The following is a 115,343-nucleotide window of genomic DNA, read 5'->3' as shown; positions in this document are numbered from 1 at the left end:
TGAGAGTGACTGCACCATTGAAGGTGATTGAATCTCCACCGGAAGCGCCATCAGACAATATATTATTTTCCAGAGTGACTGCACCGTCGAGGGTGATACTTCCACCCTTACCTGTTTCGGAAAAAGATAATATCTCTCCATTCGATATGATAGATCCTGAGTTACTTTGCAGACTAACGGTTCCGCCATCGCCACCATTTACACTCGTTGCAAATACGTCAGCTATTCTAATATCACCCTCAGCTTCTAATGTGATATTGCCAGCCGTACCATCATTAGTAAATGTGGAGACTTCACCTGAACTAACATCAATAGAACCACCGCTGTTAATTGTAATATCTCCCGCATCCCCCGTTCGACCTGGACTTACAAATGAGCCAAGGCTAACTCTTATTGGGGGATCGTCAATGGTTAAGAAGTGACCTGTGGTTTTAATATCACCCCCAGCGTCTAATATTATTGGTCCCGCAATTTCGGGAATATTAGGAGGGGTAGCAGCAAACGTGGCTATACTTTCAACCGTGATGTCTCCCTTTTCTGCAATTAATATTAGTGCTGGGAAATTTCCAATAATAAATTCATCTGTACCAGGAGCCGCATTCGCAAAATTGGCATCTGGACTATTAATGACGATATCCCCATTAAACGTGATACTACCTCCAGCTTCTACTTTATAAGCTGGTCCCGTATAGCCAGCCGCAGAAAAGTCTCCATCTAACGAATCAATGGGATCATAGAGACTGATAAAATCCGTTGGTTCTCCAGATAAGTTAAGAATCGAGATATTACCACCACTGGTAAAGTGAGCATCTCTGGAAATCTTGCCATCACTCACTAAACTCAGATTTCCCCCACTCACAAATGGGGTGTCTGGATGATTCAGCGCCAGAATATCAATTCCATTATTCCCCTGAATATAAAGATTTCCTCCCGCTTGAGCTAAAAAAGGACTGGTTTGGTTATCCCTTACCAATACTGTATCCTGCGCCAACAGATTTAAATCCCCGGTTGTTACCAAAGAAGGTGCAACGCCTTCCCCAACCGGAACTAAGGTTATATCGCCTTCAGCCGATAACGTTGCTGTGTATCCTGTTACCTGATTAACAACAATATCTCCAGCTTCAGCTTCCACATCCGCCGCCGCGATTCCCGTCGCTTCAACCACACCGCCATTCGTCAACAATTCCGGTAACATTAACGGTTCAATTGCCAACAAATTCCCCTGATTATCTGTCGGTAATTCAACCTCCAAACTCAGAAGCTGTCCCTCTTGAGTCAACCGTACCCGACTCGTTCCCGGTACTGTCATCACTGAAATATTACCGTCTGGTGCTGTCAAATTCCCCGTACTCAGCACCCCGCCACCAATCAGCGAAAGATTCTGTCCTTCGGATACCTCTAAATCACCCGCATTAATAATCGCTCCGGGCTGCACCGTCTCAAACTTAAATCCATTCGGATTCCCAACTAAATTGCTGTAACTATTGCTACCAAATGCCTCAAACCATCTCCCCTGAAAACCAATCCCCGTCGCCGTGGTTGCGGTAAAATCACCCGTAACATTCAGCCGAGCATTTTCACCAAAAATAATCCCCGCCGGATTCATTAAAAATAGATTCGATTGTTCCCCTGTTACCTGAATCAACCCATTAATCAGCGACGGTTCACCATTCATCACCCGCCCTAAAATATTCTGAATCTCTGGATTCGACAAAAAGTTAGCAATTTGGTTGGTATCGAGTCCAAACTGCTCAAAACTATGAAACAGATTCACCCCATCTCCGGAAACTGTACCCCCTTGGATATCGTAGCGGTTTCCCTCAGAATTAACCGTGGTTCCTGTACCATCGGCGGCGGGGGTAATGGGTTGGGAGTAAGCAGGGGATTGAGCAATAGTAAAGGTTAATGCCAATCCTGCCAACAGCCGCCCCTGTCCTTGAGTGAAAATATTCATGGGGCATAGCAGATGTATATCTAAAATTATTTAAGCATAAATAATTAGCGGCTGTAAATAGGGTGCGCCTTTTCACCGTAGGTTGGGTTGAGCGTAAGCGAAACCCAACAGTCTAACCCGTTAGTGGTCTTACTTTTAAAACCTCTCTCCCACGCCAGCCCTCACCCCCAGCCCCTCTCCCAAGCTTGACACGGATGAAGCCTTGCGCCCCAAAGCTTGAACATCTGTTGTGTTCATTTGTCTATTGGACAAACCTCAAAAGCTAACTCATGGCGATAAAAACACACATTAAATTCCGCCAAAAAGTTTGTATGTCCCAGGATTACAGGCGCATCTCTTGATTGAGTCCAAGCAAATGCCAATAAGACAGGCGAAAACGGAACAATGATACCCGATACCACCAAGCCTCGTGCTTCGTGATCAGCTAAATTTCCACTTAACTGAATCGGAACAGTTTGCTCTTCCCAGACTGCCCCTAACTGTATACCAATCTCGTAAGGTAGAACATTGACACTTGCACCCGTATCTACAAGTGCCATTACCTCGACAGTGCAGCTTCTATTGACAAGAGTGATCGGCAAATATGGCATGACACTCGAAAGTCCAAGGCTATTTATGCGTTCAATGAACGGGAATCGTTGACCATTAAGCATTAGTTTCTCTCCGCGCCGCCACCAAAAGATCCGACAAGGCTTGAACACTTGCTTGATCTGCTTGAGGAGACCAGACAACGGCTTCTGTTGATGCCAATTGATTCAACAGTGCATTAGCTGAATCACTATTGTCCGCAGGTTCTAGACTGCATCCTTCCTCTTTAGCAACGGCAAGAAGCAGAAAATGGATAAGTCGAAGTTTATCTTGATGAGAGAGTTGACTAACAGTGGGTAAAAGTTCGCTGAGAGACATATTGCTTGTTTGAGAGGTTCAATACAGTTCTAGTCTAGTTGAAAGTAACCAAAGAGCGATATTGACATATCTTAGATTCAATGGTGGTGAAATAAGCATTTTGGGATCACCGAAATCTTTGATATACCGTAGGGTGGGCATTGCCCACCAATCTTATTGAGCGTGCCATTCTGATGAGGTTGAATTTCCCAATCCGTTGCTCAACCCAACCTAAAAAGGTAACTTTTAACGGCGTAAATCCTGCTCTTGTTAAGCCACTGAAAGTTCATAGTGCAGTATTAAAACTTCGTCTCGTTTCAATGTAGCCATTGCATATTCCCGCCCCTGTAAATCAGCAAACTCAACTAAATAGTGAGGTTCTTCCTGCTCATCATAAATATTGACAACTGTACCCACTTGTCCGACTGGCAAGTTTTCAAGCATTACATAGTCAGATTCAATTAAGTGCAACCGCTTCAAGGGAATCGGTTTTAGCGTTGCAATTGTATCCAGCAAATTCAGATTTTCCATGTCACTTGATAAATGCAGATATTAAACGCGGCTGTTGGTTTTTAGCCGTGATTTCCAAAATGGTTCGGAGGTATCTGTTCCTCAACCCCACTAACAAAAGTGACTCCAAAATCATGTCGCAACCACCCGTGTTTGCGCTTTTGAGCGAGATTGAGGTTTCGTTTTCACGAAAATCTCTACATCTTGCCCTAAAGCATTCAAGCAGCGAAACAAACTGACAATGGAAAAGTTGGATAACTTGCCATGGATTAGAGCAGATACTTGGGATGGTTCAATCCCTAAAACTTCTGCGGCTTCAGTTGGGTTCAACTGTTGCTGAGTAATCATACGGCTAATCTTATATGCCAGTTCAGCTTTCACCAACAATTCATCAGAATTCTCTAAACCCAAATCGGCAAAAACATTCCCACTACTGGCTTGCACACTAATCTCCTGAGTCATCTTTTTCTCCCTTTTGCTGCTGACGATAGTTTTCGGCGTAATGCTCTTTGGCTCGTTTTAATCTTGCTTCAATCAACTCAATCTCTTGCTTTGGCGTAGCAATTCCTTGTTTGGATTTCTTTTGAAAAGCGTGTAAGACATAAACGACGCCAGCGAGTTTCACGGTATAAACGGCTCGGTAAGTGTCTTTATCAAAATTTTCCACAACTTCAAGCACCCCAGCTCCCTTAAATCCTTTGAGGGGTTTAGCTGAAGGATGCTTTTCACCACATTGAGCCAAGTACAAAGCATAGCCAACGACTTGCTGAACCTCCTCTGGAAAAGTTTTCAAATCTTCAAGAGAGCTTCCTACCCATTCAACGGGTTTCAACGATAAACTCATACCTCAACAGAGATTCCATACTGATCATAATCCATAACTTTTTCCTGTCCTTGTCAAGGGGAAGGTTAGGCAGGGGTCAAACTATCCTCAACTATGGCAAATCGTGAATCGCATCGGCTGGCGATACTCCCCCCTTCGTGACAGCGATGATACCAGGGAGGTATTCATCCATCATGTTTACATTGGTGTAAACCAACTGTTTGATAGTGTCTGAATCAAGCGAGTGATTTTTGACATTGGTGCTAGTTTTGTAACGAATCTCCCCATCATCGAAATTTAACTCAAAATTGCCGATAATCATGCCATAATTGGCTCTCGATAGAAACTCTCCTACAGCTCGACGCTTAGATTTGGGAATTTTAATCGGGCATAAGCAGTAGAAGATAAACTGCTGCTGTGATTCTATCGCTTGGGCATAACAGTCGTATTGGTCATTTTTTCCCTTAAACGCTAGGCGTAAGGCTGACTGTTTTTCTAGGTGGGCATAGTGCCAATTGTCTTCTGTGAAAAAATTGACGATGGCGGCAAAAATCGGTTGTGTTGAGGGAATGTCTTCAGGTGTCACATTGGGAGTTTTCCTGTAATTGCATCGCCAAAAGACTAATATAAGGGTTGATGGATTGCCAATTTAGTTGATTTTACAAGTAACCCTTAAGGATTGTCCTTGTTTTCTTTAAAGTTGACAATTTCTTCAGGGGCGGAGTGAATTATTTTTATCACCTCCAAAGCCAAATCAGCCATTTCTTTAGCGCGGGGGTCTGGCATTAATTTTAATTCAATTAACTCATTGAGTAGTTTGGCGGATTGAATACCCGATTTTAACAAAGATTCTTGATATTCTTGTTGTAATGTTTTAGAGGAATTTGGGGTCTGATTTTGGTTGGTTTGATTTTCCATAATTATCCCTATTAATCAACTTATATGAGCATAATATGTTTATATAGCACTACGCAGACACGTTAGGACATCAGTCAATCCCAGTAATGACCTGATAACAGGCAAGAGAGAACTTTAGGAATGTCCTAACCTGCCTTGGTAAGGCTATATAGCATTTTTATGTGAAATGTAAACAAGCAAACCTTGCCCAGTAAGGCTTTCAGTGCTTTGGCTGTACACGAATCATTTAAAAACACTATAGATTTTAAAATATTATACCATGTGTCTATAAAACATATCTTCGATTGTAATAATTTAGCCTACAGATCATCACTTAAACTTGCTGACACCACAACACAATCGCTAATCCAGACTTGCAAGCCAAGGGGATCGAAATCTAGTGGGGTTTGGACATCGCCATCTTCGTACAAAACACCAGTCCCGACTTCATCAGGTTCTACTTCTAGAATCTCGATTAACTTGGTTTGAGAAATTCCTATAAGATTAATACCCTTAAAATAAAGCTTTTCGTAAGTAGCAACTGCAACAACAATTCCATCTTCAACATAAATGCTGATATTCTCGTCTGGAACTTTATATGTTTTCCATCCAATTGTAGCATTATCATCACTTAAGAAAACTCCAATGTTATTAGTGTATATTTCAATTGGAGTATTAAACTTAATTAAGCCAAAACTTTTGTTTGGAATCCATGTCCAATTTTCTAAACTCATCGCTTTATTCCTTTACTGTGTTCTTCGCCTTTTTTCTTTTTTTGCGCGGCTTCTCTAATATTTTGAATTTTTTTCTTAATTTTTTTAGCTTCTTTTTTAGTAGCAGTTTTTAACTGTTCTTCTAACTCTTTAATTTGATCCTCTGCTTTAGATAGAGCCCTGCCGCCATCGCCATGCTTCTCATTTTTACTACTGTCTCTAGAACGCTTTTCCGTTGAATCAGTATATTTATCTGTGATCTTGTGCTCACTGGCTATCATGTGGATAGAATAATGACCGGGAACTCCTTTAGAACGTGCTTCAAAGCGTTTAATCCAACTGAACTTAGCCTTGACCGTTGCATTTAACAATCCAATCAATGCAGGAGCCGGGGTATCGATAGCATCATTGCTTTCTGTAATAGTTTTAGATGCTGCTAGTGCAGCGGGCAACTCAGCAGCTTTATCACCTGCCTTAGCAGCATCGCCAGCTTTATCACTTGCCTTAGCAGCATCACTAGCTTTATCACCTGCCTTAGCAGCATCGCCTACTTTGTCAGCAGTTTTTACGGCATCACTAGCTTTATCACTGGCTTTAGCAGCGTCACTTACTTTATCGGCAGCTTTGACGGCATCACCTACTTTGTCAGCAGTTTTTACAGCATCACTAGCTTTATCACCTGCCTTAGCAGCATCACCTACTTTGTCGGCAGCTTTAACAGCATCGCCAATCTTATCAGTGGCTTTGGCAGCATCACCTACTTTGTCGGCAGCTTTAACGGCATCGCCAATCTTGTCGGCAGCTTTAATATATTTACCAGCTTTACCCAAAGCCGCAACATCACCAATACCCGGAACAGCCGCAACTAGGGAAAAAGCAGCATTTCCCCAATCTCCTTCTAAGGCGTACCAAATACCATTAATACCATCGGCAATAGCACCAAATCCTGGAATAAATCCAGCAACATCTAAAATTCCATGTCCCCAAGCACTAATAGCTGAATAATTTTCACTGCACCATTGACTTACATCACCCCAGCGATCCTGAACCCAATTCCACCCTTGACTGACTTGTTCTCCAGCCCAAGCTAAACCTTGTGATATATTCTCACTTGCCCAACTACCAACTTCACCCGCCTTATTCTTCGTCCAATCCCAACCCGCTTTAATCCCATCACCTGCCCATTGGAGAGCATTACCACCTAATTCTCCTAGCTGTTGGACGCCATTCCACGCTTGAGAACCTTTTTCCTTAACAAAATTACCAACAGCCGAACCTGTTTCTTGTAGCCAATTTAACCCTTGAGAACCTTTTTCCTTAACAAAATTACCAACAGCCGAACCTGTTTCCTGTAGCCAATTTAAGCCTTGAGAGCCTTTCTCCTTGACAAAGTTACCAACAGCCGAGCCTGTTTCCTGTAGCCAATTTAAACCTTGAGACCCTTTCTCTTGTGTCCAACTCGTTGCACCCGAAGCCTTGTCAGATAACCAGTTTAAACCTGCGGAACTTTTCTCTTGTATCCAACCGGTTGCACCCGAAGCTTTGTCAGATAACCAACTGAATGCACCTGAACTCTTTTGTTGTACCCAACTCTTCGCACCAGAAACCTTATCTCCCAACCAGGAAACAACGTTATTAGCTTTGCTTTGAACACCGGAAACTACCGAACTGACTTGACCACCGAGCCATTCTAAAATTGAGCTTCCTTTAGACTGGATAGTTGAAACAGCACTTTATCCTTTTGCCTCTAACCCACTGACAAAAGAACCTGCCTTTTCCCCAACGGCGTTAACTGCACTGCTTCCCTTTTCGGTGAGCCAATTTTTAGCCGTCTCACCTTTTTCTTGCATCCAGTTAAACGCACTGGTTCCCTTTTCAGTCAGCCAAGATGTCGCATTATTCGCCTTATCAGCCACAAAGGTTTCGGCGCTACTGACTTTTTCACCCATCCAAGAGGTGGCGCTGTTGGCTTTTTCACCTATCCAAGAATTAGCACCATTAACCTTCTCTCCCAGCCAACTAAAGGCTCCTCCAGTTTTCTCATCAATCCATGTCCCCGCACTATTGGCTTTTTCCGATAACCAATTCGTTGCGGCTCCAGCTTTTTCAGTAGCAAAACTGGTGGCATTATTAACCTTTTCTCCCACCCAGGATTGAGCTTCCCCAACTTTACCCTGGAAGCTTGTCCAGCCTTCTGAGGCTTTACCTGTTAAGGTTGTCCATTTCTCATTTAAATAATCCCCTGCACTGGTGACAGACTGGTCAACCGATGTTTTAACTTGTTCTCCCTGTTGTTGCAGTTGTGTACCAACATCCTGGGCTTTTTGGCTAATTCCTTGCCATCCCTGTTCAACTCTTTGCGTGACAGGAGCTACCTTGCCTTCAATATTAGTACAGGCTGATTCAACTTCTGTTTGGAGGGTTTCCAATTCAGCTTGTAAAGCTTGCCCATTACCTAACCCTTCTGCTGGTTTGACTCCGGCTGATGTGTCATCAAGTTTAGCTTGTAGAACTTGACCATTTCCTTGTCCTTCTGCTTGTTTTGCCCCGGCGGAAGCTCCATTAAGTTTAGCGATAAAGTTTTGAGCTTTCGCCATGTATGTCTGGGAAAACTGCTGGGCTTCTGTTTCTACAGCAGTCATTTCCGTTGTGGCACTATTTTCTAAATCAGTCCAATTACTTTCAATCTCACCTTTGCCTTCAACGGCTTTACTTTCCAGATTGGTAACTTTATCAGCAACTTCTGTTTCAACTTGTTGCTCTTTAGCCGTCGTTTCTTGTTTTAAGCCAGTTTCTTCCCCTTGTAACTCAGAAGCTTGGGTTTGGGCATCGGTTTGGAGTTCTGTACCTTTGGCTTGACTCTCGGCTTCAACTTCAGTTCCTTTGGCTTTGACTTCTGACTGAAGTTCAGTTCCTTTCGTTTGTTTATCAGCTTCGAGTTCAGCCGCTTTAGCTTGTTTATCGGCTTCTAATTCATTCCCTTTAGCTTGTTTATCAGCTTCGAGTTCAGCGGCTTTAGCTTGTTTATCAGCTTCTAATTCATTCCCTTTAGCGTCTTTAGCGCTATCTAATTCATTGCCTTTGGTTTCTTTATCAGCTTCTAACTCACTGCCTTTGGTTTCTTTATCAGCTTCTAACTCATTACCTTTGGTATCTTTGTCTGCATCCAGCTCACTACCCTTGGTTTGCTTGTCATTATCTAACTGATTCCCTTGCTCTTGTTTTGTCCCATCAACTTGAGATTTTTTACTATCGTAATCACTTTGTACCTCATTCTTCTTCCCAGCAGCATCACCTTGAAGGGAATCAAAAATACCTTTTGCCCAATCAAAGGGATTTTCCAGTAAATCGCCTTGAACAACTTGTCCTGATTTAACCTGTTGTTCATCAACTGGCTTAACGGCTACATTACTTTCAGCACCTTTGGCTGCAACCGCTGGTTCTGCGGATTGAACCGCTTCCTCAACATTCTGTTCTGTCTCGTCTTTTTCAACTTCAGGGGTTTCAGGTTCTTGAGGTTCGGGTTCTTTGGCTGTCGGTTCAGGTGCTTCCTGAACTTCTGCTTCCGGTTGAGGTTCAGTTTCCGGAAGGGCTTTGTCTTCGGGTTGTACTTGGGGTTGTTCGGGTTCGGCTGGTTCTGGAGGTTCAGTAGTCGCCGACTCAAGAGTATCTTCTTGGCTAGGTTCAGCCGGAGTAACCTCTGCTGCTTTGTCTTCTACGGCGGGAGTTTCAGCCGCGCCATCTTTAACTGTAGGAGTTTCTGTCGTAGGAGGAGTTTCTATCGCAGGTTTCTCAATTTGCTCAACTTGCGGCTGAGGTAAGGGTTCAGATTTAGGTGCATTTGTCCCAGGTGGGGGAATCGCCGCAATTTTTTGTTGGGCTTGTTGTAATACTTGTTCTAAAGCGGCTTGGGGTTCTTGACTCGGATCAACAGTTTGAGCAACATTTTGATCAGTATTATCCATCTGATCCTGTTGCTGTTGCCACATAGCCGTTAAAGATGTCCCCTGATTAGCTTGAGTTAAATCAGGGGTTTGGATACTTCCAGCACCCGTATTGGCTGTTTCCGTATTAGCCGGAGTTTCAGTGGCTTTTTCCTGGGGTTGAGTTTTCCCTTCAGTATCAGTCGGTGCGGATTCAGCTTCGGGTTGAGGCGCAGTACCTTCTGTGTCTGGTTTAGCTTCTTTTGTGGGTGCTGGGGTAGCTGGGGATTCCGTTGAACTATCTTGTGCTTTGGATTTGGCTTCAGGTTTCGGTGCTGGCGTGACTTCGGGTTTACTCGTATTCCCTTGTGCTTCCGGTTGGGTTTCTTTTGTGGGTGCTGGAGTAGCTGGGGATTCAGTTGGACTATCTTGTACTTGGGATTTAGCTTCAGGTTTTGGCGCTGGCGCAACTTCCGGTTGAGTTTCACTACCTTGTGCTTCTGGTTTCGCGTCTGTGGTGGGTGCTGGTTGAGCAGGTGGCTCGATTTTTGCTTGGGGTTGATTGACAGATTGGGGTTCAGCCGGAGCAGGTTTTTGTAATTCTTGAGTCTCTGTCTCTGTAACTAACGGCTTCTTGGCTTCTGCAATATCTGGTGAAATTTCCGTTGGCTGAGATTCTTCACCTGTGGCTGTTTGAGCATTAGGCGGTGGAACTTCTTTAGCTGGAAGTGGCGGTGCTTTCTTGTCTACGGATATTGGAGACGGATTTTTGTTGGATGTAGTTAGAGACTCTTGCTCCTCAATTGTCTTAGCTTGTAGCGTCGGAGTGAGGTTATCTCCCTGTAACGATAATGGGTTTTTATTTAAACCCCTAGCACCTGCTATGTCAGCTTTCGCCTGGATGGTTCCGGTGTGCGTTTCCTCTTCTTCTTTCTTCTTCTGTTCCTGCTCACAGGCGGAACATGAGCGCTGAACGGTTTCTGACTGACTTGATGGTTGAACATTAAACCGATTTAATCCATTGAAGACAGAATGAGTTCTCTGTTCTATTTTGGGGTGATACTGTTCTAACCCATCCTGAAGTACATTCCTCTGCACCGGAGGAGACTCTTTCCCTTGAGTGTTAACGGGAATATTCAGCAAATTAGAACTCAAACGAGATGCTCTTTCCCGTTGAGCTTGTAAATTCGGTTTTTGGGATGGCTGTTTTCCACTGTCTGCTGCTGATGGTTCAGAAGAGGTGACAGCTTCTCCTTCTACTTCTTTCTCTGGGGATTCGGGATTCTGTGATACATTTTCTTCTGAACCTTCCTCTCGCTGAATCGTCTCCTCTCCCTGCTCTGAAGTTGTCTCAGCCTCTGGCATTGACGGTGGTTCTTTTCCTGGAGCATTGATAGGAATATTCAGCAAATTGGAACTCAAACGCGATACTTTTTCGAGTTGAGCTTGTAAATTGGGCTTTGGGGATGGGTTGTTTTCACTCTCTGCTGCTGAGGGTTGAGCCGGGGTGACAGCCTCTCCCTCTACTTCTGTATCCGGGGATTCTGGATTCTGTGATAATTCGGCTTCTGAACCTTCCTGGCGTTGAACCGTCTCTTCTTCCTGAGTCTCTGTCGCTTCCGCCTCGGAAACCTCTGGCTGTTGAGCGTTATCTTCTAACCCTGCATTAGCGGATTGTTCCTGTACAGGTTGCGGGGGTGGGGTTTGAGGGACATTAACCGGGACATTAAGACCGTTGTAACCGACAAAAGCCGACTGATCCAATTTCTGTTGCAAAAACGCCCTCTGTTCCTCCGGTGAGCGTCGCACCACAGGTTTTTTGGGTTTCGGAACTTTGAAACGGCGTCGCTGCAACGGATTGGTGTCGGACTTCCGACTCAAAGGTGAGAAATTTGGTTTGCGGATAGGTTCTCGGAAAGACATGACCAGAGGTTCCCCTGATTGATGCTGTTCTTTTCTGTCCTTCCCAGAAGGCGCGATCGCGTCTATGAGATGGGTAGCAGAAAATATCCTCAATCATACCCCCAAACAGGCGATCGCATTCTACCCCTATACAGAAAACTTAACCAACGGGCGATCGTTTTTTGAGAACAGGGAACAGAAAACAATAAGGGTTCAACGCTGATGCAATCTAGGTCTTTGCTCCTTTAAATAGCTAGGCGCTGGCACATCACTACGCGCATATACATGACGCTGCCATTTTTTTGTGTCTGGCTCATTTTCCCAGAAAAAAGTTCCTATATCACCAGAATATACCCAAACACGGTCATCCGCTCCCCACAAGAAATAGGTTGTATGACGTATATCAAATTGTTCATCTGATGTATACAAAATATTTTGCTCCTGATCTAATATTTTAAATTTTCGATAAGGAAGATCAGGGTTTTCATTACTTTCTATAACAAGAGTATATTTTCCTGATGGTGAAATAGCAGGTTCTTCTACTGTTGCAACTTCTGCTGGTAAAACCATAGCTTTTTCCTGGCAACTTGTTAAAACGATTAGTAAAACCAATAAATTATAAAATAGCTGTTTTAAATAAACTATTGTTTTGTTCATGGCCAACGCCTCTTTATTCTTATCGAGTAAGCTTTATAAGCACTCTATTTCAGGTGAATCATGAGTTATAATTTTAATTAAAGGGCCATCCTTCACTAGAAATTACATTTCCTGATGCATCAATTTCCACAATAGACTGGGAACTCCAAGTGATATGAATAGTATAGGGTTCTGCTCTTCCTAGAGTAATTCTCTCGGCAAATAAACTCTTGATATTGTCCGTTGTATACTGAGGATTAGGATCTATAACATCATTCCAAGTATAGGAAAGAGCTAAAGTTATAGTTCTTGTGCCACCTGCGTCAAAAACACTTGATGAAGTTCCTGTAATTTGAAAGTCTCCTACGTTGGCATTTGTCCCATGTAAATACTGATAGCCAACGATACTCTCTCCATTCTCAATACTTACATGAAACGTTTCAGAAATTTTTCCGGAACCTGTTCCCATGGTCTTAGCAAGCTCAAGCACCTTTGCCTGTAGTATCTGCTGCAAAGATTCATTTGCCTTCATATAACTAGACCAGTTGGGATCATTATTAATATGCCAGTCTCCACCTCCTGTAAGATAACGATACAATATAGATCGACCTGCCCAATCCGATTCTAAGTGTCCTCCCCCACCTGTGCCACCTTCTGGACGGCGGCGTCGCCTATCTGATTCAACTTCTCTTTCAGTTCGGCGCTCAGTTCTACGCTCACTTATTGATTTATCATGACCTAGTTGATTTCCTTGGTCTTTTCCTAGCCCATTCTGAAGCCCATTCCTCTGCACCACAGAAGACTCTTTCCTCTGGGTATTGACGGGAACAGTCAGCAAGTTGGAACTCAAACGCGATATTCTTTCCTTTTGAGCTTGTAAATTCGGTTTTGGGGATGGGTTGTTTCCACTCTCTGCTGCTGAGGGTTGAGCCGGGGTGACAGCAACTCCGTCTACTTCTTTCTCAGGGGATTCTGGATTCTGTGATAATTCGGCTTCTGAACCTTCCTGGCGCTGAACTGTTTCTTCTTCCTGAGTCTCTGTCGCTTCCGCCTCGGAAACCTCTGGCTGTTGAGCGTTATCTTCTAACCCTGCATTAGCGGATTGTTCCTGTACAGGTTGTGGGGGTGGGGTTTGAGGGACATTAACCGGGACATTAAGACCGTTGTAACCGACAAAAGCCGACTGATCCAGTTTCTGTTGCAAAAACGCCCTCTGTTCCTCCGGTGAGCGTCTTACCACAGGTTTTTTGGGTTTCGGAACTTTGAAACGGCGTCGCTGCAACGGATTGGTGTCGGACTTCCGACTCAAAGGTGAGAAATTTGGTTTGCGGATGGGTTCCCGATAAGACATGACCAGAGGTTCCCCTGATTGACGCTGGTCTTTTCTGTCCTTCCCAGGAGGCGCGATCGCGTCTATGAGATGGGTAGCAGAAAATATCTTTAAGCATACCCCTAAACAGGCGATCGCATTCTACCCCTATACAGAAAACTTAACCAACGGGCGATCGCCCTTTTCGACCAATACTCAAACTTACAATTTTTTGAGGAAGAGTCGCCATAACTTAACCCAACCCGCCCTTCTGGGGGAACTCTTGCATCTTTAGAATTCTCTATCTGGGTAAACGGGATACAATCGAAAAGTAACTTACTCTATAAATCTAGAGGGTCTAGCACTCGCGCTTTTGACGTGGAATCGCCTGAAACTGTTTTGTTTGAATTCAACTCGATAGATGAAGCCCTAGCCGATCTCAAAGCCGGTCGCGCTTTGGTTGTGGTTGACGATGAAAACCGGGAGAACGAAGGGGACGTAATTTGCGCTGCCCAATTTGCCACACCGGATATGATTAATTTCATGGCGGTGGAAGCCAGGGGCTTGATTTGTCTGGCGCTGATGGGAGAACGCCTCGATGCCCTCGATTTGCCATTGATGGTTACCAAAAATACCGATAGCAATCAAACGGCGTTCACGATTAGTATTGATGCAGCATCCCATTTGGGGGTGACAACGGGTATCTCGGCAGAAGATCGGGCGCGAACGATCCAAATTGCGATTAACCCCCACACTAAACCCTGTGATTTACGTCGTCCGGGTCATATTTTCCCGATCCGCGCTAGAGAAGGAGGGGTTCTCAAGCGGGCGGGTCATACGGAGGCGGCGGTGGATTTGCCGCGATTGGCAGGTTTATACCCAGCTGGGGTGATCTGTGAGATCCAAAATCCCGATGGGTCGATGGCGCGTTTGCCGCAGTTGATTCAGTATGCCAAACAGCATAATCTTAAACTGATTAGCATTGCCGATTTAATTAGTTATCGCCTGCAACACGATCGCTTCGTCTACCGGGAAACGGTGGCTAAATTGCCGACAGAGTTTGGCACGTTTAAAATTTATGGCTATCGCAATACCTTGGACAAAACAGAACATGTGGCAATTGTCAAGGGAGATCCGGAAACATTTCAAGACCAACCCGTGATGGTACGAATGCACTCGGAATGCCTCACAGGAGATGCCTTGGGTTCCCTGCGCTGTGATTGTCGTCAGCAACTGGAAGCCGCGTTAAAAATGATTGAGACGGCGGGTCAAGGGGTGCTGGTGTATTTGCGCCAGGAGGGACGAGGGATTGGTTTGGTGAATAAGTTGAAAGCCTATTCCCTCCAGGATATGGGATTGGATACGGTGGAAGCGAATGAACGCTTAGGATTTCCGGCGGATCTGCGGAACTATGGCATGGGGGCGCAGATGCTGAATGATCTTGGCGTCAAACAAATTCGCCTGATTACGAATAATCCACGTAAGATTGCTGGATTAAGGGGATATGGGATTGAGGTAGTCGATCGCGTCCCCCTGCTGATTGAATCCAATGACTATAACTCGATCTATTTGGCAACCAAGGCACAAAAATTAGGACATCTGTTGCTACAAACCTATTTAGTCACCGTGGGAATTCAGTGGTTAGATGCGCCGCAACCCGTGACGGAACGGTATGAACGGCTGGAAAAACTGCGACATTTAGCGGAAAGCCATAACCTATTGTTACAGGAAGAAGCGCGTCCGGTGGCGATCGCCTTATTTGGGAAACCGTCTTTAATCGTTCACCTGGGCTTTGATCAAGCGAACCTGGCAGAACCCGACTGGTACAAGGATAGCCATCATCCTTACTGCGTTGCGATCGCGAAAATCTTAGATACACTCAGCACTTGGTCGCAACTGGGACGCCTAGAATTTCTGGTTTCTACCGGGGTCGATCCTCTGATTAGTTTACAAGTTCAGCTTGATCGGCAAATGTACTCACTGAGTCAATGTCCCTCCCGTGTATTTGAACATTTAACCACGCAAAAAATCTACAGTTTTGAGCGGTAAGGGTTATTTGTCCTTTGTCATTTGTCCTTTGTCATTTGTTAAAGAGTTATTTAAGTATTCTTATGTAGCATTACTATAACCCGTTGTCAACCCGTATTTTTGACGATTTATGGAAACTAGAGCCAGGAAATTACTGAATTTTACGGATTTTTGATCGGTGTCCTTGAACCTAAAATAGAAATCAAACAGAAAATGCTGAGTCTCTCCCGGTAAGCTATTGATAGCTACCGGGGGATTTTGTTTGACACTCCCCCGGTTAAAACGCGGGGGATTCTTCCGTCACAGGGAGGCAGAGTTTAACGTCTTCCAGGACGGAACCTTTACCCTCAGAAAGCTTACCTACCGTGTGTCCCACGGCTACGACTCCTCTGATTTCTACTACCTGAGCAGATGCTACATCTCTATCGCAGGTGTACCCACAGAATTGGCATTTATGTACCCGTTGAGAAAGCTTCTTTTTGCCTGTATCCTCTAAGCAATTAGGGCAAGTTTGACTTGTTCCCTTTGCGGGTACTTTCTGGAAGTACACACCCCGTTTAAAACAGCACGCTCGAAGGACATCTAAGAACTGACCCCAACCCGCATCCAGGCAATGTTTAGCTAAGAAGCCTTTACCTAGTGCTTTTAGGTTGAGTTGTTCAGCGAATATCATATCAGCCCAATCACATAAGTTATGGGCTAGTTCCCAGTGATAGTTTTTACGGGTATTAGCAATCCGCTCATGTAGCTTTGCTACCTTGGCTTGTGCTTTGGCTCGATTGTTTGACCCAAACTGTTTACTAGCTACCTTTTTTTGCAGCGATTTAAGCTTGCTCTCTAGTCGCTTAAACGGTCGTGGATTGGGAAACGTTCGCCCATTGGACACGGCAGCAAAATGCATTAAACCAACATCTATTCCTAGTGATGTGCCAGTCGGACTGATTTCCGGCACAGACACTTTCCATTGCAGGGTTAACTGTACATACCAGCCTGATGCACGTCTCACAATTCGTGCTTGTTTAATGATCGCATCGTCAGGTATAGGACGGGATTGATTGAATTTAACCAGCCCAATTTTAGGTAGTTTGATTCGATTCCCTTGGATGGGTTGTTTCCCTAAAGCAGGGAACACAAATGACCGCATCCGACCAGGTTTCTTGAACCGAGGGAACCCACGCCTATTTTTCCACATCCCCTCAAACGCTAACTGTAGCCGCTTAAGAGTCTGTTGTAATACCTGTGAGTGAACCTGCTCAAGTCCAGGGATATTCTTTTTGGCTTGGGTAAGGGCTACCGCTTGACTATTGTAAGTAGGAGCTGGTGTATCTGCTGGTATGATGTACTCGCTTTTGACTGAGCAAGCGTAACCCTTACATTTACGGCTATTAACCCAATCTTTTCGCTCACGAAGGGCATAGTTATAGACCTTACGGCATTGCTCTAGCCATTGTTGGAAAACGGCTACTTGAGCATTAGTTGGCTTGAGTTTAAACTCGTAAATTAAGGTAAACATTTGCTCGACCTCCTGCAATGTTTGATGATATTATACTACATTATTGGCTAAGTGCTATCAAAAAATAAACACTCGTAGCTAAAGCTACTTGGCTGGACGCTTCGCTCGGTTTCATCCCCCGGTTAAAACACGGGGGTTTTCACCTCCGCTAGTCGATAGACGCCAGGTGGGTATATATCTACGTTGTCGGTTGGGGATTTAAAACTGATGGTTGGCTAAACTAGCAGGATAGGATTGCGCCGAACGTTGGACAATACGACTATCAAGCTTTTGAGCAACATCGCCAACTTGAATTAATGGCATTTGTCCATTTACATACATCACCCCAGTGAACGCAATCATCCCACCTCGACGAAAGGTTGCCATGTCTAATTGTAGGGGTGTTCCTTCCATATCGATGCCTAAGGTAAAGCCTGTTGAGGTATCCGCCACGTTATTCAATTCGGGGAGGGGTTTGTATTCCAAAACATTGATTTCTCCCATCCCTTGCAATCGTTGCTTCAGTTGGCTAACCAGTAACTGTTGAATTTCGGGTTGTTGTAACTGCTGTACATTGGTATCAAAGTTTACCCAATCTTGTTCGCTAGATAGGGGACTGGTAAATCCTAGAACAATTTGAAAGCTTTCGGGATTGACAAAGGCGAATAAATTTTCTGGGTTCAGGTTGGCGTCCTGGAATTGCTGGGTTAACAGTCTAAATTGAGAGGCAAGTGAGGCGGTTAATTCGGGGGGAAGTTCCTGGAACCCCTCAGGTAAGTCTTCGAGTAACAGCTTGATATTGGTAGAGGTGGAGGCTTGGGAAAGGGTTTGGGGAACCGTTGAGGATGCAGGGGAGACTGGAGTTAGGGGTATATCAGCATGAACTGGATTGCCCGTGAATAGGATGCCACTCAACAAGCCTAAGCCTAAGGAAATTCTTTTGATCATCTTACAATCAGCAAGGGGACTGCCGCTATGGTAGCAAAATTAAGTAGTCCTTTGTCCTTTGTCCTTCGTTAGGATAATGTTCTCTGGGAAATAACTACGGGTATGATAGACGAATTATACAGCCGGACATACTATGATGCGATTTAAATTTTCTCAGGTATCTCTATCAAGGTTAGCGATTACGGCGGCACTCGCTTTTTTTTGTATGGCTTTAATTTTAGGCTTACATCGACACTATACGTTTTATTCCTCCTACGACCAAGGTATTTTTAATCAAGTCTTCTGGAATAACCTGCATGGACGTTTTTTTGAGAGTTCTTTATCCTCGCAACTTTCAACGAATGTGGTTCATCAGGGGGAGGTTCCTAGGGTTGATTATCATCGGTTGGGACAACATTTTACGCCAGCGTTGTTACTTTGGTTACCCCTGTATGCGTTATTTCCTACACCCGCCACGTTAACTGTATTGCAGGTAACATTCGTCACGGTGGCGGGTTTAGTTCTGTATGTTCTCGCACGAGAGTATCTGGAACCACCGTTAGCCGGGATGATTACGGTTAGCTTTTACTGTGCGAATGCGGTTATTAGTCCAACCTTATCGAACTTTCACGATATTTCCCAGATTCCTCTATTGGTTTTCGGATTGTTGCTAGCGATGGAAAAACGCTGCTGGTGGCTGTTTTGGCTATTAGCTGTGTTACTTTTAGCCGTGCGCGAAGATGCGGGAATCGGCTTGTTTGGTGTGGGGGTGTACTTAATCCTGAGTCGGCGCTATCCCCGGATTGGGTTAGCGATTTGTAGCTTAAGTTTTGGTTATATAATTCTGCTGACGAATCTAGTGATGCCGTTATTTTCTCAGGATATTTCCCAGCGGTTTATGATGGAACGATTCGGTCAATATGCTTCAGGGGATGAGGCGTCTACGTTAGAGATTATCTGGGGAATGGTGAGTAATCCGGGGCGGGTGTTGGTGGAATTGGTGACACCGTTTGGTCGCACGTTGAATTATTTATTGGGGCAATGGTTACCGTTGGCGTTTGTACCCGCGATTTCACCCGCCTCTTGGATGATAGCGGGATTTCCTTTACTCAAGTTATTTTTAGGTAAGGGGGAATCGGTACTGGCAATTAATATTCGCTATGCGCTTACGGTGGTGCCAGGGTTGTTTTATGGGGCGATTCTCTGGTGGTCAAAGCATCAAGATTTCTATAAGCGATCGCGCTTTCGATATTTTTGGATTTTTTGTCTGAGTTTGACGCTATTTTTCTCCTATACATCTAGCGCTTCGGCGTTAAATCGTGCCTTTTATTTTATGTTACCGGATTCCTTTGACCCCTGGGTACATATCTCATTACCCCAACAGTGGAACCATGTGCAACAAATGCGTCCTTTAGTTTCCCAAATTCCACCGGATGCCAGTGTTTCGGCGACAACTTATATTATTCCTCATCTCTCTAGTCGCCGTGAAATTATCCGCTTACCGGATTTAAGCTTACGCAATGATCAGCAAGAGGTCATTACTGTAGATTATATTATTGCTGACCTTTGGCGATTGCAGCAATATCAGGTGGCGTTTGATCAGGAACGAGGACTTTTGAAGTCGCTGGTATCGCTAATTGATCAGGTAACGGCAAAGCAAGAGTATGGCATTATTGGCTTTGAAGATGGGGTGATTTTATTGCACAAAGGGGTAAACTCTAATTCCGATGCCATGGGAAAATGGTTGGTGTTTCAAAAACGGTTGGTTCACCGTTGATCGAGATAAAAAGTCTGATGCAGGATATCGTTGACATTCTCACCGACCTAAAAGGATCGGTGATTCCCTACAAGTCAAACAGGGATAACTGAATGTACTTTTGTCAAATTCCTTCCTGTAGGGGCGACCCGCTTGGTTTAATTAACAACACCACTCTATTCAATGCGATCGGGTCGCCCTGTCCTCAATTTAAAGCGAAGACCGCGCAACTGTATAAAGAGAATTATTTGGGTTGAGTCGCTGTGCGATCGCACCCTATTTCTTCCCTACCATCCAGTCGCTGGTTCCTCAATTTGTTGACTCAAGCAGAGATTCGATGATCTGTGTCTTATGCGATCGCACTTCCTCTAATTCCTGGCGAGTTGCATTCCCATTCCCCCCAGTTGTCCCTTTTTGATTAAGCCTCAGATGCATGAAAATGGTTATTTGTCAATTTTGCCTCGATCTGAGTTGAGAAAATTGGGTAATGTAAGATACTTGTCGTGTTTCAATTTTGCCGCAGCGACACGGGAAAAATTAACGTATTTATAAGGCTTTGAAGCGTTTAAAGTTAAAAATTTACCATAAAAATAACACAATACAGGATTAAGTTAACATTGTACTACAACCTCAAACCCTGATCAAATCAGGATTGACCCGTGACGTTTTCTGCCCTGTTAAGTTTGATGAACTTTAAATGATTAAAACGCAAGCCTAAAGCCTAAAAGTTTTCCTTATCTCAATCAGGTGGTGGAAATAAACAGGTGCAGACTGGGGAGTGATGCTTCCCCGTCTTCCTGGGAGTGGGAAGAAGTGAGGGAATAAGGGGGAAACGTGCGATCGCGTTGCTTGGATCGGGATAGATACGATTGGGCGATCGGGTCTTACTATATAGATAAGATCAAGCAACCATAGACCCTTTATTCATCCCGGATACCACAACCCAAACCCCGATAATTTTCCTGTAGGGGCGACCCGCTTGGTTTAATCAACAACACCATTCCATTCAATGCGATCGGGTCGCCCTGTCCTGGCTTTGTTTTGGATTTATCTACGTTCTGAGGTATGAACGGATTTGATTAGATAGGATAATCATGCCATACAGTCAATTCACCACGCTTGCTAAAGCCAAAGAAGCCTTCAATCTCACGACAGCAGAAGGGATTCGATTTTTGCCGGAAATTGACCCAGTTCAACCTAGTTCTACCTTAGCCGCCATTCTGGACGAAAATCTCCCTCTCGCTGTAGCGACAGGAAGTGAGAAAGCCAGATCTGAATTAATTATTAGCCCAGTTTTAGTGGAAGTACGGCGCATTTTGAACCGTCAAATTAGTTTATTTTCTGGCGAAGACTTTAACGTCGATGAATCACTGGGACTTAATGGACGTTGTGACTTCCTGATCAGTCGTTCCCCCGAACTTTTAGACATTGAAGCCCCGGCGGTTGTGATTGTGGAGGCGAAACAAGCTAATCTTAAATCGGGAATTGGTCAATGTGTGGCGGAAATGGTGGCTGCCCAGAAATTTAATATCGCTAAGGAACAACCGCTTCAATGTATCTATGGTACAGTTAGTAATGGTAACCAATGGCAATTTCTTAAATTAGAAGCCACTACTGTCACGATTGATTTAATCGTTTATCCTCTACCACCCGTTGAGCAAATTTTAGCCTTTTTGGTGTGGATGATACAGCAGGAATAAAGGCAGAAAGCAGAAGACAGCAGCTAGAGGGCAGGGTGAAAAGCGTTTAATGTAGTAAGCTTTCAGCCGGAAATTTATTTCCTGGCATCTATCATAAATTGTAGGGGGTGATGCAAACGTTGATGGCGCTAAAGCGCAACTACAAGCGCAACTACAAGCGCAACTACAAGCGCAACTACGAACTTAGGAGATAAATGATACCTCTTGAAAGGATTCTACTTCGGGTACGTCAGACCAAGATTCGGTTCCCTCTCGCTTGACATGAATCACTTGCAACCCTTTTTGTCGCGCTGCAACTAATTCCGCTGGAACGTCGGAAAAGAAGACGATTTGATTGGGGGCTAGTTCTAAACTATCGATAATCTTCTCGTAACTCATCGCTTCTTTTTTACTCCCCGTGGTTAAATCGAAATAGTTAGCAATGAGTGGGGTGAGATCTCCCTCTACGGTGTGGCTGAAAAACATTTTTTGAGTGGCAATTGACCCAGAGGAATAAATGCCTAATTTTAACCCCGATCGCGCCCAGTCTTCTAACTGAGGCTTGACATCGGGATAGAGATGTGATTCAAATGCCCCTGTCTCGAATCCGTTTTTCCAGATGAGTCCTTGAATCGATTTCAGGGCGGGATGTTTGCGATCGCTATCAATCCAGTGGAGTAAAGTGGCGATCGCGCCCTCTAAATCAATGTCTTGTCCTTGTTCGGCTTTAACCGTTTGCTTGGTCAACTCAATCGCCTCAACTACCTCATCTAAATTCTGATGGTTTAATACAAACTGGTCTAACCGTTCTCTGGAGTAAGGAAACATCACCTTATGGACAAATTGAATATCCGAGGTTGTGCCTTCAATATCCAACAAAATATAGTTGATATCAGTGAGTTTAACAGTCATCCAATCCTTAACTCCAATAAACGGCACTCGAACAGAAATTCCCAGGCTTCAACATGACGTTTCGCCGCCTGAATCGTGTTTCCCCAGGTATATAATCCATGACCCGCGATCGCGAAGCCAAATAACTCATCACTCCTGGCTAAATAGTGAGCCAAATTGTTCGCAAATTCTACCATGTTTTGGGAATTGGGGAAAATCGGCAGCGTTACGGTTGTATCATGGGTGTCAATTCCATCAAAGGCTTTTTTAATTTCATAGCCAGTAAAGGTTATTTGACTGGGATGGGTAAAATCTGTTCCTAATCCAGCATATTTCATTGACAACACTGTAGACGCCGGGGAATGGGTATGCAGGACACATTCAATCGGTTGCCAGTTATAAAGACTCAGGTGAATTAAGGTTTCGGCTGAGGGTTTTGCCTGTTTTGGTTCAATGGCTTGACCTCGTTCGTCGATGAGCATGAAATGATTGGGTTTAAACTGGCTTTTATCCTGTCCAGACCGGGAAATGACAAAGGCTTTTTGTTCCTGATCCTTAACGAACGAGAAATTAGAACTGGTGGCGGGTGTCCAACCGCGATTGGCAAAAAAACGAATAACATTGGTCAATTCGATCGCCTTCGCCCTTGTCTGTTTATCTGCTAACCATCCGATTTGCACCCGACTTGACCCTCCCTATTTTTATCCTGAACACTCATCCTAAGTAGGTTGATGAAAATAAACTTAACTCTATTAAGGTTGTAAATAGTCCTCAAACCCTTACGAATGACAAAGGACATAAGACATAAGACATAAGACCAACTACTCATTACTCATATCCAATAAAACCTTTAACACGCCCTTAGTTTTTGCCTGTTCAACTGCTTTAAGTCCCTCTCGTAACGGATAATGACCCTGAATCAGCGGTTTCACATCCACCTGTCCTGACGCCAGTAACTCAAGGGCGGGGGCAAACGGACCACAACGGGACCCAATTAGGGTAATTTCGTCTACAACCAGAGAGGAAGCATCAAAGGTTAACTGACCCGCATACGTACTTTTCAGGACTAAAATACCTCGTGGACGTAAAGCGCGGCGGGCGAGTTCAAATCCAGCCGGATTCCCCGTACACTCTACAGCAATATCAAACGATCGTTTGGCGATCGCATCGGCGAATCCCACATTAATCCCGCGTGCCGATAAATTTGCCAACTTATGCCGATGACGCCCCACCACTAACAAGTCACATCCGGTTAGGGCAAGGGTTTGGGCGACTAATTGTCCCAGTTTCCCATCGCCCACCACCAACACTCGTTCCGTCGAACTCACCCTGACTTGCTGCTGAATTTCCAAGGCGGCGGCGACAGGTTCGGTAAACGTCGCTAAATCTGTGGGTAAATTATCGGGGACTCGATGCAAGTTCTCGATGGGTAAACTAAGATACTCAGCAAACGCCCCATGACGGTTGGCAATTCCGAGTACGGTGCGGTTTTCGCAGTGGGTTGATTGTCCACTTTGACAATAGTGACATTGCCCACAGACGGCGTTAATCTCGCCAACAACTCGTTGTCCCTGTAACTCAGTCGATCCTTGTTCAACAACACCAACGAACTCATGCCCTAAAATACCTTTATAGGGGTAATAGCCTCGAATTAATTCCAAGTCCGTGTTACAGATACCCGCCTGCACAACTCGCACCAAGGCTTCTCCCGGTGGGGGCTGCGGAATGGGAACGTCTTGGCGGAGTTGCAGTTGGTTGTTTTCCAGCCAAAGTGCTTGCATTAGGATTAATTTTGGATCAAGATAACTTGACTAGCATTTTATTACGAGATGGAATCAGGTGGATATTCCAGACAATGTGACCTTTGAAGAGGCGATCGCACTCACTCAATCCCTGATGACGCAACTGTCATCCGGTGAACTCTCCCAAGTAGACGCGGCGAGTGCGATCGCCCAGTTGGTGAAAACCACAAATGGTGCTAGAGGGTTCTTTGTCACGTACCTCACCGCTGACGACAGTGTAGCGGATACTCCCTCGCCAGAGGTAATTCAAGCCCTGCAATCCTCACCGGATACCGTCGCTGAACTGTTGGTGAAAAACTTAGCCATGTCCGCTGCCATGGCGATTACCCACCGTCGGAATCAGAATGAAGCCATGGCGCAAGGATCGGATCGAGTGCGAAGACGAACGATCCATTTAATTGAACAAATTAATCTCCCTCAAGTGCAGGAAAAAGTAGTGGCGTTACGGGAAAGTGCCATAACCGGAGAGGGAAGTTATAAGACGTTTCTGGAACGTTGGCAATATGATGCCCAACAACGGGAGATTATTTTTGACATCCTCGCCGCCCTACAAGGACAGTGATTCCTACCAGTTGAACGCCGAACGGTTGACGGCTCACCACGCATTGCCGAGCTTGAGGTCTTACACGCGCTATTCTCCCTGCGATCGCGTAGGGCGAAGACTGCACAACGACAAACTCAAGATATTACTCCCCTGTCTCTCTGGCAAACCAGCGCCGGATTAACTCCACTTGGAAGCAGTAGCCGCCACCACTATCTTCAATTAACTCCCGTTGCAACAGTAAATTGAGGCTAGGATTCAGAGGAGCAGGAAACTCGCGGGATAAAACCACCTTACCAATACTCGCCCCTTCCCCTTGTGCGGCTAAAAAGCGCAGTATCGCCAATCCCAACTCATCCACTTGATTGCGTTCGATATCGGCAAAGAAGAAGCTACCACTGCTTAAGGCTTCGGGTATAGCGGCTTCCACATCAGCCACAGTTGCTAGTCGGCGAATCGATACCTCTTGCTCATTTTTCAGGGCGACAATCTCAGAGCAGAGTAATTGTACCAAGCAGGGATGACATCGGGTTAGGGAGAGGACTCGCTCAACCGCATCGGGTTCATAGCGTAGGGTAAACTCTGGGATGGGGCGTTCAATCAGTTGGCGGGCTTCGGGTTCGTTCAGGTAACTGATATGGACAACCTGAACGTTAATCAAGTAACTCGCCCAGCGCTGAAATTCTTTGATAGTATGAGAGCCAGCCAGTAAGACTTTAAAGCGGGGGCGGTGTTGGATAAGATGGCGTAGCATCCCTAGGACATCGGTTTCGCTGAAACGTCCTTCGGTTAAGGCTTTATCCAGTACCTCGAATTCGTCTAATGCTAGGAGTGCGGTGTTTTTTTCTAGTGTTTGTTCAACTTTATCCAGCCATTCATCAAAGGTCGTAAAGGGGTCAGAGGTTAAGGCTTCGCGGGTGAGGGGAGGTAGGGTTAAACCAGCTTGCCGTTTAGCCGAATAGGTCATCCCTTTGGCAAGATTATAGAGAAAACCCGCATGGTCACTCGCTGATGTGGGTGCGCCTTGTAAATCGACGAACATGGGGATGATGGAATTCGGGAGGAGGCGTCCTAAGTTATTCAGCAGAGAGGTTTTGCCCATACGTCGCTGACCATAGAGGAGTAAGGGAGGGCGGCGACGGTCTAGGATTAATTTTTCGATGCGAAGCCCAATGCTAGTGCGTCCCATGAAGAGTTTAACCTGTTCATTTAGGGGTACACCAAAGATGTAAGGATCATCAATTTCTTGGCGTAGTTCAGTGGCTGCGATTAATGTTTGTACGTACTCAACAACTATTTGCTGCCAATGAATGGCAATGCGACGAAAGCGAGGAGCGTATTGATTACTACTTCTAGTTAATTCTTCGATAAAAAGCTCTAGAGTTTTGGCGACATTTTCCAGAGCGATGCGTTGGTTATAGAGACTATTCTGGTTGAAAGCGGCATCTACATCGGCACTGATATAGTTAAATTTATACAAAATTGGGTTAGGAGAGCCTTCCAAGTTTCCTGAAGCAAATGTGCTATAAACGTTACGGATAGAATCGATATCAGTACAGTATTCTAATTTTCTAGCATCCAGTTCAATCTGTGCTGCTTGAGCAGCCCAACGTTGCGGGCTACTATTGAGATAGTCAATGGCAGCTTTTCCCTCGGTAGGGTTGCGTTCCCAGACTAGGACAAGGTGCTGGTCTAGTTCAGGGAGGCGTAAACTTTGCCGCTCGTCCCAAAAGGCTGAATGCCAGCGCAGAAAGCAAGATTTTGTATCTAGGCGTTTCAGGTCAAGACGATAAAGCAGTGCATTCCATAGAGTGACCAAGGGATAGGTTACGATAGGTCGCCACAATTGCATTGTGACTCCCACACAGTACATCACGCCATACCTCACGTAATGCATTACGCCATATATCACGACAGCCATCACGACAGCCATCACCGCTTCCACTATGCTTACTCTAACGCCATTAACGGCATATATAACGCCTACTCTAACGCCAAAAGCCACGCCTACACCCACGCCTCCTACTATGCCTACTCTAACGCCAAAAGCCACGCCTACACCCACGCCTCGTGCCATGCCAAACACCACACCAAAAGCCACGCCTACCCCCACACCTTGCGCCACGCCTACCCCCACACCTCCCCCCACACCTTCAACCACACCAAATATCACGAACAGTACATCCCATACTATGAGAGAGACAATAGCATTAGCATTCAATTCCCCTCGATATAAAGTGTCTGCTGCAAACAACAAACTCATTATCATCGGTACAATGATGTATCCCTGAAACAGAAGCTTCCATAATGCTAAGTTTCGCCAGCACAGCGAATTTATTCGGTTATTGTGGAAGTCCAAGGTAGGATCAATGCGTTTGAGATGGTTACGAAACGCTGAGGGATGAAAGAACAGCCAGAACAGCAATTGCAAACTCCCCAAAATAAAGTTCGGGTGCTGCTCAGGTGCATCAGTGTAGGCGTTGCGGGGAACCGAGGGGTAAGACATCTCAGTTTTTGTTAAAATGTGACTCTGTGAATTGTAATATAAATTCGCGATAACGAGTTACAATTGCTGATCCAACTGTAACTCACATTGTTGAAAAACATAATTTACGGCAGCAAATAACCGCTCCAAGTCCTGAATTGTATAAAACCGCTTATTTTGGGTAAACTCATCAGATATCAGTTGACCAAACTGCCATATCGCCCCATTGGAAACAACACCAAATATCCGTTGTTCTGGATCATTGTTAATTTTCTGCACCGCCACCATCTCTGCCAAACATTGCCCCCATCCTTCAGTAAAATCACTCTCCTTCTTTGCCTCAACCACTACAAAATAGGGCTTATCGAACACCACTGTCCCCAAGGGAGAGCGCTTTGCCACGATATAATCAGGAGTCCCCGATAAGTTTTCATCGTAGGTCAAGGCTTGGTGACTCCAAAGCAGGAAATTGCGGCGATAAGCTTTCCAAACTTCTTTTAATATGGGATAAATAATCGTTTCACAAATCGCCATCTCGGAATTGTCAAACACCCCCTCATTTAAAATTAACTCTAATTCATTCCGGAAACTATCACTCACGTCAAATTCAATCTCGGTAATAAAATTGTCTCGAATATATTTGATCTGAAACGTTTTAGCGACGACGCCAATACTTTTATAACTGCTAAATGACATGGTTTACCTCTCTAGCGTAAGTTACCGTAGGGTGGGCAAGAGCAACCAACGATAATGTAAGCGTTTGAAGGTTTATAAATCTTGCCCACCCTACATAAAAACTGGGTTCTCTACAAATTCGTGAAGGGTTCTATCTGTTTTAACGCCTCCTCCCGCCAATTATCTCCCGTTTCCCCCTCTTCCAAACTAAACAAACGTTCGCGACACAGAATTTGCAGCAGTAGGGGTAAACATTGACTTTTCTCCAAAATCCAGGCTACATCCTCAACTGGAAACGGAATCGGTGAACTATCAATCAATTCCCGCGCTTCCGCCTCCGTCAATGCGCCCAGATAGGCGGTATAGCCAAAGATATTGAAAAAGGGAGAACTATGTCCCGTATGAGACGCCAAATCCAGGGGAGATTCCGGTGTGGCTAAAATAAAAGCCAGATTTCCCCCTGTCTGATTCGTGGCTAAAGACCGTAAACTTTCCCAAAACCCATCATCTAATTCTGGACAACGTTGCAATCCCACACCAATTTCATCCAATAAAATAACGGTGGGTGAATGCAAATGGCTACTCACCACATCCATAAAATAATCCAGGTGACAAGGCTTCGGCACTTTCATATTCATGCCTTCCAGAATATAACCCAGCAATTTTTCTTGGCTTGCCATCCGTGTATCCTGAAAATCCACAAATATCCAACAGTAGCGTTCGGGATAGGGTAACCAGTCCGACTTTTGACCGGGACGTAATTCCTCCGGTGGCGTCGTGGTAATAGTTTTCAAGTAGTGCAACAGGGAGGTTTTGCCGATGCGCCGCTTCCCGATAATCGCTGCATTTTGTAGGGGATGGCGTTTGAGTAAATTGAACAGGCGTTTGAGTTCTCGTTTGCGTCCAAAAAAATAGCGGGGATGGGTGATGGGTGTCCCGGTGATGAAGGGTGAAGACTCCTCCAGGGTTGGGTTTGAGTCATGAGGAGAGGGCGGATTGTCTGACTCATCTAAAAAAATATCTCGCCAGTTTAACCCCAATGCGTCACACAGTTCGACAAAATACTCAAAATCAACGGGTTCGCCATTGAGGAATTTTTTAACCGTGGATAACGATGGGGTAACGTGTTCAGCAAACTTCTTTTGGCTGGGGTAGCCATTGCGCCGAAGTGCTGATTTGACGTGGTTTATGTACTCTGGGGCAACTTTAAGCGATCGCGCCATTATTCATAATCAGCGAAAAGTCAATTCAGGTCAACTCAAAGTTAGCCAGAAGTCAGCCACTTCAGCCAAATTTCTCAACCCGGTACTCACCTAGCCTTCTCCTTGAATGGGATTAAGAGTTCAATCTGATTCAATGAAACGATTTGAAGACCTTAAAACCATCCTGGAGATTATTGTAATCTTAGCGGCGCTGCCTGAATACCCCCTGCTGCTGGTGACGGCGGTTGTCGTTGTCTGGATGTATGTGCTAATCAACGATAAGGATATTGAAGGGTAGAATTGCTATAGCCGTTGGTTTGACATAAGGGAAATTCTCCTGATTGGGAAGTCTCTCAAGTGTAAACAATTAACATTTAACTCCATCAGGTGCGAGACAATCTCAAATCCTCCTTTTAAAATCGAGAAAGCCACTTTTACTCTTATTCAAAACAATAAGTGGGTGGACACAATTAAAGTTAACGGTGGATAGTGTCATTCGTCATTCATTTATGTAAGGGAACTTTAACGGTGAAACTGCACTGGCTACTTCCCAGTTTTCTCGGCTTTTTTTTGCTCTCCTTTCCAGCGCAAGCGGCGAGATTGCTCTCCTGGCGCTTTGATGTGAATCAAAATCAACTCGTCTTTACCACTGACGAAGGCGTACAACCCAGAGGACAATTTCTTGCCAATCCCAACCGCCTGGTAATTGATTTACCCGGTATCCCCCTAGAGAATGCCAAATTAGAACAATTCGTTGGTGGTGCAGTGCGGGTAGTGCGTGTCAGTCAATTGAACCCCCAAACCACGCGCTTGGTGATTGAGTTTAATCCGGGTTATACGATTAATCCCCAACAAGTTCTATTGAAAGGATTCTCCCCTCGGATGTGGACAGTGCAGTTACCACCACCGCAACGAGTTGTCCAATTAACCACACCAACCCCCCTACCGTCGCAAAATCCTGTCATATCCCCGACAACCAGCAATTCTCCCTTCAATCTCTCCCAAGTTCCCAACCGCCGTATTGTGGTTATGATTGATCCCGGACATGGGGGAAAAGATCCCGGTGCAGTTGGGTTAAATGGATTGCGGGAAAAGGATGTAATTTTGCCCATTTCTCAACAAGTTGCCGCCATTTTACAGCAACAAGGAATTCAAGTAATTCTCACTCGAACCAGCGATTATTTTGTAGACTTAGCACCCCGCGTGGAGATGGCAAAACAAGCCCAGGCGGACTTATTTGTGAGTATCCATGCGAATGCGGTTGGTCGCCGTCCTGATGTGAATGGATTGGAAACCTATTATTACTCGAACGGGCAAAGCCTTGCTCAAACCATACATAACAGTATTTTACAGGCAATTCCGATTCGCGATCGCGGCGTGAAACAAGCCCGATTTTATGTGCTGCGGAATAACCCCATACCCGCCGTCCTCGTGGAAGTTGGATTTGTTACCGGACAAGACGATAACCCACGCCTAGCGACACCCGAACACCAGAGCCAAATGGCAAGCGCGATCGCACAGGGTATCTTACAATATATTCGGCAGAATCCAACGAATAAATTGTAGGGGCGGGTTTAGCCGCTTAATTGTGTTATTGACCAATAACCTTTCAACAAAACCCGCCCTCCCTAACCTAGTGCCATCTGCCTTTTGCCTTTCTTCTAAGGTAACCAAAAATCAGGTAATACTGTTTTCCCCCAATCCCGCACCGTTTTATTAATCATCCGCCCCACTTGAATATGAGGTTCATCAGGTTCAACCGGAATAATCGTTGCCTTATTTCCATATCCAAAACGGTCAATTACTAAATTTGCCGCCTCTAAACCCGTTATGTATGCCTTCTCCTGTGACCAAGAACCGTGATTAGTAACAACCCAATCCCCACTCATAAACACATTATCAATCGGACTGGTTGCTGGCAGCAAATACTGATAACTTCCCGGTGCAAAATGCGTTACCCCTTGCGGCACACGAATTACACTACTATCAATAACCTTAGCACCCCGAAACTCTGGCACACAAGTAGCTAAATCTCGATGAACCTTTGCCACAATTTGCTCATCACTCATCGGCAATAACTGATTCGCATGATAAAAATCTGCTTCAATGACACTTCCTGGTTGATATGCATATTCATCATGCAGCGCATTCAAATCAAAAAATGTCCACCCCGTCGTCGGATCAAAGCCAAAACAAGCATTAGACGGATTCCGCAGAATAGCTTTTCGGTCAAACCATAACCGGGTTGCCAGAACATCAATTGCGCCTAAGTTTCTCAAATTCCGGAATTCCGAATAGGGTTGCAAGTTACTACTCGCACTGACAATTTTTTTCATGCCATTGACACTAACGGCAAAAATAACCGCATCGGCTTCAAAGACATCCTCACCGCAGACAACCGCTTTCGCCTTACCCCTATCGTCCAAGAGAATATCATTCACCCGCTTATTCGTCAGCACTCGTCCCCCAGCTTTCTCAATCCGCTCCACCCAGGGTTTAAAAATCATCTCTGCCACCGTTCCCCGACACCAGACGACATCAAAATTGGGTTGGTGAGCCAAAATGAAGTAATAGAGCATTCCCAGGGCGGCGGCGGCGGAACATTGCTCACCAGGGGCAAATAACCCCACCAATAGCATCGGTTCAAAGGAATCTCGATACAATCGGGCAGAGACACCAAACTGTTTAAAGAGTTCGCGGGCAGTTACCTTATCGTAACGTTGCCATGCTTGATCAGAATTATCAAAATCAATCAGAGCATACAGGAGAGGTAAAGCAGAAAGCCTGTCAATCAGAGGTAGGCGTCTAAACTTGGGATAGAGAAACGTTCCCAATGGGGTAGGAAGCGGGAACTCATTCTGAAACAGAGGCGATTCGACTTCTAACCCAGCCGGAGAATATTGGGAAGAATGGGTAAAAGGAGTGAAGGGTTGGAGTCCCAATTCGTGAACCAGGCGAAAGATATTGCGATAGGGATACCAGAACCCATGAATACCCCCCTCGACTGAACGTCCGCCAGAGGTTTTCCATCCAGCTACTAATCCACCAGGATAGGGGGTGGCTTCTAGAAGAGTAACATCGTAGCCTTGTTGAGCAAGATGATAAGTCGCACCTAAACCTGCCCATCCTGCACCAACGACGACTATCCGCTTTTGTGCTGACGCTTCTGACATCCTTGATCTCATAACTCTCTCTTTATTTAGGATGCCACGATTAGTTGGGCTTGTGTCAGCCCAACTCTGCCCAAATAATGAAGCAGGCAAGATGCCCACTCTTATTCAGGTTGGAAAAAGCTGGTTCAAGCTTTCTCACTCTCCATTCCCTAAACTCTCGAACAGTGTTCCAGGTATGAAATTGGGAAGATGAGAGGCCAAAAAACGGTAGCAATGATAAAGACTATCCGACACCGGAATTTTTGCTCCGACGATAAATTCGTCTCTTTCTGGAATGCATTTAACCAGTTTATGCAAAATAATCCAGCGATTAATAAGTAAACTGTAAGAAGTCCTAGTATCATAATCCTATTGAGTAGAGAGGTTTACTTCATCTATTCCAAGTGATAATGGAACAAATTAGTTTTTTGACTCCAGCAGTTTACCAAACGAGTCCTGATAATAGGCAAGTGATTACTGAACCTGTCTCAGATTGCCCTAGTGATTACATGATTAAGCATACACAACAGTTTTTTCCCACAGAAGAGTGGAATGTGCCTCTATCTAAAGGAAGAGTTTTCAGGAAAGTCACAAAGGAAAGCTGCTTTAGGTAACATTCGCTACCTATATCCCCTTTGATCCCCCTCCCGTCCCCCTTCAAAAGCAGGGCTAATTCCGCAGTGATGAGAGAAAATTAGGGCGACCAGGACTATTCAGACGGCAAGACGACTCTGGGCTAGAAGAACACCATTAGAACACATATAGCAATCCTATTTAGGTTGTGGCAATTTTCAAAGCTGAAACCCTTGCTATACCTAGATTTCAAGCCCTTCAATTGTTGCGTCCTATTTAGGATTGCTATAGTTACTTTACGCGATCGCTCTTTCCACTAGCACTGGCTGAGGAGCTTGTTGCCACAAAGGTTCTAGGGTTTGGCTCAACAACGCGATCGCTCTTTCCACTAGCACTCACCAACCGCCGAAAATATCCGGTCTAGCGTAGAATTAATGGATCAAACCGATGCAGCGGAAACCTTGGTCAGAAACCTGGTACAAATGCTCGAAGAAAAACGCTTACAGGTTCGGGTGTATACCAAAGGACGACTCCACGCCAAAGCCTCCATCTTCGACTATGGTACAGTTTATAACCAATTGGGACAACTCGTCGATCGCGCCGAAAATGGTATTGCTGTTGTCGGTTCCTCTAATCTCACCCTATCCGGCATTTCCCATAATACTGAACTCAATGTTATTGTTCACGGAAACGACAACCACCAACAACTCACCCACTGGTATAACCAACTCTGGGAAGACGCCGAAGACTTCGACGAAACCCTAATGCAGCAGATGCAGCAGTCGTGGGTAATGGCACCAACCCGCCCCTACGATATCTATATGAAATGAAAACCGTTACATAAAACTTACACAAATCTACCAATACCTGGTAAATTTTGCTGTTTACTTCCTGCTTCATTCTGGCCGTGACGGCACTTAAGCAGTCCACAGGCTCTCCCCCACCTAACTGGCGGCTACTTCCAAATTAATGGAAGCGTTGAAATCTCGATCAATTTCCAATCCGCAGTTATCACACCGAAAAACCTGCTCAGATAAAGGCATTTCATCCTTGATGACATGACAACGAGAACAGGTTTTGGTTGAGGGATACCATTGGTCTACTACGACCAGTGTTGACCCGTACAACTTGCACTTGTACTCTAGCTGGCGTTTAAACTCATAAAAGCCCATGTCCTGGATAGCTTTGGCTAGCTTATGATTAGCCATCATCCCAGACACGTTTAAATTTTCTATTCCTATTCGGCTGTGGTTTTTGGCTAAATAGGATGTGAGCTTGTGCAACGTGTCCTTTCTGATGTTGGCTATTTTTCGGTGCAAACGAGCTATTTTGATTTGGGAAGACTTCCAGTTAGCCGAACCGATTTGCTTGTGGCGGTTTAACCATTGCAGGCGAGAGAGTTTCTTCTCGTACTTTCGATAAGCTTTTGCCCCCTCTACTACAATCCCAGTAGACAAGACAGCTAATGCTTTTATACCAAGATCAACGCCCACTACAGAGTGAGATTTGGGTCGGTTAACTGGCTCATGTTCCAGCTTAAAGCTGATGAACCATCGGTCTGCTGTCCTGGATATGGTGACGGACTTGGGCTGAAAACAGACGGGCAGCCGCTCATGCGTCCTCAACCAGCCAATAACCGGAACCCTGATTTTAAAATGCTCAAGTGCAATTGAGCCATCTAGGGTAAAGCTATCTCCCCGTCCTTTCTTCTTAAACCGAGGTGGCTTTTTATTTTTCTTAAACGCATCTTTCCAGGCTTGAGCTAATTGCCTAAGCGCATACTGAGGGGCGCATTTACTCACTTCGTAATACCAAGGGCAAATGGGTTTAACCAGAGCTACCAACAATGAGTGCAAGTCAATCCCAGTAGGAAACTTGATTTTATCCTCTGGGTTGTCCCGATTGTGTAAGAGTATCTGTTTGGTTAAACCTAAACCCCAATTCCAAGCATGGCGAGAAACGCCAGCGTGTTTAGCTAGCGCCGTTCGCTGCTTGTTATTAAGTTTTAATTCGGTCTTAAAACCTAATAGCATTGGTTTAATCTACTTAATCGGTGTTATATTCGTATAGAATTAAACGTCAATTTGCCGAAGATGTGAAACACCGTCAATCGGAACGAGACTATAGCCGCAATCTTAGCCAAGGACAACGCTATAGTTTACGGGAACTCCGACTCTTTTTTGAAACGATTAATGATGAGGACATCAAAGCGCAAATTAACCTATTAGAAAAAGCCTTCCGCGAACCCGTCACCACAGGACTCAAGCGCGAGTTAAATCGGCTAAAACGGAATAGTATAACCGGGAATGAACTGTTTATCAAACTCAAGCAACTTTACGCCCAATATGACCGACACGAATGGCTAAACCGTCGCCAAAAAGATGAGGATTACCTAGTTCCAATAATTGTTTGTAGTGAAGCCTTGGTTTGAGGAAAGCAATGTAGAGACGCGCCATGGCGCGTCTGGAAGATGAGGGTGATGTAGGGGCAAATTTTATCATTAACGGGAAGATTTTCACCCTGATGTCACTCAATGTAATCAGTGTAACTAATCTCTCACTTCCCTACCTCACTCTCTCTAATAAATCCGTGAAATCAGTGTTTTGACATAAGACATAAGACATAAGACAAATGACCAATAACCTAACTCACTACCCCTACCCTTCTACGCGACGGGTAATCATGGGCAAGCACTGTGCTGTCGCCACCAGCCAACCCCTAGCCACATTAGCGGGGATGGAGATGATTTGGGCGGGGGGGAATGCTATTGATGCAGCATTAGCCATGGCGATCGCACTCACGGTAGTTGAACCTACCTCTAACGGAATTGGGTCTGACACCTTTGCCTTAGTCTGGGATGGTCAGTTACATGGACTTAACGCCTCGGGTAAAAGTCCTCAAGCTTTAACCTTAAACCATTTTGCTGGGATGGAAGACATCCCGCAACGGGGGTGGTTACCCGTCACCGTACCTGGCTGTGTCTCGGCTTGGCGAACATTATGGCAACGGTGGGGGAAATTACCCTTTGAGCAGTTATTTGCCCCGGCGATTCGTTATGCTCAAGCCGGATATCCAGTTTCCCCAGTTACCGCAACCGCTTGGAAACAGGCGGAGGCGATTTTCCTTCCCCTACAGGGGCGAGAATTTGAGCCATTTAAATCTGTCTTTTTCCCCCATAACCGGGCGCCGCATCCGGGAGAGGTGTGGGGAAGTGAGGCTCATGCTCAAACCTTAACCCAGATTGCCCAAACGGGGGGTGAATGCTTTTATCAGGGAGATATTGCTCGTGCGATCGCGAATTTTGCTGCCAATACGGGGGGCTTATTAACCGTAGCCGATTTCGCCGCCCATCAAGCGGATTGGGTGAACCCGATTTCCACCACCTATCGAGACTTACGGGTTTGGGAAATTCCGCCCAATACCCAAGGATTAACGGCATTAATCGCCTTAAATATCCTGGAAGGATTCAATTTACGTCAATATCCCCGTGACTCGGTAGACAGCTATCACCTGCAAATTGAAGCGATGAAGCTGGCTTTTGCCGATGCCAAACGTTATATCGCCGATCCTCGATTTATGGACATGGCAGTTGAGCGACTCCTGGATAAAGACTATGCCCAAACCCGTCGCCAGTTAATCACAGACACCGCGATTCCCTTAGCCCAACCTGGTTTAGCCAAAGGCGGAACCGTCTATTTAGCCGCCGCCGATGGGGAGTTGATGGTGTCGTTGATTCAATCCAATTATCAAGGGTTTGGTAGTGGGATTCTGATTCCGGGTACAGGGATTGCCCTACACAATCGCGGCTATGGTTTCACCCTAGAAGCAGGTCATCCCAATCAAGTTGCACCAGGGAAACGTCCCTATCATACGATAATTCCCAGCTTCCTCAGCCAAGACGGTCAACCCTTAGGACCCTTTGGCGTCATGGGGGAATATATGCAACCCCAAGGACATCTACAAATGGTGGTGAATCTGGCAGACTACGGCATGAATCCCCAAGCAGCACTGGATGCACCGCGATGGCAGTTTATCGCCGGAAATCAGGTACTTTTAGAGCCAACTGTACCGTCTGATGTGGCTTTGGCACTTGCTCAACGGGGACATCATATTGAAATGAGTACCGATGAAAAACGGTTTGGCAAGGGTCAGATAATCTTACGGCAGGGAGGCGTTTTCGTGGCGGCGTCTGAACCCCGTGGGGATGGGTTGGCATTGGCGCTGTAGGGGCGGGTTTAGGCACTCAATGTTGAATCCCACCGATAACATTTGTAGCAAAACCCGCCCTTACTAACCCCAAATCTAAAGAATACAACACGCTGTAGGGGCGGGTTTAGGCACTCAATGTCGAATCTCACCGATAACATCTGTAGCAAAACCCGCCCTTACTAACGTCAAAACCAGATTCCTTCAAAGGTTGTGAAGCCCTCCCTACACCCTACACCCTACACCCTACGCCCTACACCCCATACCCTGCCTACACCTCAACTCCCTTGTCACCCCTTGATAAGATCGTCATTAATTTGTCATAACCTTGTCACACGCCCTTTCTAAAGTAGAAAGTGAAGCAAGTTCCCTCCCCTTATGTACCGTTCCAACAATTCGATGATTCTCCTCACTGAGCAAGATATAGACATTGATGATATTACCCGCAAGCGCTGGGAACGGGATATCTATAACCGCTTTAAAGAAGCCAGGGAACGCTTTCCAGAATTTTTTCCCTGCTTTGAAATCAGAAACTATCCAGTCAACAGACTCTATTATTCGATTCACTTTCAGCCGTTGACCCAATACGCTGAACGATTAACTCGCCACCGTCCTGATTTTCCCGATACCGAGCAATTTAAACCGATTGAAATGCTGTGGGATGAAGGTGGTAAAAGTGAATTAGACCGCTTATTTGCACGCTTTCAGACGCAGCGATCGCTAAAACCTGCCACACAAAACTGGGCAAATCGTTTGTGGATTAGCCAGATTCCTGATATCTTCAAGACATTGAGAGTGTCCAACCGTTAAGTCCCTGTGTCAGAGGCTATCTCCTCCAAGGAGTAATCCGCCAAGGGTTTGTCTCGACTATATAATCCCTTCTGTCTGTGATATTGAATAATCGACTCTCCAGAAAACCAATCCAGGGCAGTACGCACCCAGAACCATCCCGGATCAGGGGAGGTTTCTAAGCATACGGGTATCTGTTCACCTGTTCTATGAGCAACTAAGTGATGAGTGGGTTTAAACATACCCTTTTCGGGTGTTCGGCTGGCTGAGGCTTTCTTCTTCTTCGGCGCACAGTTGAGGCAGTATTTCGGTGGCGTACCCGGATAACATTCGCGAGTCGTTGCCTGATTGCACTTGGCACATATAAATGTGACAGGGCGAGTATAGATGGTTCTCGCGTGGGCGCGAACAATAAAGGTTTTGGACGGCATTGGTTTAAATGTAGAGAACAGGGAACAAGACGAGTTCGCGTTTCATTTAGACGCGCTATATAACAGAATTGATAAGAGTTGGGATGAGAGTCCGGTATCTGTTCAGAGGGGAATAGTATTATTTTTGAGCGTGCGATCGCGTTTTGCTGAAACTATACCCTATCGATTGAGTTCGGGTCAGTTGCGCTTGATACTGATTGGTTGAAGCCGCAACCTAACCCGACTCCCGTGAGTGATAACTCTCTTAATCAGGTAAAGTATACTGTCCCACAATTCGCTTGGCAAACTCTGGAATATGCGCCGCTAATTTCTTTGGGTGATGGCGCTTCACATAGAGATAATTGCGGGTAAAGTGGGAGTCAATCGAGAAACGAGCATACTCCAATCCCTTTGGACCAATCTTTTCAATCACCACCCCCATTAATTTTGCTGCCCACATCGGTAACGTTACCCCTTTATCATACGCCGGAATACTCTGTTGCACGGCTTGATGTCGATCGCCCTTAGACGTAACCGATTGCGTTTCTAGCTGATTTTGCACCAGATCCAGCATTTCCTGTCCCCGGTCATTTCGCACCACAATCCATTGCCAACCAAAGGGTGCGCCCATGTAACCAACCACTAAATCCGCTAGAGAGTTGACGTAATCGAAACAACTCATACAAGAGGGGGCAAATACATCCTTAAGTTCTTTCGTATTCAATCCAAAGAAGGGGACTTTCTCAATAGACCCATCTTCGTGTTTGAAGTGAACTTGAAAGTCCTGCATGAACTCATAATGCACGACGGTATCGGGGGATTTGCTGGTGGTTTCCAGGAATTTCTGCAAGCCAGCGCGGGTGACATTATCCACACAGGGCGTCCCCAAAACATAGAGTTTTTCTAAGCCCAATTCTTTTTCCACCGCCCGTAATGCTTGAATTTGACAGCCGACGCCAATCACTAATAGGCGTTTCATCCCCGACTGTTCAATTTGTTCTAATACCGAAAGATTAGGAGACAGGGTGGGCTTATTCACCCGGGCGGCGAGAATCTCTTCTGGTGTTCGGGCGATAATCGGCATCGGTTGAAAACGGTCTTCTTTGGTATTCTGCACACAGACAACGCCTTCAACTTTGCCACTGGTGAGCATTTCAATGGCAATGGTGCTAACAATTCCTGTCCACTGCGCCCCTTCAATCGGTTGAAGTTTCCGCGCCGCCATCATGTCCTGGTTGACGCCGAAATACCAATCATCGGGATTATCCAGATTCCGGCTACGTCCATGGGTTTGGGTTTCTAATTCGGGAATCTGTTGGTTAAGAAAAGCACAAGCTTCCTTGACATAATGAATATAGTATGTATTACACAGACCACATTCGCTACAGAGTTCCTTTGCAGGGCGGATCTTCCCTGGTTTCAGGGCTTTGGCTTTTTTGTGTTTGGCGGAGTTGGGAGTAGTCGCAGTCATTGAAAAGGATTTTCTCTTAACGGGAGTTCTTCTCTCACGATATCTTAGTTCGTCGTTGGAGATAAGAGCCTAATTAGGGGCTGCTGAATAAGTTTTGTGGTGAGGGGGAGCGGGGGAAGCTGGGGGAGCTGGGGGAGCTGGGGGAGCAAGGGTACATTTGTCCTGAGCAAGGTGATGCCATACTGATGAAGGATACTACCCGATTTCCTTGAATCAAACCCTGTTTCAATAAAGCTCAAAGTATTGATGGGTTTTGCGGTTTTGGCTTTGTGCAGCAAGCCCTAATTAAGAATGCCACTGACTGGTATGCTGGTGGGCTCTTGCGAAGTCGAAACCCACCCTACGGTATATTAAAGGTTTCGATGATTCTAAAATGCTTATTGCAGTGCCATTAAACCTAATACCGAGTTGCGCTCAACGGTAATACAATGAATTTATCAATCATTCTAGATATAAACTCAAAGAGGTTCTATGGCTTCTCTGACAGCTCTAACCCGCAAAGACTTGGAGAAATTACAAGCAGAACATCCTGAGTATCGCATGGAGTTAGTGGACGGGCAAATCGTAGTTATGAGTCCATCGGGTTATGAGTCAGATGAAGTCGTCGCCGAATTTGTCCGGGTTTTAGGTAATTGGGTAAGACCTCAAAAGCTTGGTCGGGTGACAGCGTCTAGTGCAGGTTTTGACCTACCCAATGCTAATGTCAGAGCGCCTGATGTTTCTTTTGTTTTAGCTGAACGGTTACCCAAAAGTCCTCGTTCGTTTGCGGAACTGGCTCCTGATTTAATGGTTGAGGTAAAGTCCCCAACAGATACCTTAAAATCGTTGAGAGATAAGATTCAATTTTTTCTGGAGCAAGGAACAAAAGTTGGTATTTTGATGAATCCGCCACAGCGTCGGGTCGAAATTTATCGTCCTGCGTCCGAGGTCGAGATTTTAGGCGATGGTGATGTACTAATGATTCCTGATTTACTTCCTGGTTTTGAGGTCGCTATTGTTGATTTGTGGTCACCAGAATTTTAACGGTGATGTCCGCAGAAAGGGTAGGAGCGCAGGAGCGATCGCGCCATCGGCTAATTGTCAGATTCCTCAAGGGGTGGCAAATTAGCTAAAAATGAGACAGGGTGTGGGGTATAGCGAAATTCAGGAGGTTGACCCTTCGACTTCGCTCAGGGTCAGCCTATAACTCTAGCATCAACCACCGCCACCGCCGCCGCCGCCTGCACCGCCACCAGCACCGCCACCGCCACCAGCACCGCCACCAGCACCGCCACTAGTACCAGCACCACCGCCAGAACTACCGCCTACACCAGAACTACCGCCTACACCACCGCCGTCACCGCCATCACCAAAGCCATCACCAAAGCCATCACCATTATCGCCGTTAGTATCAGGGACAAAGCCTCCACCACCATAGCTACCCCGACGTTTCCTACCTTTAGCAATGGCAAAGATTGCCAAGACCACAACTGCTACAATGACAAAAATTAGTATACCGTTCATAAAAATCCTTGATGATATAGCGCTACGCATTGAGGTTAGGACAATAAAATTAGGTGAAAAGGCAACAGGCAACAGGCAACAGGCAACAGATAAATGTCCTAACGTATCCTCGTAGTGCTATAACACCCTGGCAAGATTGAGAATCTGTCTTTATTGATTGTCAGATTCTTCCTTCTCTTGATCTTCTTGTTGATCTTCTTCTTGCTGTTTATTTTCTTCTTCTTTGTCCTCCTCAGACTGTTCTGCCTGAGTCGGTTCTTCCCCTTCTTCTTTCTCTTCTTCCGATTCTTGCTCAGTTCGTTCTTCTTCTTGCTCTTGTTCCGGTTTATACGCCTGTGTCGCCTCCTTAGCTACCCGTAAAATTGCCTCTAAATCCTCATCCCTTAACGCTTCACCCGATACAACGCGATCGCACACCTCGGACAATTCCGCTGTCACCGCTTCTCTGACGGCTGTTTCGGCGTCTCTCACCTGATCCAAGGGCAGTTCATCAAAAACCCCCTCATTCACCGCGACAAGGGCAGCAATTTGCTCAGGAACCGATAACGGTTGGGATTCCTTTTGCTTGAGGATCTGCCGCACCCGACGCCCTCGTTCTAGGGTGTGACGAGTGTCTTCATCAAGCTGGGTGCTAAACCGGGCAAATACTTCCACTTCTTGGAATTGAGAATAAGACAGGCGTAAATCTCCCGCCACGTCTTGATACGCCGCTAACTGGGTTTTTCCGCCAACCCGCGACACCGATTTACCCACCTCCACGGCGGGTAAGACGGTTTGCTGGAATAAATCCGGAGACACGTAAATCTGACCGTCGGTAATTGAGATTAAATTAGTGGGAATATAGGCAGAAATATTCTGGGCTTGGGTTTCCACAATCGGTAATGCAGTTAAGGAACCGCCTCCCAATTCTTCGCTGAGGTGGGTTGACCGTTCCAACATCCGGGAATGAATATAAAAAATATCACCGGGATAGGCTTCTCGACCTGGTGGACGTCGCAACAGTAAGGACAATTCACGATACGCCCAAGCATGGCGGGTCATATCATCAATCACCACTAACGCATCCTGTCCGCGATCGCGAAAATATTCGCCAATGGACATCGCGGCATACGGGGTAATGTAGCGCAACCCTGGAGCATCTTCCCCTGTAGCAACGACAACCAGGGAATAATCCATCGCCTCTCGTTCGCGCAACTGGGCAATCACTTTTGCCACGGCGGAGGTACGTTGACCCACAGCGCAGTAAATACAGATGACATCTTTCCCTTTTTGATTAATAATCGTATCTACTGCGATCGCGGTTTTCCCGGTTTGGCGATCGCCGACAATTAATTCCCGTTGACCACGACCAATGGGAACTAACGCATCTACAACCTTAAGACCCGTCTGTAATGGCACTTTCACCGGGGCGCGGTCTAAAATAGCGGGGGCTTCCTGTTCGATGGGTAGACGTTCGCTGGTTTGAATCGCCCCCTGATTATCCAACGGACGACCCGTGGCGTCCATCACCCGACCAATCAGCGCCTCGCCGACTGGCACATCCAAAATCCGTCCGGTGCGCTGTACGCGATCGCCTGCTTCAATATGTTCGCTTTCTCCTAATAAAATAACCCCCACTTCATCCGGGTCTAAATTAAACGCAATTCCCAACAACCCACCCGGAAAACGAATCAATTCATCCGCTTTTACTGTGGGTAAACCACTAACCGTTGCAATGCCACGGGATACCGATTTGACCACTCCTACTTCCCGCAGTTGGAGTTCAGGTTGATACGTCTCTAGTCCCTGGTTTAATTGGGTAAAGGTTTCATCTAGAACCGTTTGTAGTGACATTGACTTTTCGTTCATGAAAAAGATGGTAGATGGCAGGAGGAAAGAGGCAAAAAAGAATTGCCGCCGCCGTAGTGCGAGCGTCTCGCTCGCTATAGAGTCTGGTTTGCTATAGAGTCTGGTTGGCGATGGAGTCTCGCTTGCTATGAAGTCTCGCTTGCGATGGAGTAGGGTTTTTTACCCAAAATTCTAGGGAATATCTAACACTTCGACAGCATCAGCAACGATAACAGGCTGTCCGACGTACTCAGCTTCTATCGTCTGGAGAATATCCCCTTCCCAGGTTAGGTCATAATCCCGCTCAAACTCAGCCACGACGAGTTCGCGAACTTCCCCAGTAACTCGGACATTCTGCTCTTCCAGAATTGGCTCTGTCGCGGCGGTATTGATCACCAACACTTTATCACCAAATATCTCACCGGTATCCTCTATGACAAATGTGTTGATCCCATAATCTTCTTCAACTTCACCCGTAACGGTTACCATCTCACCGATGAATTCTTCCGTATCTTCAGCTACGTCTTCAACGTCTGTATCATCGGTTTCCGTCAAGGTTGTGTCTACTCCCGTTTCTGGAACCGTGGCTTCAGGTTCCGGGGTGCAAGCGCCTAGGAGTACGGACAGGGTGAGTAAGGCGAACGCCCCTCTTTTGAGGCTAATTAATCCGTTGTGTTCTCTTTTAGGCAAACGATTCAGCATTCAAAAATTTCTCCTGATTAGGTTTTGGACAAATTGCCAATTAATTTATTGAATAGAGTCTAGTGACTAGAAAAGGGTTGGGCGAATCAAGCCATCTGCCTATTCTAGTCCTCGGCAAATATCCTAAGAAATGAGGCATCAACATTAATCTGCCTCAAGGAAGATTTATCTCATCTCACCTTTATACTCCTTCAACCCCAAAAGTTTCCTTTTATCTGGCTCCTCTTCGGGTTCATCCGATTCTCTAGTGGATGGCTGTTCCTCATCGTCTGGTTTTTCTTCAGCTTCAGCCTTATTCGGGAATTCGTTGGCGAATTGTTCCTCTAGGCTTTCGAGATAGTCGGCTAACGTCCACGCAATCTGATGGTTTTTGCTCCGCATTTCTACGCCACAGATTAAATCCGATGAGGTGGAGAATTTCACGTCTTTGCCATTGAGAATATTTTCTTGGTGGAGAGTATCCCGGATTTTTTGCTGGCTTTCTTCTGGCATCTCAAAGGCGCTGTTAATGACAACATCCTGGTCAGAGTCATGAATCGATTGTTTGAAGGCTTCTCGTTCTTCGTCCTCCAGGTGTTTTAGGCGTTCAATGAACACCGCGATCGCCTGTTGTTCTAATTCCGTATCTGCCAAATCCTGTAAGGCGCGACGGGTGGTTTTATGGGTCACCTCTTGTACCCGTTGTCGCAGGTTCTCCAGAAAGGATTCTTGCTGGCGTTCAATGGATTCATGCCATTCTGCCTGCTTTTTGTCAACCTCTTGACGTGCCTGATTGATTAATTTCTCCTGTTCAGCTTTGGCGTTTTCTTTGGCTTCATTCAACAATTCCTCTCGCCGTTTTTCTAAGTCTTGTTGCTTTTGGCGATAGGATTCCGCTTCGGCTTGGGCTTCCTCTTGTTGCTGTTGCGCTTCTTTCCACTGACGCTCAATCCGCTTGCGGCGCTCACCCATAGTTTTAGTAATGGGCTTATACAAAAAGCGCCACAGTAGAAAAACGAGGATAATGAAGTTAATAATTTGGGCAATCAATGTAAACCAATCAATCATTGGCTTATCCTCCTCCCTGATTCAAAAAGTGATTCCAAAACGGATTGGCAAAAATGAGAATAATCGACACAATGAAGGCATAAATCGCCGTTGATTCAATAAATGCCATCCCCACAAATAAGGTGCGGGTAATCGTATTCGCCTTATCCGGCTGTTGCGCGATCGCACGTAGGGCATTCGCCAATCCTAATCCTTCCCCAATCGCGGGTCCAATTGCCCCTAATCCGATGGAAAGGGCGGCACCAAGAATCGAGGCGATGCCAATAAGACCAAGATTATCCATGTTAGGTTGCTCCTTCTTCTGATTGCTGTTGCTGTTGTCGTTTTTGTTGACTTTTACGCTGGGCGCGAATCCCTGACGCGATATAGACGAGGGTTAAAATGGCAAAAACATACGCCTGAATCACTCCAATTCCAATTCCATAAGCTCTGACGGGAATAGGTAGAAATAGGGGAATGAGGGATAAAACAATTGCCACCAATAAACTCGTACTCATCACATTACCAAACAAGCGAATGGCTAAGGATAGCGTCCGGGTGATTTCGCTGAGAATATTAAAAGGTAAAACAACGGGCGTCGGCTCAATAAAATGTTTCAGGTAACTGCCAAACCCAGAATGTTTAATCCCGTAATACGGTACAGCAAAAAAGACACACAAGGCAAAAGCGCCTGTAGTGGATAGAGACGCGGCGGGGGATTCGTAACCGGGAATGATGGTAAGAATATTGGCAAGGGCAAAGAACAGAAAGATTGTGCCAACAAATGGCAGAAATTCACTCGGTTCTCGATTAGTGGCTTGGCGAATCTCACCATTAATCATTTCGACAATAATTTCTAAGCGATTTTGCCAATTCGACATTTCTTCGGGTTCAACTTTCAAATTGCGCGTCACTAGCCAAGATCCCACGACCAAAATTGCCATGACGAGCCAAGTATAAACCAGGGTAGCGTTCAGTTTAAACCACTGCCACTGCCAAAAAATAATAGTATCTGGGGTAACATTCATTAGTCTCCTTCTCTCAATTTAAAATTAACCGTTGGTTGTAGTAGTGCGAGCGTCTCGCTCGCGTTTAGCGTCTCGCTCGCGTTTAGCGTCTCGCTCGCGTTTAGCGTCTCGCTCGCGTTTAGCGTCTCGCTCGCGTTTGTAGTCTCGCTCGCGTTTGTAGTCTCGCTCGCGTTTGTAGTCTCGCTCGCGTTTTATCGGGGATTTTGCCTATCCCAAAACTCAATCATCAATTAATGAATTTGATGACTAGCGGGTTGTTCTAAATGCCAGGGTTTTGGTTCAAAACGACGCACCAACAATGTGCGGGCGACGATTAAACCCAATACGCCAACCAGCGCTCGTTCCCAATGTCCGTTGATGATGATATAAAAGCCGAGTAAGGCAATCACCATACGACCTAAATAACTCCCTACAAATAAGCGGATAGGATAACGGGTGGTTGGCAGTTGGCGCACGGTAAGCCACAGACTACCAAAGTAGAAAATTCCTAGGGCAAAGCCGGCAGGAAAGGCGAGAATTAAATGCAATATATTGTTCATGGTGATGCTCCGATAAAAACGTTTTGATGACTGTAGGGGCGGGTTTTACAATTAACGTTTTTTGTTGGTGTATAGGTAACTAAACCCGCCCTTATTTAAGGATGTTGCTTGAGATCCCCCTTCCGTCCCCCTATTAGATCCCCCTTCCGTCCCCCTTAAAAAGGGGGAGACCAGATGTTGCTTCGCTTTTTGTTCCATGGGGGAGACCAGATGTTGCTTCGCTTTTTTTGCACGGGGGAAGCCAAAGGATGCTTCGCTTAATTTAAAAGAGGATAATTTCATAAAAATTAAGGAAGTAAAGAAAGCCAGCGAATCAACAACGGTGCGATTGCCAGCAGGCTGACTTGTGCTAACGCGATCGCAATCCAGACAATAAGCTGCGGTGAAATAGGCATCAGTTACTTACTCCTGTTTGAGTTTCAGGCAATTGGTGCAACAACGAACGCAGAACAATCGGTGCTAGAATGCTAGTCACCGCAGACACAACAACCATGGCGGCGAAAACCTGATTGGATACCGCCCACTCTCCTAACGAGAGTCCTTTACCCATGACAATCATGGTAATTTCGGCGCGAGGAACCATACTGACGCCAATTAACGCCGCACCCGTCCAACCTGTGGTTAACCAAGTGGGACCCCCCGCACCAATGAGTTTGCCTAATACGGCGGCGACAAGGAGAATTCCTCCCATTCCAAAAGCCGCCGTTAGCGCACTAGGGTTAATTTTCAAGCCAATCCCAATCAAAAAGAACGGCGTAAACAGTTCGTATAACGAGTCAAACGACGCATCAATTTTGACCGCATTAGGATCACGGCTAAACACTAATCCGGCAAAGAAAGCGCCAATGGCAACTGAAAACCCCAATAACCCCGCGATCGCGGCAATAATAAAACCAATCCCCACCACCTCCAGCATCGGTTCCGGTGGCGCTTCAATTTGGCGAAAAAACTTAGTCAACTTTGCCTCAAAAAAGCGCGAAAACACATAGCAAAATGTCCCAAAAACTACAGCTTTTAGGAAAAATATACCAGAGGTTTTGGCAATAACGGGCAATAATTCTCCCGTTCCCCTATCTTGAATTGCTGGGGCAACAGCAAACAATAACGCCATTAAACTTACCCCCAAAATATCATCCAGTTCCGCCACATCCAGTAGTAATTCCCCATAGTTTGAATGAGTGGCATTTGCTTCTTGCCATACCCCAATCGATACACCCACACTGGTTGCCGTAAACGCGATCGCAATAAATAAACTGGGGATAAACGCCAGTCCCAGTAACCAATAGGAGGTGACAAATCCGAAACCCCCATTGACAACAATATTAACTAACCCAATTTTCGTTGCTGTGGATAACTGGCGCATCAATCCCGCTAAATCACTTTCTAACCCTACCCGAAACAACAAGGAAATCACGCCAACTTCGGCTAAAAACTCAAAAATTTCCTGCCCCGGTTCTCCCAGAAATTGCCACTGGGAATCCGCCAGCCGCAGCAGAAAGCCTAGCACCAAATACCCCACTAAACTGGGTAAGCCCAAGCGCGTCATCCCTTCCTTAATCAGGATGGAAATCGTGCTAATTGCGCCCACCAATAAAATCAATAGGGGGATTGTCTGTGCTGACTCACTCATCGGCAGACTCCTGCTTTACCCAGTACCAAGCATTAATACAACCGAGAACTAAACCCACCAACATTAAGGTAAGTGTCCAGGAAAAGGGAGTGGGCAAAACTTCATCCAGCCACAGTCCAATTGCCACGCCAATTAACGTAGGAATACCAACCGACCAGCCGACAAACCCCATCAATGTCAAGCCATATAAAACACTTAAATTTTCTTCCTTACGGGCTTTAAGTTTACGGATGGATTTATCTTTTATTTTCCCCAGAAACGTCTTATTGTGTCGTCGTCTCGAGTGATTAGGACGCTTCGCCACTTGACCCTCCTATCTCATATACACCACGAGCAAAACTGGCTTCTAATTTCGCGATCGCACCTGCTGTGATTCTTTCCCGTTCATCCAAACGCGAAAACTCCTCTTCTACAGTTTGCTGTAACGTTTCTAGGTCATCCGATCGAATCGCTCGTCCAGTTGAAACCCGAACATCTGCGCCACATTTAACTAAAATTCCTTCATCCACAGCGATAAACACCTCTGGGGTGGATTCCGATTCAGATTCAAAGAATAAAATGCCAGGAACAATTGCCGTAACAAAGTCAATATGATTCGGTAATAAGGTAAAAGCGCCATTTTCCGCTTCGGCAGATACTTTGGTTACTTCTTCATCGAGTAGTATTTCTGTAGGGAGTAAGATTTTAAGGTTCATTGGTTATTAGTCATTTGTTATTTGTCATTCGTCATTTGTCATTGGTCATTTGTTTTCTCCCTCATTTCCCTCATCTCCCTCATCTCCCTCATCTTCCTCATCTCCTTCATCTCCCTCATCTCCCCCGCTCCCAGACGCGCCATGGCGCGTCTCTACAAGTGCTTCGTCGATAGAACCGAGCATATAGAGCGATCGCTCAGAATAATCGCTAAACTCATCATTAAGAATGCGATCGCATCCATCCAACGCTTCGTCTAGACTCACCAGTTTGCCCTTTTTCCCGGTAAATTGTTCAGTCGTAAAGAAAGGTTGAGTCAAGAAGCGCTCAAGTCGTCGCGCCCGGTTGACCGTTTGGCGATCGCGTTGGGATAATTCTTCCATCCCTAACATGGCGATAATGTCTTTCAGATCCTCATAACCCGCCAAGGTACTCTTTATTTCTTGAGCAATTTGATAGTGACGTTCTCCCACAATCGTCGGACTTAACATCTTAGACCCCGATTGCAGCAAATCCACCGCCGGATACAATCCCTGACTCGCCCGTTTCCGAGACAGAACCAGCGAAGCGGATAAATGACCAAACGTATTAACAGCAGCGGGATCAGTAAAATCGTCTGCTGGAACATACACCGCCTGTACCGACGTAATCGCCCCCGTTGCGGTATTCGTAATCCGTTCCTCAAATTCTGATAACTCAGTTCCCAGCGTCGGTTGATACCCCACACGAGAAGGGAGTCGCCCCAATAACCCCGACACCTCCTGTCCCGCTTGAATAAACCGAAACGTATTATCAATCAACAGCAGCACATCTTGCTGCACATCATCCCGAAAATACTCTGCCATAGTCAGAGCCGCATGACCAACCCGAAATCTAGCACCTGGCGGTTCATTCATTTGCCCGAATACCATCACGGTACTCTCCAGAACCCCCGCCTCTTGCATATCGCGATACAGTTCTTCCGCTTCCCGGTTGCGTTCGCCAATCCCACAGAAGAAACTCACCCCTTCATGTTCAGTCACCATGTTGTGGATCATTTCTGTGAGTAGAACCGTTTTACCCACACCCGCACCACCAAACAATCCCGCTTTTCCGCCACGTTCTAGGGGAACTAGGACATCAATCGCTTTGATCCCCGTCTCCAAAATTTCGGAAGTCGTCGATTGTTCCGCCAGAGAAATCGCAGGTTGATGAATGGAACGCCATTCTACGTCTTTGATCTCCTCTTTTTTATCAATAGGATCACCAAACACATTAAACACACGACCTAGGAGTTGTTCTCCCACAGGAACCTGCAAGGGAACACCAGTATCCTTGACAACCGAACCTCGCGCCAAACCTGACGTTGGGGTTAAAGCAATACCCCGAATCGTCTTCGCATCAAGATGGTTAACCACCTCAATCACAATCTTGTCATCCTCACCCGCCCGAAGCTGGCTATACATTTCCGGAAGGTGCTGCGGAAACTGCACGTCGATAACGCTGCTGCGAATAGAAACAACGCTTCCCTGGTTGGTTTGATTTTGATTGGCTCGATGCAAGTCTGCGGTTCTGTTCATCTTTAATAAATCCCTGACAACTCTCCTCAGCCACTCTCATCTGAGAACTGAAGCTGTGGGTAAGCATGAGCGGGGTAGTTGACCTCTCCAGAGGACTAATCGCGTATGCGGTTGAGTATCCTTATTATTAATAAGTCAGTATTTGTTCCTAAAACATCCTCCTTTTGAAAGAGAGAGGGGGTTGGCAAGGTATCTCAACGAGAATAGGAGAGGAGTGAACATGATCTAACAAGCTGTAGGGGCGACCCGCTTCCATCAATTCACAACACCCGTCCATTCAATTCGGTCGGGTCGCCCTTTATTCAAACTACAAGTTCTATGGGATAAACTGTTCAGTCATCCAAGGAGTTTACGTTTCATGACATCTGGCTAAATGAGGTCGTTTTGACCCTTCCCCACCTTAGAAAAAACCTAGCTTGTAGGGGCGGGTTTTACTACTATTATTTCTGACCTAACCCATAAGTGACTAAACCCGCCCCGACTTGACCATTTGCTTCCCGTGAAACATCAGACAATTTTATCTTGAAGCGATGTATGTTTTTAGATGAATAAGTTCAAGTAGAGGCAGTCAAGTTGTAGGGGCGGGTTTAGGGACAAAATTAACAGACAAACCAATAACCTTTCGACAAAACCCGCCCTGCCCCAACCTCACTGGTTCAAATAAACCCCTGGCATATTTCAGGTTTTATCCCTGTCTTGAAGGTAATCCCCCAAATAAAGCCGGACAAACTCATCAGCAGCGGCTGGATCAAGACCGTGTAAAGCTTCAGCAATACTTCGGACAGTTTCAGCACTGGGATCTGTCTGCTCATGAAACCAGCGAAAAACAACGGAAGGTTTAACTCCCAATGTGAGAGCCAATTTGTTCTGGCTGATGCCGTAGCTCTCTAAAACTTGCCGAAGGACTTTGCCTGCTTTTCCCATGTTTCCCATCGTGTCAGAGGAAGATCAGGAAGTAAATATTTGCAGATCTGCGAAGATACAGCGTACAATTTGAGTATTCGCAGATCTGCGAATATTTCAGGTAAACGCAAATCAGGGAAACCCCAATGGTTCAGAACGTTTTGACCGATACTAAACCCCCCGAAGCCTCGATACAGCTACAAGCTTCCACCCGTTCAGACTCAAAACGAGAATTCGTCAAAGTTATCGTCGTTGGTTCTAACAAAGGCGTGGTGAAAATCATTCACACGTTGTATCGTCTCGGCTTTGCCAATGTAACGGAATGGAGTCCTCTGACACCAACAGCAAATCCGGGAGAGGTAATGAGTGTAATGAAGCGATGTGTGTTTGTAGATGAATGAGTTCAAGTAGGAAGAACCAAGCTGTAGGGGCGGGTTTAGGGGCAAAATTAACAGAGAAACCAATAACCTTTCTACAAAACCCGCCCTCCCCAACCTCGCACGATGAGATTGGGACAAGACATTGTGCCGCCATGGTAATCAACTCCAAGTTACCGTGAAGCGGGCAATGCCCATCCTACATCTCTAGCCCATCATTCCCACAATCGGCAGTTCCTCTTGCTTTTGTGATGTCCCGCTTGTATTTAAGGCTGGGGATTTCTGAGTCTCAGTTTCTTCAGGACAAAATTCTAGACTGATTCTCACCGTACCTTTTTGCCAACCTTTAGCAGTAAATCTCAAAACTTCAGCCGAAATACCCTTTTCACTAAACCAACCATCCTTGTCTTGATTCCATCCCTCTAACCCTTCAAACTGCATCCGTATCGCTTCTACGAGTTCATCCACTCGGAACGTGCGATTTCCAATTAAAAGTTGTGTTGATTCATCAACCGACAATACTTCACCGCTCAAAAGAGGCTCAAACTGATTATCTATACTCATTTTCGCCGATAAATATCATTGGTCATTGGTTAATTGAAAAATTCACCTCTTCTCCTCCGCACCTCTGCCTTTTACCACGGATTACCAACAATACTAAATGCTGACCAGTAATAGGGATGAGATAAGTCAGGATTACCCGGGTTAGCATCAGTAATTGGCAAAGCAATGGCTTTATCCGATAAAATTAATTGATTATCTTCATACTTAACCTTTCCTTCAATCATTGCCACTTGCGCCCGTCGCCATGCTTCCGCTTTAATCGGTGCATCATCCAGATTATTGTAAAACTCTGCCATCATTGGCAACGTTCCCCAATCCTCGATGTACCATAAACTAGCTAATACTGATTTAACTCCAGCTTTAGCCGCAAATCCAGCAAACCCCAGTTCGGCACTCGGATCACCTAAGGCAGTACGACAAGCACTTAATACCACTAATTCTACAGCCGGATCATGCCAGCCTAAACTACGTACTTCGTCCATTCCTACCTTAGTATCCCATAACTGAATATAAGAATTACTAGGTGCGCCTGGTTCAAATTCTGCATGGGTAGCCAGGTGAATAATGCCAAAGGGTTTTTCTTCGCGTTTTGCCTTGAGATTGTTAACAGTAAAATTCTCATTGAGAAAAGCTTGACCACGCCATAAGGTATTGGTCAGAATCGATACCTCAGCCGCCGCTGCTGGTAATTGTTCCAAAAGAGGATTATCGGGAAAATCTGAAGCACCCATTGCCAAAACAGGCATCGTTTTAATATCGGCATAACGGGTATCTGTGAGACTCACACTGGGCATCAAACTCACACTATATCGCTCCACGATAAAGTTATCTCCATCATGGATAGCGGCTATGGGCAATGAGCGCAACCCTTCATCGAGAATAAAGACTAAATTCTCAATTCCTGTTTCTTGTAAATCTGTTTCTAAGGGGGCTACCATCCATTGATACAGTTGTTGGGCGTCATCTAAATATCCAAACCCACCATCAAGAATTTCTTGACGGAAGTTCTGTCCTGTATTCAGGACATCAGACTGTTTAGCCCCTGACACTCGCTTGGTAATAACATCCCGATCCGCTGTTACCAACATCAGTTCTAATTCCATTTCTGATTTAGTGCTGCTAGGAACAAAAACCCCATAAATTACAGCAGGTTTTACCCCAGTTGCCACCTCAATGCTACGCAAGCGATTCCGAATTTCATCCAAGGTGAGGATTTTTTCCGCCTCCATTCCCAGTTGTTTCTCAAATGCCTGGGTAAAAAAGCGCTCAATTTTGTAAACATCAGCATTGATAATTGGCTCTTGATCCAAGGCATTAGGAGTAGGAGGGCGCTCTAACGGTCTCTTAAACTCTATTAACAGATCAGTTGGATTAGTTGGAGGATCAGTTGGATTAGTTGGAGGATCAGTTGGAGGATCAGTTGTAATAATCCGGATATTACCGAGAGTATGACTTTCTGGAAATGACTGAACAGGTGCAATCGTAAACTCCCCACTGGTAATGGCTTGTGCCGTACCATTCTTGCTTCCATCACCTACCACAAACGGCACATTTCTTGCGCCACCATCATGACGAATGGTAATATCACCACCACCGTTACCGCCAGCCGTAGAAATACTAGCGTCTATGCCATTTTGATCGCTAAAACTTCCTGTTGCTTGAAAGAATTGTTGCGTCGTGATGTCAACATCACCGCCTTGACCATTGCTGCCGCCTTGGACATTAATAGAATTGACAGTAATATCTTCCAGGGGATCGAGGGTAACGTTGCCACCATCGCCTTCAGTGCCACTAGAATTGATGGCTTCAGTGGTAATCGAGATCCTTGCATTTACAGTAATATCACCGCCAATAGCTGCAGAAGAATTTAAGTCACCCGTATTAATTTCTTCGTCTTTACTGGTGAGGTTAATTGTGCCACCAGAGGTGGTGATATTTGCTGTAGTTAAATTACTATTGGCACTCGCGTCTACATTCCCACCACCGGAATTTAAGTTATCACTACTGACTTCTCCCTGTGTACTGGTGAGGTTAATTGTGCCGCCAGAGGTGGTGATATTTGCTGTGTTCAGATTATTACTAGCAGTTGCGTCTACATTGCCACTACCGGAATCCAAGTTACCACTATTGATTTCTCCCTGTGTACTGGTGAGATTAATTGTGCCGCCAGAGGTGATGATATCTTCTGTGTTCAGGTTACTATTAGCACTCACTCCCACATTGCCACCACCGGAATCCAAGTTACCACTCGTGACTTCTTCGCCTTGACTGGTGAGATTAATGGTGTCACCAGAAGTGGTGATATTTTCGGTGGTTAGGCTACTATTGGCACTCAGTTCTACCTTGCCATCAGTTGCTGTAATATTACCGACAGTCAGGGTATTCGTAGTATTTAGGCTGAAATCCCCATCCAGGATTTGAATATCTCGAAGATTTGCCAAATTAATTGTGCCAGTTCCCGATTGATGCGTAAAGCTAGAGGCTGCGATCGCGTCTTTTGCCGTCACATTTCCCGCACTAGCAATCGTCAGGTTTCCCAGAGGTGTACCGCTACCTACTTGTCCCTCAAAGCTCACATTACCCGTTCCCGCCGTAAGCGTGAGATTTTGCGTCCCATCAAGACGATTATTAAACAGAATATCTCCCGTTCCATCACCTGTAGACAGGAACGTTTCACCCGTCAAATTGAACGCCGGATCAACCTGAATCGTTCCACCCTGAGTAATGAAACGAATCTCATCCCCATTAGTAGAAACATCACCCCCATTCTGAATTTCTATATTGCCACCTTGACTAGCGAAATTAATCTCACCAGCATTGGTAGAAACATTACCCCCATTTTGAATTTCTATGTCACCACCTTGAGTCGCGAAACTAACTTCACCGTTAGTGGTAGCCACATTACCACTGGTAAGAATATTACCGCCACTCGTGTTCATATCAACATCTCCAACAACCTTAATCGTTGCCGTTTCTCCAATATTGACATTTCCACCTGTAGAATTATTGTGTTCTACAACCAGATCTCCGTTCTCAGTAATAATCTCACCCCGAACATTAATATCTCCCCTTTCTCCCCCTGTATCGAGTTGAAGATATATATCGCCATTCCCCGAATTCAGTGCAAAGCCATCTTCTATCTCTATAAAAGCTTTACCGTCCTCACGAAAATCATCGATAGCATTACTATCATTGGCAATTAAGGTTAAATTTCCATCATCTGTGGTGATATTAGCATTGACAAAAATACTTCGACCTGCTCTTAATTTCAGTGATCCTCCAGTTCCGTTCTGATTGTTAGTGGTAATTGGTTTCTTGACAGTGATGTCATTGTTTGCCTGAAACTCAATTTCGGTTCCCGTGTTAGTAATGTTGGTAATAGTGGCGACATCGATAGTCACAGATTGGTTGGGATTATCATCAAACTCGAAGCTGGAGCCAAACAAATAAATCTCGCCTTCATCGTTCATACCTCCTGGCGCTCCCACCACCACGTTTCTTTCTACCCCAGCAACTGCATTACCAAAATTGCTAGGTGACTCCGAGGGCTTGAGAAAGGTTTGCCACAAAAGTCCCGTGTCCGAATCTGGCAGGGGTTCATACAAATAGGTTGCATTTTCTCCGGGGGCACTGACTACAACGTTAAACCCTAATGCAGACTCCGCCGATTCTACTGCTGCTACTGAAGTACCAAATTGACCGTTATCAGCATTGGGACTAGAAAAAGTGTTTTGCAACTCGCCATCCTGATTAAACCAATAGGCAGCACCTTGAACTCCTTGTCCAAGATTATCACCAGGGGCGCCCACGAGTATTTGTGAACCCATCGCGGCTACTGAAATCCCGAACTCCCCGGTGTCTGTAGCGTTTGGACTCGTAAATGTTTCGATTAGATCTCCACTGTTGCTATTAAATAGATAGGCAGCACCTCCAGTTATGATATTGCCTTCTACCCCTATATTGTCTCCAGGTGCTCCCACTAGCACATTTGAATCCACCCCAGCGACTGAATAGCCAAATCGACCGTTATTGGTGGGCGAACCCGTAGGATTAGGGCTGAAGAAGTCGTGCAGTCGAGTCCCCGTATTGCCCTCGAATAAATAAGCCGCACCTGTATCTGTTCCTTGGGTATCATCTCCTGGAGAGCCGACCAAAACATTTGACCCCACGGCGGCGACGGAATAGCCGAAGCCGAATTGAGTGTTACCTTCAGCTATCGAGGAATTTGGGTTGTCGAATGATCGCTGTAGTATCCCATCCCGATCAAATAAATAAACCCTTCCGTTGTTGTTGTTTTCTCCCGGCGCACCAACAATAACCTTGTCTGATTCCATCCCAGCTACAGCAAAACCGAATCGACCATTTGCTGTTGAATTGGGACTCAAGAATTGTTTTATCTCTTCTCCAGTAGTCCCATCAAACAAATAAGTAATACCTACGTCGTTCTGCCCGCCTTCGTCATATCCCGGATCACCTACGAGTACGTCTGAACCTAGCGCCGCAACTGAATAACCAAACTGATTTTCTGTTGATGAAGTCGTCGGATTAAAGCGTATTGCTAAGGGTGAATTGGCGTCTCCAATCGTGATATTTTTAGGATCAAGCAGTAACGCACCCGGTTGACCGTTAAATGCTCCAGCATCAGCATGACCCGTAAAAATCAGCAACTCTTTGCCAGAAACTTCAATAAATCCCCCATCTCCCGCTTCCGTTCCACCACGGGCGCTTATCGTCCCATAAAAGCCCGTAACTCCATCTGCCCAAGCAAACACCTCACCGCCTGTCCCCTGTAGCCCAGCATCAGCCGTAATCAGCGAGTTTTCACTGATTAGGGTTTGAGACGCATTAAACGTACCTTGACCTTGATAGTCACCACCCAGTCGTACTGTTCCGCCGCCATACATCCCAGAAGCGTTAATTGTGGCATCAAATACACCCACTTTGTTGCCAAACACATTCACCGACTGGGAATCGACAGTGGGAGACTCATGAGACACATCCAGAGTGCCAGAGGCGATCGCAACCCCGGCGTCTGCGGGTACAGTGATACCAGACTCCTGAAGCTGTACTTGACCTGTATCCGTAACGGTTAATCCCGTCTCTACGCTTTCCTCTGTACCCGTCAGCAGCGTTGGTAAATCCAAGGGATCAATTGCCTCTATCTCCCCATTCTCATTGGTAGATGGTACAATTTCTAAACTTAATAATTGTCCCGGTTGACTGATCCGTACCCGATTGGATTCCGGTACAGCCGCCATTGTAATGGTGCCGCCCGGTGCAGTCAGTTGCCCGGTATTAATCGTATTTCCCGCCAGTAGGGTTAAATTATGCCCTTCTGATACGGCTAGATTGCCAGCATTAATTAGGGTTGCGGGTTGAGCTAAATCAAAGGCAAACTGATTGGGATTACCGATTAACGTTTGATAGTTATTTTCACTAAAGACATTGAACCACTGATCTCCCGCAAAACCAATTCCTGTCGCGGTTGTAGCTGTAAACGACGCGGGGACATTTAAACTGGCATTCGCCCCAAATACAATCCCCGCCGGATTCATTAAAAATAAATTCGAGTTGCCCCCGGTAACTTGAATCAAACCATTAATAATTGAAGCTTCCCCACTAACTACCCGCCCCAAGATATTGCGAATTTCAGGATTAGAAATAAAATTGGCAATTTCACCAGCGGAAAGACCAAAGTCTTGGAAACTGTGAAAGAGATTTTCCCTATCTCCGGAAAGTGTGCCACCGTCGATGTTAAATTGGTTACCGTCTTGCTCAACCGTGGTCCCTAACTCATCACCTGCCCCAGTAACGGACTGAGCCATGATTAGACTTGGGGGGTTGATCTGTGTGGCTTCCTTGGTTACAATAGAATCTTTAGCAAAAGTATTCTGAGTAACTGAAGTGTTTGTTAATAGAGAGCTAGGCTTAAACTGAGGAACAATCGGTACGTCTGTTTTATCCACCTTGAGAGGGATTGAAGTCGCCTGAGTTGGCTGTATGCTGGTAACACCCAAAAAAGGTAAAGTAGCCAACAGCAGAATTGCTCCTTTCATTGCAGAATTAATCATAGGGGCTACAAAACTCCGTGGAATAGATAGAACTGATGTATAGGACTTGACAGACAGGATTCCACTCAACCCTAAATAAGGCAAGTCCAAATTAGAAGCCGCACCGAATCCCAATACGATTACTCAGCTATCAAATGATACGTTGAATTTTAAAGAGACACCAAAACTATTGCGGTTGAATTATCGTCGAAAGTATCTGAATAATCAATCTGGATGATATCACTCCCCTTTCCAGGGTTAAGTTATCTGTTATTGGTTTTAGCTATGGTGAACCTAGGCATGAGTTCAATACCATGCCTATCAAAGAAATTCAGAAGCCGGAATTCCTTTGCCGAGATGACTCAATTAGGGTTAGCCACCAACCTATATTCTCCAATGACAACAAAATACTAAACCCTTGGGCAAGAAAGCCACAGTATTTAGTGATACACCACCTAGTACTTGAGAAAATATCCAATCTACTTCTTTATAGCACACTGGTTTAAGGGTCAGGCGGCTATCGAATTAAAATTAGGGGCGATAAGCTGTTTCTGGTAGATGAGAACAGCCAAAGTGCAAAAATGAGGGACTGATCGAACGAGATAGTGTAGCGGGGTCTTACAGGCTCGAATCAAGTCGCTGATATCTCGTGTTTAACGTGGAATTAGGAACATCCAGTAGAGATAGCGGTTTTTGGCGACGATGGAAGACAAGCAACCTTCGTTAGAGGACAGGGTAATTGATAATTCTCAATTGAGAACCACTATGCCAATGTGGGAATCACTGAGCCAAAGCACTACAGCATTCAGTAATGGGTTTGGATGCGATCGCGTCGAGTTCAATATCCTCTAACAAGTTACTCCAATCCATCGCCAGGGCGTAATTGGCTGTCTGAGTACGGCGAAGATTGCCGATCAGGGTGAGAGGGTCAAACCAAATCCCATTTCGGGCTAAAACAACGGCGCGATCGCGGGGAGTTAACGCCCGATTCAATCCTTGTTGGAGTTCAGCCGTTACGGGAACACGTTGGATGGAACCTCTAACTCGGACTCGTCGGGGATCAGTGCGAACAATCGCTGCTTGGGGATCTTCACAGTAAACGGTAAAAATCCAGTTGTAGTATTGGTTTTCCTTTAGCGCGGGTAGGGTTGGCGGTAAAGAGATACTAATCACACCGGGTAGGGCATTCGTCACAGGATAGGTGGTTTCGTACACTTTCTCACCCTGATCACTCCAGAGGGCAAATTTCATCGAGTCGAATGTATTCGCGCCATCAGGAATATAGAACCAGAAGGTGGGATGTTCCTCTACCGTTAATCCCACATTGGTATCGGGAATCAGGGCGAACAGAGATTCTCCAGATTGACTTCCCCCACACAAACTCCGACTCGCGCCACCCGTGCGATTACCGGAACGGGGGCTTCCCCGACCCGAGAGATCCAGATTAAACTCAAGCATATCTTGCAGCGAGGGAGTATTACTCGCTGAGTTGGTCGGTTGAGAGTGAGTCGGAATCGGACTAACCAGACAACCAACCACGACTGATGCGATCGCCACAACACGTTTAATCGGTTGAGGCGATATAGGTATCCTAGTCATGACTTAGTAAAGTCTATAGATTTAGACACTTACATAGTACAAGTGGCAGTGTCTTAATCCGGATTTATGATAGAAAAACGGGTAATTATAGTAGTTGGGGGACTAGATATAAACTCAAGTTGCCAACTTGCTGATTTTTATAATGATTTCAAAATTGGCAATTTACACGGCTTTTCACCGCTTTTCTGGCTTTTGGGTTATGTTTGCCAACCTAATCGAGAGCTTACAGGCTTTTTGTAGCTGTAGCGACTTCTCGCGCCTGCAAGCCTAACTAGCCTTAACCCGATTCGGCTTAAGGCTTAACTGATTAGGGATTAGAGATATTTTTCTAGAGTGTTTGCTAGCGTCGTTTTCGGAACTGCACCCACAACCATATCAACTCGTTGTCCTCCTTTAAAAATCATTAAGGTGGGAATGCTACGAATCCCATACTGACTGGCTACATTGGGATTTTCGTCAGTGTTGAGCTTCACAACTTTAATCTGACCTTCGTATTGTTGGGCGATTTCATCTACCACAGGGGCGACCATCCGACATGGACCGCACCAAGGTGCCCAAAAATCTACTAAAACGGGAACGTCACTATCTAGGACGTCTTGCTTAAAACTGGCGTCTGTAACTGCTACGGCTGTTGACATGCCTGGAAATCCTTGCGTGTAACTATTTTCTATGTGTCTTGGGATATTTTACCACAGAGAAAACTGAGCGTTCCCCTGCAAAAAAAGTATATATTTAGACATAAATCGTCACATTTAATCGATTAACATGTTAAAATGTCGTGACATTAGAGCTTAACGCTGAAAAAGGAACCGCCCGAACATAGTCCGGGCGGAGTGTGGTGTGAGGAGTGAACGGAAACATGCGTCTCCGCTTTTTCTATGTTAACTTACATCAGTGGGGTTTGGGGCAGTTTGTCAACCCCAAACATTTTATTTACCCATTCCCAACTGTTGCGCTTTCTGGTAAACTTTCCCTTCGGTGAGCAGGGATGGGGCAATCACGACCTCCACTTGCTGCATTTCTTTCAGGTCTTTAGCGCCCAAAGTTCCCATACTGGTTTTCAGCGCACCTAAAAGATTGTGAGTGCCATCATCCAGTTGGGCAGGTCCAATCAGAATTTCCTGTAATGTTCCCGTACTCCCAACTTGGATGCGCGTTCCTCGTGGCAGAACTGGGCTAGGCGTTGCCATTCCCCAGTGAAATCCGCGTCCTGGGGCTTCTTTGGCACGAGCCAGAGGAGAACCAATCATCACCGCATCTGCGCCACAAGCGATACATTTACAGATATCTCCCCCAGTAATTAGCCCACCATCAGCAATAACTGGCACATAATTACCCGTCTCTTGATGATAATCATCACGGGCTGCTGCACAATCCGCCACCGCCGTCGCCTGGGGGACTCCCACACCCAGAACGCCCCGCGAGGTACAAGCGGCACCCGGACCAATTCCCACTAATATCGCTGCTGCACCTGCTTTCATTAAATTCAGGGCAACTTCGTAGGTGACACAATTGCCCAAAACCACGGGCATTGGCATATCCTGGCAGAACTGGGCTAAATCTAGAGGAGTAACTGACTCGGGTGACAGGTGAGCCGTGGACACCACAGTGGCTTGTATGAAGAATAAATCAGCACCCGCTGAGGCGACAATTTCACCGTATTTCATCGCGCCTGCTGGTGTAGCACTCACCGCCGCAATCCCACCTTGGTCTTTAATTTCCTGAATTCGCTGGCTGATTAATTCCGGTTTAATCGGTTCGGCGTACAACTCCTGCATCAGATTAACGAATTCTGATTTACCCACGGAGGTGATTCGCTCTAATATCGGAGCAGGGTCAGCATAACGGGTTTGAATGCCTTCGAGGTTTAAAACCCCTAGCGCTCCCATCTCAGATAGGAGAACTGCCATTCGCACATCAATCACGCCGTCCATCGCACTGGCAATGATCGGAATTTCTCGTTCGATGCTCCCCAAACGCCAACGGGTGTCTGCCAAATTAGGGTCTAGCGTCCGTTGTCCGGGGACTAATGCGATTTCATCGATGCCATAAGCTCTGCGAGCTGTCTTACCTCGCCCAATTTGAATATCCACGCTTCTCTATTCGTTCCCAAGACTATTTAAGCTAGGGTATCAAATTTTGTTCTTTGTCATTGGTCATTGGTCATTTGTCATTTGTTAGGGAACAGGGAACAGGGAACAGGGAACAGGGAACAGGGAACAGGGAACAGGGAACAGGGAATTCTAGAAAGCTCATCTTCTTATGTCTCCTCTGATCCCCTAGAAGGGCGGGTTTAGTCAAGTTATCGGTTTGTGGCAAAACGTTATCAGTAAAACCCGCCCCTACAGTCCTGCTCCTGGAGCTACTCTGCCTCAATTATGACGGGTTCTGGGGTCTTCGCGATCGCTCTTTGACCCAGATGTCCGATGCGGTGGCGTGGAACCCTCATCACTCTTAACCTGAGAGGGTTCGACCAGTTTCGCGGCTGAGGACGAGGGTTGTCGTTGTCCGGGAGATTTGGATGGGGGCGGTGGTGGCGGGGTTTGTCGTTTGACTAAGGCGGGCGTCTCGGATTCGGCTGAAGACTCTGACGGCTTCGGATTGCCATTTTCTCCCGTTTGAGTCGGATTATTCCGCACCAACTGACTTACTTGACCAATTAACGTGCCTAGTTTCCCTTCATCCAAAAGCGTATTAATTAACGACAAGCCACTGGTTGAGAGTAAGAGTTTGTTAATATCACCCATGCCATTACCCTTACCATTGCCATTACTGCCATTCATCCCAGGAAACGCAAAAATTCGGGTATCACCTAAAATTCCCGGTTGTGGTGCTAAGGCTTTGGCGATTTCTGGCAGTTTATCGACTAAATCGGGCCAAATTGTGGTCAGTACTTGGGCGCTTAACTTGGAGTCACTTAAGGTATTCTCGGCTTCAATGATTGCCCGTTTTCCTTCGGCTTCAGCTAAGGCTTTATCCCGATTCGCTTGGGCTAAGGTGCGGATGGATTCGGCTTCTAATTCTGCCGCTTGACGGGCAATTTCGGCTTGACGACGACGACGGAAAACATCGATTTCGACAACGTTTTGGTCAGCAATTCGTCGTTTTTCTGCCTCTTGTTCTGCTGAAATTAGGGATAAGCGTTTTTCCCGTTCCGCTTTTTCAATCTCTGTCGCCGTAACCACACCGGATTCCGCTTGGGCGCGTTCGGCTTCAGCGGCAAAGCGTTCTCGTTCTTTATTGGCAATAGCAACCGCCGCTTCCTGTTTTGCCACTTTTGACAAACGTTCGGCTTCAGCTACCCGGACTTGGGCTTCTAGGCGGGAGGAATCGACGGTTTGCTGACGGGTAATTTCGGCGATTTCGGCTTCCTGTTTTTGGGTGGTTTGGGCGACTTTTAGCTGTTTACTCCGTTCTTCTAGGGCAATATCAGCCTGAATTTGGTTTTCTTGAACCGAGAGTTTGCGGCGAATTTCTTCTTCTTCAACGGACTTATCTTGTAAAATTTTTGTCCGTTGTATGGCGGCGGCTTCTCGGTCTTTGGCTTCTTGAATTTCTCGTTGTCGCTGGGATTTTAGGGATTCAACTTCGAGTTGTTGTCCTAGAGTGGCGTCTTCTTTTTCTCTGGCGATTCGCAGGGATTGCTTCTGGGCATCGAGTTCCTGCTGTTCAATTCTGACCTGGGTACTCAGTTCAACCTCCCGTTTTTGTTGAATGGAGCGTTGAATGGTTTCGGTTCGCAGGCGGACTCCTTGGGCGTCGAAGAAGTTATTGGTATCGTAGGTATCGCTTTCTTCGATTTCAGAAATGGCGATATTATTTAGGGTTAATCCGACTTTTTTTAGGTCAGGTTGAATCAGGTTTAAAACTTCATCCGCAAACCCTAATTTATCAGAATCAATTTCGGCTAAACTCTTCTTCTTCGCCGAGGCGCGAATGGCATCATCTGCCCGTTTTTCGAGGGCTTCTTTAATATCTTCCGTGGAAACTCGTCCTTGTTTGGAGAGTCGGGCAGCAGCGGTTAACACGTCGTCTTTATCGGCGTTAATACAGACATAAAAAGTTGCCCGCATATTTGCCCGCAGGTAGTCTTGAGTGCGAACGGCTAAGTTTCCGGTGCGTTCCACATCAATAGAAATTTCCCGTAAAGGGACACGAGTGAGTTCATGGAAACCGGGCCACACGGCACAACCGCCATACAAAATGACTTTTTTCTGTTTAACAAAAAAGCCACCGGTTCTGACAAAGGCTTCGTTATTGGGAGTGATTTTGTAAACCAGTTTGTATGCCCATAACGTGGCAATGAGTCCTAAAATGATTGCCCCAATCACACCGGGGAACAGGAGGATACCACTGGGTAACTGTGCCAGGGTAGATGATACGGGAACAGGCTGGGACGTTGATGTCGTAGATGATTGTGACATGGTAGTTTGCGCTCTAAATCTATATGTTGTATTGAAGCCTGAAATTTATACACATTTAGAGGTTGTGTAAAAAGAATCACAGTTTGCCTGAACGGAATAGAAATGGTTGTGTATGCAGAGGTTACTGTGAATCTTTTGGGGATGAATTAGACAACCACTGTTGTTGATCAGAACTATCTTTAGTAACCACCCGATAGCTTTCCGGTTGTCGGTCAATGACTAAGACGTGATTGCCCCGATTGGGAATAACTTTTGCCCATTTCGGTAGAGTGGCATTAATGGTTACCAGATTGCCACTGGGATCAATCACATCCACTTGACCGATTTTGCCTTGACTTTCTAGGGGAATTGAACTAGAACTGACGCTACCCTGACACCCAATTAAGCGATCGCCACTGGCATCTTCTCCAAATGTGGCAAAAATTTTGCCTAAAGGTCGAGAAATTAAGCCACCACTAAATACACTCAGGAGTAGGGAAGCACCAGCGACGACACCACCGAAGAATCCCGTGGGAATCGTACCCGTGAGATTTCCGATCGCCACATTAATCATCCAGCCGAATGCTCCTACCAGACAACAGTCAGTGGCAAGTAACAAAATTAGGGGAACTTTACCCACACCCAGAAAACTGAACATTGATCCCATGGCAAAATCGCCATCGGCATCCACATCAGCATCCGCATCGGCATCGATATCAAAGTCATCATCCCCGCCACCGGAGACAATGACAACCAGAAACAGGAGGATTCCCATCCCCAGGAAAATCCAGTAGGGCAGGTTAAGCAGGTTGAATAGCATGGATAGAGGTGTAGCGGGACGCTCTATTAACGGATATTCTCAGACTAGCGAGGAATGGACAAAATGGCTTCACCCCGCTAAGATACTTAATGTTTTGCTCGCCGAAAAGAATTCCTGGCGAAAGAGACACATAAGGATGAGATAGGCTATAATCCTTTATTGTAGAGACGCGCCATGGCGCGTTCGTTGTGCGGCGGCATAGCCAAGCGGTAAGGCAGGGGCCTGCAAAGCCTTTATCCCCAGTTCGAATCTGGGTGCCGCCTTTTTAGATCCCCCTTCCGTCCCCCTTAAAAAGGGGGAGACCAGATGTTGCTTCGCTTCAATCCGGGCGGGTTGATTTTCCCCCTCATCCCCTAACCCCTTCTTCCACCGTGGGGATACTGCTGACGAATTGGAAAAACCTAACCCCCCAACCCCCCTCGTTCCCCCCGGCAAGGCAGGGCTAATTCCGCAGTGATGAGAGAAAATTAGGGCGACCAGGATTAATTAGGGTCTGCTGAATAAGTGTTTTGGTGGGGTAAGGAGCAGGGGAAGTAGGGGGAGCTGGGGGAGCAATGATACATTTTCCCACTCTAGCGGTGCAAGGGTATGAAATACATAATCATTGCCACTTTCGGTAATTAACTGTACAGTTTTTTTTTGCAACGTAAGGAATCCAAAGTAAAAACGACTCCTTCTATGTCTAAAGTGGCTAGAAGATTTTGCACAACAGCAATTTCACTACCTTGTTTGTTGTGAAATTGTTGGAGAGCAAGGGGAACTCCTTGTTGAGCGCTGAATACCGAAACTACATTAATAAAATCTTGATAAGCTTGGTCGTCATTACTGACAGTAGCTCTACTGCTTTTACCATCAACTCCTAACCAATCTTGTTCTCCCTTAGGAAGGCTACTATGTACCCAATCATTAAAAATCTTAGCTAAATCCGTAAAATTGGTTCAACTAGGATAAGTAGGTGGACACAATAAAAGGTAACGGTAGAGTCGTCATTTGTCTTTATTTTTGTTTGGTGTTTGGGTTACAGTGTGTATGATAAAATGATTGGGCTGGGTTCTTTTCGTTTGATAGGCTAAAGCCATTACTACGAACGACAAATGACAAAGCTATTTGGTTGGGTCATAGCATTCTGATAGGCTAAGGTTCCCTAGGGATTAAAACCCCAGGATAACGCTCTTATGTCACTTTCGGAAGAGCGAAGCCTGAAACCCTTCCTATGATAGAGCTTTACCTAGACTTGCATAGGTCTTATGTAACGGATTGTTCCATTCTATGCAAAAATAAGTCCCGTAGTTCTGTCGTTGTCTCACTCTAAAGGAACTCGATTGTGAATCAATCCCCCAATGAAGGCACAAAAACCTTTTTGTATATTATTGGCATTGCCCTGGGTGTGGGTCTGTTACTCGCAGCATTTGTTTTGCTACTCACGGGACTCGGTGTAATTCAGCAAATTCCATCGGCTGTCGTCTGGGCGATCGTTCTCTTTTCCATTGGTATCGGTATCCTCAGCGGTCTCACGATCCGACGGTAAATTAAGTAGGTTGGTGGAAATCAACCGAACTCTCTGACGTTCTGTCACTATTCCTGAAACCTTCATGAATGAAAAATGACGTAGCTTGCTTCTTGCGATAGCAAGTTCCCCGCCGTAGTTTTAATTTTGTTCGACTACTTATATTATGAGTCCACCTCCCCCATCTGATACCCTAATTTATGCTTATATTTTTTCCATTTCTGTCGCTGTTACGATTGTGGTTTATATTTTTAGAGGTGTAGGTATCCTCAGCTTTATTCCCGGCGGTATTTTGTGGCTATTAATTTTACTGTCTATTGCCACAGGGATTATTTACGGGGTGCAGAAAACCAAGCGCTACTAATACGCAATCAGGGTTAACGCTGCCTATCTGGGTAAGGTTAATCCATTCCCCAGACGCAAATAGTTCGATCCTGACTACTACTAACAATGAGTGGCACATCAGAAGTCATGGCAAGGGATACAATTGCACCGCGATGTCCGGTTAAGCTATGCAATAAAATTCCTGTGGGTAAATGCCAGAATCGAATTGTCTCATCCCAACTGCAACTCACTAGCGTTTGTCCATCCTGACTCATCGCTAACCCTTTGATCTCACCCCAATGTCCGGTTAGAGTATTTAAGAGTTTTCCAGTGGGAAGATGCCAGAGTTTAATTGTTTTATCCTGACTCCCACTCGCGAGAATTTCTCCATCAGGATGAATCGCGATCGCATTCACCCAATGGCTGTGTCCGGTGAGACTATACTGGAGGTGTTGCGTTTGCCAATTCCAGCCGTTCAGGGTATTATCAATACTGCTACTGATTAAGGTTTGACCATCGGCGGTAAAAGTGAGGGCGGTAATCGCCTCTGTATGTCCTGCGATCGCACTTATCTTTTCTTCAGCCTGAATATCCCACAGGGTAATCGTTCCATCCTGACTTCCACTGGCAAGAATCTGTCCCTCTGGATGCAGGGCAATGGTATAGATCTTACTCCCCTGTTCGCTAAACGTAGCTATCAGTCTATCGCTGGCTAATCGATTTTGTTGGGATACTCCGGCTAAATTCCACAGCTTAATTGTACTATCCCAACTACCACTAATTAACATTGGCTGATCAGGATGAAACGCCACCGCCGACACCGAACTCCTATGTCCTGTTAGAGTACAAAGAATCTTGCCTGTGTATAGCGATCGCACTTTAATGGTTCTATCTGTTGCTCCGCTTATCAGCAACTGTTGATCCGAACTTATTGCCAAGGCATACGCCGTAGAATGAGCAGTAGAATAGCGATAAAGACATTGGAGACACTGATAAGGATTATACTCCATTAAACGCGGCAACAACTGGGGATGATCAATTCCCCGAAGTTGCGAATAGGCGGTATATCGCACTTGCCAGTGATCATCGTTCAGGGCGTCTAATACTACAGAGACTCCCGCCTTACCATACGTCAGACTCTGCTTAACCGCCGCCACACGTTGACTCACCAGGGGACTGTGCAAACGACGCTGAACACCGACCAAACCGCCTAAAACGGCTGCATTAGCCGGGAGTGGCAATTGACCCGTTCCTAATACAGCATCATCCTGTCTCGGCTGATGGGGATGAGATACCATTGATCATGACCTATGTCCTACCGAATTATTGTAATACAACTGTAGTATTAGGGAGTGCGATCGCACCATTCGTTCGTAGTCAGCGCTTTAGCGCCTCCGGAATCCTGAGTTGAGGTGGGTTTAGTTACATCTGAGTAAAAAAGTGGGGATCGTCATTTGTCATTCGTCATTCGTCATTCGTCATTTGTCATACTCAAAACTTTTTTATCTGCAACATTTGATTTCCGCCTTGTTGAAACTCATAAGCAACCTGCTTAATTTCCACATTATATCTCTGTGCATTTAACTCCCTGATTACAGGGGATACATGGGGAGATACATCTCCCGAAATATCTACCAGCGGAAAAATTCTCACCTCATTTGCCACACGACACAATTCCTGAATCGAAAGCAGGTGAAACGCTTGAGACAATAAGTCAGAATAGCTAAACAGGAAGTGAGAACAAACCGCTAAACTAAATTGACGGGTTGTAAATGGTAAACTAGGCAACTCAGCATTAATATAGCGTCCTTGTTCAATTCCTATCGATAAATCGTCGATAAATTCTTCCATGGCTGACAGGCGAATTTCTCCCAGTTCTTCGGGTGATCCAATTGTTTGCCACACATAGTTATCACGATTCGCTTTCACCCCATCAATCACCCTTGGATATACCTCTTGAATGCGTCTTTTGATATCAGTTGCCGAAAACTGATAGATAGGGTCACAGGAGATAACATTATATCCTTGGCGCGTCATCTCCGCATTAAAGCTAGCCGGTCCCCCTGCACAATCGAGTAGGGTTAATCTAAGTTCATCGGGTTGCAGGTCAAACATTCTGACATATTCGTCTAGCGAACGCCCCCAAGGAATAACGGTTTCGAGTTTAAATCCCATTTTTATTTCTCTGATAACTAGGAACCACGAAGGATAAAATACAATTTTAACTTCACCGTTGATTTAAACGATAGGCTTAGTTTTATAAGTTTCTATAAAGATAGTTAAATCAACTTGTCACTCTGCCCAGTTACTCGTTATAGTAAAGCCGCTCTCTTAGACGTTTGTTAAATTTAGCATCTTAACATGGGGTATCTACTGGGCTACACCTATATCGAAGGCAATACCGATGTCTCAATTGCAGCACCCTTCCTCACCGAGTTCAGGAAAAGAACCTTGGCTAGCGGCTAACTTATCCCTATTTTTTCCCGGAATTGGTCAGCTTTATACGGGAAAGCTGATCAGAGGGTACAGTTTAATTATCACTCAAGTCGGGTTATATGCTTTAAGTGCATGGTTGATTTTAAGTCAAATCGGCAATATTTTCATCGGAGAAATTCTATTAATCGCCACATTCGCATTGAGTATTTGGGGAATATTTGATGCCTATGACTGTGCCAAGAAAGCTAATCCACCGAGTTTTGAGAAACTCAGAACCAGTCGAAAAGATCCATGGCTGGCTGTCTTTCTCTCGCGCCTTGTCCCTGGTGCGGGTCACCTCTATATTAACCGTCTGTGGTTGAGTGTTCTATTCTTTACTTTTTTTATTACCTCGTTGCTGGTTCAACTCGTGCCGATACTCCTCAAATCTCTGGTTTTTTATCACGTTTATATCGCCTCAACCGTTCGTCGTGAACGAAATCAGATTCCCATTTTATGTATGGCGCTTGTCTCTATTCTATTTTCTATCATCATTTCTATGCAGATGTTCTTTATTACAACACATATCGCTGATAGTCACGTCATTACCACGAACGAGATGAACCCAACGTTACACAGCGGCGATCGTGTTATTGTGGATAAACAAACCTACCATTTTCGATCCCCCCAACGGCAAGATGTTGTCCTATTTTTACCACCGGAAGCTTTGCAAGATAACCATTTTCGAGAAGCCTTTGTTCAGCGAATTATTGGTTTACCTGGAGAACGGGTAGAGATTCAAAAGGGAATAGTTTATATCAATTCTCAGCCTTTGGAAGAGAACTATCGTCAAGGACGTTCTCAAGACGCCTTTACTCCCATCACCGTTCCCGCCAATTCTTATTTCGTCTTGGGGGATAACCGCAACCACAGCTATGATAGTGAGGATTGGGGGTTTCTTCCCCAACAGAATATTCTGGGAAAGGTAACCAAACGATTTTTCCCTCCCCAACGAATGGGGATCGTTGACTAATCAGGGATAAAAACGGCTACAGTACGGGTAGTATGGTGGATAGGTCGCGGGCATGTAAAGATTGTAGGTAGAGCGGTTGTGCCAAATCGCACTGTTTCAGAAGCATCTTACCCGATAAACCTTGAGAAGCGGCTTAAATGGGCAACTGCCTGGTTAAAGTAAAGGGAGGATCTATACTGATGTCAAATCACCAGGATTTAAATTTTATATTAACACAAATGTTAATGGAAATAGCTCAATGCTTCAAGAAAATTATCCGTGTTGATCGGGTTAATATTTTTTTATTAGACCGATATGACCCAGAGCAATGTCTCGTTTTAACCCCAAACTATTCCCAACCCAAAGAGTTAAGAATTCCAAATACTACGGGGATTAGCGGAATTGCCAATTTGCAGAGTTTTGTAGAAAGCCCGTTTGAATGTCAGTTTTACCGTGAAGAACACGGGATAAAACTACCGCATTACTTTGATTATATCGTTTATAATTTATTATCTCTACCTTTATCTAATAAACAAAAAAACATCATTGCTTTTGTTCAATTACTTAACAAATTAAAACCAGAGGCTAGCCCCGATCAGCCTTTAGAGAAGACGATTGACAATCATGGATTTACTCAAGACGATGAAAGGCGATTTTATCAGGCAAGTGCGTGGATTCGTCCCACCGTAGAGCGATGTCAGGCGCTTTATGCAGAAATTAAAAAACAAGATGTTTTTCTTGGCTTTATTAAAGCTATTCATACGATTAGCCAAGGCGGACTAAACTTTGATGCGATCCGTCAGCTTATTATTCAAGAAGCCAATGAATTAATGAATGCCGATCGCAGTCGCTTATGGCTAATCGATCAGGAACGCCAGGAACTGTGGACAATGGTAGAAACAGAGGAAGGTTCTCCTCACCAGAAGCGTCACGGGATTGGGGTTGGCTTTGTGGGTAAAGTAGCTGAGTCGGGAAAAGCCTTAAATATTCCCTTTGACCTCTATATCTACCCTGGTGTTGATCGGATCAAAAAAAAGGATTGCCATACCGGGTATCGTACCTGTAGTTTACTCTATATGCCCATTTTGACACCGGATAACGAAGTCTTGGGGGTACTGGAGTTAATTAATAAAAAGAAACGGGGATATTTTCCCGCTTATGATCCCGACAGTTGGCCCATTCCACCGGATATCTTTAAAGCAAGTTTTAGTCAAGCCGATCAACAATTAATGGCAGCCTTTGCGCTGCAAGTGGGGATTGCCTTACAAAATTCTCGCCAATTCACGTCGCTAAAACAACAGGAACAGATTCAACGGCTTATTTTAAAGACGCTAGATCATGGCGTGATTTATACCGATGCAACGGGGCGAATTATTACGGTCAACGAAAAAGCGCATCAGCTTCTCAAAAGCGATGAGGGAGATGGGGTGGAAGGGAGTTGGATTGGTGATTTTATTCAGGTAAAAGAGAGTAACTTTGCTCATTTAGTCCAAGGGGCTTTAACAGAACAGCAGGACTATCAAGCTCCTCATACAGTTATTGCCCGTGATCAGGAACAACCGATTGATTTATCGATTCGGTCGATCGCCGAGAACAACGGATCTCATCATTTTTATGGACTCGTCGTCGTTCTCAAAGAAATTAATTCCACGAGTTCCACTCAACTTCCCACCTATCACCAAGTCAGCCAGGAACTCACTCAGGAATTTTTGAGAAAATATGATATCCAGTTATTTGCTCATCCCAATGTGGCGATTTTATGTGCTGATATTCAAGGGTATACCAGCCTGATGGACAACATGGAAGCAGAAACCGTTGTTTCCATGCTCAATCACTATTGTGAACTAATGGTGGAGACTGTCTTGAAGTATCAAGGCACTTTAAATCAATATATTGGTGATGCATTAATTGCTGTCTTTGATACCTCCTTACCTGTAAGCGATCGCGCCTGGTATGCAGTGCAAGCAGCGATAGACATGCGCCAACAGTTAGCCGAGTTTAATCGTAATCATTTGACACCCCAACAGTCAATGCCTCGTCTAGGTATTGGCATTCATGCTGGGAGAATCCATCTGAGTAATGGTTCTCAACCCCCATTGTCTGGGGATATTGTCAACTTTACCTCATTACTCGAACAAGTCAGTCGCGATTATGGCTGCGACATTATTATTAGCGAAACGATTTATCAACATTGTCGCGATCGCGTCTGGGTGCGAGAACTGGATCGCCTCCCGGTGAAGAGTAAACCCCAATCCCTTGCCATATATGAACTGATGGGACTTCGTTCCCGATCCCTTTCGAGTCAGCAAGAACAAATTATTGACCATTATGAAAAGGGGCGTCGCTATTACCTCAACCACCAATTTGCCCTGGCAATTGGTGAATTTTCCCAGGTTTTGGAGATGGATGGTGGTGATAAGGCGGCGAGATTACATATCCAGCGTTGTTTGTATTGGCTAGACTCGCCACCGCCTCCCAATTGGGATGGGGTGTGGACATTAAGTGTTGAGTGTTGATTGTTGATTGTTAATTGTTGATTCTTCACGTCGTTCGAGGAAACCTAGCGCGTGAGGTATGTAGGGGCGGGTTTTACTACTATCGTTTCGCACCTCACCCCAGATGTAACTAAACCCGCCCCGACTCAATCTGTTTCCTGTTCCCTCCCCTGAGTTATTGCATATTTAAGCAAACTCAGCACAATGGGAAGAAAGTCTGGAGGTGCAGTATATGTCCGAAAAAACAAACCGACGCACATTTCTCCTAACGGGTATGGCGGTAGCAGGTGGAATTGTGGGAAGTGCGGCGTGGAAAAAACATCAATCCTCAGCTTCCCAACAGCAGTCAGCGGAAACCCTCGCCATGTCAGTCTCTGGAACCACCACAATGCCGGAACGGATGTTAGGAGATACAGGGGTTTCTGTGCCTATTTTAGGCTTAGGAGGGGCAGGGAAGACACCCTTATCCAAACCGAACCAGGAAGCTGAGGCGTTGGCGATTATTCAACGGGCGTTAGAATTAGGAATCCGTTACTTTGATACGGCGGCGAGTTATGGACCGAGTGAAGATTATCTCGGTAAAATCTTACCAAACTACCGACAGCAGGTATTTCTCGCCAGTAAAAGCGCCGCCCGCGATCGCGATGGGGCGTGGCGGGAGTTGGAGCGATCGCTCAAACGCTTGAATACCGATTATTTGGACTTGTGGCAATTGCACCACGTCTCGTTTCACGAAGAACTCGATACGATTTTTAGTTCAACGGGGGCGGCTAAAGCGATCGAAGAAGCCAAAGCCCAAAACTTGATTAAATACTCTGGGATTACTGGACACCACGAACCCGATGTGATTGCGGCTGGATTGCAGCGTTATCCCTTTGATACTACTCTGGTCTGTATTAATGCGGCGGATAAACATCACCCCCGTCCCTTTATTCCCACCGTTTTACCCGTGGCGCGAAAGCAAAAGGTGGGTGTGATTGCCATGAAAGTCCCGGCTTATGGGCGGTTGTTTAAATCCGGTGCTTTAGACGGGATGCACCAGGCGCTGGGATATACTCTCTCTCAATCCGGGGTTCACTGTGCGGTAATTGCGGCGGAAAATGTGCCACAGTTAGAGTCAAATGTGGAAGTCGCCAGCCGTTTTCAGCCATTGGATGAGATGGAATTGGCGGCGATTGAACAGCGCACGGCGGCGAGTTGGCAGACAAATACATTTTTTAGGGCGTGGACTTAACATCTTCTTCTTGTTGACGTAGCCACTCCGAATCATTCGCCTTTGTCGTATAGTTCCACATCAGTTCCCGATCTTGCCAAACTTTAGCTGGGATCAGGATTTGTCCATTCTCTTCGCGATAAGGAACACTATAGAAATCAAAGACTCGCTTGATATTTTCCTGGTGTTCTGGGTTAACAGCCGCATCGGAAACCACTAACTCATCTTGCGAGCGAATAACTGGGCGATAGGGAACATACTGATTACTCATGCAAGCGACTGTCAAGGTTAATAAAACCAGGGAGATTGACCAATTCAAAATCACGTTTTGCATGATTATATTGCAGTTTCCAAGCTAATGTGATACATCCAAGTGTAGGGGCGCAAGGTGTCTATAATACGGTCAAGTATTCCCAGAAACCGGGTTTTTCGTGAGAATGACAACGCCATACCAACCTTTCACCCAAAGAAACCCGGTTTCTTGACCGATGTCCTATGCAGTCAAAGTAACATTTTGTAAACAAAGTCAATGTTCTGCGTAAAATTAACTCTCTTCTGGCGAGTAATGAGTAGAATCTGTTTTTGTCAGACAAAATCATGAAAATCAATACGCTAATGCTGGGATTTTGGACGCCACTAATTTTTATTCGCGAAGGCTCACCAGCACAAGCAGGAGAGGAACTCATCCGCTGCCCTTCCCTTACCTAGTGATCTGTAACGAATCCTAAGAGCCAACTATTCCGAAATCCCCGAAAAAAATTTTGTTGTCAGTTGAGTCGTTGCGATTAGAACCCGGTGCTTGACCAAAAATTGGAACAACAACTACCCGCCTGGAGTCATAAGTCTTTCTACCTAGTCAGCCGCAGGTTTGGTGATTTCTTGATCAACCTTCCGACACTTTTGCTATGATGTAATGCTTTCAGCTCATCGATGACTTCTACACATCTGTGTAGGAGTCTCTTGTACCCGTGAATTTTTCTACACAGTCAACCCATTTGACGAAACAAGGCACATAATATAATCTTTAGCCAGACTGGATATGACTCAGCAATTTAATCACGCTCTTCTTCCTGAAGACCCAATAAAACGCTGTCTCAAGGGAGATTGTCTGGTTTGTGGGCAACTTCTGAGCCACTTGGAACATCAACGGAGAATTGAAAGAATTGCCCGTAAAAATACGAGAGGTACGGCTGTTTCCTGGGAAGATGCTGCCCAAACTGCCCATGCTAAAGTATTTCAAGCTGTAATGGCGGGAAAGTTCCGCCAAGGGGATGTCCAAGACTTCTACCACTGGGCGGCAATGGTGGCACGTTTTGCGATTATTGACTTGGTGCGTAAGGAAAAACGACAAAACTGTATCAGTTTAGACCAAACCATTCCGGGAACGGATTTGCCTTTATTGGAAACGATACAGGATAAGTTGGATTTGTTGGATACTGTAGAACGTGCAGATTTAGTTAGCCGCGCCATTGATGCGATTTCCGTGCTGGATAAACGTCATCCTAATCGGGGTTATCAAAAACTCTGGTATGGTAAAGTACAAGGCAAAACTCAAGTCCAACTGGCTGCTGATTTGGGCTTAAAAACTCAAGGTGCTGTCTCAAAACGTTGGCGCGAGTTATTAGAATACCTTGCTGAAGAGTTAGGATTGATGAAACCTGCAACGGTTCAATCTGAAATCGAAGCGACAAGCCGTCAAAAGGTTCAGCGAGTGCGCTCAACTCAAGGTTGGTAAGGAGCGTCATTTATCATTTGTCATCCCTCATTGGTGAGGGTTTGAGGGAAGTTTAAACAATCATAAGTCGATGAGGTGTATCCATCCGGGCTAGCGATTTGAAGAGTCAACGAGAGTAGGTTGGGTTGAGGAAGGAAACCCAACGAGAGCAAGTTAGCATGACCATTATGTCAAAGCTAATAGGCTCCCTATCTATCCGGGCTAACGATTTGAAGTTTTGGTAAAGTTGATCAATTTTTATACGCCGTTTGGTGAAATTTAGAGTAGGCTAGGTTTCAGGTGATTTGCTTTCTCATCAGAGCAGAGTACGGTATTGTCTGGAGCTAGAATCAAATGCGTATAAACTATAATGAATACAGGTTTCCTAAAGGTTCAACATTAAACCAGCAACCCCCTCAACCTGGAGAAATCTGGGAGGTTAATCGCTCGGTGTATAGTCCTCTAGAGTTTTCTCCACAGGAGCAACAGCATCTATTTCCTGATTCCGCACGAAGGTTTCTGGCGGGGAATTCGCCATCGCGCTATGTGATGATTGTGAAGGAACCTGAATCGCCTGTCGCCGCAGAGGAGTGGCAAGTTGTTTCCGTCATGGTTCTTTCTCTGAACACGGATTTTCTGAGTTCTGTTGATCTGCTGATTCCCGCTACTGTGTCTGGCATTAGACAAGATTTGCTCGCTCAAACTTGGCATGTACTGCCAATGTTAACCTGTAATTTGTCTCATCCCATTGGCAAACGGTTGTCTAGAGAGATTTATGACGTATTGCTGAATGTGGGAGATTACTATCATGGTTTAATTGATCAACCACCATCGGCGTCAGAAATTGAGTTATGTGGATTAAAGATAGGAAAGGGATTCCCTGAACAAAAGCCAGAAATTCAGGTGTTTCACCAACAAGAGGAAGCCTGGAGTTCTGTTTTAAATGTGCCAGTCGCGGCTTATAATGTCTATCTAAAGACGATGAATTTGACAGCAGCGATAGTAGAGAATGCGGTGCAAATTGAGCAAGAGTTAATTGAATCGGGTGCAAACGTCTGGGTTCAATCTCAGCCAAATTTCCATCGGGAAAACTGGCAAACTCCCGGGGGTGACAGGGCGGTTAAAAAGTAGGTAGAAGGGATTCAGGTCTAGCTGTAGCGTTTTACAGAGAGTGTTACAGCAGTTTACTTTGCTATGCGGTACATTGTCGATCCCCCTAAATCCCCATGGAACAAAACGCGAAGCATCCTTTGGTCTCCCCCTTTTTAAGGGGGACGGAAGGGGGATCTGAAGGGGGACTTTGATCTACTGTACTTTATTACAGCGCTTTGCGCTGTATATTTAAGTTGGGCGAGGATTCTAAACCCATACTAAGCTGTTCGGCATTTAAACCTTAATGTCAATAATGGCGAAAGCCGTGTAGTGCGAGCATCTTGCTCGCTACCCATTCCCAATTTAAATGCATGACAGCTTAGCTATGCTTCAACTTTTACTCCTCTCCAAAAGGCAACATAGCCCTCAAAATTTTTCGCCTTCTCTTTTGCTTGAGGATAGTACCAGGCTGCATCTTTATTCTGTTGCCCATCAACTTCGATGGTGTAGTAATTGGCTTGACCCTTCCAGGGACAGCTGGTATGGGTACTGCTTTCCTTGAAATACTCCTGGTTGATTGAGTCTGGGGGAAAATAATAGTTTCCTTCGACAATCTGACAGTTGTTGCTCTCGGCGAGAACCGTGTCGTTCCAGATAGCTTTAGGCATTGTTACGTTTCTTCATAAACTCTCCAATTCTCATTATGAGGTAAAGGAGCAGGGGAGTGGGGGACTCAGCCAAAAATTTCCGCCAGTTTTTACCAAGGATTCCCCACGACAGTGAAAGATGCCCAATAATACGGATGGGTTAAATCTTGTGATTGGGGCAATTCAGAGGGTAACAAAATCGTTCCCGCAGACGTAATCAGTTGACCATTTTCCAGTTTAGTTTGCCCCTTAAGCATATCGATTTGCACCTGTCGTAAGGCTTCTGCTTTAATGGGAGCCGTTCTTAAGTGATCATAAAATTGGGTCATTAGTGCCAATGTACCTTCATCGCTGACATACCACAAACTGGCTAAGGTTGATTTGACTCCCGCTTGCACCGCTAATCCGGCAAAGCCTAATTCGGCGTTTTCATCCCCTAATGCAGTACGACAAGCACTGAGTACCAGTAATTCTACAGGAGGATCATTCCATCCTAATTCTGGCAATTGATCAAGGCGTAGCTTACTATTCCATAACTGGATGTAGGAATTGCTGATCGCACCGGGACGAAAATCGGCATGGGTGGCGAGGTGAATAATCCCAAAGGGTTGTTTTTTCCGTTGGGCTTTCAGATTATCTAGAGTAAAGCCTTCATCTAGGAAAAATTGACCTTGCCATAGTTTCTGGGTAATCGCTTCTAATTCCACGGGAACGGCGGGTAACGGCTTTTTATCGCTAAATCGTTCTGCCCCCATTGCCAAAACTTGGGTATCTTGCACACTTTGGTAGCGAGTATCAGTAAGGCTTAAACTGGGCATAATTCCTACACTATAATTCTCGATCAAGAATTGTTGTTCATTGTGTAGGGCGGCTACGGGAATGGAACGTAAACCCCTGTCCATCACAAACACCAAGTTTTGAATGCCTTGGGCTTGTAAGTCAGCTTCTAATGGCGTAATTAACCAGTCGTAGAGTTGTTTTCCTGGGGCTAAGTAACCCTTAGTATCTCGGACATTGGTTACACTTCGTTGAAACTGTTGCGCTACTTGTAAAACTTCAGCGCGGGTGATGGGTATGGATTTGTGAATGGGTTCTCCTTGGGCGGTAACTAAGACGAGATCCAGTTGATCATTGTCTTGGGGGGTAGCTGATTCAGAAGAGATGCTACTGGGAACAAACATGACATAAATTAATGCAGGTTTGACCCCTGTTTCTTGGGCAATATCCTGCAAAAGTTGACGCGCCTGAGTTAAGGTGAGAATTTGAGTGGCTGGTTTGCCAAGATAGGATTCAAATTCTTGGGTATACGCCGCATCAATTGTGCCAAATACGGTGTCAATTGTTACAGATGGCACGTCGGTTTCTACCTGAGGTTGTGAGGGGGACTCTTTTTGCAGAATCAGCGGATTTTCGGGTGACGATGCACTGCTTGTTTCTGGTGTAATCAGTTGAATCTGACTCGGTGCAATTCCCTGAGTATAAGGATTGGGATAGGAACCCTCGGTAATTTGATTATCGCTTCCGGTTGCGATCGCGCCTCGTGTTCCATTCTCGTTATTATAGTCTTGTCCGACGGTGAAGGGGATACCCAATTTCCCTCCTTGATGGCGGATGATCACTGATCCACCACCATTCCCGCCTGCGGTGGAGATACTGGTGGTTGTACCCGTGCGATCGCTAAATGTCTCGGTAGCGCGGAAAAATTGTTCTGTGGTAATATCAACGTTACCACCTCTGCCGTTGATGCCACCTTGAGCATTAATCGAATCCACTTCGATATCGTTTTCTGGATCTAAGGTGACATTCCCCCCATCGCCCTGAGTTGCACTGGAATTGATCGCACCCGTTTGAATCTCCGTTTTGGCTTGTACTGTAATATCTCCCCCTTGATTCACTCCCGACGTATTCAGATTTCCGGTAGTGACAGCCCTTTGATTACTGGTGAGAGAAATCCCCGCATTCGCCGTAATATCATTTACATTAATAGCTTGATTCGCCAGTAGGTTAATTGTGGCATTATCGAATCCGGTAATTGTACCTGTGGCGGTGATCGAACCTGAACCTGTTGGTGATAGGATAGATAGCGGATCGCTAACGGTGAGATTGCCATTGAGTTCGATCTCGCCACTGCCATTTTCCCTGCCAATCCTGAGACTCTGGAACCCGTCTTCAAACACGCCTCTGGTGAGAGTAAACTTTTGAGTGGGATTAAGCGGTTGCAAAACTAAATTAGTATTTGATCCCGTTACCGTTGCACCCAAGGTAATCTCTGATGCAGTTAGGGATAAATCCGATAAGACAGCCAGGGAATCTTGGATACTTAAACGATTCGCCGTAACATCTCCGCCAAATTGGGTGGTTCCTCCGGCGTCAGTGGTGAGACTATTTAACGGTGTGATACTACCCACAGCACCAGAGAATGTGGTGGTTCCGCTACTGAAGATACGTAAAGTGCGATCGCCCTCTACAATGCCACTAAAATTGATATTACCACTCGCCGTATTCAGGTCAACATCAGCGCCTAAATTAACCCTGTCTCCTAAGAACGTGAGACTATTACCTGAGGTTGTGATATTAGAATTCAGTGTTGTCGTAGCAGCATCAAGGGTAATCGCGGCATTATCTTCACCCATCAGCATACCATTAAGAACAATTTCCCCACTAGACGACTGAATCGTCACAGGATCATTGAATGTAAAATTATCATCCAGTGTAATTGTGCCACTCCCTGATTCTTGTCCAATGGTTATACTCTGGAAACCGTCTTTGAATATCCCACCATTTACACTAAAGTCTTGGTTCGGATTTAGAGGTTGCAGTGTCAGGGTTTGATTGGTGCTTGTCTCAATTGAATTCAAGTCAATTTCTGCGGCGGTTAGGGATAAATTGGATAGCACATCTACCCGATCTTGTAAATCCAAGCGATTTGCCGTAACGTTCCCCTGGAATTGAGTTATTCCGCCAGAATCTGTCGTGAGACTATTCAGTCGGGTAGAACCACCAACCGCACCGCCAAAGGTTGTTGTACCCGAACTCAATAGTGTCAAATCATGATTGCCATCAACCGTACCTTGAAAGCGAATTGGGTTACTACCACTGCTGAGAGTAACATTATTACCCAGTCTAACGTTGTCTGCATTAAACGCTATACTACCATCTACAGTCGTGATATCGGCATTTAAGTTAGTGGTGGCACTGTTGAGTGTAATTGAAGCATCATCTATACCCGTAATCTTGCCATTAATTGCGATCACACCATCAGGCATTTGAATTGTTACGGGATCACTGAACGTGAGATTGCTTAAATCAATTTGTCCGCCGCTATTCGTACTGCGAATTGTCAGACTCTCGAAACCATCTTGGAATCCCGCTTCCTCGGAGGATGTCCCTGATCCGACTAGGCTAAAGATATCAGTAGTATTTGACGATTGAAGGATCAGATTTTGATTGGTTCCCGTAATCGTTGAGCCGAATTCAATTTCATCCGCCGTTAACGATAAGTCGGACAGCACCTCGACTGCATCTTGGATGTCGATTTGATTAGCGGTAATATTGTTATTGATTTGGGTTGTTCCCTCGTTATCTGTCCTAAGGGTATTCAAACGGCTGATGCTGCCAACTTCAGCTGTAAATGTCGTTTCTCCTGGATTTAATACGGTCAAATCATACGTCCCATCAACCGTGCTATTAAAGTTAATTTGACTATTTCTAATCGTGCTTATCGTCAGATCAGCCTTTAATTCAACACTTGACATAAAGTCGATTGCTGGAGGAGGCTGCATTCCGCTTTGGGTCAACGTTAATGTTGAATTCGACAGCACTTCTACCATGTTGTTGAATTCTAGCTGGTTGGCAGTTATATCACGATTGATGATCGTTTTTCCGTTAGCGTCTGTGCTGATAATATTTAAGGAATTCAGACTGCCAACAATCCCATTAAATAGTGCTGTCCCCGTGTCCGTATTTAAACTTAAATCATATTCTCCATCAACCGTGCCATTCAAGGTAACATTACCACCACTCGTATTGAAACTGATATTGCCCCCAAGCTGGAGAGGGTTATCTAAGATTAGATCATTGCTTCCTGTGTTTACAGTTATTGTTTCTATATCCAATGGCTGAAGCCGAAGCGTTCCAGTTCCTCTAATAAAGGGAACTTCAGGTCTATTTGCAGGTACTTCTGCGGGCTTAAGCTGAATTTCATTGCTGGTCAGGTTAATGTTACCATCTAAGTCACCATTTGACTGAATGCCCCGGGTAATAATGCTGGTTGCTTCAACGGCAATATCGCCACTTTCACCCGCACCATCACAGGTAATATTACTACAGGATTCTATTGTTCCTTCATTTCCTAGCGGACCTGTGGTGTCAATTACACCACCGCTGTTGATCGTGATTTCTCCGCCATTTGCACCACTTGTCTGGATATTGCCACTGTTAATATCTCCTCCAGCCGTGATAGTAATATCGCCTCCATCACCCGTAGTATCTTTACCTCGGGAAAGAGCATTCGTCATCCTGATCGTACCACCAGCATTAAGGGTAATATTTCCTCCATTATCACCCCTTGAATCAATATCACTACCACTAGCGTTTTCAATGTCAATATTGCCTTCGGCATTAAGGATTATAGCACCCCCATCACCACTCACATTTGCTCTCGATTTAATTGAAGCAGTTCCAATATTTTCACGAGAGTCAATAGTAACAGATCCAGCATTACCCAAATCGTTGCTTACATTGATTGCTCCAATTTGAATATTTCCACCTAAATCATTTGGATTGTACTGATTGGTTAACAATACCACTCCATCCGGTTGATTAATGGCAATCTTAATACTGCCGATATCAATATTTGCATTGGTAACTGTTCCCGGAAAAGTGGGAGGTTGGTTATCACCTGTAAATTGATTAGTTGAGTCTATCGGTGAAGTAACAGTTGGTACTCCTCCTAAGAGTGACCAATCTACGCCTGCTCTAATGTCTAATGTTGGTTGCTGATTGCCGTTAATTATCACTGATTCACCATTTGACAAGTTGACTGTTGCCAACTTCCCTATTTCAGTAGTCCCGTTAAACAAGGTAGTATTATTGGGATTAATGGTATCAGCTACTGTATCTGCCCCCGTAATTTCAACATTTCCTACATTGACGCTACCCCCAGCTAAAATATGTAGCGAAGCCCCCGTATAGTCTCCCAGTTCGACATTTCCTGTAGCTAGAATAATTGGATCATAGGGACTTTCTAAATCTCCTTCACTGCCATCCAATTGTTCAATCCGGAAATCGCCGCCTGTCGAGTAGTGAGCATCTCCGCTTATCGTATTACTAGAACGGAAGACCATATCCCCACCAGAGAAGAAGCCACTGGCGGCATGATTCAGGGCAAAGATATCAACCTTTTGATTTCCTTGAACAATTAAATCATTTCCCGCATCAGCAATAAATGGATTCGCCACAGTATCGCGCACCCGTACCGTATCCTGCGCCAAGAGTTGCAAATTACCCGTTGTGGTTAACTGACTCTCCACCAACGTGAGATTATTCTCTGCTGAAAGTAACGCCGTTCCCCCCGTTACCGTATTGGCAACTACATCACCCTTGTCAATCGCAATTCCTGAACCCGTAAGCGCAACCTCACCCTGTTCATTTACCGACAAACCTGTGGCGTTACCAACGTTTCCTCCCGTTAGCAGTTGGGGAAGAGAAAGGGGAGTAAATGGAACTTCCGTCGCCGCCGCCGGAACCTCTAAACTCAGCAAATGTCCCGCTTGGCTAATCCGAACCCACTGATTACCAGGAACGGTGGTTACAGTAATTTGACCGTCTGGGGCGACTAATTCACCTGTACTCACAACCGTACCGCCAATTAGACTGAGATTCTGTTCAGAATTGACTTCCAGTGTGCCTGTATTAACGATAGAACCGGGTTCTGGTGTATTAAAGACAAAGCCATTGGGCGTTCCCACCAGAGAGGTGTAATCATTGATCCCGGTAGCATTAAACAGGTTATCGCCAAAACTAATCCCTGTAGCGGTTGTGGCGGTAAAGGCGGCGGGGACGTTTAATTGAGCCTCATTGCCAAAGATAATACCCGCCGGATTCATCAAAAACAGATTAGAAGTGCCGCCAGTGATTTGAATTAACCCATTAATCACCGAGGCATCACCGCCAGTAATTCGTGAGAGAATATTCTGTATCGATGAGTTGGATAAAAAATTGGCAATTTGTCCCGAATCTAAACCAAACTCACTAAAACTGTGGAAGAGATTCGCGCCATCTCCTGACAATTCCCCCCCCTCAATATCGAAGCGGTTTCCCTCTTGATTCACAGTCGTATCGGTACTGTCATCGGAAACAATCGGTTGGGTTAACCCCGATGACATGAACCCCAGTGTGGTTAGGCATAAGGTTAGGGTTGACAGTAGTTTCAGGTAGATGGGGGCTGACATAGACTTCTCCTGAGGGAGGTAATTCCTCTATAATTTTCTAGGGTTTGAGAGAGCCGATCGCGGGACTCGTTTGGCATCGATAGACCCACCCTTGGTGAATCGACGCGAGGGAAAGGATGAAAGGCAAAGCGATAAAAGCCTTGAACTCGTTACCTTACCCTGGTTTCGCGTTTCGTTGATCTGGCAGGCACACCCTAGATTGTCAGGTTTCCCGAATATCGAGAATTACTGGCAGAATTTTTCCACACAGCGAACAAATAGTTCTACTCCCATTGCTAACACAGTTTCATCAAAATCAAACCGGGGGTGGTGATGGGGATAGGCTAAATCTTTACTGGGATTCGCTGATCCCAAAAAGAAATAGCAACCCGGTACAGCCTCTAGGAAAAATGACATATCTTCCCCGCCCATGGTTTGGCATTCGGGTACGATTCCTGTAGGGGTTTCGACGACTTCTTCAGCTACGGATCGTACCAATTCGGCTATCTGTGAGTCATTGATTACAGGCGGATAAAGCGGCTGGTAGTCAAGTTCATACTGCGCCCCGTGACTTTGACAAATACCTGCAATCACTTGCTCGATACGCTGGCTGAAATACCCTGCCAATTGCGGATTGAAATAGCGCACTGTGCCGCTCATTTTGGCGCTATCAGCAATGACATTAAACGCTGTACCAGCTTGAAACATTCCCACCGTAACCACGGCTGATTCAATTGGGTCAACATTACGAGCCACAATGGTTTGCAAGGCGTTGACCACTTGAGTGCCAATGACGATCGCGTCTAGGGTTTGATGTGGCATTGCCCCATGTCCCCCCTTGCCTAAAATTTTACACTGAAATCGCTCGCTTGCTGCCATTAAAGCACCATGGCGAACGCCAACAGTTCCCAGGGGCAAATTGTTCCACAAATGTAGCCCAATAATAGCATCCACATCCGGATTTTTTAAGACGCCAGCTTCAATCATCGGTTTAGCGCCGCCGGGTCCTTCTTCAGCAGGTTGGAAAATGAATTTGACGGTTCCCGCAAAGTCTTGACGGTGTTGGGACAGATAGAAGGCTGTACCTAATGCGATCGCGGTATGTCCATCATGACCGCAAGCGTGCATAATTCCATCATGTTGCGATCGATAAGGGACATTGTTTTCTTCCTGAATCGGCAAAGCATCCATATCTGCCCGAATCGCTAACACCGGACCCATGCGATCGCCTTCTATTGTGGCAACGATCCCAGTTTTAGCAATACCCGTTTGATGCTCAATTCCCCACTCCTGTAACTTTTGGGCAACAAATCCAGCCGTCAGGTGTTCAGTAAACCCTAATTCCGGGTGCTGGTGCAAGCGCCGCCGCCACTCGACAAGTTGCGATTGCAAGGTGCGAATCTTACCTCGGATCTCAGAACCGTTAACGGTAGGGGGGGTAGAAGGGGTAACAACCATGATTGCTTAACAACTCGTAATACTATACTGAGAACGAAAAGATGCCTCCGGAGCCAATCTGGAGGTATCTTCCTTTAATAGTAAATCCAGGTTAATACTGCCTTTTTAGTGGAGACAAGGCAGAAGGCAAAACAGACACATTGCCAAGGGCGCTAGTAGAGACGTTGCCTGCAACGTCTCCAGGTTCCGGTGGAACGTCTCCATGGAACGTCTGGGAACAGAAGAAGCCGATCTGTAGGGGCGGGTTTAGCCGCTCGATTTGGCTTGTCACCGATAACTGAACAACAAAACCCGCCCTTTATTTAATTACGCTTTGAACCTAACGTAACCGAAATTAATCAATGTGTTCAATGTTCTGGGTATTTTCTAACCATTCCCCGAATTACAGCGCTTTTGGTAGAAAGTGAGGTACACAGAAAGATTCCTGACAACTCCTACGAAGTCGGGGATCTTACGTAGTAATCTCGGTGGGTTACGGCGGATAGTTCATTGATGGGTTATCGCCTTAATTAAATTCCGCCTAACCCACCCTACAAATTTATAACCCAGCAGCGATTTCAATGACGATCTCGACCATTAACTTTTATTGTACCTACCTACTTATCTGCTGTAACCACGCGATCGCGCCCTTGGGCTTTAGCCTGGTAAAGCGCCCGATCCGCCGCCGCAATCAGTTCCTCCGCCGTGGAACCATGTTCAGCAAATGCCGCCACACCCACAGAAATCGCGATCGCATCTAAGAGTTGATGGTGATACTCGATCTGCAAACCCTTAACATCTTGGCGAATTTGTTCTGCCCGTTGCTTGGTATCAGCCAGTGAAGCATCGGGCAAAATTAGCATTAATTCCTCACCCCCATAACGGCAGGCAATATCCGACGCCCGAATACTTCGTTGTAAAAATATGCCTAATTCTCGTAACACCGCATCCCCCGCTTCATGACCAAAGGTGTCGTTAAAATGTTTAAAATGATCAATATCCAACATAATAATCCCCATCGGTCGCTGATGACGCTGCGCTCGATGAATTTCCCGCTCTAAAGACTCTTCCATATAACGCCGATTAAATAGCCCAGTTAGCGCATCTCGAATACTCTGTTGGGACAGCGTTTCTCGTAATTTTAAATTGGCTAACGACAAAGCTAAATGTTCCGCTACCGTTAGAGCTAACCGTTGTTTTGCCTCGGTCAATTGTCCCGGTTGTGGCGAACTAATATATAAAATTCCTAACGCTTTTCCCTGTGCCATCATCGGCACACAAAAAGATTCTAAAGGAGAACTATCTGAATGAATATGGGGACAGCGTAAACCAGATTGTGGCTGGGTTACCAAATGGGGGCGTCCTCGACGTAATGCCCAACACGCTTTAGGCGAAAACAGCGTCTGACTCGCCAAAGCGATTCCCCAAGTTGCCATGGCTTCTACCCAATTCTCAGAGGGATTAATTACAAACACTCCCCCTGAACTTCCCGGAAATAAGGGAGCAACCAATGTCGCGATCGCTTGATATGCCTCATCAACCGTTAAACAGGCTTGGAGAAAGTCACTCAAGTTGCCAAGTAACACCATTTCTCGGTTGCGGCTACCCAGTTCATTCACCCGCCCTTTCAGTTGCTCATTCAGCCTCTGCAACGCCGCTTGTGCCTGTTTGCGATCGCTGATATCTTGCACTACGCCAATATAAGATTTCGGTTCACCCTGACTATTGCGGATCAGCGACCCACTTAAATTCACCCAAACCTCAGATCCATCTTTACGAATATAGCGTTTTTCACGGGAAAAGGTGTCAATTTCTCCTGCCAACAACTGATTCAAACAAGTGAGTTCCTGGTCAACATCATCGGGGTGAGTAATGTCCTTGCACGTCTTGTTTTGCAGTTCCTCTGCACTATACTGCACTAAGTTGGTAAACTTTTGATTAAACCACAGAAACTGACCCGATAACGTCGCTTGGACAATGCCGACAGCCACTTGATTAAACATACTCCGGAAACGTTTCTCACTCTCTCGCAACGCTTCCTCAGCTTGTTTGCGTTCGGTAATATCCCGATTACTCGCTCGTATCCCCAACCAACGCCCCTCAGCACTGTGTACAGATTGGCAAATATGAGCGATCCAACGCAACTCTCCGGTTTTAGTTAAGATGCGAAAATCAATTCCTGACACCCTCTGAGTTACCGCCGTGGCACACCCATGTTGGACAAAGTTTTCTCGATCCTCTGGATAGATAATCGACTCTAATAAACTGGCGTTCTGGAGAAAATCATCGGCACAATACCCGGTGATTCGTTCACAGGAAGGAGACACATAGAGAAACTGACCATCCGGATTCAGCCAATATTCCCAGTCATACGTAAAGTTAGCAACCGTCCGAAATCGTTCTTCGCTCTGTCGCAGTTCCTCCTCTGCTTTTACTCGCTCGGTGACATTATCGATCGCAAATACGACACCCTTTAACTGACCCGCTTGATTCAATAAAGGGGTTCCGTTAATTGACAGTAATACTCGCCGCCCATCATCTCGTTCAATGGTATAGTGTAGATCATTAACCGCCTGATTGGTTTTCACCAAATGCCAGAACGGTAACTGTTTAGACTTCATTAAATCCCCTGACTCATCCTGATTGTACCAAGTCAGCTTATCTTGATAATCTAGGCAAATCTTTTCCGACTTTAGACCTAAGATTTGTTCCGCTTGATGGTTAATCAGCATGATTTTTCCCTGAGGATTCACCCAAATGATCCCCACAGGACTGGTTTCCATAACACGGGATAATAGATCAAACTCTTGCTGTAATGACGCTTCTATCCCTTCACGTTCCTGAATTTCCTGTTGAAGTTGAGCCGTGCGCTGTTGTACCCGACTTTCGAGTTCTTGATTTAACTGACATAATTCAGCTTCGGCTTGTTCACGGGCAAGGTGGGTGCGTAACCCCTCCATACCAGAGGCTAAATCATTCGCTAATTCTTTCAATAACTGCACCTCTTCCGGCGCAAATGATCCGGAGTTCACGGCATAAATAGTTAACACACCCAATGGTTGATCTTTAACCTGTAATGGTAGAATAATCAACGCCCCATACCCTTGTTGTAAGGCGTGCGATCGCCAGGGTGTAAACTTTGGATCAGTCTGAATATGGCGACAAACTATCGGTTGTCCAGTTTGCAAAACGCTATCAACAAGAGATTCACCTGAGAATGGGTTAAACTCAGGCATAACAAATCGTTCTAGATACTGCTTATTTTCAGAATTATTTAGTTCAAACTCTTGCGGATGATGTTTTCTGTCTTCTGCCTTCTTTAACGCTTCAAATCCAGCTACAGGTTGCACGGTTTGGGACGTATCGTCAGTTGTCAACCCAACCCAAGCCCCCCGATACGCCCCTACCTCCACAATCAGACGACAAATCTTCTGGAATAACTCAGATTCCTGGGTGGCACTCATCAATATTCGGTGGGATTCACTAAGGGTTTTGAGAATACGGTTTAAAGTTTGCAGAATCCCTTGCGTTTGTTGGCACTCCCTCAGTTCCATGGGGGTCACTTGATCCCCAATTTTCCCGGCTTCCCCAGCTCCCTCTGCTCCCTCTGCTCTCCCAGCTCCCTCTGCTCCCTCTGCTCCCCCAGCTCCCTCTGCTCCCTCTGCTCCCCCAGCTCCCCCAGCTCCCTCTGCTCCCCCAGCTCCCCTATCTCCCTCATCCCTATTTTGTCGCAGATGCCGATTTTCAGCGTGGAGTGAGGAAATGATTTGACGCTGTTGATGCAGTTGCTGCTGTAAGTCTTGAATAAAGTGATACAACTGTGCTGGGTCAAGAGTTTGTAGAATACTGGATTGAGTAACCATACCCAACAGTTCTCCTTGATGACTACAGACTCCTAATTGCTGTACTCGCCACTGCTGCATTTTCTGATGAGCTGTCCATAACGACTCTTCTGGATTCACACACAATAGGGGAAAACTCATCAGTGTATAAGCTGGCAAGTTTAAATCGAGTTCCAATGCCTGAAATTGGACAATATCTCGTTCAGTAATGATACCAAGTGGAACAAAAAATGGTCTTGAATCTACTGATTTTGACAACGTGCTTGGCTCTACAGGGCTATTTTTCTGTTGTTCACAAATAACAACATAATTAACTCCATGCTCGGCTATTCGTTGCGCTACAGTTAGTACAGAGTTCGTGGGGGTAATGTTAATGATTTCAGGTGTCATGACGTCTGCTACTCGACGCCTTTTCAACAGTTTCATTGATGGCATAGCGTGGTGCAAACTCTCAGGTGTGACAACTCCTACCACTTGATTGTCATCATTGACAATGGGTAAGTGACGAATACCATGGCACTCGAATAAATTCAGCATTTTAAAACTATCCCGCAACTCGGATTGCTTCAGTGTAATCACTGGTTGAGTCATCACTTCAGCAACAGGAAGATTTTCTAGAGGACTTTTCTCCGCTACAATTTGAACCAAATCTCGCAACGTTATCACTCCGACTAACTGCCCGTTTTCTATAACTAAGACACAGCTTTCATCTATACCCTCGCTATAACTTGAAGCCAAAGATCCTGTCCCATCGGGGAATGGGCAGGCGTGGGTTCCTGGATTTAGGAGTGCGATGACATGGATCAGACAGGTGTCTGGTGTAACCGTCAGCGGATGGTAGTCAATCGCAGACATTAAGGTTATCATTTTTCATTTGTTATGAGTTATTAGCCCTGGTGTGGACTAGGATGCCTTAAATTATTAAATGTCAAGCTACTTGATCGGGGATTGATCAAGGGAATACGTCACATAGATGACCCACTGAATTATGGGGAATGGGTGATTACCTGGAAAAAAATAGTCGGTGGTTCTCTAATTTTCCTTGATATTCGCCATGATGTTGATATACCTGTTACAGAAATTCAGCTATTTCAACTGATTTGATTCAATTCTTAAAACAACACCAGGATTTTTCGTTACATTAGAACAATCGCTCTATGTCTAACTCAGATGCCACTTGAGCCAATTTGCTCAGATCAGTGGGATCAGCTACGTGGGGCAGGATGCCTAAAATGGGAACCTGTGTCAGTGACTGAATCAACTCAATGGGAGTCCAATCAGCAATCTCTTCTGCTGAACGAGGCTGAACACAATTGAGGACAATTCCTTTAATCTGAACGCCCGACTGACGCGCTAAGGCGACAGTTGCTACGCTTTGTGCGATCGCGCCCAGTGCCACTGGCACCACAATGACACTCGGTAATTTCCAATCTCTGGCGATATCCGCCACGGTTAACTCATGGGTTACAGGTGAACCCAGTCCCCCTAGTCCTTCTACTAAAACAATATCCCGTTGCTGCTGGAGGCGATTCAATGCCTGCCAGACTCCTTTTAATTCTATCGATCGTCCTTCCCGTTCCGCCGCGACTGGTGGGGCGACAGGGTGGCTAAATTGTAACGGGGCAATCTCTTGAGGGGTTTGATCCAGGTTGAATTGCTGGTGATAATGTTCCCAATCCCCGGTTCCCGTTTGCATCGGCTTGAAAATTCCCAGCCGTTTTTGCGGATAATAGGTTTGCCAATAAGCGGCGAGAGCCGTGGTTAATACCGTTTTACCCGCATCGGTATTTGTACCCGTAATTAGTAATGTTTGGGTCATTTGTCATTGGTCATTGGTCATTTGTCATTGGTTTGAGTTGGATCTAAGGGTTGGTTAGACTGACACCCAATGTAAAAGTGGTTGGTCTTTGGGCAATCACATCAATGATATAGTTGCCCCCTTGAGGCAATTGTGCCTGCCAAAAGTTGATGTTTGAGGCATCTTCAATTAACTGACCATTAGGATTGCGGATATTTAACGTGACATCACCTTGAATAACTTCTACCGCTAGTTGCTGATTGGATTCCACGTTGACGCGATACCGTTTGACCCGTTGCGGTGCGGTTTGACCTTGAAACTGAATTGCCTGTTCTCCTTCAGGAATGATCAGTCGTTCGGTTTCGTAAGTGGGAGAGGGAGATGGGGATGGAGACGGAGATGGGGATGGGGATGGAGACGGAGATGGCGATGGAGATGGACTTTCCGTTGGCGAAGGTGTGGGTTCGGGGGCTTCCGTTAAGTCTAAATTGAGTTGGTACTCAGTTTCTGGAAGTCCTGGAATTAAACTTAATTGAACCGTATATTCTCCGGTATAGGGAAGTTGACCTCGCCATTGCTGTACCCGTGTCGCGCGATCGCTCACTGGTTGATCATCGGGTCCGAGGAGGGTCATATATACCCCTTCCGTGGGAATAAAAGCCTCTAACGTTTGGTCTTGTTCCGCCTGAATCTGGTAGTTAACAATAGTATTCGGCTGTAATGATCTCTCGATAGATAGTTCTCTACCCGGAGACAGAGCCAGAGTCCGACTATAGACTCGTGGTTCGGTGGGAGTGGGTGAAGGTGAGGGAGATTCAGTTTCTGTGGGCAAAGGAGACGGAGACTCCACAATTGTGTCTGGGGGAGTCGGTTCCTGTCTTAGTCGATTAGCAATTGCCCAAGAACCCAACCCTGCAATCACGGCAAATACTGCACCAATTGCCACAACCATCCCAGGCTTTTCCCAAATCGAGTCATTACTCGGTTCAGGAATCGCGGGTTCAGATTGCGCGGGTGTTCTCGCGGGTGGTGTCTGCGGTTCCGGACGTCGTCCTACGGCTACGGTTGCCATCCCAGAAGCGTTGGCGTCTGGTTCTGGTGTAGAGGCGGCTGGAGGGGCTGGAGATTGCAAAGCTTGGAGTACATCTGTTGCAGATGAATAGCGATCGCCCGGTCTGTAACTTAGCATCCGGTTCAGAATCCGGGCAAATTCATCACTCACTGTCACCCACCGTTGCCAGTTCCAGGTTAACTGGGTATTATCCAGTAACTCCCTGGGTTCTTTGCCTGTCAGTAGCACCACGCCAGTAACCGCGAGGGAATAGAGGTCACTACTGGGATAGGATTTTCCGGTTTGAATTTGTTCGCTGGGAGCATAACCCAGTTTGCCAACCGTTGTGGCTGGGGTTGCCATATCGGGCGACTGCAAACGGGTAGCCAGTTCTTTGACCACACCAAAATCAATTAATACCGGGAGTTGGTCGCCCTGGCGCAGAATAATATTATCGGGAGTAATATCGCGGTGGATGATCCCCTTAGTGTGAATATGTTCTAGTACGGGCAATAATTGCTGGAGTAGCTGTTTAACTTCGGCTTCGGAGAAGACGGGATTCCCCATGGGTGTATTTTGAGGCGGTGTGGGAATTCCCACGGCTTCCGTGCTGGATGTAGAATTGCCAGCTAGCTGTTCTAGGCGCTCATTGAGTAACTCGCGATAGGTTTTCCCCTCCACGTAGTCTTGTGCCAAGAAAAACCGCCCATCCTGCTCAAACGTGGCTCGAAATTCGGGGACTTGCGGGTGTTTGATTTGATAGAGGGTGGTTGCCTCCCGTTGGAACAGTTCTTTGGACTTCTCCAAGGTATAGGCTTCAGTCTGAGGCGGAATCAATTCTTTGAGTACACAAAGTTCTTTAAACCGATTCAGGTCTTCCGCCAGGTAAGTGCGACCGAATCCCCCTTGACCCAGAACTCGGATCAAGTGGTAACGGGCTTGCAGAATAGTTCCAGAGGCGATCGGTTGTTCCATGAGCTTGTGAATTGGAGTTTGGGGGAAAACAGCCAGGAAGGATAGTGAGTTCCTAGTCTACAAGTCTAAATTTTATGAGAAGATGGTCACATCCTGGCATTTATTATATTTATTTTATCTGTGGCTCCTGAGACGTCCCCCCATTAGCTAGATGTTAGCAGAAGCCATGACAGGTTTTGGATACTACTCAATCGGAAGGAAATCAGCCAGATTTACAGTTCTTGACGTCTCCCCAAAACATTATGTTCAGGTACTTCGTTAAGTTGGTTTGTTTAACCTCTGTCTTTTGACTGATTTATTACTTTTAGATTCGCTTTTTCTTAAAAAATGTTAATTATTTGTTCTATTTGTATGAGTTTGATTAATAATTGGATATTTTAGTCAATTCAATGGGAAAACTATTGGGTCAATTGGATAAAGTGAACAACTGAGGCAGCATCCTTAAGCATCACATCTAAAATTCCTGGTATATTTGGGCTGGTGGGCAAGGATCACGATTGCCCGATTTGTCAATTTATGAGAAATACTAGAACCATAGACAACAGCAAATGTTAAGATTGCCTTGAAATGAGCTTCGAGGGTCTGCTGTGAGCCGTTCTGCAACGTTAACGCTTCAGCCTACGCTGCCGCTAATCGCGGATAATAATCGTCTCCGACTGTTTTCTGGGTCTGCTAATGTTCCACTAGCACAAGAAGTTGCTCGCTATTTGGGCATGGACATTGGACCAATGGTTCGCAAACGATTTGCCGATGGCGAGTTATACATTCAAATTCAAGAATCCATTCGGGGGTGCGACGTTTACCTAATTCAGCCGAGTTGCCATCCGGTAAACGATAACCTGATGGAATTGCTGATTATGATCGACGCCTGTCGGCGAGCATCCGCACGGCAGATTACTGCTGTTATTCCATACTACGGTTATGCCAGAGCCGATCGCAAAACCGCCGGACGAGAATCAATTACCGCTAAGTTAGTGGCAAATTTGATTACTGAGGCGGGCGCGAATCGGGTATTAGCGATGGATTTACACTCTGCCCAAATCCAAGGGTATTTCGATATTCCCTTCGATCATGTCTACGGTTCTCCAGTAACCTTAGACTATCTGGCGAGTAAACAATTACCTGATCTGGTGGTTGTTTCCCCTGACGTGGGTGGCGTAGCTAGAGCCAGGGCGTTTGCCAAAAAGCTGGATGATGCGCCCTTAGCCATTATTGACAAGCGACGGCAAGCGCATAATGTGGCAGAGGTTATGAACGTGATTGGAGATGTCAAGGGCAAAACGGCTGTTTTGGTAGACGATATGATTGACACGGCGGGGACGATTGCTGCGGGTGCCAAGATTTTGCGTCAAGAGGGAGCTAGACAAGTGTATGCTTGTGCGACTCATGCCGTCTTTTCACCACCTGCGATTGAACGCCTCTCCAGTGGAATCTTTGAAGAAGTGATTGTCACCAATACAATTCCAGTTGCTCAAGACAATTACTTTGATCAGCTTACGGTGCTTTCAGTTGCTAACTTATTGGGAGAAACCATCTGGCGTATTCATGAAGACAGTTCAGTCAGCAGTATGTTTCGATGATATAAACCGGGAAGCACAGAGACAAGGAGAGATTTGTTGACCTTTGATTTTTAGGTTTGAATGAGGGGGCGGGTTTAGCCAAGTTCTCGGTTGTTGCCAAACGTTATTGGTAAAACCCGCCCCTACCCAATCAGGTTCAACGCACTTGCCCGTTATCCTGAGACTCGTAAAACAGAGACTCTTGACGGCTTTTTGTGGGCCAATCTTCATTCTCACCACCGATAATGACTCGTTCGATTTGAACGTATTCTTTAGAGAGTTGCTTGAGGGCATTGATTAGAACATCGAGTGCGATCGCATCAGATGTGCCTAAGTCAAACCAGCAGCGCCCCCAGGTTCCCTGATAATCAAAGTCTCCTTGATTATGCATCAGCGCCATGAGGGTGCTGTCTGTCTCTCGGTCATCATAGTCCATATAGCTAATATCCACACCCGTCTCCTGCACTTGCAGGTTCTCCGCATCAAATCCGCCCAATTTCCCCAGATAAAACCAGGAATTGAATAACTCTTCAATATAATCTTTTTCCATGGGGGAAGGAACAGTGGCAAACTCTAGCCAGATCCACAAATCGAATGGGTTATACTCGCGAAACTCTACCTGCATAAGTTATCAGTTATCAGTATCAGGATTATCGGTCTAAAGCGGGACATTTTGGTTAGGAAAGGGAACAGGGAGCAGGGAACAAATTTGTCCCAGCTTGGGTTGGTAGCCGTATCAGTTATGTAGGAATTTTAGGAATTTGACGTGGTTAAGGAGAGACAGGAGATAGGAATCAAGACAAATCGCCGAGAATTCTAATGTGAAGTACCCTAACTTGCTTCGCTGAAGTTAGGGCTTCCAACTTAGCTAAACAAGGACGGTCTTATTCGTCTTTAGGATTTCCCGCTTCATCCGCCGATGCCTCTAAAGGTTGCCCTCTATTGGTCTTACTCAGCGTCCACAGGCAGTTGTCCGCCTTCCGCAGACAGTTATATTTTGTTAGTCCGCTTGGATGATAGCGGTTTGCGGTTGTAGAGACGCGCTTTTGAAGCGTCTGTACTAACCGAATAATGCCATTAGGCATCTTGCGCTATTCTTTTCTGGACGCTATAAAGCGAACGGTGGTCGAGTTCATTAACGCGCAAGGACTACATCTCTATCACACCTAGCCCATGCCATCTTTAGCCCATGCATTACCATGTAGACCTAGGAGGGTTACTGTTATTATAGCGCCAAAAGTTAATTGTAATTTGAAAATTTCGTTCCTCAATTTTCCGCTGTCCATCCTCACCCTACTATCGTTGAGGGTGAGGACTTCCGCGCCTGCGTTAATTTCGGCTCCCCCAGCTCCCCCAGCTCCCCCAGCTCCCCCAGCTTCCCCAACAGGAACGGAGAGGGTGGGATTCGAACCCACGGACCTTTTGGGTCACTCGATTTCAAGTCGAGCGCATTCGACCACTCTGCCACCTCTCCAGGCTTATCTATAATACCAAGCCTGAGCGTTCATGGCGAGTGTCTGGAAACAAATTGTCCACCAACGGGTTGAGGACGCCGATAGAGAAACTCTTCGAGTACGACAGAATAGTCATTTCCCACCCAAACCAGAGAAATTGAAGCAACCTCACCCGCTTCCAGAGACACCAGCGAAAAATTCCGCAGTCGGTCTGTTTCCGTTTGCACAATTCGGGGTACACTGGCTGAATTCAGATACACGGTTCCCTCTGAACTGGTTGTGACAATCGTTCGCAATCGCTTGGTTGTGTGGCGTAATCGGTGATGCATGTGACCGAACGTGACCAAGGGAATCTGTTTTCCCAGTGTCTGAACTTGCGCGATCGCGGCGGCAAAATCCGGGTCTCCATGATCGCCGCCCAAGGGATGCCAGTCCCTCCCACAAGGCGATTCGGCTTCTTCACCTAACCCCGTTGGTCCATTGTGACCTAAAAAAAGAATCCTGTTATAGTCTGTAGCTTGGGCGGCGGCGACAATTCGTTCAACGGACTCCTCAAAACTGTTGACCCCATACCAATCCCGATAGAAGTCTTGATTTTTCCACGCTGATCCGCCCCAACTAAACGGACGCGCCCCGACAACCGAAAGTTGAAGTTCAGGAAAGTCAAGATACCCATAACCCACATGGACATCTCCCAACGCCTCTAACTGATCGTGTAACCAATTTTCCTGCTGACGGTTGTATGGACATTTTTTCCGTCCCCAAGCCGATGCGGTATACCAAGCATCGTGATTTCCCAGAATTACCGCTTTCGGCAGATCAACAGAAGCAACTCGCTGCACCACCCCCACAGACTCGTTGCCAAAATCTCCGACAAACAGCACCAAGTCAACCCCCAACTTTTGGAGTGCGATCGCGTCTTGGGCTTCCCACTGATCGTGAACATCACCAACGACGGCAATTGTAATAGATGGCTGATTATGACTGGTCATATTCATAGTTTCTTTATTATTCCTGTATCCAGCTTGACACTCCCTGCCCATAGCTAGACTATGGACGAGGATTCTTGGTTCTCTGACTCACCGTTAGACGACAGGATTGCTCCAACCGCCCAAGAGGTTAAGTCTCCCCAAGCGTAATTTCCGACATGCCCTGCCGTACTTAATCCTTTTTGAAGGATATTCAGACTAGCTGCAATATCTCTGTCTTCAACGAACCCACAATTGCCACAAACATGGGTTCGTTGAGATAGGGATTTTTTGACTCTGTGATGACACTTTGGACAATCTTGGGAGGTGTATTGCGGTGGAACCGCTACAGTTACTTTTCCGTATTTATGTCCAAAGTATTCCAACCATCGTCGAAACGTAGACCAACCAGCATCAGAAATAGATTTAGACAAGTGACGATTTCTTACAAGCCCTTTCACGTTCAAATCTAGCCTTCGGCAAGCCGCTGGCGCGTCTACGTAGGCTACCAAATCGTTAGATTGGATAACGGAATACGCAACTCGCTTACAGTATTCTTTTCGCTGCCTACTTACCCTTAAATGCTTCCGGGCATATCGTTTCCTTGACTTGTGATAGTTTTTGGACTGTAGTTTTGCTCCCCTGCGATACTTCTTTGATTTTTTGCGGTTAGCTCGACTTAGCTGTCTTTCACAGCAACGGTAAAACTTTGGCGATTTCTCAGTCTTGCCGTTAGAATCAGCCAAAAAGTATTTGATTCCCAGGTCTAAGCCGATGGCTCTCCCTGTCGGTTTGGTTTTGATCCTCAGATCGGCTTTAACCGCAAATTGTGCGTAATAACCATCGGCGCGTCGAACCAACCTTACTCGCTTGATTTGGTCGAGTTGGTAGAAGTTCAGGTCATAAGTGCCTTTGAGTTTTAGTCGCCCTATTCTTTTCTTGTCGGTAAAGGTGATAGCTTTCCGATTCTCCGATAGTTTCCAACCACTTGTCTTGTATTCGACTGAGCGGCAGTTCTTTTTGAATCGAGGAAAGCCTTTGGGACTTTTAAATTTATTCCGACAGTTTTCGTAAAAACGGCTAATAGCACTCCAGGCACGTTCAGCAGACGACTGACGTGCTTGGGAGTTTAGTTCCGCAGCAAAGCTAAATTCTTTGGCTAATACGCGGCAATATTTGTTGAGATCATACTTGTTAATACCTTGGTTATCCATCCAGTATCGCAAGCATTTGTTTCGGACAAACTGTGCTGTCCGAATTGCCTCATCAATAGCTGCGTATTGAGCAGATTTAGCTTTTACTTTGAACTCAAAAACTATCATATCTACTTGGCAATTTATGGAAAATATAATAGCATAATGTGCAAGATTGAAGCAGGCTTCCTCTCATTGGCAATTCATCCCAGTCTAGGTTTTGCATAGCCGAGGTATTCTCGCCGTGCCACGCTAAAAAAAGCCACACTCGTTGGCTTAAGTCTAAACTGAAGTTCCCCCCGAACAAAATAACGGAATGCTTACAAGCGAGGGGGTTACAGCCATTTTTTGAACCCCGCTCAATGGGTAAATTTTTGAAAACGACTCCTAAAACGGATATGACCGTGATCGATCTTTTTCACCAAGGTAATATGATTACAGTAGGGGCTTGGTAACCAAGCCCCTACTTAATTGCACTCTAAGCTTTTTTACGCCGTAGCACGGAACTGACACCGAACATCCCCATCGCCACTATTCCGGCAACTGTACCGGGTTCCGGTACTGAAGTAGAAGTAGAAAACCCTTCAATTTTCAAGCCAACTCGCGAACTAGCCTCCGCTAGGTTAGGATTGGGAGAACTCTCTAGCCAACTCATATTGGCAATACCGGAAAGAGAGGTAATCGAGGTATCACTGGCAAAATAGTTCTTTGTGATATTCGTGTTTCCCTCACCTACAGGTGCAGTAGCCAAACTAGACACTGGATCAACCTCGATTCCATTCACCTCGTTGACTTCCAGAAAAATTTTCGTACCCGGATCGACTGTACCCGATTTCGTTGTCGCTCGTGTCCAGAGGTAAAACGCATCTAACGACTTCGCTGGTGGATTATCTTGGTAGAACGCAATGGTTTCCCCGTCCAGGGTAAAGGAAACGGTATTCCCATCCCACGTTAAAAGCCACAGCACATCTTGACCATTTTGCCAGTCCCAGTTCAATTGCTCAACGGTTGTCTGGTTATTACCATCTTCTTCTGTGGCAAACTCCCAGTCAGCAAAGCCTTGGCTACCCGCTCTCCCTTCCACCGTCCAGTTCAAGTTAGTCAAGTCTGGAGGAGTAATCCCCTCACCTAAAAACGTTAAATCAATCGCCGCAGCAGGTTGGGATAACACACCCAAACCCAGAACAGAGGCTCCAGCCGCCAAGGTTGTGGTGGTGATCGTTTTGGGTATCACATTCATAAATAATGACCTCAAACTAATACAAGACAGTATTTTGTTCTATTTTAATTATTTGAGTATAGAAAAATATTCAACTATAGTCTATTTCCCATGTAACCAACCTAATCGGATGACTGAATCCCTCGCTTGGAGGAAAATTCCTGGGAAAATTTAGATGAGGTGCGATTAAGGTTGGGATTTAGTCTAAACTCCAGTAATCTATATAGGCGTTGAATCAGGAGTGTGTTACCCATGGAACTGGTTAAAGTACAAATGATGTTCGAGAACGCCCCGCGAACATCCCATAAAGACTATTCACCGGAGTTAGAAGACTTAAACGGGGAACGGGTGGAATTATCTCGTCTACCTTGCTGCGGCGAGTTGATTTCGTTTGCTGAAGGGATGCTGCACGATGTCGGACCCTGCTTTACGGTAATTGAGGTTGTCCATTTCGCGTCCCCAAAGGAAAATGGTTTGGTCGGTCAAATCATGCTACGCAAGTGTTTTCCTCGCTAGAGCATCGTTTGTTCAGATCCCCACATTAGGATAGATGATAATTCTAGATATCGGACGATAATCTCAAAACGCAAACCTTTGACGGTGAAACCTTATGCAACTTGTGTCCGATCCCTCGATTGCCGAGAAAATCCAGCAGATGAAGCAACGAGTTCGCTGGCAAGATCCATTGATTCTTGAACGGGATATTGATCAAACTCAGCTAGTATTAGACGATGACAGACCTGATCATCCAGAGTTCTCCTTTTTAGTCGTCGGTGATACAGGCTTTGGGTCTCATAAACAACATGATCCACAACGCAAAATTGTGGAAATGATGCTCAATCACCGCGATGACTGTCGTTTTGTTTTGCATACTGGCGATGTGGTCTATCAGGTGGGTTCGAGTGAATATTATCCCCAAAACTTTATCAAACCTTACCGCGAGTTCTTGGTCAATGGCGACTCTCACCATAAAATTGCTTATGACCAAATGGTGTTTAATCTTCCCTTCCTCACCATCCCTGGAAATCACGATTACTACGATTTGCCCGTCGTCTATGGCTTTATGGCACAGGTAACCTGGCCCCTACGCCACCTGTTTAAGACTAAACTGGATCTGAATGTCGGTTGGCACGGATCACATAAGGGCAAAGCTTATACTAAAGCATTCTTAGACTATCTGAAACCATTGACGCAGTGGGGACAGTTGGAAAATCATTTAGATCATCACTATACCGCGAAGACGGATACAGGACGTTGCTTGCGCTATCAACCCGGAGAATTTACCCGCTTACCTAACCGTTATTATACGTTCCGTAGTGGTGGAATTGACTTTTTTGCCCTCGATTCCAATACCTTTAACGACCCCGCACCGATTCCCAATACCCCAGAAGGGAAAGCCTTTCGCCATCTTTTAGAACAGCGACGAGATGAATTAGAAGCCGAAAAACAGCAACTTATGGAAACCTCCAATACTTTGGATGCGGATAACCCGGAAGAGGCGGAACAGCTTGATGATTTGAATGTGAAATTAGAGCAAATTGATGAACTAAGCTTGGATATTAATAAGCAGTTAGCATCAAATGAAGAAAACACGATTGATTTTGAACAATTGGACTGGCTGCGACAACGGCTAATCCAGTCTTGGCAGACTCAAGAGGTACGGGGGCGGGTGATTTATCTGCATCATCCTCCTTATGTGACTGAAGCCACGAAATGGCAACAGGCACAAACCTCGGCAGTTCGTCGCCGCCTGCGCCAAGTCTTGGATGCGGTGGCGACTGAGGTGGGAGATTTAGCCCAAGGGCGTCCTTTGGTGGATTTAGTGCTAACTGGTCATGCCCACTGTTTAGAATATCTAGAAACCGTTGATACTGGACATGCAGATTCTGATATGCCCTGGATTATCTGCGGTGGAAGTGGTCATAGTTTACGCCGTCAACGCAAAGAAGGGTCAGAGATAATGGAATCGGTTGGGTTTATTGACAGTAATCCCTCCCGTTTGGTGGCGCGATCGCACTTTTATGCGGGGCGTCATGGTCATGGTTCTAAGAAGCAACGACTCTATTCGTTTTTACGAATTGATGTTTTAGAGGGGAATCCGCCAAAGTTCCGAGTTCAACCGTTTATTGCTGAACGATGTCAGCGAACGTGGAATAATTATTCTAAGGAAGCGTTTGTTATTTGATTTGTCATTTGTCATTTGTCATTTGTCATTCGTCATTTGTTATTGGCTAGGGAATAAGGAAGAGAAAATCAACACTGATGAAGCTATGACTAAAGAAACCGTTGATTTTGGTGAATATGTCGATCGCATGGCAGAATTGATTGATTTGCCGATTGACCCAGAATACTGTCCTGGTGTTGTTGATAACATTACTCGAATTGCCGCGATCGCACAATTGGTGAATGAGTTTCCGTTACCGGATAATATAGAAGCCGCACCAGTCTTTGAACCATGACCTTTAATTGGAGACAAGCCGACGCTGTGGGAATAGCTACGGCGGTTTATCAGGGTGAAATAACCGCCCGTGCGATCGCGCGGGATTGTCTGGCGCAAATTGATGCCCATAATCCCAGGTTAAATTGTTTTACCGCCGTTACCGCTGATACAGCAATAGCCGAGGCGGAACGGGTGGATCAGGCGATTAGCCGAGGAGAATTTCCCGGTGTCTTGGCGGGAGTTCCGTTTGCGGTGAAGAATTTATTTGATATCGCGGGATTAACCACCCTAGCCGGATCAAAAATTAATGCCGAAAATCCCCCAGCGAACCACGATGCTACCGCCGTTACCCGACTTAAGCAAGCGGGGGGGGTGCTGGTGGGGGCGTTAAATATGGATGAATATGCTTATGGGTTTGTGACGGTTAATAGCCATTATGGGGCAACACCGAACCCTGATGATCCGACTCGCGTTTCCGGTGGATCATCGGGGGGTTCCGCCGCTTCAGTCGCCGCCGGATTAGTCCCCCTTACCTTGGGTTCTGATACCAATGGTTCAATCCGGGTTCCGGCTTCATTGTGCGGGGTTTTTGGCTTAAAACCCACTTACGGGCGTTTATCCAGGGCGGGGGCGATTTTATTTTCCAGTAGTTTAGACCATATTGGTCTCTTTGCCCGGTCAATCCGGGATATTGCTACTGCGTTTGATATTCTTCAGGGACATGATCAACGTGATCCAGTCTGTACGCAACGCCCCCCAGAACCGTGTTTACCGCAACTAGAACAGGGAATTGAGGGATTACGGATTGCAGTGGCGGGGGAGTATTTTGCTCAAGGCGCTACCCCAGACGCCTTAGATGCTGTCGCTAAAGTCGCCCAGGCGCTGAATGTCACGACTACCGTTAGGATACCGGAAGCACATCGGGCAAGAGCGGCGGCTTATATTATTACAGCGACAGAAGGTGCTAACTTACATTTTGCCAACTTGCGATCGCGCCCCCAAGATTTTGACCCCGCCACGCGCGATCGCTTTTTAGCAGGGGCTTTAATTCCCGCCTCGTGGTACATTCAGGCGCAACGGTTTCGCCAATGGTATCGCCAAAGGGTGCGGGAACTTTTTCAGACAGTCGATATTATTCTCGCACCAACGACGCCTTGTGTCGCCCCCCGCATCGATCAAGAAACAATGGTAATTGGGGGAGAAGAGATATTAGTGCGCCCGAATTTGGGACTGTTTACCCAACCGTTATCTTTTATTGGATTACCTGTTTTATCGGTTCCGGTTAAGTTGTCTAGTTCTCTACCCTTAGGTGTGCAAATTATTGCCGCTCCTTATAATGAAGCCATGATATTGCGCGTCGCCGCCGTATTGGAGGGGAAGGAACTATAAATGGCTACTGAAATTCCCTCAAAAATGACCAAGAAAGAATTACGGCGGCGACTGCTGAAACAGCGACAAGCCATGACAAAGGAAGACTGGCGAGAAAAGAGCGATCGCGTCTGTACTCAGCTTCAGTCGTCACCCCTATTCACTCAAGCCAAAACAATCCTGGCTTATTTTAGTTTTCGCCAAGAACCGGATCTCAATCCCCTGTTTACCGATATCCAACACAGTTGGGGATTCCCTCGATGTGTCGGTAAATCTCTCCTCTGGCATCGCTGGAAGTGCGGAGAAGCCCTACAAACGGGAGCTTATGGCATTTTTGAACCCCATGCCAATTCCCCCACCTTAGAACCGGATGAGGTGGATTTAATCTTAGTTCCAGCGGTAGCGTGCGATCGCCGAGGCTATCGTTTAGGCTATGGCGGTGGCTTTTATGATCGCCTGTTGAGTTCGGCGGAATGGATATCGAAGCCTACCCTAGGAATTATCTTTGATTTTGCGTTCTTGCCTCAACTCCCTATCGATGGGTGGGATCAACCCTTAAATGGAATTTGCACAGAAACGGGAATAACGATTTTTGGTAGGCTGCGTTAGCAAAGCGTAACGCACCGACTTGAAGATTCATTGTCCTCCCCCTACTGAAAAATACGATGAGTAAAACGCTGGGAAAGCAGATTTGGCAAAGAGTTTGGACATATATCCTATTGAGTGCGATCGCGTTGGTGATGCTGTTTCCCCTCTTCTGGTTAATTAGCACATCATTGAAGTCATCCACAGAGAATATTTGGTCCTTTCCACCTCAACTGTTCCCTAGTCAACCGACGATTGAGAACTATATCGAAGTCTGGCAAACCAATCCCTTTGGTCAATATATTTGGAATAGCTGTATTGTTGCCATTCTCACGGTTACCTTCAATCTTCTCTTTTGTTCCCTCGCGGCTTATCCCTTAGCCAGACTCAATTTTCGCGGACGCGATATCATTTTCGCGATTATCGTTTCTACGATTATGATTCCTTTCCAAATCGTGATGATTCCCCTCTACATTTTGATGGTGCAGCTTGGCTTACGAAATAGTTATTTAGGCATTATTTTTCCCAGTTTAGCTTCAGCCTTTGGCATTTTCTTATTACGCCAAGCCTTTCAAGGGGTTCCCAAAGAACTCGAAGAAGCGGCGAGGATCGATGGTTGTTCGGAGTTAGGATTGTGGTGGCATATCATGATTCCCGCCGTTCGTCCGGCGTTAGTCACATTAGCTATTTTTGTGTTTATTGGCTCATGGAGTGACTTTCTGTGGCCCCTAATTGTTCTGGATCGACCCGAATATTATACCTTACCGTTAGGCGTGGCTAGGTTAGCTGGAACCTTTTCCCTCGATTGGCGTTTAATTGCCGCAGGTTCAGTTATTTCTATTGCCCCGGTTTTGCTATTTTTTATCCTGATGCAGCGGTATATTGTACCTAATGATAGTGGGAGTGGTGTGAAAGGATAATTAGTTGGTCAGGGCGGGTTTTACAGATAACTTATGCCACACACTGATAACTTAACTAAATCAGCTCCTGTACAGGTAAGACTTAATGTTATAAAATAATGTTTTGGTGGATTAATATATTATAAATTAACGGGCAATCAATCAGGCAGGATAAGCCATGACTTCAATATCCTATGAAAATGACTTTTATGCTTGGACACAAGAACAAGCTAACCTACTAAGAACTGGAAAACTCCATCAAATAGACTGGCAAAACATTGCTGAAGAAATAGAAGATAGGGGACGTGCTGAAAAGCGACAACTCGAAAGCCGACTAGAAGTATTGGTTATGCATTTACTCAAATGGCAATTTCAGCCTAATCTGCGCTCTCGTAGTTGGCAATTAACGATTAAAGAGCAACGTCTTCGCTTAGAGAAGCTATTACAAGAAAACCCCAGTCTCAAATCCAGTCTCGATAATGCCCTCGAAAAAACCTACCCCCTCGCTACGCTTAGCGCCGAAAAAGAGACTGGACTATCCTTATTTCCGGACACTTGTCCTTACACCCTAGCTGAGATATTATCCCCTGAATTTTTACCCGAACAGGGTTTGTAGTAGGCATCAAGGGTGTCATAAACTCTCACATCGCTGCTACAAACGCTTAATTCACAACGGCGTGACTAATCCCTGTTACCTGAAGGGGTGACAAGCAACTACCCCATGATTTTTGTTGGGTTACGGCGGGTAGTTCATTCAACGGTTACGGGTTTTGATTGAGTTTCCGCCTAACCCACCCTACAAATTCATTTTCGGTTAAGGGAAGTTTAAAAAGCTGGACAAAACCTTCAATAATCAGGAAAAAATGACTCCGAAAATTTGTAACCAACTCATCGAGTTAATTCATGCATGAACTTGGGCGAGTAGACTAGAAATAACCCGCTTAACGTCTGAAGAAGACAATATTTTGCCTAAAGCATTTTCATATTCTGCTTCGCTTTTACACTCACACTCTCTATCTTCAGCAGCAGCAAAACTTGTCACCAATACAGGATAAAGATCGGTCAGTGAGTACTGTATCTTGAGGACTGAGTAAGTGTAGTTGTTCAGTGAAGGTACTTTAATTCGCAGATATGCAACAAATAATCGAGTTTCTTGGCTATCTGGATCAACCAATACTTCTCTTCTGCCTGGAAAAAATTGTGGACTTGATTTTACATCACCAAATTTTACCTCACCAACAAGTAAGCCATTCGTTTTTTCCGTCAAGATAGAAGCTTGCTCTTTTAAGATGGTATAGGGAGTCCGTATCGTTTCAGCACTTGGCAAGTCACCCCATAGGTCTTTGATATTGGTCATTTTGATTGATCCTTTCGAGTTTTAGTGTAACAAGTATGGGTAAATGATCAGAGTAAAACTTGGAATTGGGAATTCCCTTATTTGTAAGTAAGTTTTTATCTCCAATTTTATAAATCACTTTTAAATTATTCTCATCCGCTGAAAAATAATCCAGTAGTTCTGGTCGCAGAAGTACTTGATCAAATGTATTCCAAAAGTAAGTGACATAATCGGAACTACGATAGTAATATGTTCCAGGTGTGCCGACAGACGTATCACCCATTCGTCCCCACATTGGATTATAAAAAAATGGTTTGTTTTTCCCCTGTACTTTTCGACTACCCTTCTGGGCAATACTTTGAGTCATTACAGCATGAAAACCATCTGCACCAACAACACCGACTTCAAAGGGATTCATGTTGAGATCGCCAATGACTAACGTTCTAGTATGTCCTACCATACTCTCAGCCTCTTGAATGAGCTGAGAAACTCTTATGGCTTGGAACGTTTGACCGTTCTCTGACATGTGAAGTTTGCTGGTAAGGTGGAGCGCCACTAAAAGTATATCAGCTCCAATGGGTGGGGATATCCTCCTGATTGCGATACTACCTTCGTCAGATATTGGTTTAATTGATTCAGCCGGATATCGAAAGAAGAATGATAAGCGGGAGGGAGAATTATAGAGTGCCAGATATTGATTATCTATTCCCTTATTCAAGGCTATTTGCACTTCGGTATCTGGTATATCTGGTTTCTCCGCTAAAATCAAAATATCAACGTCATTTTCCTGGCAAAGACATACAAGTTCATCCAGCAAAGGCTTTTTTCTAATGTTCCAAAATAAAAATGTAGTCATACGCAGTTATAAAATCTCAAGCCTAAACATTGTTGTTCTGAATTAGACAAGGTTATACCCCGCATTTTTCACAAAGATCGCGATCACTAACCCCATACCCCTTCTGCCTTGGAGCCTTTTGCTATTGCATATAGAGGGGTTTTGGTGGAATGTCTCTACAATCAGTGCCAATCACCGATATGATAAGAACGTTACTCTCTGGATACGACCCTAAGCATAGACCATAATGGATTTTGCCACTATTGCTGCCCAGCTTAATGCTGGGATAATTTTGCCAGAGGGAATCGTCGTGATTACCCTGTTACTGGTTTTAGGAATTGATCTGATTGCGGGTAAACGTTCTGCTAATACCCTGCCTTACGTCGCTATTGGCGGACTACTGGTTTCCGTAGTCGCCTTGTACTATCGATGGGATGTTGCCCAACCCCTAGCTTTCTTTGGCGGGTTTAATGGGGATGCCATGAGTATCGCCTTTCGCGGCATCATCGCTTTATCGACGGCGGTAACCATTTTGCTGTCGATTCGCTATGTGCAGCAGTCTGGCACCTCGTTAGCCGAGTTTATCGGCATTTTACTCACCGCTACCTTGGGGGCGATGTTCCTCTGTGGCGCGAATGAACTGGTTACCATCTTTATTTCCCTAGAAACGCTGAGTATTTCGTCGTACCTGTTGACGGGATACATGAAGCGTGATCCCCGTTCCAATGAAGCGGCGCTGAAGTACCTGCTGATTGGCGCGTCAAGTTCAGCAGTGTTTCTCTATGGCGTGTCGTTGCTGTACGGCTTGTCTGGCGGCGAAACTAACTTAAATGGAATTGCCACCGGGATTGCTAGTTTAGAATCGACCCCATCCTTGGGTATTTTAATCGCTTTGGTGTTTGCGATCGCCGGAATTGCCTTTAAGATTTCGGCGGTTCCATTCCACCAGTGGACTCCTGACGTATACGAAGGTTCCCCGACTCCCGTTGTCGCCTTCTTGTCTGTCGGTTCTAAAGCCGCAGGCTTCGCCCTCGCCATTCGCTTACTGGTAACCGCGTTTCCCCTGGTTAGCGAACAATGGCACTTTGTCTTCACCGCCCTGGCTATCTTAAGTCTGGTATTAGGGAATGTGGTAGCCCTTACCCAAACCAGCATGAAACGCCTACTTGCCTATTCATCCATTGCCCAAGCTGGCTTTGTCATGATTGGTTTAATTGCGGGAACCGATGCAGGCTACGCCAGTATGATTTTCTATCTGCTGGTTTATTTGTTCATGAACCTGGGTGGTTTTGCTTGTGTGATTCTGTTTACCCTGCGAACTGGTACGGATCAAATCAGCGAATATGCGGGCTTGTATCAGAAAGATCCCCTGCTGACATTGGGACTCAGTATTTGTTTACTGTCCTTAGGTGGAATTCCACCTTTAGCGGGATTCTTCGGTAAAATTTACCTATTTTGGGCAGGTTGGCAAGCCGGATTGTATGGCTTAGTTTTGCTCGGTCTAATCACCACTGTGGTTTCCATTTACTACTACATCCGTGTCATCAAAATGATGGTGGTTAAAGAACCCCAAGAAATGTCCGACGCGGTGAAAAATTATCCGGAAATCCGCTGGAATTTACCCGGAATGCGTCCTTTACAAGTGGGTTTAGTTCTTTCTGTCGTCATTACGTCTCTGGCGGGAATTTTATCTAATCCCCTATTTACCCTCGCCAATAGTTCAGTGACTAATACGTCCATGTTGCACTCTTCGGTGATCCAATCTCAATCTCACACCCAACCAATTGCATCCATTGATGCCAATTTATCGCCAGATTAATCAATCAGATCCCCGACTTCTTGAAGAAGTCGGGGATCTCGTGCAGCGACAGAGAATTATTACTTATATCAAAGATGAGATAAAGTGATAGGAGAAGAATCCCATGTCCAAAACGCCATATAAAACAGACTATTATCAATGGATTCAAGAAACAGTCAACCAATTACAACACCGTAACTTTCAGGAGGTTGATTGGAATAATTTGATAGAAGAATTAGAAAGTATGGGTAAAAGTTAGAGACGAGCTGTATTAAGTCTTTTAACCCGTTTATTAGAACATCTGTTGAAATTATCCTATTGGGAAGCCGAGAAAGAGTATTCAGGAAATCTTATGGCGGCGGAAATTGTCAATTTTCGCGCTCAAATTCAACAGCGTTTAGAAGACAGTCCCAGCTTAAAACCTGAACTAGACGCGATGTATGCCAAAGCATATCCTGTGGCGGTTAAGTCGGTTTCTAAGCTGTTTTCACTGCCAAAGGATGCTCATATTTCCCTAGAACAAGCCCTGGATGAAGATTGGTTTGTTGTTGATGAATCTGGAGAGTCTTGAAGAATATAGCAACCGCCGTAGCGGTTAGGACACATGAATCATTTGGTAGAGACGTTCCGCTGTTGTAGAGACGCGCCACGGCGCGTCTCTACATTAGAAATTGTAATTCACACTAAAATAAAAGCCATCATCCTGAGCATTTTCCCCGCGATCCTCTAAATCAACCAAAGGCAAACCATAATCCAGCCGCAGGTTTAAATTAGGCAGAGGTTCCCACAATATCCCTAAACCTAACCCAGCTATAAAGGTCTGGTCTAGTAATTCATTGGGATTCGTCCCTCGATTCCAAACATAACCGACATCGAAAAACGGCGCCAAAACAAAGGTAGCAATCCCCGATTCATCCCGTTCTAACGTAATCCGATCTTCTACCGAAATGCGAAATCCATTATCTCCCGCCCGGACATTTTGGCGATAGCCTCGTACCGATTGACCGCCACCAATGACAAATTGTTGAGCCGGTAATAAACTATCAAAGGCTAACTGGAGATCCGCTTGAATAATTAAAAAGTTATCCGGATTGATAATTTGTACCCGCTGGATTTGAGCCAACCAACTGACAAACTGACCATCGGGCCAATCCTCATCAATATCCGAGTTTTCTGTCGCATCAAATAAGCCAGTACCAAAACTAAATAGCGAACGGAATGCCCACGCCCCAGAAGTTTGACGTAGGGTGTATTCTTGTCCAAACTTAACTACACTGGTGCGACTCACCCCATCTTCCTCTGGTCCGAGGCCAAAGGGTGTTGGTCCAGCAAAAGTAAAGGTTTGACCGTCTTGATGAGTAAACCCTAACGATAACGCCAATTCTCGACGCGGTGTGCGGATTAAGGGTTGGCGATAGTTAATTTCATAGAGTTCGGATTCTCCTTGGATCTCCAGATTCTCTAAATCTTCTTGAATTACTTGATTCTCATTAAACGATGCTCGCAGTTGCACCGTACCATTCATAGCGTTGATTGGCGCCCGATAATTAAAATCCCAGGTATGGGCACCACCAGCCGTTGTTCGGTTATATTGTGCCGAAATTTCATCCCCAATCCCGGTTAGATTGAGATAACGGGCATTCGTAGTGAAACGTTCAGCACCTACACTGGGAGGGGAATAGTTATCAATACCGACACTTCCGTCAAAGGGATCGGCTTCCGATATCCGCACCACGAGAATACTTTGTCCTAATCCAGTTCCCGCCCTCAAAGAGGCTTCCACATTTTCAAATAACGGATTAACTCGTAACAAGCGCAATTGGTCTTCTAACGCACCTGTATTCAGGGGTGTATCCGCCCCTAATCGAATACGCGATCGCACGTAACTCGGGTTCAGCCGTCGTGCCCCTTCCACCTGGATGGCTTCCAGACTCCCTTCAATCACCCGAATTTCCACCACATCGGTATCCAGGGTTTCTTCGACCAAAACTGCCCTAGAGGTAATGTAGCCTTGTTCCAAATACAGTTGAGAAATCGCATCCGCCACACTTCTAAGTTCTTCCAGAGTGACGGTATTTCCTTCCACTGGTTCAATAATCGGGTTAAATTCATCCTCCCCAAAAATCGTACTCCCGGTGACATTAATCTCTTGGACTTGAATCTGCCTCTCTTCCGGCGAGGTGTCATCATTCTGTTTGGTGTTCGCCGCAATCAAACGAATGTCATGGCTACTGGCAACGATTGGCGACTGATTCTGGTTCGGGGAGGATAAAGGTTGCTCAACGACGTTAATCCTGGGAGTGGAGTGAGGTTCCTCTACTTTAATGGGTGAGTGTTGTGGGCGTTGCCGAGGGTTAACCGTTTCCGGTGGAGTTGCGGGCAATTGTTCCACCTGCCCGATTACAGACTGAACTGGGGAACCCAGCAGACTCGCGGCTTGGCGATTTTCCGGTTGGAGACGGGCAGGGTGAATCTGAGACGGTGCTAAACGTGCCGCCTGTCGATTTGCTGCTGTTAAGCGAGTGGGATGAATTTGAGTTCCCCGAACAGGGCGGTGATCTGGCGTTGATTCAGAATGACGTGAAGAGTGACTCTCTAAGTTACTCGTATCCAGAACCTGTATCCTCGCGTTCTCTCCATCCCCAGGTTTTGACTCTGCCTCTGGGGAATTAACAGTGAGAGAATTATCCAGAGAAAGACTAGACAGTTGATGGTTGTCCCAATGACCGGAAACCTGCTTAATCACAGGTCTTTCGGGATGATTAGGGTAGGCAACATCTATCCTCCCACCCTGAACATGAGCTAACTGGTGACGGAACGGAGAAACGTGAACCGTTTGAAAGACAGTGGGATCAGGCTGGGTAGGATTGAGGATATCTCCAGGTACAACAATGGGATCAAAGAGAATCGCCCGCAGCCTATCTAGCCTATCTATATGATGTAAAACAATACTTGAGCGTTCTAAACGGGGAAACCTGTGTACACCGGAATCATGAAGCGTTGCGATCGGCAAACGGGCAGGTTGAAGCGGTTGGGGTTTAACCGCTTGAGGTTTGAGATTCGTGGGCTTTCGGGATGTTGATCTAGACGGTGTTGGTTTAACATTCAACGACTGAGGCTTAGTCGCCGCAGACGGAGTCGGTTTCAGGCGTGAAGCGGGAGACTTGACCGATTTACCCTTCACCCTGCCCATCTTGGACATTTCCAGACTCAGGACTTGACCACCCATGACCCCCTTTGAGGTTGAGTCAGTCAACTTGGATGGGGTTTCACCAAACGCCATGGTTGCCATGCCAATTCCTGTCAGAACTGAAAGCAAACTTACAAAAAGATTAAGCTGTAAATACCACTTCATCAAGGTAAAAACTCGACTTTAAACGAGCAAGTACTGCGTGAACCATCAACCTGTTTTTGGGAGTCTCCCCCCAAACCCTTATTGTTATCTCAGCTAAGATGTCCTTTGGGCAAGCAACTCCATCAGGAATTTGACCCAGATCTGATGTCAGGGAACAATCAAATCTGTGTCCCCAGTTGAGATTGATAGGGTAGACAACTATTCTGAATGCTAATTCTTGCTAGACCCATGGGGAGCGCCTTAGCTGCCCAAAATAGTTTACCTTACACAAACTACCATGCTCTCAAGCCAAATGTCGGCAATTAGTTTCAGTTATTAACGTTTAATCGCATCTGACGAATTTTTCGGTAAAGTGGTTCGTTCACCATAGTTCAATAGCCGTTCAATTGTTGCCAGCCGATTCTCCCACACCTGAACTTGATAAGGGTGGCGCATCCCTTGCTGCTGCATCCATTGGGGGAATTGAGATCGGAACGTGGCGAGGGCGGCTTGGGCGGTTCGCATAAGCTGCGGTGAGGGTTCCGTAGCCAGTTGCTTGAGCGCCTGATCTAGCTTTTCTGTTTGAGCCACCCATTCAGTAAAGGCGTCTTGATGAATGGCGAGTTGCTCATTCGTGACCAAAAAGTTCCATTCCCGTTGCAGCGCCACAAATCGATCCCTGGCGACTTGGAATGGCTGACGGTAAGGAATTGGCTCAGTTGAGGTAGACTCCGGTTGACCTTGAGTCTGTTGGAAAATACGATGTAAATTCTCGTTAAGATTCTCAACCGCAAACACAGCATACCCGTTGGCAGGTAAATCCCGCAGCAGTTGGATTTGGTCAACTGCCACAACATCGGGTAAATTCAACAAACGAATCCCTGGAATCAGCAACGCTTGGTTGAGTGTCGCTTCGGTGAGTAACGGTTGGGTAAGACTGTGCAACCCTTCGGTATCCAAGGCATAAGTCATCGGTACAACTAGATCAATATACCCCTGCTTTGCCCATTCTTCCCAGTTTTGCTGCAACCGTTGCTGACGTTCCGCTGGGGGTAGGGGAAATACGGCAGCCGAGAGAATCAAATCGGGACGTTGCGACAACAGACGCGCTGATACTGATGCGACAAAGCTGTCCACTTGGCGGATACGAAACTCTGTCCATTGCTGCCATAATTGGCGATCGCGAGGATACACCTCTATCGGATCAACCCCGGTTCGTTCCTGAAATTGCTGACGCGCCGCCACCCCATACCCATACGTTTGATTCACGCGCGGATCTTGAAACGGATAGCGAATATAATCCAGTTGAATCCCATCCACGTCATATCGGGTGGCAATTTCCTCCAGCAGCGCCATTAAATACTCCCGCACTTCCGGGTTGGCGGGATCAAAAAATGCCTTTCTCGTATTCGGCGCAAACAAGCGTCCCTGCTTATCAAAAATCGCCCAATCTGGATGCGCCGCTAAAACTGGACCCGGATAATCCAACGGCTGATTTAATAGAGCATTGTGACGCTGATTCGCCGCCGCAAAAATCCACACCCAAGCATGTAACTCCATCCCCCGTTCATGAGCCAAGTCCACGGCGGCTTCTAGAGGGTCCCAGCCGCGCACCAGAGGATTTTGTTCAGGGGCAACCTGGCTCGGGTAAATCGGATAACTGGCGTTAACGGTTTCAAAGAAAACCGTATTAAATCCCGCCTTTGCCAGATTATCGAAGAGTTTAACTAAGTCCTGTTTACGCTTTGCCTTGACAATTGTCCCCCGATCCAACCAAATTGCCCGAATTTCAGGTTGGGCAAGTTGACGCTCCATCGGATAATTATCCCAGAGTAGCCGTCGGGCATTAATCCACTGTTGTCGCGCTGCCGTATAGTCCTGTTGCTCAACCGCACCCAGAAAATTTTCTAAGCCAATTCTCGCTTGCGCCAACGCCGAAACCGTGGTTCGATTTGGATGGGAATGCCGTTGATTTCCATGTTCTGATTCCTTGGCACTCATCCCCGCTAAGGACTCAACACTCTCCTGAGTGAGCAAGCCAACCTCACTGTTATGAGCATTAGCCCTTAATAATGTACTTTCCACCCGACCAATTAAGTTTTCCAACTCCCGACTCATCGCCGTCACTTCATTGGCGGTAAGGGTTCCCCAATTGTTCGCTGGAGTTTGGGCGGGAAGCACTAAGCGATCGCCTTCGCTGGGAACAGGAGTCGGATTAGTTGCGCGGCGGGTATCTTGGCGTTTTTGCTCCGGTCTGATTGGGGGTACAGGAGTCGTTGCCAAGGATTGATTTTGACCACAATTTGGCGGGGATGAATTCGCCATCTTTCCAGGCATCGGCGTAACATTATAATGACTCAGCGCGGCTTGCAGCCAAACCACATCCATCTGGGCGGCGTCTTCCCCATCCACTCCCCAGCGCCAGCCCAAAAAAATCGATTGATCCGTCGTCACCACTGCTGGGGGACTTTCCGACTGATTCCATACAGCCGCCGTTTCAGCATCCAAGCTGGCGGGAATCACCACACCCCCTTGCACCTCTCCCACTAATCCCGCATCGGGTATCCAGCTTGGGGAAGAAATCGATAATCGTTCCAATCGAGACGGCTGACTCAAACCAAATCCCCAGTAGGCACCTAAGAGCGATCGCAAACGATTTCGCACCTCAGGTGGAGAGACAACACCCGCCGCACCACTGACAATGATCCGCCCGCCTTGACGCATCCACTCTTGCAGAGTCGCCAGGTGTTCGGGTTCTAGGCGTTCAATATTCGGTAAAAATAGGAGTTGGGTATTGCCTAGATCAGAACGTTGATTAACCTGGCTCAAGTCAACCACGCAGTAATCCACATCCGTTGACTGCAAGCGATCGGTAATAGCTGACCAATTTGCCTGATTATCCGGACTTTTCACCACCCCTAAGTTGACCGTTTGAGCGAACGCCCTGGGGTTACCTAGTAAGGTATTGATTGTCGTCGCGATCGCAATGCCAATCACCCATTTCTTCATAAGCTATCTTTAATATTTAAGGAAGCGGGTTTTTTGAGCCATGACCCCTGATCAATTATCAGTCAACCCTGAACCAATGACAAATGATAGGTGTCTTTAATTATCCTTTTTAAGTCTGTAATTAAATCGGCTTCTCGATTGCCACTCACTCCACCGACGGGAGGCATAATCACTAATTCACCTTTAGCTGTTTGTTCCAGTTGCCACGTTTGATTGGCTTGACAAAGTTGGTAAAATTGTTCGTCGCTTAAGCCAACATTCTTTAAGTTTAAAATGACGGGTGAGTAAGTGAGCATGGCGGGAAACTTTAAATATCAATAGATGAAGTCGTGTATTTAAGTAATATGTCTTTCCGCTAGTCGCATTATTGTCCGTGAGATTTTAACTCAGCTATAATCTTTTCGGTTTTTCGTTTCGACTTTCTTAATCCGTACATCCGCGAGCAAAAGGAAGTAATAATGGCAATTAAGTCTTCCATTAATTCATCTTTTTTATCCTCACTTTGATTAACAATTTCAACTTTTTTGTCTAATTCTTTG

The 115,343-nt window shown here is 45.8% G+C and carries 95 protein-coding genes, 2 tRNA genes and 3 pseudogenes (1 of these 100 running past the window's edge); 34 read left to right on the top strand and 66 right to left on the bottom strand.

Annotated elements, in window-relative coordinates; translation table 11 throughout:
* The 11 genes from RID53_RS23380 to RID53_RS23330 form a co-directional block, all read right to left on the bottom strand.
* Window positions 1–1,954, bottom strand: the 5' portion of a protein-coding gene (locus RID53_RS23380; RefSeq protein WP_446390384.1) for a two-partner secretion domain-containing protein. 1,745 nt of this gene lie to the left of the window's left edge; the window shows 1,954 of its 3,699 coding nt (coding positions 1–1,954); its start codon is at window positions 1,952–1,954; its stop codon lies beyond the left edge, outside the window.
* Window positions 1,955–2,187: 233 nt separating this feature from the next.
* Window positions 2,188–2,607, bottom strand: a complete 420-nt coding sequence (locus RID53_RS23375; RefSeq protein WP_446390383.1) for a retroviral-like aspartic protease — start codon at window positions 2,605–2,607, stop codon at window positions 2,188–2,190.
* Window positions 2,600–2,860, bottom strand: coding sequence for a hypothetical protein (locus tag RID53_RS23370; protein WP_446390382.1), 261 nt, complete (start codon window positions 2,858–2,860; stop codon window positions 2,600–2,602). Before RID53_RS23370 ends, RID53_RS23375 begins: the two co-directional genes overlap by 8 nt.
* A gap of 249 nt (window positions 2,861–3,109) precedes the next feature.
* Window positions 3,110–3,370 (bottom strand): DUF4926 domain-containing protein, encoded by a 261-nt coding sequence (locus tag RID53_RS23365; RefSeq protein ID WP_446390381.1) that lies wholly within the window; start codon window positions 3,368–3,370, stop codon window positions 3,110–3,112.
* A gap of 111 nt (window positions 3,371–3,481) precedes the next feature.
* Window positions 3,482–3,811 carry a helix-turn-helix domain-containing protein gene (locus tag RID53_RS23360; protein ID WP_446390380.1) on the bottom strand — a complete coding sequence of 110 codons (330 nt, stop codon included), beginning with the start codon at window positions 3,809–3,811 and terminating at the stop codon, window positions 3,482–3,484.
* Window positions 3,795–4,193: a type II toxin-antitoxin system RelE/ParE family toxin gene (locus RID53_RS23355; RefSeq protein WP_446390379.1), complete on the bottom strand. Its 399-nt coding sequence runs from the start codon at window positions 4,191–4,193 to the stop codon at window positions 3,795–3,797. Before RID53_RS23355 ends, RID53_RS23360 begins: the two co-directional genes overlap by 17 nt.
* Window positions 4,194–4,284: 91 nt before the next feature.
* The gene (locus tag RID53_RS23350; protein WP_446390378.1) at window positions 4,285–4,758 is read right to left on the bottom strand and encodes a YbjN domain-containing protein; all 474 of its coding nucleotides are present in this window, start codon (window positions 4,756–4,758) and stop codon (window positions 4,285–4,287) included.
* Window positions 4,759–4,844: 86 nt separating this feature from the next.
* The gene (locus RID53_RS23345) at window positions 4,845–5,090 is read right to left on the bottom strand and encodes a hypothetical protein (protein ID WP_446390377.1); all 246 of its coding nucleotides are present in this window, start codon (window positions 5,088–5,090) and stop codon (window positions 4,845–4,847) included.
* Window positions 5,091–5,389: 299 nt separating this feature from the next.
* Window positions 5,390–5,803 carry a hypothetical protein gene (locus RID53_RS23340; RefSeq protein WP_446390376.1) on the bottom strand — a complete coding sequence of 138 codons (414 nt, stop codon included), beginning with the start codon at window positions 5,801–5,803 and terminating at the stop codon, window positions 5,390–5,392.
* Window positions 5,800–7,401, bottom strand: coding sequence for a hypothetical protein (locus RID53_RS23335; RefSeq protein ID WP_446390375.1), 1,602 nt, complete (start codon window positions 7,399–7,401; stop codon window positions 5,800–5,802). The genes RID53_RS23340 and RID53_RS23335 overlap by 4 nt, the downstream gene beginning before the upstream one ends.
* A 114-nt stretch (window positions 7,402–7,515) precedes the next feature.
* The gene (locus tag RID53_RS23330; protein ID WP_446390374.1) at window positions 7,516–11,628 is read right to left on the bottom strand and encodes a hypothetical protein; all 4,113 of its coding nucleotides are present in this window, start codon (window positions 11,626–11,628) and stop codon (window positions 7,516–7,518) included.
* A 21-nt stretch (window positions 11,629–11,649) separates the two neighbouring features.
* Between RID53_RS23330 and RID53_RS23325 the strand changes: the two genes are divergently transcribed.
* Window positions 11,650–11,793: a hypothetical protein gene (locus RID53_RS23325; protein ID WP_446390373.1), complete on the top strand. Its 144-nt coding sequence runs from the start codon at window positions 11,650–11,652 to the stop codon at window positions 11,791–11,793.
* 27 nt (window positions 11,794–11,820) lie between these two features.
* On the opposite strand, the gene RID53_RS23320 is transcribed toward RID53_RS23325, so the two are convergent.
* The gene (locus RID53_RS23320) at window positions 11,821–12,264 is read right to left on the bottom strand and encodes a hypothetical protein (RefSeq protein ID WP_446390372.1); all 444 of its coding nucleotides are present in this window, start codon (window positions 12,262–12,264) and stop codon (window positions 11,821–11,823) included.
* A gap of 73 nt (window positions 12,265–12,337) precedes the next feature.
* Window positions 12,338–13,594 (bottom strand): hypothetical protein, encoded by a 1,257-nt coding sequence (locus tag RID53_RS23315; RefSeq protein ID WP_446390371.1) that lies wholly within the window; start codon window positions 13,592–13,594, stop codon window positions 12,338–12,340.
* 64 nt (window positions 13,595–13,658) lie between these two features.
* Here RID53_RS23315 and RID53_RS23310 point away from each other — a divergent pair, with 64 nt between their 5' ends.
* Window positions 13,659–13,847, top strand: coding sequence for a hypothetical protein (locus RID53_RS23310; RefSeq protein WP_446390370.1), 189 nt, complete (start codon window positions 13,659–13,661; stop codon window positions 13,845–13,847).
* Window positions 13,848–13,951: 104 nt separating this feature from the next.
* Window positions 13,952–15,601 carry a bifunctional 3,4-dihydroxy-2-butanone-4-phosphate synthase/GTP cyclohydrolase II gene (ribBA, locus tag RID53_RS23305; protein ID WP_446390369.1) on the top strand — a complete coding sequence of 550 codons (1,650 nt, stop codon included), beginning with the start codon at window positions 13,952–13,954 and terminating at the stop codon, window positions 15,599–15,601.
* A 256-nt stretch (window positions 15,602–15,857) separates the two neighbouring features.
* On the opposite strand, the gene RID53_RS23300 is transcribed toward ribBA, so the two are convergent.
* A complete protein-coding gene (locus tag RID53_RS23300; RefSeq protein ID WP_446390368.1) occupies window positions 15,858–17,093 on the bottom strand; it encodes an RNA-guided endonuclease InsQ/TnpB family protein in 1,236 nt (411 codons plus the stop codon).
* Window positions 17,094–17,291: 198 nt separating this feature from the next.
* Window positions 17,292–18,020, bottom strand: coding sequence for a hypothetical protein (locus RID53_RS23295; protein WP_446390367.1), 729 nt, complete (start codon window positions 18,018–18,020; stop codon window positions 17,292–17,294).
* Window positions 18,021–18,156: 136 nt separating this feature from the next.
* Between RID53_RS23295 and RID53_RS23290 the strand changes: the two genes are divergently transcribed.
* A complete protein-coding gene (locus RID53_RS23290; protein ID WP_446390388.1) occupies window positions 18,157–19,776 on the top strand; it encodes a DUF2079 domain-containing protein in 1,620 nt (539 codons plus the stop codon).
* A gap of 288 nt (window positions 19,777–20,064) precedes the next feature.
* Here RID53_RS23290 and RID53_RS23285 read toward each other — a convergent pair whose 3' ends face one another.
* Window positions 20,065–20,190 carry a hypothetical protein gene (locus RID53_RS23285; protein WP_446390366.1) on the bottom strand — a complete coding sequence of 42 codons (126 nt, stop codon included), beginning with the start codon at window positions 20,188–20,190 and terminating at the stop codon, window positions 20,065–20,067.
* A gap of 659 nt (window positions 20,191–20,849) precedes the next feature.
* On the opposite strand from RID53_RS23285, the gene RID53_RS23280 reads away from it, so the two are divergent.
* Window positions 20,850–21,455, top strand: coding sequence for a hypothetical protein (locus tag RID53_RS23280; RefSeq protein ID WP_446390365.1), 606 nt, complete (start codon window positions 20,850–20,852; stop codon window positions 21,453–21,455).
* 183 nt (window positions 21,456–21,638) lie between these two features.
* Here RID53_RS23280 and mtnC read toward each other — a convergent pair whose 3' ends face one another.
* The 3 genes from mtnC to RID53_RS23265 all read right to left on the bottom strand — a co-directional run bounded on the left by mtnC (window position 21,639) and on the right by RID53_RS23265 (window position 24,106).
* A complete protein-coding gene (gene mtnC / locus RID53_RS23275; protein WP_446390364.1) occupies window positions 21,639–22,346 on the bottom strand; it encodes an acireductone synthase in 708 nt (235 codons plus the stop codon).
* Window positions 22,343–23,005 (bottom strand): methylthioribulose 1-phosphate dehydratase, encoded by a 663-nt coding sequence (mtnB, locus tag RID53_RS23270; protein WP_446390363.1) that lies wholly within the window; start codon window positions 23,003–23,005, stop codon window positions 22,343–22,345. The genes mtnC and mtnB overlap by 4 nt, the downstream gene beginning before the upstream one ends.
* A gap of 141 nt (window positions 23,006–23,146) precedes the next feature.
* Window positions 23,147–24,106, bottom strand: a complete 960-nt coding sequence (locus tag RID53_RS23265; RefSeq protein ID WP_446390362.1) for an MDR/zinc-dependent alcohol dehydrogenase-like family protein — start codon at window positions 24,104–24,106, stop codon at window positions 23,147–23,149.
* 58 nt (window positions 24,107–24,164) lie between these two features.
* Between RID53_RS23265 and RID53_RS23260 the strand changes: the two genes are divergently transcribed.
* The gene (locus tag RID53_RS23260) at window positions 24,165–24,689 is read left to right on the top strand and encodes a hypothetical protein (protein ID WP_446390361.1); all 525 of its coding nucleotides are present in this window, start codon (window positions 24,165–24,167) and stop codon (window positions 24,687–24,689) included.
* 124 nt (window positions 24,690–24,813) lie between these two features.
* On the opposite strand, the gene RID53_RS23255 is transcribed toward RID53_RS23260, so the two are convergent.
* The 3 genes from RID53_RS23255 to RID53_RS23245 form a co-directional block, all read right to left on the bottom strand.
* Complete coding sequence (locus tag RID53_RS23255; protein WP_446390360.1) at window positions 24,814–27,174, bottom strand: AAA family ATPase; 2,361 nt, start codon at window positions 27,172–27,174, stop codon at window positions 24,814–24,816.
* 57 nt (window positions 27,175–27,231) lie between these two features.
* Window positions 27,232–27,849: a hypothetical protein gene (locus RID53_RS23250; protein WP_446390359.1), complete on the bottom strand. Its 618-nt coding sequence runs from the start codon at window positions 27,847–27,849 to the stop codon at window positions 27,232–27,234.
* A 110-nt stretch (window positions 27,850–27,959) separates the two neighbouring features.
* A complete protein-coding gene (locus RID53_RS23245) occupies window positions 27,960–29,051 on the bottom strand; it encodes an ATP-binding protein (RefSeq protein WP_446390358.1) in 1,092 nt (363 codons plus the stop codon).
* Between the two features lie 133 nt (window positions 29,052–29,184).
* Between RID53_RS23245 and RID53_RS23240 the strand changes: the two genes are divergently transcribed.
* Complete coding sequence (locus RID53_RS23240; protein WP_446390357.1) at window positions 29,185–29,328, top strand: hypothetical protein; 144 nt, start codon at window positions 29,185–29,187, stop codon at window positions 29,326–29,328.
* Between the two features lie 230 nt (window positions 29,329–29,558).
* On the top strand, window positions 29,559–30,596 hold the full coding sequence (locus tag RID53_RS23235; RefSeq protein WP_446390356.1) for an N-acetylmuramoyl-L-alanine amidase: 1,038 nt from the start codon (window positions 29,559–29,561) through the stop codon (window positions 30,594–30,596).
* 95 nt (window positions 30,597–30,691) lie between these two features.
* Here RID53_RS23235 and RID53_RS23230 read toward each other — a convergent pair whose 3' ends face one another.
* Window positions 30,692–32,203, bottom strand: coding sequence for a hydroxysqualene dehydroxylase (locus RID53_RS23230; protein WP_446390355.1), 1,512 nt, complete (start codon window positions 32,201–32,203; stop codon window positions 30,692–30,694).
* 953 nt (window positions 32,204–33,156) lie between these two features.
* Between RID53_RS23230 and RID53_RS23225 the strand changes: the two are divergent.
* Window positions 33,157–33,582: pseudogene (locus tag RID53_RS23225) on the top strand (phospholipase D-like domain-containing protein); the annotation flags it as partial.
* Window positions 33,583–33,699: 117 nt separating this feature from the next.
* On the opposite strand, the gene RID53_RS23220 reads toward RID53_RS23225, so the two are convergent.
* Window positions 33,700–34,788 (bottom strand): RNA-guided endonuclease InsQ/TnpB family protein, encoded by a 1,089-nt coding sequence (locus RID53_RS23220; protein WP_446390354.1) that lies wholly within the window; start codon window positions 34,786–34,788, stop codon window positions 33,700–33,702.
* Between the two features lie 20 nt (window positions 34,789–34,808).
* Between RID53_RS23220 and RID53_RS23215 the strand changes: the two genes are divergently transcribed.
* From RID53_RS23215 to RID53_RS23200, 4 genes are all read left to right on the top strand, one after another.
* Entirely contained in the window at window positions 34,809–35,186 is a 378-nt protein-coding gene (locus RID53_RS23215; RefSeq protein WP_446390353.1) for a hypothetical protein, read from the top strand.
* A gap of 23 nt (window positions 35,187–35,209) precedes the next feature.
* Complete coding sequence (locus RID53_RS23210; RefSeq protein ID WP_446390352.1) at window positions 35,210–35,362, top strand: hypothetical protein; 153 nt, start codon at window positions 35,210–35,212, stop codon at window positions 35,360–35,362.
* A 24-nt stretch (window positions 35,363–35,386) separates the two neighbouring features.
* A complete protein-coding gene (locus RID53_RS23205; protein WP_446390351.1) occupies window positions 35,387–36,982 on the top strand; it encodes a gamma-glutamyltransferase family protein in 1,596 nt (531 codons plus the stop codon).
* Between the two features lie 357 nt (window positions 36,983–37,339).
* A complete protein-coding gene (locus RID53_RS23200) occupies window positions 37,340–37,771 on the top strand; it encodes a hypothetical protein (protein WP_446390350.1) in 432 nt (143 codons plus the stop codon).
* On the opposite strand, the gene RID53_RS23195 is transcribed toward RID53_RS23200, so the two are convergent.
* Together RID53_RS23195 and RID53_RS23190 are read right to left on the bottom strand one after the other, a co-directional pair.
* Window positions 37,768–38,181, bottom strand: coding sequence for a hypothetical protein (locus tag RID53_RS23195; protein ID WP_446390349.1), 414 nt, complete (start codon window positions 38,179–38,181; stop codon window positions 37,768–37,770). The genes RID53_RS23200 and RID53_RS23195 overlap by 4 nt on opposite strands.
* Window positions 38,182–38,425: 244 nt before the next feature.
* Window positions 38,426–39,631, bottom strand: a complete 1,206-nt coding sequence (locus RID53_RS23190) for a Coenzyme F420 hydrogenase/dehydrogenase, beta subunit C-terminal domain (RefSeq protein WP_446390348.1) — start codon at window positions 39,629–39,631, stop codon at window positions 38,426–38,428.
* Between the two features lie 471 nt (window positions 39,632–40,102).
* Between RID53_RS23190 and RID53_RS23185 the strand changes: the two genes are divergently transcribed.
* Complete coding sequence (locus RID53_RS23185; protein ID WP_446390347.1) at window positions 40,103–40,654, top strand: Uma2 family endonuclease; 552 nt, start codon at window positions 40,103–40,105, stop codon at window positions 40,652–40,654.
* A 171-nt stretch (window positions 40,655–40,825) separates the two neighbouring features.
* On the opposite strand, the gene RID53_RS23180 is transcribed toward RID53_RS23185, so the two are convergent.
* From RID53_RS23180 to RID53_RS23125, 12 genes are all read right to left on the bottom strand, one after another.
* Window positions 40,826–41,134 carry a hypothetical protein gene (locus RID53_RS23180; protein WP_446390346.1) on the bottom strand — a complete coding sequence of 103 codons (309 nt, stop codon included), beginning with the start codon at window positions 41,132–41,134 and terminating at the stop codon, window positions 40,826–40,828.
* 150 nt (window positions 41,135–41,284) lie between these two features.
* Window positions 41,285–42,982 (bottom strand): alternate F1F0 ATPase, F1 subunit alpha, encoded by a 1,698-nt coding sequence (locus RID53_RS23175; RefSeq protein WP_446390345.1) that lies wholly within the window; start codon window positions 42,980–42,982, stop codon window positions 41,285–41,287.
* A gap of 171 nt (window positions 42,983–43,153) precedes the next feature.
* Entirely contained in the window at window positions 43,154–43,663 is a 510-nt protein-coding gene (locus tag RID53_RS23170) for a hypothetical protein (RefSeq protein ID WP_446390344.1), read from the bottom strand.
* Between the two features lie 165 nt (window positions 43,664–43,828).
* The gene (locus RID53_RS23165) at window positions 43,829–44,710 is read right to left on the bottom strand and encodes a F0F1 ATP synthase subunit B family protein (RefSeq protein ID WP_446390343.1); all 882 of its coding nucleotides are present in this window, start codon (window positions 44,708–44,710) and stop codon (window positions 43,829–43,831) included.
* A gap of 4 nt (window positions 44,711–44,714) precedes the next feature.
* Entirely contained in the window at window positions 44,715–44,993 is a 279-nt protein-coding gene (locus tag RID53_RS23160) for a F0F1 ATP synthase subunit C (RefSeq protein ID WP_446390342.1), read from the bottom strand.
* Window position 44,994: 1 nt separating this feature from the next.
* Window positions 44,995–45,717 carry a F0F1 ATP synthase subunit A gene (locus RID53_RS23155; protein WP_446390341.1) on the bottom strand — a complete coding sequence of 241 codons (723 nt, stop codon included), beginning with the start codon at window positions 45,715–45,717 and terminating at the stop codon, window positions 44,995–44,997.
* A 230-nt stretch (window positions 45,718–45,947) separates the two neighbouring features.
* Complete coding sequence (locus tag RID53_RS23150; RefSeq protein ID WP_446390340.1) at window positions 45,948–46,256, bottom strand: N-ATPase subunit AtpR; 309 nt, start codon at window positions 46,254–46,256, stop codon at window positions 45,948–45,950.
* Window positions 46,257–46,650: 394 nt separating this feature from the next.
* Window positions 46,651–47,886 (bottom strand): cation:proton antiporter, encoded by a 1,236-nt coding sequence (locus tag RID53_RS23145; RefSeq protein ID WP_446390339.1) that lies wholly within the window; start codon window positions 47,884–47,886, stop codon window positions 46,651–46,653.
* The gene (locus RID53_RS23140) at window positions 47,879–48,190 is read right to left on the bottom strand and encodes an AtpZ/AtpI family protein (RefSeq protein WP_446390338.1); all 312 of its coding nucleotides are present in this window, start codon (window positions 48,188–48,190) and stop codon (window positions 47,879–47,881) included. Before RID53_RS23140 ends, RID53_RS23145 begins: the two co-directional genes overlap by 8 nt.
* Window positions 48,174–48,581 (bottom strand): F0F1 ATP synthase subunit epsilon, encoded by a 408-nt coding sequence (locus RID53_RS23135; RefSeq protein WP_446390337.1) that lies wholly within the window; start codon window positions 48,579–48,581, stop codon window positions 48,174–48,176. Before RID53_RS23135 ends, RID53_RS23140 begins: the two co-directional genes overlap by 17 nt.
* A gap of 45 nt (window positions 48,582–48,626) precedes the next feature.
* Window positions 48,627–50,138 (bottom strand): F0F1 ATP synthase subunit beta, encoded by a 1,512-nt coding sequence (atpD, locus tag RID53_RS23130; protein ID WP_446390336.1) that lies wholly within the window; start codon window positions 50,136–50,138, stop codon window positions 48,627–48,629.
* A 678-nt stretch (window positions 50,139–50,816) separates the two neighbouring features.
* Window positions 50,817–51,062 (bottom strand): helix-turn-helix domain-containing protein, encoded by a 246-nt coding sequence (locus RID53_RS23125; RefSeq protein WP_446390387.1) that lies wholly within the window; start codon window positions 51,060–51,062, stop codon window positions 50,817–50,819.
* A 125-nt stretch (window positions 51,063–51,187) separates the two neighbouring features.
* On the opposite strand from RID53_RS23125, the gene RID53_RS23120 reads away from it, so the two are divergent.
* Window positions 51,188–51,442 (top strand): hypothetical protein, encoded by a 255-nt coding sequence (locus RID53_RS23120; RefSeq protein ID WP_446390335.1) that lies wholly within the window; start codon window positions 51,188–51,190, stop codon window positions 51,440–51,442.
* 183 nt (window positions 51,443–51,625) lie between these two features.
* Here the strand turns inward: RID53_RS23120 and RID53_RS23115 are convergent, their stop codons facing one another.
* The 7 genes from RID53_RS23115 to RID53_RS23085 all read right to left on the bottom strand — a co-directional run bounded on the left by RID53_RS23115 (window position 51,626) and on the right by RID53_RS23085 (window position 64,854).
* Window positions 51,626–51,982 carry a KGK domain-containing protein gene (locus tag RID53_RS23115; protein ID WP_446390334.1) on the bottom strand — a complete coding sequence of 119 codons (357 nt, stop codon included), beginning with the start codon at window positions 51,980–51,982 and terminating at the stop codon, window positions 51,626–51,628.
* Between the two features lie 71 nt (window positions 51,983–52,053).
* Window positions 52,054–58,053, bottom strand: a complete 6,000-nt coding sequence (locus RID53_RS23110; protein WP_446390333.1) for a CHAT domain-containing protein — start codon at window positions 58,051–58,053, stop codon at window positions 52,054–52,056.
* Window positions 58,054–58,812: 759 nt separating this feature from the next.
* Window positions 58,813–59,631 (bottom strand): DUF928 domain-containing protein, encoded by an 819-nt coding sequence (locus tag RID53_RS23105; protein ID WP_446390332.1) that lies wholly within the window; start codon window positions 59,629–59,631, stop codon window positions 58,813–58,815.
* 314 nt (window positions 59,632–59,945) lie between these two features.
* Window positions 59,946–60,269, bottom strand: coding sequence for a thioredoxin (gene trxA / locus RID53_RS23100; protein WP_044206943.1), 324 nt, complete (start codon window positions 60,267–60,269; stop codon window positions 59,946–59,948).
* 291 nt (window positions 60,270–60,560) lie between these two features.
* Window positions 60,561–61,724: a GuaB3 family IMP dehydrogenase-related protein gene (locus tag RID53_RS23095; protein ID WP_446390331.1), complete on the bottom strand. Its 1,164-nt coding sequence runs from the start codon at window positions 61,722–61,724 to the stop codon at window positions 60,561–60,563.
* 279 nt (window positions 61,725–62,003) lie between these two features.
* On the bottom strand, window positions 62,004–64,055 hold the full coding sequence (locus RID53_RS23090; RefSeq protein WP_446390330.1) for a flotillin family protein: 2,052 nt from the start codon (window positions 64,053–64,055) through the stop codon (window positions 62,004–62,006).
* A 121-nt stretch (window positions 64,056–64,176) separates the two neighbouring features.
* Entirely contained in the window at window positions 64,177–64,854 is a 678-nt protein-coding gene (locus tag RID53_RS23085) for a DUF1449 domain-containing protein (RefSeq protein ID WP_446390329.1), read from the bottom strand.
* Window positions 64,855–65,046: 192 nt separating this feature from the next.
* Between RID53_RS23085 and RID53_RS23080 the strand changes: the two genes are divergently transcribed.
* The 3 genes from RID53_RS23080 to RID53_RS23070 all read left to right on the top strand — a co-directional run bounded on the left by RID53_RS23080 (window position 65,047) and on the right by RID53_RS23070 (window position 66,725).
* A tRNA-Cys gene (locus RID53_RS23080) sits at window positions 65,047–65,117 on the top strand.
* 1,061 nt (window positions 65,118–66,178) lie between these two features.
* Window positions 66,179–66,382, top strand: a complete 204-nt coding sequence (locus tag RID53_RS23075; RefSeq protein ID WP_446390328.1) for a hypothetical protein — start codon at window positions 66,179–66,181, stop codon at window positions 66,380–66,382.
* A 145-nt stretch (window positions 66,383–66,527) separates the two neighbouring features.
* A complete protein-coding gene (locus tag RID53_RS23070) occupies window positions 66,528–66,725 on the top strand; it encodes a hypothetical protein (RefSeq protein ID WP_446377537.1) in 198 nt (65 codons plus the stop codon).
* A gap of 37 nt (window positions 66,726–66,762) precedes the next feature.
* Here RID53_RS23070 and RID53_RS23065 read toward each other — a convergent pair whose 3' ends face one another.
* Both RID53_RS23065 and RID53_RS23060 read right to left on the bottom strand, forming a co-directional pair.
* A complete protein-coding gene (locus RID53_RS23065) occupies window positions 66,763–67,983 on the bottom strand; it encodes a WD40 repeat domain-containing protein (protein ID WP_446390327.1) in 1,221 nt (406 codons plus the stop codon).
* A gap of 193 nt (window positions 67,984–68,176) precedes the next feature.
* On the bottom strand, window positions 68,177–68,860 hold the full coding sequence (locus RID53_RS23060) for an SAM-dependent methyltransferase (protein ID WP_446390326.1): 684 nt from the start codon (window positions 68,858–68,860) through the stop codon (window positions 68,177–68,179).
* 229 nt (window positions 68,861–69,089) lie between these two features.
* Here RID53_RS23060 and lepB point away from each other — a divergent pair, with 229 nt between their 5' ends.
* The 3 genes from lepB to RID53_RS23045 all read left to right on the top strand — a co-directional run bounded on the left by lepB (window position 69,090) and on the right by RID53_RS23045 (window position 73,841).
* A complete protein-coding gene (lepB, locus tag RID53_RS23055; protein ID WP_446390325.1) occupies window positions 69,090–70,133 on the top strand; it encodes a signal peptidase I in 1,044 nt (347 codons plus the stop codon).
* A 179-nt stretch (window positions 70,134–70,312) separates the two neighbouring features.
* A complete protein-coding gene (locus RID53_RS23050) occupies window positions 70,313–72,628 on the top strand; it encodes a GAF domain-containing protein (protein WP_446390324.1) in 2,316 nt (771 codons plus the stop codon).
* Window positions 72,629–72,839: 211 nt separating this feature from the next.
* Window positions 72,840–73,841 (top strand): aldo/keto reductase, encoded by a 1,002-nt coding sequence (locus RID53_RS23045; protein ID WP_446390323.1) that lies wholly within the window; start codon window positions 72,840–72,842, stop codon window positions 73,839–73,841.
* Here the strand turns inward: RID53_RS23045 and RID53_RS23040 are convergent.
* On the bottom strand, window positions 73,825–74,154 hold the full coding sequence (locus tag RID53_RS23040; protein WP_446390322.1) for a hypothetical protein: 330 nt from the start codon (window positions 74,152–74,154) through the stop codon (window positions 73,825–73,827). The genes RID53_RS23045 and RID53_RS23040 overlap by 17 nt on opposite strands.
* A gap of 705 nt (window positions 74,155–74,859) precedes the next feature.
* On the opposite strand from RID53_RS23040, the gene RID53_RS23035 reads away from it, so the two are divergent.
* The gene (locus RID53_RS23035) at window positions 74,860–75,555 is read left to right on the top strand and encodes a sigma-70 family RNA polymerase sigma factor (protein WP_446390321.1); all 696 of its coding nucleotides are present in this window, start codon (window positions 74,860–74,862) and stop codon (window positions 75,553–75,555) included.
* 333 nt (window positions 75,556–75,888) lie between these two features.
* Window positions 75,889–76,665, top strand: a complete 777-nt coding sequence (locus RID53_RS23030; protein WP_446390320.1) for a hypothetical protein — start codon at window positions 75,889–75,891, stop codon at window positions 76,663–76,665.
* Between the two features lie 344 nt (window positions 76,666–77,009).
* On the opposite strand, the gene RID53_RS23025 is transcribed toward RID53_RS23030, so the two are convergent.
* The 4 genes from RID53_RS23025 to RID53_RS23010 all read right to left on the bottom strand — a co-directional run bounded on the left by RID53_RS23025 (window position 77,010) and on the right by RID53_RS23010 (window position 89,850).
* Complete coding sequence (locus RID53_RS23025) at window positions 77,010–77,294, bottom strand: DUF427 domain-containing protein (protein WP_446374948.1); 285 nt, start codon at window positions 77,292–77,294, stop codon at window positions 77,010–77,012.
* Between the two features lie 89 nt (window positions 77,295–77,383).
* On the bottom strand, window positions 77,384–83,725 hold the full coding sequence (locus RID53_RS23020) for a CHAT domain-containing protein (protein ID WP_446390319.1): 6,342 nt from the start codon (window positions 83,723–83,725) through the stop codon (window positions 77,384–77,386).
* A gap of 225 nt (window positions 83,726–83,950) precedes the next feature.
* Entirely contained in the window at window positions 83,951–85,162 is a 1,212-nt protein-coding gene (locus RID53_RS23015; RefSeq protein ID WP_446390318.1) for a M20 family metallopeptidase, read from the bottom strand.
* A 596-nt stretch (window positions 85,163–85,758) separates the two neighbouring features.
* Window positions 85,759–89,850 carry a PAS domain S-box protein gene (locus RID53_RS23010; protein WP_446390317.1) on the bottom strand — a complete coding sequence of 1,364 codons (4,092 nt, stop codon included), beginning with the start codon at window positions 89,848–89,850 and terminating at the stop codon, window positions 85,759–85,761.
* Window positions 89,851–89,931: 81 nt separating this feature from the next.
* Between RID53_RS23010 and RID53_RS23005 the strand changes: the two genes are divergently transcribed.
* Entirely contained in the window at window positions 89,932–90,087 is a 156-nt protein-coding gene (locus RID53_RS23005) for a hypothetical protein (RefSeq protein WP_446390316.1), read from the top strand.
* Between the two features lie 37 nt (window positions 90,088–90,124).
* Here the strand turns inward: RID53_RS23005 and bioD are convergent, their stop codons facing one another.
* Complete coding sequence (gene bioD, locus RID53_RS23000) at window positions 90,125–90,802, bottom strand: dethiobiotin synthase (RefSeq protein WP_446390315.1); 678 nt, start codon at window positions 90,800–90,802, stop codon at window positions 90,125–90,127.
* 43 nt (window positions 90,803–90,845) lie between these two features.
* Window positions 90,846–92,807, bottom strand: a complete 1,962-nt coding sequence (locus RID53_RS22995; RefSeq protein ID WP_446390314.1) for a protein kinase domain-containing protein — start codon at window positions 92,805–92,807, stop codon at window positions 90,846–90,848.
* A gap of 587 nt (window positions 92,808–93,394) precedes the next feature.
* On the opposite strand from RID53_RS22995, the gene RID53_RS22990 reads away from it, so the two are divergent.
* Window positions 93,395–94,387, top strand: coding sequence for a ribose-phosphate pyrophosphokinase (locus RID53_RS22990; RefSeq protein ID WP_446390313.1), 993 nt, complete (start codon window positions 93,395–93,397; stop codon window positions 94,385–94,387).
* Between the two features lie 136 nt (window positions 94,388–94,523).
* On the opposite strand, the gene RID53_RS22985 is transcribed toward RID53_RS22990, so the two are convergent.
* From RID53_RS22985 to RID53_RS22955, 7 genes are all read right to left on the bottom strand, one after another.
* Entirely contained in the window at window positions 94,524–94,991 is a 468-nt protein-coding gene (locus RID53_RS22985) for a DUF3531 family protein (protein ID WP_446390312.1), read from the bottom strand.
* A 259-nt stretch (window positions 94,992–95,250) separates the two neighbouring features.
* Entirely contained in the window at window positions 95,251–95,451 is a 201-nt protein-coding gene (locus tag RID53_RS22980) for a hypothetical protein (protein WP_446374710.1), read from the bottom strand.
* Window positions 95,452–95,532: 81 nt separating this feature from the next.
* Complete coding sequence (locus RID53_RS22975; RefSeq protein WP_446390311.1) at window positions 95,533–95,781, bottom strand: hypothetical protein; 249 nt, start codon at window positions 95,779–95,781, stop codon at window positions 95,533–95,535.
* Window positions 95,757–95,840: transfer RNA gene (locus RID53_RS22970), tRNA-Ser, on the bottom strand. Before RID53_RS22970 ends, RID53_RS22975 begins: the two co-directional genes overlap by 25 nt.
* 30 nt (window positions 95,841–95,870) lie before the next feature.
* Complete coding sequence (locus RID53_RS22965; RefSeq protein ID WP_446390386.1) at window positions 95,871–96,812, bottom strand: TIGR04168 family protein; 942 nt, start codon at window positions 96,810–96,812, stop codon at window positions 95,871–95,873.
* A 53-nt stretch (window positions 96,813–96,865) separates the two neighbouring features.
* A complete protein-coding gene (locus RID53_RS22960) occupies window positions 96,866–98,110 on the bottom strand; it encodes an RNA-guided endonuclease InsQ/TnpB family protein (protein ID WP_446390310.1) in 1,245 nt (414 codons plus the stop codon).
* 349 nt (window positions 98,111–98,459) lie between these two features.
* Entirely contained in the window at window positions 98,460–99,221 is a 762-nt protein-coding gene (locus RID53_RS22955) for a choice-of-anchor W domain-containing protein (protein WP_446390309.1), read from the bottom strand.
* Window positions 99,222–99,452: 231 nt separating this feature from the next.
* Here RID53_RS22955 and RID53_RS22950 point away from each other — a divergent pair, with 231 nt between their 5' ends.
* The 7 genes from RID53_RS22950 to RID53_RS22920 all read left to right on the top strand — a co-directional run bounded on the left by RID53_RS22950 (window position 99,453) and on the right by RID53_RS22920 (window position 105,108).
* Window positions 99,453–99,716, top strand: a complete 264-nt coding sequence (locus RID53_RS22950) for a hypothetical protein (protein ID WP_006101951.1) — start codon at window positions 99,453–99,455, stop codon at window positions 99,714–99,716.
* 94 nt (window positions 99,717–99,810) lie between these two features.
* On the top strand, window positions 99,811–101,385 hold the full coding sequence (locus RID53_RS22945; RefSeq protein ID WP_446390308.1) for a metallophosphoesterase: 1,575 nt from the start codon (window positions 99,811–99,813) through the stop codon (window positions 101,383–101,385).
* An 85-nt stretch (window positions 101,386–101,470) separates the two neighbouring features.
* The gene (locus RID53_RS22940; RefSeq protein WP_446390307.1) at window positions 101,471–101,659 is read left to right on the top strand and encodes a DUF4089 domain-containing protein; all 189 of its coding nucleotides are present in this window, start codon (window positions 101,471–101,473) and stop codon (window positions 101,657–101,659) included.
* Window positions 101,656–103,029, top strand: a complete 1,374-nt coding sequence (locus RID53_RS22935; RefSeq protein ID WP_446390306.1) for an AtzE family amidohydrolase — start codon at window positions 101,656–101,658, stop codon at window positions 103,027–103,029. The genes RID53_RS22940 and RID53_RS22935 overlap by 4 nt, the downstream gene beginning before the upstream one ends.
* Before the next feature lie 24 nt (window positions 103,030–103,053).
* Window positions 103,054–103,617 carry a 5-formyltetrahydrofolate cyclo-ligase gene (locus RID53_RS22930; protein WP_446390385.1) on the top strand — a complete coding sequence of 188 codons (564 nt, stop codon included), beginning with the start codon at window positions 103,054–103,056 and terminating at the stop codon, window positions 103,615–103,617.
* Between the two features lie 56 nt (window positions 103,618–103,673).
* The gene (locus tag RID53_RS22925; RefSeq protein ID WP_446390305.1) at window positions 103,674–104,513 is read left to right on the top strand and encodes a carbohydrate ABC transporter permease; all 840 of its coding nucleotides are present in this window, start codon (window positions 103,674–103,676) and stop codon (window positions 104,511–104,513) included.
* A gap of 157 nt (window positions 104,514–104,670) precedes the next feature.
* Window positions 104,671–105,108: a DUF29 domain-containing protein gene (locus RID53_RS22920; RefSeq protein ID WP_446390304.1), complete on the top strand. Its 438-nt coding sequence runs from the start codon at window positions 104,671–104,673 to the stop codon at window positions 105,106–105,108.
* Between the two features lie 285 nt (window positions 105,109–105,393).
* Here the strand turns inward: RID53_RS22920 and RID53_RS22915 are convergent, their stop codons facing one another.
* Both RID53_RS22915 and RID53_RS22910 read right to left on the bottom strand, forming a co-directional pair.
* Complete coding sequence (locus RID53_RS22915) at window positions 105,394–105,849, bottom strand: hypothetical protein (RefSeq protein WP_446390303.1); 456 nt, start codon at window positions 105,847–105,849, stop codon at window positions 105,394–105,396.
* Window positions 105,821–106,684 carry a hypothetical protein gene (locus RID53_RS22910; protein ID WP_446390302.1) on the bottom strand — a complete coding sequence of 288 codons (864 nt, stop codon included), beginning with the start codon at window positions 106,682–106,684 and terminating at the stop codon, window positions 105,821–105,823. Before RID53_RS22910 ends, RID53_RS22915 begins: the two co-directional genes overlap by 29 nt.
* A gap of 226 nt (window positions 106,685–106,910) precedes the next feature.
* Here RID53_RS22910 and RID53_RS22905 point away from each other — a divergent pair, with 226 nt between their 5' ends.
* Complete coding sequence (locus RID53_RS22905; protein WP_446390301.1) at window positions 106,911–108,482, top strand: NAD(P)H-quinone oxidoreductase subunit N; 1,572 nt, start codon at window positions 106,911–106,913, stop codon at window positions 108,480–108,482.
* A gap of 103 nt (window positions 108,483–108,585) precedes the next feature.
* Window positions 108,586–109,032: pseudogene (locus RID53_RS22900) on the top strand (DUF29 domain-containing protein).
* Between the two features lie 93 nt (window positions 109,033–109,125).
* Here RID53_RS22900 and RID53_RS22895 read toward each other — a convergent pair.
* The 3 genes and pseudogenes from RID53_RS22895 to RID53_RS22885 all read right to left on the bottom strand — a co-directional run.
* Window positions 109,126–111,816, bottom strand: a complete 2,691-nt coding sequence (locus tag RID53_RS22895; RefSeq protein ID WP_446390300.1) for a ShlB/FhaC/HecB family hemolysin secretion/activation protein — start codon at window positions 111,814–111,816, stop codon at window positions 109,126–109,128.
* Window positions 111,817–112,131: 315 nt separating this feature from the next.
* A complete protein-coding gene (locus tag RID53_RS22890) occupies window positions 112,132–114,804 on the bottom strand; it encodes a glycoside hydrolase family 10 protein (RefSeq protein ID WP_446390299.1) in 2,673 nt (890 codons plus the stop codon).
* A 110-nt stretch (window positions 114,805–114,914) separates the two neighbouring features.
* A pseudogene (locus RID53_RS22885) lies at window positions 114,915–115,100 on the bottom strand (Uma2 family endonuclease); the annotation flags it as partial.
* Window positions 115,101–115,343 lie beyond the last annotated feature (243 nt).

The sequence above is a fragment of the Coleofasciculus sp. B1-GNL1-01 genome (assembly GCF_040220235.1).
GTDB lineage: Bacteria > Cyanobacteriota > Cyanobacteriia > Cyanobacteriales > Coleofasciculaceae > Coleofasciculus.
This window is presented reverse-complemented; position numbering and strand designations above follow the sequence as displayed.

Excerpts from the sequence above, each read along its gene's own strand:
- RID53_RS23375 (WP_446390383.1), bottom strand. The coding sequence starts at position 2,607 with ATGCTTAATGGTCAACGATTCCCGTTCATTGAACGCATAAATAGCCTT.
- RID53_RS23370 (WP_446390382.1), bottom strand. The coding sequence starts at position 2,860 with ATGTCTCTCAGCGAACTTTTACCCACTGTTAGTCAACTCTCTCATCAA.
- RID53_RS23365 (WP_446390381.1), bottom strand. The coding sequence starts at position 3,370 with ATGGAAAATCTGAATTTGCTGGATACAATTGCAACGCTAAAACCGATT.
- RID53_RS23360 (WP_446390380.1), bottom strand. The coding sequence starts at position 3,811 with ATGACTCAGGAGATTAGTGTGCAAGCCAGTAGTGGGAATGTTTTTGCC.
- RID53_RS23355 (WP_446390379.1), bottom strand. The coding sequence starts at position 4,193 with ATGAGTTTATCGTTGAAACCCGTTGAATGGGTAGGAAGCTCTCTTGAA.
- RID53_RS23345 (WP_446390377.1), bottom strand. The coding sequence starts at position 5,090 with ATGGAAAATCAAACCAACCAAAATCAGACCCCAAATTCCTCTAAAACA.
- RID53_RS23340 (WP_446390376.1), bottom strand. The coding sequence starts at position 5,803 with ATGAGTTTAGAAAATTGGACATGGATTCCAAACAAAAGTTTTGGCTTA.
- RID53_RS23330 (WP_446390374.1), bottom strand. The coding sequence starts at position 11,628 with ATGTCTTTCCGAGAACCTATCCGCAAACCAAATTTCTCACCTTTGAGT.
- RID53_RS23325 (WP_446390373.1), top strand. The coding sequence starts at position 11,650 with ATGCTGTTCTTTTCTGTCCTTCCCAGAAGGCGCGATCGCGTCTATGAG.
- RID53_RS23320 (WP_446390372.1), bottom strand. The coding sequence starts at position 12,264 with ATGAACAAAACAATAGTTTATTTAAAACAGCTATTTTATAATTTATTG.
- RID53_RS23315 (WP_446390371.1), bottom strand. The coding sequence starts at position 13,594 with ATGTCTTATCGGGAACCCATCCGCAAACCAAATTTCTCACCTTTGAGT.
- RID53_RS23310 (WP_446390370.1), top strand. The coding sequence starts at position 13,659 with ATGAGATGGGTAGCAGAAAATATCTTTAAGCATACCCCTAAACAGGCG.
- RID53_RS23300 (WP_446390368.1), bottom strand. The coding sequence starts at position 17,093 with ATGTTTACCTTAATTTACGAGTTTAAACTCAAGCCAACTAATGCTCAA.
- RID53_RS23295 (WP_446390367.1), bottom strand. The coding sequence starts at position 18,020 with ATGATCAAAAGAATTTCCTTAGGCTTAGGCTTGTTGAGTGGCATCCTA.
- RID53_RS23290 (WP_446390388.1), top strand. The coding sequence starts at position 18,157 with ATGCGATTTAAATTTTCTCAGGTATCTCTATCAAGGTTAGCGATTACG.
- RID53_RS23285 (WP_446390366.1), bottom strand. The coding sequence starts at position 20,190 with ATGCATCTGAGGCTTAATCAAAAAGGGACAACTGGGGGGAATGGGAAT.
- RID53_RS23280 (WP_446390365.1), top strand. The coding sequence starts at position 20,850 with ATGCCATACAGTCAATTCACCACGCTTGCTAAAGCCAAAGAAGCCTTC.
- mtnC (WP_446390364.1), bottom strand. The coding sequence starts at position 22,346 with ATGACTGTTAAACTCACTGATATCAACTATATTTTGTTGGATATTGAA.
- RID53_RS23265 (WP_446390362.1), bottom strand. The coding sequence starts at position 24,106 with ATGCAAGCACTTTGGCTGGAAAACAACCAACTGCAACTCCGCCAAGAC.
- RID53_RS23255 (WP_446390360.1), bottom strand. The coding sequence starts at position 27,174 with ATGTCTTACCCCTCGGTTCCCCGCAACGCCTACACTGATGCACCTGAG.
- RID53_RS23250 (WP_446390359.1), bottom strand. The coding sequence starts at position 27,849 with ATGTCATTTAGCAGTTATAAAAGTATTGGCGTCGTCGCTAAAACGTTT.
- RID53_RS23245 (WP_446390358.1), bottom strand. The coding sequence starts at position 29,051 with ATGGCGCGATCGCTTAAAGTTGCCCCAGAGTACATAAACCACGTCAAA.
- RID53_RS23240 (WP_446390357.1), top strand. The coding sequence starts at position 29,185 with ATGAAACGATTTGAAGACCTTAAAACCATCCTGGAGATTATTGTAATC.
- RID53_RS23230 (WP_446390355.1), bottom strand. The coding sequence starts at position 32,203 with ATGTCAGAAGCGTCAGCACAAAAGCGGATAGTCGTCGTTGGTGCAGGA.
- RID53_RS23220 (WP_446390354.1), bottom strand. The coding sequence starts at position 34,788 with ATGCTATTAGGTTTTAAGACCGAATTAAAACTTAATAACAAGCAGCGA.
- RID53_RS23210 (WP_446390352.1), top strand. The coding sequence starts at position 35,210 with ATGGCGCGTCTGGAAGATGAGGGTGATGTAGGGGCAAATTTTATCATT.
- RID53_RS23205 (WP_446390351.1), top strand. The coding sequence starts at position 35,387 with ATGACCAATAACCTAACTCACTACCCCTACCCTTCTACGCGACGGGTA.
- RID53_RS23200 (WP_446390350.1), top strand. The coding sequence starts at position 37,340 with ATGTACCGTTCCAACAATTCGATGATTCTCCTCACTGAGCAAGATATA.
- RID53_RS23195 (WP_446390349.1), bottom strand. The coding sequence starts at position 38,181 with ATGCCGTCCAAAACCTTTATTGTTCGCGCCCACGCGAGAACCATCTAT.
- RID53_RS23190 (WP_446390348.1), bottom strand. The coding sequence starts at position 39,631 with ATGACTGCGACTACTCCCAACTCCGCCAAACACAAAAAAGCCAAAGCC.
- RID53_RS23185 (WP_446390347.1), top strand. The coding sequence starts at position 40,103 with ATGGCTTCTCTGACAGCTCTAACCCGCAAAGACTTGGAGAAATTACAA.
- RID53_RS23180 (WP_446390346.1), bottom strand. The coding sequence starts at position 41,134 with ATGAACGGTATACTAATTTTTGTCATTGTAGCAGTTGTGGTCTTGGCA.
- RID53_RS23175 (WP_446390345.1), bottom strand. The coding sequence starts at position 42,982 with ATGAACGAAAAGTCAATGTCACTACAAACGGTTCTAGATGAAACCTTT.
- RID53_RS23170 (WP_446390344.1), bottom strand. The coding sequence starts at position 43,663 with ATGCTGAATCGTTTGCCTAAAAGAGAACACAACGGATTAATTAGCCTC.
- RID53_RS23165 (WP_446390343.1), bottom strand. The coding sequence starts at position 44,710 with ATGATTGATTGGTTTACATTGATTGCCCAAATTATTAACTTCATTATC.
- RID53_RS23160 (WP_446390342.1), bottom strand. The coding sequence starts at position 44,993 with ATGGATAATCTTGGTCTTATTGGCATCGCCTCGATTCTTGGTGCCGCC.
- RID53_RS23155 (WP_446390341.1), bottom strand. The coding sequence starts at position 45,717 with ATGAATGTTACCCCAGATACTATTATTTTTTGGCAGTGGCAGTGGTTT.
- RID53_RS23150 (WP_446390340.1), bottom strand. The coding sequence starts at position 46,256 with ATGAACAATATATTGCATTTAATTCTCGCCTTTCCTGCCGGCTTTGCC.
- RID53_RS23145 (WP_446390339.1), bottom strand. The coding sequence starts at position 47,886 with ATGAGTGAGTCAGCACAGACAATCCCCCTATTGATTTTATTGGTGGGC.
- RID53_RS23135 (WP_446390337.1), bottom strand. The coding sequence starts at position 48,581 with ATGAACCTTAAAATCTTACTCCCTACAGAAATACTACTCGATGAAGAA.
- atpD (WP_446390336.1), bottom strand. The coding sequence starts at position 50,138 with ATGAACAGAACCGCAGACTTGCATCGAGCCAATCAAAATCAAACCAAC.
- RID53_RS23125 (WP_446390387.1), bottom strand. The coding sequence starts at position 51,062 with ATGGGAAAAGCAGGCAAAGTCCTTCGGCAAGTTTTAGAGAGCTACGGC.
- RID53_RS23120 (WP_446390335.1), top strand. The coding sequence starts at position 51,188 with ATGGTTCAGAACGTTTTGACCGATACTAAACCCCCCGAAGCCTCGATA.
- RID53_RS23115 (WP_446390334.1), bottom strand. The coding sequence starts at position 51,982 with ATGAGTATAGATAATCAGTTTGAGCCTCTTTTGAGCGGTGAAGTATTG.
- RID53_RS23110 (WP_446390333.1), bottom strand. The coding sequence starts at position 58,053 with ATGATTAATTCTGCAATGAAAGGAGCAATTCTGCTGTTGGCTACTTTA.
- RID53_RS23105 (WP_446390332.1), bottom strand. The coding sequence starts at position 59,631 with ATGACTAGGATACCTATATCGCCTCAACCGATTAAACGTGTTGTGGCG.
- trxA (WP_044206943.1), bottom strand. The coding sequence starts at position 60,269 with ATGTCAACAGCCGTAGCAGTTACAGACGCCAGTTTTAAGCAAGACGTC.
- RID53_RS23090 (WP_446390330.1), bottom strand. The coding sequence starts at position 64,055 with ATGTCACAATCATCTACGACATCAACGTCCCAGCCTGTTCCCGTATCA.
- RID53_RS23085 (WP_446390329.1), bottom strand. The coding sequence starts at position 64,854 with ATGCTATTCAACCTGCTTAACCTGCCCTACTGGATTTTCCTGGGGATG.
- RID53_RS23070 (WP_446377537.1), top strand. The coding sequence starts at position 66,528 with ATGAGTCCACCTCCCCCATCTGATACCCTAATTTATGCTTATATTTTT.
- RID53_RS23065 (WP_446390327.1), bottom strand. The coding sequence starts at position 67,983 with ATGGTATCTCATCCCCATCAGCCGAGACAGGATGATGCTGTATTAGGA.
- RID53_RS23060 (WP_446390326.1), bottom strand. The coding sequence starts at position 68,860 with ATGGGATTTAAACTCGAAACCGTTATTCCTTGGGGGCGTTCGCTAGAC.
- lepB (WP_446390325.1), top strand. The coding sequence starts at position 69,090 with ATGTCTCAATTGCAGCACCCTTCCTCACCGAGTTCAGGAAAAGAACCT.
- RID53_RS23050 (WP_446390324.1), top strand. The coding sequence starts at position 70,313 with ATGTCAAATCACCAGGATTTAAATTTTATATTAACACAAATGTTAATG.
- RID53_RS23045 (WP_446390323.1), top strand. The coding sequence starts at position 72,840 with ATGTCCGAAAAAACAAACCGACGCACATTTCTCCTAACGGGTATGGCG.
- RID53_RS23040 (WP_446390322.1), bottom strand. The coding sequence starts at position 74,154 with ATGCAAAACGTGATTTTGAATTGGTCAATCTCCCTGGTTTTATTAACC.
- RID53_RS23035 (WP_446390321.1), top strand. The coding sequence starts at position 74,860 with ATGACTCAGCAATTTAATCACGCTCTTCTTCCTGAAGACCCAATAAAA.
- RID53_RS23030 (WP_446390320.1), top strand. The coding sequence starts at position 75,889 with ATGCGTATAAACTATAATGAATACAGGTTTCCTAAAGGTTCAACATTA.
- RID53_RS23025 (WP_446374948.1), bottom strand. The coding sequence starts at position 77,294 with ATGCCTAAAGCTATCTGGAACGACACGGTTCTCGCCGAGAGCAACAAC.
- RID53_RS23020 (WP_446390319.1), bottom strand. The coding sequence starts at position 83,725 with ATGTCAGCCCCCATCTACCTGAAACTACTGTCAACCCTAACCTTATGC.
- RID53_RS23015 (WP_446390318.1), bottom strand. The coding sequence starts at position 85,162 with ATGGTTGTTACCCCTTCTACCCCCCCTACCGTTAACGGTTCTGAGATC.
- RID53_RS23010 (WP_446390317.1), bottom strand. The coding sequence starts at position 89,850 with ATGATAACCTTAATGTCTGCGATTGACTACCATCCGCTGACGGTTACA.
- bioD (WP_446390315.1), bottom strand. The coding sequence starts at position 90,802 with ATGACCCAAACATTACTAATTACGGGTACAAATACCGATGCGGGTAAA.
- RID53_RS22995 (WP_446390314.1), bottom strand. The coding sequence starts at position 92,807 with ATGGAACAACCGATCGCCTCTGGAACTATTCTGCAAGCCCGTTACCAC.
- RID53_RS22985 (WP_446390312.1), bottom strand. The coding sequence starts at position 94,991 with ATGCAGGTAGAGTTTCGCGAGTATAACCCATTCGATTTGTGGATCTGG.
- RID53_RS22980 (WP_446374710.1), bottom strand. The coding sequence starts at position 95,451 with ATGCCTAATGGCATTATTCGGTTAGTACAGACGCTTCAAAAGCGCGTC.
- RID53_RS22965 (WP_446390386.1), bottom strand. The coding sequence starts at position 96,812 with ATGACCAGTCATAATCAGCCATCTATTACAATTGCCGTCGTTGGTGAT.
- RID53_RS22960 (WP_446390310.1), bottom strand. The coding sequence starts at position 98,110 with ATGATAGTTTTTGAGTTCAAAGTAAAAGCTAAATCTGCTCAATACGCA.
- RID53_RS22955 (WP_446390309.1), bottom strand. The coding sequence starts at position 99,221 with ATGAATGTGATACCCAAAACGATCACCACCACAACCTTGGCGGCTGGA.
- RID53_RS22950 (WP_006101951.1), top strand. The coding sequence starts at position 99,453 with ATGGAACTGGTTAAAGTACAAATGATGTTCGAGAACGCCCCGCGAACA.
- RID53_RS22945 (WP_446390308.1), top strand. The coding sequence starts at position 99,811 with ATGCAACTTGTGTCCGATCCCTCGATTGCCGAGAAAATCCAGCAGATG.
- RID53_RS22940 (WP_446390307.1), top strand. The coding sequence starts at position 101,471 with ATGACTAAAGAAACCGTTGATTTTGGTGAATATGTCGATCGCATGGCA.
- RID53_RS22935 (WP_446390306.1), top strand. The coding sequence starts at position 101,656 with ATGACCTTTAATTGGAGACAAGCCGACGCTGTGGGAATAGCTACGGCG.
- RID53_RS22930 (WP_446390385.1), top strand. The coding sequence starts at position 103,054 with ATGACCAAGAAAGAATTACGGCGGCGACTGCTGAAACAGCGACAAGCC.
- RID53_RS22925 (WP_446390305.1), top strand. The coding sequence starts at position 103,674 with ATGAGTAAAACGCTGGGAAAGCAGATTTGGCAAAGAGTTTGGACATAT.
- RID53_RS22920 (WP_446390304.1), top strand. The coding sequence starts at position 104,671 with ATGACTTCAATATCCTATGAAAATGACTTTTATGCTTGGACACAAGAA.
- RID53_RS22915 (WP_446390303.1), bottom strand. The coding sequence starts at position 105,849 with ATGACCAATATCAAAGACCTATGGGGTGACTTGCCAAGTGCTGAAACG.
- RID53_RS22910 (WP_446390302.1), bottom strand. The coding sequence starts at position 106,684 with ATGACTACATTTTTATTTTGGAACATTAGAAAAAAGCCTTTGCTGGAT.
- RID53_RS22905 (WP_446390301.1), top strand. The coding sequence starts at position 106,911 with ATGGATTTTGCCACTATTGCTGCCCAGCTTAATGCTGGGATAATTTTG.
- RID53_RS22895 (WP_446390300.1), bottom strand. The coding sequence starts at position 111,816 with ATGAAGTGGTATTTACAGCTTAATCTTTTTGTAAGTTTGCTTTCAGTT.
- RID53_RS22890 (WP_446390299.1), bottom strand. The coding sequence starts at position 114,804 with ATGAAGAAATGGGTGATTGGCATTGCGATCGCGACGACAATCAATACC.